This window comes from Anabaena sphaerica FACHB-251 (assembly GCF_014696825.1).
In the GTDB taxonomy this organism is placed as follows: Bacteria; Cyanobacteriota; Cyanobacteriia; order Cyanobacteriales; family Nostocaceae; genus RDYJ01.
On record NZ_JACJQU010000006.1, the window covers coordinates 173,015 to 288,357 of the forward strand.

At 38.5% G+C, this 115,343-nt stretch carries 107 protein-coding genes, 1 tRNA gene and 8 pseudogenes (2 of these 116 running past the window's edge); 62 read left to right on the forward strand and 54 right to left on the reverse strand.

Going from position 1 to position 115,343, the window contains the following annotated elements; genetic code table 11:
- Together H6G06_RS13105 and H6G06_RS13110 are read left to right on the forward strand one after the other, a co-directional pair.
- On the forward strand, positions 1–172 hold the final stretch of the coding sequence (locus H6G06_RS13105) for a four-helix bundle copper-binding protein (RefSeq protein ID WP_190560729.1). 191 nt of this gene lie to the left of the window's left edge; the window shows 172 of its 363 coding nt (coding positions 192–363); its start codon lies off the left edge, out of view; it ends in the stop codon at positions 170–172.
- Positions 173–316: 144 nt separating this feature from the next.
- A complete protein-coding gene (locus H6G06_RS13110) occupies positions 317–766 on the forward strand; it encodes a DUF29 domain-containing protein (RefSeq protein WP_190560731.1) in 450 nt (149 codons plus the stop codon).
- A 973-nt stretch (positions 767–1,739) separates the two neighbouring features.
- Here H6G06_RS13110 and H6G06_RS13115 read toward each other — a convergent pair.
- On the reverse strand, positions 1,740–3,329 hold the full coding sequence (locus H6G06_RS13115) for a helix-turn-helix domain-containing protein (RefSeq protein WP_190560733.1): 1,590 nt from the start codon (positions 3,327–3,329) through the stop codon (positions 1,740–1,742).
- A 640-nt stretch (positions 3,330–3,969) separates the two neighbouring features.
- Positions 3,970–4,332, reverse strand: coding sequence for an ArsR/SmtB family transcription factor (locus tag H6G06_RS13120; RefSeq protein WP_190560958.1), 363 nt, complete (start codon positions 4,330–4,332; stop codon positions 3,970–3,972).
- A 188-nt stretch (positions 4,333–4,520) separates the two neighbouring features.
- Here H6G06_RS13120 and H6G06_RS13125 point away from each other — a divergent pair.
- A pseudogene (locus H6G06_RS13125) lies at positions 4,521–4,721 on the forward strand (pentapeptide repeat-containing protein); the annotation flags it as partial.
- 134 nt (positions 4,722–4,855) lie between these two features.
- On the opposite strand, the pseudogene H6G06_RS13130 reads toward H6G06_RS13125, so the two are convergent.
- Positions 4,856–5,044: pseudogene (locus tag H6G06_RS13130) on the reverse strand (ferritin family protein); the annotation flags it as partial.
- Between H6G06_RS13130 and H6G06_RS13135 the strand changes: the two are divergent.
- From H6G06_RS13135 to H6G06_RS13165, 7 genes and pseudogenes are all read left to right on the forward strand, one after another.
- Positions 5,029–5,139, forward strand: a pseudogene (locus H6G06_RS13135) (coproporphyrinogen III oxidase); the annotation flags it as partial. The pseudogenes H6G06_RS13130 and H6G06_RS13135 overlap by 16 nt on opposite strands.
- Before the next feature lie 534 nt (positions 5,140–5,673).
- Positions 5,674–5,967 (forward strand): ferredoxin III, nif-specific, encoded by a 294-nt coding sequence (gene fdxB, locus H6G06_RS13140; protein WP_190560735.1) that lies wholly within the window; start codon positions 5,674–5,676, stop codon positions 5,965–5,967.
- A 519-nt stretch (positions 5,968–6,486) separates the two neighbouring features.
- Positions 6,487–7,458 carry a cytochrome c oxidase subunit II gene (locus tag H6G06_RS13145; protein WP_190560737.1) on the forward strand — a complete coding sequence of 324 codons (972 nt, stop codon included), beginning with the start codon at positions 6,487–6,489 and terminating at the stop codon, positions 7,456–7,458.
- 90 nt (positions 7,459–7,548) lie between these two features.
- Positions 7,549–9,231 carry a cytochrome c oxidase subunit I gene (gene ctaD, locus H6G06_RS13150; RefSeq protein WP_190560739.1) on the forward strand — a complete coding sequence of 561 codons (1,683 nt, stop codon included), beginning with the start codon at positions 7,549–7,551 and terminating at the stop codon, positions 9,229–9,231.
- Between the two features lie 131 nt (positions 9,232–9,362).
- On the forward strand, positions 9,363–9,959 hold the full coding sequence (locus H6G06_RS13155) for a cytochrome c oxidase subunit 3 (RefSeq protein ID WP_190560741.1): 597 nt from the start codon (positions 9,363–9,365) through the stop codon (positions 9,957–9,959).
- Between the two features lie 224 nt (positions 9,960–10,183).
- The gene (locus tag H6G06_RS13160; RefSeq protein WP_190560743.1) at positions 10,184–10,753 is read left to right on the forward strand and encodes a Uma2 family endonuclease; all 570 of its coding nucleotides are present in this window, start codon (positions 10,184–10,186) and stop codon (positions 10,751–10,753) included.
- A gap of 223 nt (positions 10,754–10,976) precedes the next feature.
- Complete coding sequence (locus tag H6G06_RS13165; RefSeq protein ID WP_190560745.1) at positions 10,977–11,432, forward strand: DUF29 domain-containing protein; 456 nt, start codon at positions 10,977–10,979, stop codon at positions 11,430–11,432.
- Positions 11,433–11,494: 62 nt separating this feature from the next.
- On the opposite strand, the gene H6G06_RS13170 is transcribed toward H6G06_RS13165, so the two are convergent.
- Together H6G06_RS13170 and H6G06_RS13175 are read right to left on the reverse strand one after the other, a co-directional pair.
- Positions 11,495–11,731, reverse strand: coding sequence for a ribbon-helix-helix domain-containing protein (locus tag H6G06_RS13170; RefSeq protein WP_190560747.1), 237 nt, complete (start codon positions 11,729–11,731; stop codon positions 11,495–11,497).
- Positions 11,732–11,734: 3 nt separating this feature from the next.
- A complete protein-coding gene (locus tag H6G06_RS13175) occupies positions 11,735–12,073 on the reverse strand; it encodes a formylglycine-generating enzyme family protein (protein ID WP_242039688.1) in 339 nt (112 codons plus the stop codon).
- 563 nt (positions 12,074–12,636) lie between these two features.
- Here H6G06_RS13175 and H6G06_RS13180 point away from each other — a divergent pair.
- The 3 genes from H6G06_RS13180 (at position 12,637) to H6G06_RS13190 (ending at position 14,641) form a co-directional block, all read left to right on the forward strand.
- Positions 12,637–13,125 carry a hypothetical protein gene (locus tag H6G06_RS13180; protein ID WP_190560749.1) on the forward strand — a complete coding sequence of 163 codons (489 nt, stop codon included), beginning with the start codon at positions 12,637–12,639 and terminating at the stop codon, positions 13,123–13,125.
- 254 nt (positions 13,126–13,379) lie between these two features.
- Positions 13,380–13,991, forward strand: a complete 612-nt coding sequence (locus H6G06_RS13185; protein WP_190560751.1) for a cysteine dioxygenase family protein — start codon at positions 13,380–13,382, stop codon at positions 13,989–13,991.
- A gap of 176 nt (positions 13,992–14,167) precedes the next feature.
- Positions 14,168–14,641, forward strand: a complete 474-nt coding sequence (locus H6G06_RS13190) for an ArsC/Spx/MgsR family protein (RefSeq protein ID WP_190560754.1) — start codon at positions 14,168–14,170, stop codon at positions 14,639–14,641.
- 305 nt (positions 14,642–14,946) lie between these two features.
- On the opposite strand, the gene ssuC is transcribed toward H6G06_RS13190, so the two are convergent.
- The 7 genes from ssuC to H6G06_RS13225 form a co-directional block, all read right to left on the reverse strand.
- Complete coding sequence (gene ssuC, locus H6G06_RS13195; RefSeq protein ID WP_242039689.1) at positions 14,947–15,792, reverse strand: aliphatic sulfonate ABC transporter permease SsuC; 846 nt, start codon at positions 15,790–15,792, stop codon at positions 14,947–14,949.
- Between the two features lie 75 nt (positions 15,793–15,867).
- Positions 15,868–16,917 carry a sulfonate ABC transporter substrate-binding protein gene (locus H6G06_RS13200; RefSeq protein WP_190560757.1) on the reverse strand — a complete coding sequence of 350 codons (1,050 nt, stop codon included), beginning with the start codon at positions 16,915–16,917 and terminating at the stop codon, positions 15,868–15,870.
- Positions 16,918–16,977: 60 nt separating this feature from the next.
- A complete protein-coding gene (locus tag H6G06_RS13205; protein WP_190560759.1) occupies positions 16,978–17,841 on the reverse strand; it encodes a TauD/TfdA dioxygenase family protein in 864 nt (287 codons plus the stop codon).
- 34 nt (positions 17,842–17,875) lie between these two features.
- Positions 17,876–18,991 (reverse strand): aliphatic sulfonate ABC transporter substrate-binding protein, encoded by a 1,116-nt coding sequence (locus H6G06_RS13210; RefSeq protein ID WP_190560761.1) that lies wholly within the window; start codon positions 18,989–18,991, stop codon positions 17,876–17,878.
- A gap of 221 nt (positions 18,992–19,212) precedes the next feature.
- Complete coding sequence (locus tag H6G06_RS13215) at positions 19,213–20,013, reverse strand: ATP-binding cassette domain-containing protein (protein WP_190560763.1); 801 nt, start codon at positions 20,011–20,013, stop codon at positions 19,213–19,215.
- 563 nt (positions 20,014–20,576) lie between these two features.
- The gene (locus H6G06_RS13220; protein ID WP_190560765.1) at positions 20,577–21,398 is read right to left on the reverse strand and encodes an NADPH-dependent oxidoreductase; all 822 of its coding nucleotides are present in this window, start codon (positions 21,396–21,398) and stop codon (positions 20,577–20,579) included.
- A gap of 187 nt (positions 21,399–21,585) precedes the next feature.
- Positions 21,586–23,331, reverse strand: coding sequence for an iron uptake porin (locus H6G06_RS13225; protein ID WP_190560767.1), 1,746 nt, complete (start codon positions 23,329–23,331; stop codon positions 21,586–21,588).
- Between the two features lie 455 nt (positions 23,332–23,786).
- On the opposite strand from H6G06_RS13225, the gene H6G06_RS13230 reads away from it, so the two are divergent.
- Both H6G06_RS13230 and H6G06_RS13235 read left to right on the forward strand, forming a co-directional pair.
- Positions 23,787–24,827 carry an NADP(H)-dependent aldo-keto reductase gene (locus H6G06_RS13230; RefSeq protein ID WP_190560769.1) on the forward strand — a complete coding sequence of 347 codons (1,041 nt, stop codon included), beginning with the start codon at positions 23,787–23,789 and terminating at the stop codon, positions 24,825–24,827.
- A 271-nt stretch (positions 24,828–25,098) separates the two neighbouring features.
- A pseudogene (locus H6G06_RS13235) lies at positions 25,099–25,812 on the forward strand (pyridoxal-phosphate dependent enzyme); the annotation flags it as partial.
- A 599-nt stretch (positions 25,813–26,411) separates the two neighbouring features.
- On the opposite strand, the gene H6G06_RS13240 reads toward H6G06_RS13235, so the two are convergent.
- The 4 genes from H6G06_RS13240 to H6G06_RS13255 all read right to left on the reverse strand — a co-directional run bounded on the left by H6G06_RS13240 (position 26,412) and on the right by H6G06_RS13255 (position 29,486).
- Positions 26,412–26,954, reverse strand: coding sequence for a DUF2808 domain-containing protein (locus H6G06_RS13240; protein WP_190560771.1), 543 nt, complete (start codon positions 26,952–26,954; stop codon positions 26,412–26,414).
- Positions 26,955–27,562: 608 nt separating this feature from the next.
- Positions 27,563–28,492 carry a tetratricopeptide repeat protein gene (locus tag H6G06_RS13245; RefSeq protein ID WP_190560773.1) on the reverse strand — a complete coding sequence of 310 codons (930 nt, stop codon included), beginning with the start codon at positions 28,490–28,492 and terminating at the stop codon, positions 27,563–27,565.
- A gap of 124 nt (positions 28,493–28,616) precedes the next feature.
- The gene (locus H6G06_RS13250) at positions 28,617–28,979 is read right to left on the reverse strand and encodes a DUF4365 domain-containing protein (protein ID WP_242039690.1); all 363 of its coding nucleotides are present in this window, start codon (positions 28,977–28,979) and stop codon (positions 28,617–28,619) included.
- Positions 28,980–29,042: 63 nt separating this feature from the next.
- Complete coding sequence (locus H6G06_RS13255; RefSeq protein WP_190560775.1) at positions 29,043–29,486, reverse strand: GNAT family N-acetyltransferase; 444 nt, start codon at positions 29,484–29,486, stop codon at positions 29,043–29,045.
- Positions 29,487–29,638: 152 nt separating this feature from the next.
- On the opposite strand from H6G06_RS13255, the gene H6G06_RS13260 reads away from it, so the two are divergent.
- From H6G06_RS13260 to H6G06_RS13285, 6 genes are all read left to right on the forward strand, one after another.
- Positions 29,639–30,493: an ATP-binding cassette domain-containing protein gene (locus tag H6G06_RS13260; protein ID WP_190560776.1), complete on the forward strand. Its 855-nt coding sequence runs from the start codon at positions 29,639–29,641 to the stop codon at positions 30,491–30,493.
- The gene (locus H6G06_RS13265; RefSeq protein WP_190560778.1) at positions 30,450–31,304 is read left to right on the forward strand and encodes an ABC transporter permease; all 855 of its coding nucleotides are present in this window, start codon (positions 30,450–30,452) and stop codon (positions 31,302–31,304) included. Before H6G06_RS13260 ends, H6G06_RS13265 begins: the two co-directional genes overlap by 44 nt.
- A 19-nt stretch (positions 31,305–31,323) precedes the next feature.
- The gene (locus tag H6G06_RS13270; protein ID WP_027401245.1) at positions 31,324–31,782 is read left to right on the forward strand and encodes a MarR family winged helix-turn-helix transcriptional regulator; all 459 of its coding nucleotides are present in this window, start codon (positions 31,324–31,326) and stop codon (positions 31,780–31,782) included.
- Positions 31,748–33,016: an MFS transporter gene (locus H6G06_RS13275; RefSeq protein ID WP_190560781.1), complete on the forward strand. Its 1,269-nt coding sequence runs from the start codon at positions 31,748–31,750 to the stop codon at positions 33,014–33,016. The genes H6G06_RS13270 and H6G06_RS13275 overlap by 35 nt, the downstream gene beginning before the upstream one ends.
- Before the next feature lie 153 nt (positions 33,017–33,169).
- Positions 33,170–33,436 carry a CopG family ribbon-helix-helix protein gene (locus H6G06_RS13280; protein WP_190560783.1) on the forward strand — a complete coding sequence of 89 codons (267 nt, stop codon included), beginning with the start codon at positions 33,170–33,172 and terminating at the stop codon, positions 33,434–33,436.
- The gene (locus H6G06_RS13285; RefSeq protein WP_190560785.1) at positions 33,433–33,711 is read left to right on the forward strand and encodes a type II toxin-antitoxin system RelE/ParE family toxin; all 279 of its coding nucleotides are present in this window, start codon (positions 33,433–33,435) and stop codon (positions 33,709–33,711) included. Before H6G06_RS13280 ends, H6G06_RS13285 begins: the two co-directional genes overlap by 4 nt.
- A gap of 78 nt (positions 33,712–33,789) precedes the next feature.
- Here the strand turns inward: H6G06_RS13285 and H6G06_RS13290 are convergent, their stop codons facing one another.
- The 4 genes and pseudogenes from H6G06_RS13290 to H6G06_RS13305 form a co-directional block, all read right to left on the reverse strand.
- A complete protein-coding gene (locus H6G06_RS13290) occupies positions 33,790–34,035 on the reverse strand; it encodes a hypothetical protein (protein ID WP_190560786.1) in 246 nt (81 codons plus the stop codon).
- Positions 34,036–34,107: 72 nt separating this feature from the next.
- Positions 34,108–34,347: pseudogene (locus H6G06_RS13295) on the reverse strand (redoxin family protein); the annotation flags it as partial.
- A gap of 140 nt (positions 34,348–34,487) precedes the next feature.
- On the reverse strand, positions 34,488–35,396 hold the full coding sequence (locus H6G06_RS13300) for a TauD/TfdA dioxygenase family protein (RefSeq protein ID WP_190560790.1): 909 nt from the start codon (positions 35,394–35,396) through the stop codon (positions 34,488–34,490).
- Between the two features lie 44 nt (positions 35,397–35,440).
- On the reverse strand, positions 35,441–36,112 hold the full coding sequence (locus H6G06_RS13305; protein WP_190560792.1) for a glutathione S-transferase family protein: 672 nt from the start codon (positions 36,110–36,112) through the stop codon (positions 35,441–35,443).
- A gap of 204 nt (positions 36,113–36,316) precedes the next feature.
- Here H6G06_RS13305 and H6G06_RS13310 point away from each other — a divergent pair, with 204 nt between their 5' ends.
- Positions 36,317–36,970 carry an HAD family hydrolase gene (locus tag H6G06_RS13310; protein WP_190560794.1) on the forward strand — a complete coding sequence of 218 codons (654 nt, stop codon included), beginning with the start codon at positions 36,317–36,319 and terminating at the stop codon, positions 36,968–36,970.
- Positions 36,971–37,011: 41 nt separating this feature from the next.
- Here the strand turns inward: H6G06_RS13310 and H6G06_RS13315 are convergent, their stop codons facing one another.
- On the reverse strand, positions 37,012–37,395 hold the full coding sequence (locus tag H6G06_RS13315; RefSeq protein WP_190560796.1) for a hypothetical protein: 384 nt from the start codon (positions 37,393–37,395) through the stop codon (positions 37,012–37,014).
- Entirely contained in the window at positions 37,392–37,934 is a 543-nt protein-coding gene (locus H6G06_RS13320) for a hypothetical protein (protein ID WP_190560798.1), read from the reverse strand. The genes H6G06_RS13315 and H6G06_RS13320 overlap by 4 nt, the downstream gene beginning before the upstream one ends.
- 82 nt (positions 37,935–38,016) lie before the next feature.
- Here H6G06_RS13320 and H6G06_RS13325 point away from each other — a divergent pair, with 82 nt between their 5' ends.
- Positions 38,017–38,253: a hypothetical protein gene (locus tag H6G06_RS13325; RefSeq protein ID WP_190560800.1), complete on the forward strand. Its 237-nt coding sequence runs from the start codon at positions 38,017–38,019 to the stop codon at positions 38,251–38,253.
- Between the two features lie 213 nt (positions 38,254–38,466).
- Here the strand turns inward: H6G06_RS13325 and H6G06_RS13330 are convergent, their stop codons facing one another.
- Positions 38,467–38,754 carry a tetratricopeptide repeat protein gene (locus H6G06_RS13330; RefSeq protein ID WP_190560962.1) on the reverse strand — a complete coding sequence of 96 codons (288 nt, stop codon included), beginning with the start codon at positions 38,752–38,754 and terminating at the stop codon, positions 38,467–38,469.
- A 661-nt stretch (positions 38,755–39,415) separates the two neighbouring features.
- On the opposite strand from H6G06_RS13330, the gene H6G06_RS13335 reads away from it, so the two are divergent.
- Positions 39,416–40,759, forward strand: coding sequence for an LLM class flavin-dependent oxidoreductase (locus H6G06_RS13335; protein WP_190560802.1), 1,344 nt, complete (start codon positions 39,416–39,418; stop codon positions 40,757–40,759).
- A 333-nt stretch (positions 40,760–41,092) separates the two neighbouring features.
- Positions 41,093–42,631 carry an amidohydrolase family protein gene (locus H6G06_RS13340; RefSeq protein ID WP_190560804.1) on the forward strand — a complete coding sequence of 513 codons (1,539 nt, stop codon included), beginning with the start codon at positions 41,093–41,095 and terminating at the stop codon, positions 42,629–42,631.
- A 55-nt stretch (positions 42,632–42,686) separates the two neighbouring features.
- Here H6G06_RS13340 and H6G06_RS13345 read toward each other — a convergent pair whose 3' ends face one another.
- Positions 42,687–43,469, reverse strand: a complete 783-nt coding sequence (locus H6G06_RS13345) for a sulfite exporter TauE/SafE family protein (protein ID WP_190560806.1) — start codon at positions 43,467–43,469, stop codon at positions 42,687–42,689.
- A gap of 35 nt (positions 43,470–43,504) precedes the next feature.
- On the opposite strand from H6G06_RS13345, the gene H6G06_RS13350 reads away from it, so the two are divergent.
- On the forward strand, positions 43,505–43,933 hold the full coding sequence (locus H6G06_RS13350; RefSeq protein ID WP_199306686.1) for an NERD domain-containing protein: 429 nt from the start codon (positions 43,505–43,507) through the stop codon (positions 43,931–43,933).
- A 2-nt stretch (positions 43,934–43,935) separates the two neighbouring features.
- On the opposite strand, the pseudogene H6G06_RS13355 reads toward H6G06_RS13350, so the two are convergent.
- Positions 43,936–44,387: pseudogene (locus H6G06_RS13355) on the reverse strand (Uma2 family endonuclease).
- Positions 44,388–44,713: 326 nt separating this feature from the next.
- Between H6G06_RS13355 and H6G06_RS13360 the strand changes: the two are divergent.
- The 3 genes from H6G06_RS13360 (at position 44,714) to H6G06_RS13370 (ending at position 46,789) form a co-directional block, all read left to right on the forward strand.
- Positions 44,714–44,935: a hypothetical protein gene (locus tag H6G06_RS13360; RefSeq protein ID WP_168499462.1), complete on the forward strand. Its 222-nt coding sequence runs from the start codon at positions 44,714–44,716 to the stop codon at positions 44,933–44,935.
- Positions 44,923–45,366, forward strand: coding sequence for a type II toxin-antitoxin system VapC family toxin (locus tag H6G06_RS13365; RefSeq protein ID WP_190560808.1), 444 nt, complete (start codon positions 44,923–44,925; stop codon positions 45,364–45,366). Before H6G06_RS13360 ends, H6G06_RS13365 begins: the two co-directional genes overlap by 13 nt.
- A 238-nt stretch (positions 45,367–45,604) precedes the next feature.
- A complete protein-coding gene (locus H6G06_RS13370; RefSeq protein WP_190560810.1) occupies positions 45,605–46,789 on the forward strand; it encodes a PIN domain-containing protein in 1,185 nt (394 codons plus the stop codon).
- A gap of 98 nt (positions 46,790–46,887) precedes the next feature.
- Here the strand turns inward: H6G06_RS13370 and H6G06_RS13375 are convergent, their stop codons facing one another.
- Positions 46,888–47,514 carry a transposase gene (locus H6G06_RS13375; protein WP_190560812.1) on the reverse strand — a complete coding sequence of 209 codons (627 nt, stop codon included), beginning with the start codon at positions 47,512–47,514 and terminating at the stop codon, positions 46,888–46,890.
- Between the two features lie 161 nt (positions 47,515–47,675).
- Positions 47,676–51,662, reverse strand: a complete 3,987-nt coding sequence (locus H6G06_RS13380) for a magnesium chelatase subunit H (protein WP_190560814.1) — start codon at positions 51,660–51,662, stop codon at positions 47,676–47,678.
- A gap of 551 nt (positions 51,663–52,213) precedes the next feature.
- Between H6G06_RS13380 and H6G06_RS13385 the strand changes: the two genes are divergently transcribed.
- The 8 genes and pseudogenes from H6G06_RS13385 to H6G06_RS13420 all read left to right on the forward strand — a co-directional run bounded on the left by H6G06_RS13385 (position 52,214) and on the right by H6G06_RS13420 (position 56,436).
- Entirely contained in the window at positions 52,214–52,789 is a 576-nt protein-coding gene (locus H6G06_RS13385; RefSeq protein WP_190560816.1) for a Uma2 family endonuclease, read from the forward strand.
- Between the two features lie 174 nt (positions 52,790–52,963).
- Positions 52,964–53,908, forward strand: coding sequence for a HEPN domain-containing protein (locus tag H6G06_RS13390; protein ID WP_190560818.1), 945 nt, complete (start codon positions 52,964–52,966; stop codon positions 53,906–53,908).
- Between the two features lie 434 nt (positions 53,909–54,342).
- Positions 54,343–54,540: a BrnT family toxin gene (locus tag H6G06_RS13395; RefSeq protein ID WP_338422941.1), complete on the forward strand. Its 198-nt coding sequence runs from the start codon at positions 54,343–54,345 to the stop codon at positions 54,538–54,540.
- On the forward strand, positions 54,537–54,752 hold the full coding sequence (locus tag H6G06_RS13400; protein ID WP_190560820.1) for an antitoxin: 216 nt from the start codon (positions 54,537–54,539) through the stop codon (positions 54,750–54,752). Before H6G06_RS13395 ends, H6G06_RS13400 begins: the two co-directional genes overlap by 4 nt.
- A 115-nt stretch (positions 54,753–54,867) precedes the next feature.
- The gene (locus H6G06_RS13405) at positions 54,868–55,068 is read left to right on the forward strand and encodes a type II toxin-antitoxin system VapB family antitoxin (RefSeq protein ID WP_190560822.1); all 201 of its coding nucleotides are present in this window, start codon (positions 54,868–54,870) and stop codon (positions 55,066–55,068) included.
- A 114-nt stretch (positions 55,069–55,182) separates the two neighbouring features.
- Complete coding sequence (locus H6G06_RS13410; RefSeq protein WP_242039691.1) at positions 55,183–55,476, forward strand: PIN domain-containing protein; 294 nt, start codon at positions 55,183–55,185, stop codon at positions 55,474–55,476.
- Between the two features lie 261 nt (positions 55,477–55,737).
- Positions 55,738–56,034, forward strand: a complete 297-nt coding sequence (locus H6G06_RS13415; protein WP_190560824.1) for a hypothetical protein — start codon at positions 55,738–55,740, stop codon at positions 56,032–56,034.
- A gap of 4 nt (positions 56,035–56,038) precedes the next feature.
- A pseudogene (locus H6G06_RS13420) lies at positions 56,039–56,436 on the forward strand (PIN domain-containing protein).
- Positions 56,437–57,255: 819 nt separating this feature from the next.
- Here the strand turns inward: H6G06_RS13420 and H6G06_RS13425 are convergent.
- The 3 genes from H6G06_RS13425 to tyrS all read right to left on the reverse strand — a co-directional run bounded on the left by H6G06_RS13425 (position 57,256) and on the right by tyrS (position 60,052).
- Positions 57,256–57,873, reverse strand: coding sequence for a hypothetical protein (locus H6G06_RS13425; protein ID WP_242039692.1), 618 nt, complete (start codon positions 57,871–57,873; stop codon positions 57,256–57,258).
- Positions 57,874–58,103: 230 nt separating this feature from the next.
- A complete protein-coding gene (gene pyrF / locus H6G06_RS13430; RefSeq protein WP_190560826.1) occupies positions 58,104–58,811 on the reverse strand; it encodes an orotidine-5'-phosphate decarboxylase in 708 nt (235 codons plus the stop codon).
- A 44-nt stretch (positions 58,812–58,855) separates the two neighbouring features.
- On the reverse strand, positions 58,856–60,052 hold the full coding sequence (gene tyrS, locus H6G06_RS13435) for a tyrosine--tRNA ligase (protein WP_190560967.1): 1,197 nt from the start codon (positions 60,050–60,052) through the stop codon (positions 58,856–58,858).
- A 173-nt stretch (positions 60,053–60,225) separates the two neighbouring features.
- Here tyrS and H6G06_RS13440 point away from each other — a divergent pair, with 173 nt between their 5' ends.
- Entirely contained in the window at positions 60,226–62,148 is a 1,923-nt protein-coding gene (locus H6G06_RS13440) for a PBP1A family penicillin-binding protein (protein WP_190560828.1), read from the forward strand.
- A gap of 89 nt (positions 62,149–62,237) precedes the next feature.
- Here H6G06_RS13440 and H6G06_RS13445 read toward each other — a convergent pair whose 3' ends face one another.
- Complete coding sequence (locus H6G06_RS13445) at positions 62,238–62,561, reverse strand: DUF1825 family protein (protein WP_190560830.1); 324 nt, start codon at positions 62,559–62,561, stop codon at positions 62,238–62,240.
- Between the two features lie 227 nt (positions 62,562–62,788).
- The gene (locus H6G06_RS13450) at positions 62,789–63,196 is read right to left on the reverse strand and encodes a universal stress protein (protein WP_190560832.1); all 408 of its coding nucleotides are present in this window, start codon (positions 63,194–63,196) and stop codon (positions 62,789–62,791) included.
- Positions 63,197–63,284: 88 nt separating this feature from the next.
- Here H6G06_RS13450 and H6G06_RS13455 point away from each other — a divergent pair, with 88 nt between their 5' ends.
- Complete coding sequence (locus H6G06_RS13455) at positions 63,285–64,487, forward strand: phosphoglycerate kinase (RefSeq protein WP_190560834.1); 1,203 nt, start codon at positions 63,285–63,287, stop codon at positions 64,485–64,487.
- Between the two features lie 65 nt (positions 64,488–64,552).
- Here H6G06_RS13455 and H6G06_RS27045 read toward each other — a convergent pair whose 3' ends face one another.
- From H6G06_RS27045 to H6G06_RS13495, 9 genes are all read right to left on the reverse strand, one after another.
- A complete protein-coding gene (locus tag H6G06_RS27045; protein WP_199306689.1) occupies positions 64,553–64,750 on the reverse strand; it encodes a type II toxin-antitoxin system VapC family toxin in 198 nt (65 codons plus the stop codon).
- Positions 64,751–64,786: 36 nt separating this feature from the next.
- Positions 64,787–64,981 carry a PIN domain-containing protein gene (locus H6G06_RS27050; protein ID WP_199306690.1) on the reverse strand — a complete coding sequence of 65 codons (195 nt, stop codon included), beginning with the start codon at positions 64,979–64,981 and terminating at the stop codon, positions 64,787–64,789.
- 5 nt (positions 64,982–64,986) lie between these two features.
- On the reverse strand, positions 64,987–65,304 hold the full coding sequence (locus H6G06_RS13465) for a hypothetical protein (protein WP_190560836.1): 318 nt from the start codon (positions 65,302–65,304) through the stop codon (positions 64,987–64,989).
- A 164-nt stretch (positions 65,305–65,468) separates the two neighbouring features.
- Positions 65,469–66,566: a hypothetical protein gene (locus H6G06_RS13470; RefSeq protein ID WP_190560838.1), complete on the reverse strand. Its 1,098-nt coding sequence runs from the start codon at positions 66,564–66,566 to the stop codon at positions 65,469–65,471.
- Positions 66,567–66,647: 81 nt separating this feature from the next.
- A complete protein-coding gene (coaBC, locus tag H6G06_RS13475) occupies positions 66,648–67,859 on the reverse strand; it encodes a bifunctional phosphopantothenoylcysteine decarboxylase/phosphopantothenate--cysteine ligase CoaBC (RefSeq protein ID WP_190560840.1) in 1,212 nt (403 codons plus the stop codon).
- A gap of 483 nt (positions 67,860–68,342) precedes the next feature.
- Positions 68,343–68,555, reverse strand: a complete 213-nt coding sequence (gene isiD, locus H6G06_RS13480; protein ID WP_190560842.1) for a protein IsiD — start codon at positions 68,553–68,555, stop codon at positions 68,343–68,345.
- A gap of 144 nt (positions 68,556–68,699) precedes the next feature.
- A complete protein-coding gene (locus H6G06_RS13485; protein WP_190560844.1) occupies positions 68,700–69,341 on the reverse strand; it encodes an alpha/beta hydrolase in 642 nt (213 codons plus the stop codon).
- A gap of 140 nt (positions 69,342–69,481) precedes the next feature.
- Positions 69,482–70,357, reverse strand: a complete 876-nt coding sequence (locus H6G06_RS13490) for a M48 family metallopeptidase (protein WP_190560846.1) — start codon at positions 70,355–70,357, stop codon at positions 69,482–69,484.
- Positions 70,358–70,528: 171 nt separating this feature from the next.
- Positions 70,529–71,710 (reverse strand): leucine-rich repeat domain-containing protein, encoded by a 1,182-nt coding sequence (locus tag H6G06_RS13495; RefSeq protein ID WP_190560848.1) that lies wholly within the window; start codon positions 71,708–71,710, stop codon positions 70,529–70,531.
- 436 nt (positions 71,711–72,146) lie between these two features.
- On the opposite strand from H6G06_RS13495, the gene H6G06_RS13500 reads away from it, so the two are divergent.
- Both H6G06_RS13500 and H6G06_RS13505 read left to right on the forward strand, forming a co-directional pair.
- Entirely contained in the window at positions 72,147–75,014 is a 2,868-nt protein-coding gene (locus H6G06_RS13500) for a CHAT domain-containing protein (RefSeq protein ID WP_190560850.1), read from the forward strand.
- Positions 75,015–75,152: 138 nt separating this feature from the next.
- Positions 75,153–76,466: a HEPN domain-containing protein gene (locus H6G06_RS13505; protein WP_190560852.1), complete on the forward strand. Its 1,314-nt coding sequence runs from the start codon at positions 75,153–75,155 to the stop codon at positions 76,464–76,466.
- Between the two features lie 144 nt (positions 76,467–76,610).
- Here H6G06_RS13505 and murA read toward each other — a convergent pair whose 3' ends face one another.
- Complete coding sequence (murA, locus tag H6G06_RS13510; RefSeq protein ID WP_190560854.1) at positions 76,611–77,960, reverse strand: UDP-N-acetylglucosamine 1-carboxyvinyltransferase; 1,350 nt, start codon at positions 77,958–77,960, stop codon at positions 76,611–76,613.
- A 354-nt stretch (positions 77,961–78,314) separates the two neighbouring features.
- On the opposite strand from murA, the gene H6G06_RS13515 reads away from it, so the two are divergent.
- A tRNA-Leu gene (locus H6G06_RS13515) sits at positions 78,315–78,396 on the forward strand.
- Between the two features lie 69 nt (positions 78,397–78,465).
- Positions 78,466–79,248, forward strand: coding sequence for an RNA methyltransferase (locus tag H6G06_RS13520; RefSeq protein WP_190560856.1), 783 nt, complete (start codon positions 78,466–78,468; stop codon positions 79,246–79,248).
- Positions 79,249–79,256: 8 nt separating this feature from the next.
- Here the strand turns inward: H6G06_RS13520 and H6G06_RS13525 are convergent, their stop codons facing one another.
- Positions 79,257–79,505: a hypothetical protein gene (locus H6G06_RS13525; protein ID WP_190560858.1), complete on the reverse strand. Its 249-nt coding sequence runs from the start codon at positions 79,503–79,505 to the stop codon at positions 79,257–79,259.
- A 278-nt stretch (positions 79,506–79,783) separates the two neighbouring features.
- Between H6G06_RS13525 and H6G06_RS13530 the strand changes: the two genes are divergently transcribed.
- Together H6G06_RS13530 and H6G06_RS13535 are read left to right on the forward strand one after the other, a co-directional pair.
- On the forward strand, positions 79,784–80,353 hold the full coding sequence (locus H6G06_RS13530; protein WP_190560860.1) for a thermonuclease family protein: 570 nt from the start codon (positions 79,784–79,786) through the stop codon (positions 80,351–80,353).
- Positions 80,354–80,422: 69 nt separating this feature from the next.
- Complete coding sequence (locus H6G06_RS13535; protein ID WP_190560861.1) at positions 80,423–81,085, forward strand: polysaccharide deacetylase family protein; 663 nt, start codon at positions 80,423–80,425, stop codon at positions 81,083–81,085.
- A gap of 64 nt (positions 81,086–81,149) precedes the next feature.
- On the opposite strand, the gene H6G06_RS13540 is transcribed toward H6G06_RS13535, so the two are convergent.
- On the reverse strand, positions 81,150–81,926 hold the full coding sequence (locus H6G06_RS13540; RefSeq protein WP_190560864.1) for an ABC transporter ATP-binding protein: 777 nt from the start codon (positions 81,924–81,926) through the stop codon (positions 81,150–81,152).
- A 197-nt stretch (positions 81,927–82,123) separates the two neighbouring features.
- On the reverse strand, positions 82,124–83,128 hold the full coding sequence (locus H6G06_RS13545) for a FecCD family ABC transporter permease (protein WP_190560866.1): 1,005 nt from the start codon (positions 83,126–83,128) through the stop codon (positions 82,124–82,126).
- Positions 83,129–83,380: 252 nt separating this feature from the next.
- On the opposite strand from H6G06_RS13545, the gene H6G06_RS13550 reads away from it, so the two are divergent.
- Positions 83,381–84,550, forward strand: coding sequence for a tetratricopeptide repeat protein (locus H6G06_RS13550; protein ID WP_190560868.1), 1,170 nt, complete (start codon positions 83,381–83,383; stop codon positions 84,548–84,550).
- A 523-nt stretch (positions 84,551–85,073) separates the two neighbouring features.
- Here the strand turns inward: H6G06_RS13550 and H6G06_RS13555 are convergent.
- On the reverse strand, positions 85,074–86,573 hold the full coding sequence (locus H6G06_RS13555) for a phytoene desaturase family protein (RefSeq protein WP_190560870.1): 1,500 nt from the start codon (positions 86,571–86,573) through the stop codon (positions 85,074–85,076).
- Between the two features lie 43 nt (positions 86,574–86,616).
- Here H6G06_RS13555 and H6G06_RS13560 point away from each other — a divergent pair, with 43 nt between their 5' ends.
- Both H6G06_RS13560 and H6G06_RS13565 read left to right on the forward strand, forming a co-directional pair.
- A complete protein-coding gene (locus H6G06_RS13560) occupies positions 86,617–87,432 on the forward strand; it encodes an ABC transporter ATP-binding protein (RefSeq protein WP_190560872.1) in 816 nt (271 codons plus the stop codon).
- A gap of 155 nt (positions 87,433–87,587) precedes the next feature.
- Positions 87,588–89,162, forward strand: coding sequence for an MlaD family protein (locus H6G06_RS13565; RefSeq protein WP_190560969.1), 1,575 nt, complete (start codon positions 87,588–87,590; stop codon positions 89,160–89,162).
- Between the two features lie 47 nt (positions 89,163–89,209).
- Here the strand turns inward: H6G06_RS13565 and H6G06_RS13570 are convergent, their stop codons facing one another.
- Complete coding sequence (locus H6G06_RS13570; RefSeq protein ID WP_190560874.1) at positions 89,210–89,506, reverse strand: DUF3288 family protein; 297 nt, start codon at positions 89,504–89,506, stop codon at positions 89,210–89,212.
- A 233-nt stretch (positions 89,507–89,739) separates the two neighbouring features.
- Here H6G06_RS13570 and H6G06_RS13575 point away from each other — a divergent pair, with 233 nt between their 5' ends.
- Complete coding sequence (locus tag H6G06_RS13575) at positions 89,740–92,184, forward strand: ATP-dependent Clp protease ATP-binding subunit (protein WP_190560971.1); 2,445 nt, start codon at positions 89,740–89,742, stop codon at positions 92,182–92,184.
- 84 nt (positions 92,185–92,268) lie between these two features.
- Here H6G06_RS13575 and H6G06_RS13580 read toward each other — a convergent pair whose 3' ends face one another.
- From H6G06_RS13580 to H6G06_RS13590, 3 genes are all read right to left on the reverse strand, one after another.
- Positions 92,269–93,054 carry a hypothetical protein gene (locus tag H6G06_RS13580; protein WP_190560876.1) on the reverse strand — a complete coding sequence of 262 codons (786 nt, stop codon included), beginning with the start codon at positions 93,052–93,054 and terminating at the stop codon, positions 92,269–92,271.
- A gap of 58 nt (positions 93,055–93,112) precedes the next feature.
- Positions 93,113–93,277, reverse strand: coding sequence for a hypothetical protein (locus H6G06_RS13585; RefSeq protein ID WP_190560877.1), 165 nt, complete (start codon positions 93,275–93,277; stop codon positions 93,113–93,115).
- An 81-nt stretch (positions 93,278–93,358) separates the two neighbouring features.
- The gene (locus H6G06_RS13590; RefSeq protein ID WP_190560879.1) at positions 93,359–93,826 is read right to left on the reverse strand and encodes a GNAT family N-acetyltransferase; all 468 of its coding nucleotides are present in this window, start codon (positions 93,824–93,826) and stop codon (positions 93,359–93,361) included.
- Between the two features lie 406 nt (positions 93,827–94,232).
- Here H6G06_RS13590 and H6G06_RS13595 point away from each other — a divergent pair.
- Positions 94,233–94,459, forward strand: a pseudogene (locus H6G06_RS13595) (addiction module protein).
- 38 nt (positions 94,460–94,497) lie between these two features.
- On the opposite strand, the gene H6G06_RS13600 reads toward H6G06_RS13595, so the two are convergent.
- On the reverse strand, positions 94,498–95,097 hold the full coding sequence (locus H6G06_RS13600) for a DUF1802 family protein (protein ID WP_190560881.1): 600 nt from the start codon (positions 95,095–95,097) through the stop codon (positions 94,498–94,500).
- 104 nt (positions 95,098–95,201) lie between these two features.
- Here H6G06_RS13600 and H6G06_RS13605 point away from each other — a divergent pair, with 104 nt between their 5' ends.
- Positions 95,202–96,161 (forward strand): aldo/keto reductase, encoded by a 960-nt coding sequence (locus H6G06_RS13605; RefSeq protein ID WP_190560883.1) that lies wholly within the window; start codon positions 95,202–95,204, stop codon positions 96,159–96,161.
- Positions 96,162–96,658: 497 nt separating this feature from the next.
- Here the strand turns inward: H6G06_RS13605 and H6G06_RS13610 are convergent, their stop codons facing one another.
- Complete coding sequence (locus H6G06_RS13610; RefSeq protein WP_190560885.1) at positions 96,659–97,573, reverse strand: alpha/beta fold hydrolase; 915 nt, start codon at positions 97,571–97,573, stop codon at positions 96,659–96,661.
- Positions 97,574–97,712: 139 nt separating this feature from the next.
- Between H6G06_RS13610 and H6G06_RS13615 the strand changes: the two genes are divergently transcribed.
- The gene (locus H6G06_RS13615) at positions 97,713–100,175 is read left to right on the forward strand and encodes a CHAT domain-containing protein (protein WP_190560887.1); all 2,463 of its coding nucleotides are present in this window, start codon (positions 97,713–97,715) and stop codon (positions 100,173–100,175) included.
- A gap of 317 nt (positions 100,176–100,492) precedes the next feature.
- Complete coding sequence (locus tag H6G06_RS13620; protein WP_190560889.1) at positions 100,493–101,389, forward strand: shikimate dehydrogenase; 897 nt, start codon at positions 100,493–100,495, stop codon at positions 101,387–101,389.
- Positions 101,390–101,447: 58 nt separating this feature from the next.
- Here the strand turns inward: H6G06_RS13620 and H6G06_RS13625 are convergent, their stop codons facing one another.
- Positions 101,448–103,469, reverse strand: coding sequence for a hypothetical protein (locus H6G06_RS13625; RefSeq protein ID WP_190560891.1), 2,022 nt, complete (start codon positions 103,467–103,469; stop codon positions 101,448–101,450).
- A 513-nt stretch (positions 103,470–103,982) separates the two neighbouring features.
- On the opposite strand from H6G06_RS13625, the gene H6G06_RS13630 reads away from it, so the two are divergent.
- The 9 genes from H6G06_RS13630 to H6G06_RS13670 all read left to right on the forward strand — a co-directional run bounded on the left by H6G06_RS13630 (position 103,983) and on the right by H6G06_RS13670 (position 113,224).
- Positions 103,983–105,200 (forward strand): succinate--CoA ligase subunit beta, encoded by a 1,218-nt coding sequence (locus H6G06_RS13630; RefSeq protein ID WP_190560893.1) that lies wholly within the window; start codon positions 103,983–103,985, stop codon positions 105,198–105,200.
- Between the two features lie 97 nt (positions 105,201–105,297).
- Complete coding sequence (locus tag H6G06_RS13635; RefSeq protein WP_190560895.1) at positions 105,298–106,185, forward strand: succinate--CoA ligase subunit alpha; 888 nt, start codon at positions 105,298–105,300, stop codon at positions 106,183–106,185.
- A gap of 823 nt (positions 106,186–107,008) precedes the next feature.
- Entirely contained in the window at positions 107,009–107,503 is a 495-nt protein-coding gene (locus tag H6G06_RS13640) for a DUF2231 domain-containing protein (RefSeq protein WP_190560973.1), read from the forward strand.
- A complete protein-coding gene (locus tag H6G06_RS13645; RefSeq protein ID WP_190560897.1) occupies positions 107,500–108,105 on the forward strand; it encodes a DUF2231 domain-containing protein in 606 nt (201 codons plus the stop codon). The genes H6G06_RS13640 and H6G06_RS13645 overlap by 4 nt, the downstream gene beginning before the upstream one ends.
- 24 nt (positions 108,106–108,129) lie before the next feature.
- A complete protein-coding gene (locus tag H6G06_RS13650) occupies positions 108,130–109,038 on the forward strand; it encodes a cytochrome c oxidase subunit II (RefSeq protein ID WP_190560899.1) in 909 nt (302 codons plus the stop codon).
- Between the two features lie 59 nt (positions 109,039–109,097).
- Positions 109,098–110,768, forward strand: coding sequence for a cytochrome c oxidase subunit I (locus tag H6G06_RS13655; RefSeq protein WP_190560901.1), 1,671 nt, complete (start codon positions 109,098–109,100; stop codon positions 110,766–110,768).
- 31 nt (positions 110,769–110,799) lie between these two features.
- Complete coding sequence (locus H6G06_RS13660; RefSeq protein WP_190560903.1) at positions 110,800–111,462, forward strand: cytochrome c oxidase subunit 3; 663 nt, start codon at positions 110,800–110,802, stop codon at positions 111,460–111,462.
- A gap of 45 nt (positions 111,463–111,507) precedes the next feature.
- Positions 111,508–111,747 carry a hypothetical protein gene (locus H6G06_RS13665; protein WP_190560905.1) on the forward strand — a complete coding sequence of 80 codons (240 nt, stop codon included), beginning with the start codon at positions 111,508–111,510 and terminating at the stop codon, positions 111,745–111,747.
- Positions 111,748–111,859: 112 nt separating this feature from the next.
- The gene (locus H6G06_RS13670) at positions 111,860–113,224 is read left to right on the forward strand and encodes an NAD(P)/FAD-dependent oxidoreductase (RefSeq protein WP_190560906.1); all 1,365 of its coding nucleotides are present in this window, start codon (positions 111,860–111,862) and stop codon (positions 113,222–113,224) included.
- Between the two features lie 334 nt (positions 113,225–113,558).
- Here the strand turns inward: H6G06_RS13670 and H6G06_RS13675 are convergent, their stop codons facing one another.
- A protein-coding gene (locus H6G06_RS13675) for a tetratricopeptide repeat protein (RefSeq protein ID WP_190560909.1) crosses the window boundary here: on the reverse strand, positions 113,559–115,343 show its 3' portion. It continues 57 nt past the right edge of the window; only the last 1,785 of its 1,842 coding nucleotides appear in the window; the start codon falls outside the window, past its right edge; its stop codon occupies positions 113,559–113,561.

The following is a 115,343-nucleotide window of genomic DNA, read 5'->3' on the forward strand; positions in this document are numbered from 1 at the left end:
GATGAATGGTTCCGAGTTCATGGGTCGTACTTGTATGCTGTGTGCAGAAATGTGCGATCGCACTGCCGCAGCTTGTGAAACAATGAGTGATGATAACAAGATGAGGGAATGTGCCGCAGCTTGCCGGAGATGTGCGGAAACTTGCAGATCGATGCAAATGGCGCGTGCTTAATTTGATTAACTAGCAGAATTTTCTCTGCAACCTATTCAGGCGCTCAGGCTTTTTTGGTTTGGGCGCTTACGGTTTTTGAACGGATTTTTATGTATCGGAAAACAGAGGATGAATTAAAATGAAAATAAACAGCGAGTAGGAAGTATGAGTAAAACATCAGTCAAAAATCTATACGAACAAGATTTTTCTCTTTGGGTTGAGGATACAGTAAGTAAATTAAAAGCACGAGATAATGATAATTTAGATTGGGATAATTTAATTGAAGAGGTAGAGTCTTTGGGGAAAAGTCAGCGTAAAACTGTCAGGAGTTTTTTGGTGCGTTTATTGGAACATTTGTTAAAGCGGTGTTATGTACCAATGTCAGACTGTTATCGGGGTTGGGAAATCGAAATTAGAAATTTTCGTCAACGGTTACAAATTGAGTTAGAAGACTCACCAAGTTTGAAAGGTTTCGTTTTAGAAATTCTTACTAAAAGCTATGAAATGGCTTTGGAAAATGTCAGAGATGGTTATCCTGATGTTTATTTTTCTGAAGTTTGTCCATTTCCTAGTGATGTAGATGCTTTGTTAACTAAGAAGTTTTGGGAAGAATAATGATTATTTGTGGTAGGGGTTTAGCAATGCTAAACTCTTACAAACACGATACATATACATAATTTTTATTTGCTTTTAGTTAAATACAGTACACTAGATATAAGTGCCATACAGAGATTAATGGTAAAACTCTGTGTTGCTGAAGAAAGCAGATTTGCAATTTTTAACTTATCTCATATATAATTATGTGTGCTTTAATTTAAAACCATATTTTTCAAAAAAATAAGGTTAATTTATTGTGTCTATTAAACATAAAAAGCTAACGCATTTTTTAATTCACTGAAAATAGAACATAGGTAATATTGTTACTTCCCATCTATTCATGCTACTAACGCAGCTTAATTACCATTAAATCTCTTATTTGTCAATACCTCAATTTCTGACCATCAAATAACAGCATCGAATTTTGGCAAAATTTGTTTCAGAAGTCCTTGATTAATTTATTAAGTTTTGTATTATTTCTTGTTTGCAATTTCTGAAGTGTTTATAGATAAAGGCTTTCAAAGTTATACCTTCAACTCAATCTTACAAATAGACACAATAATCGAAATTACAAATTCTCATAAATGATAGCAGATAGCTGAAAGTATTGCAACCTCGTTGATCAATAGAAATAATTCTCAATTAATTGTTAAGAAAATATAAAGGGAAAATTCTGGGAATTATAAATTTTTAAACTATTGGAAGAGTTGCATAAGTGTTACTTATTAAATGCACAATAGAGAGCGATCGCTTTTTACTGCCTTAATAAAATGGAATGTGTTAAAGTAGCTTACTGTCACTACTGTTTATTTATTGAAACACAGTAAATTATCCTGTAAATCCTCAAATTCTGTAAATCCTGATTCAGATAAATTCTCGTTTCCATACTCTGTATGGGAATGAATTCTAGAAGGCAGAGCCTTCGCTGAGATTTCTGTTAGAGGCAGAGCCTCTTAATAGCATTCCCAGCCGGAGACTGGGAACGAGAGGATTAAAGAATATTCAGCACCCTCCTTAATAAGGCTTGATCTTCGGGCTTGGGTTTAAGACGACCATTTTCTACATCACGAATCCAACTTTGACTTTTACCTGTCAGTTTTGCTAATTCCCTTTGGGAAATATTAATACTTTTGCGGGCTTGCAAAACCTGTTCAGCTAATAAATCATCTGGGCTTTTGAGAACTCTTTTATTCCTAACAGTACGCCGCTTTTTTTTCTCTGCTTCTGAACTTAACTGTTCCCATTCTGGTGGCAGTTCAAAAGATAAAATCCGCGCATTCATCAGCATATTCCATTTACCACGGGGTCCGCTATCTGTGAGCCGATGATCACCACCACCGTCATTAATCCAAAATTCTAAAGCTTCATCTGGATCTTCGGGAATATCAACTAATTTAGCCCACAAAGGTTGGATTTCTGTTGGGTAGGTAACTGGGTCAAAAATTGCCTTGACCCCATAATGATTGAGAACTTCCAAATCATTTTCAAATGTTCGCAATAAACGTTTACGTTCATCTCGTAATCTGGAAGCTAGGTTAATTTTTTCCTCACCATAAGCAACACGCAGTAAGGTAGGAACAGTGATGCGTTGTTCTCTACCCATTTTGGTTTTAAAAAGTAACCATAACATCAGTCTTACTGCGCCTTCATGTTGTTGCCAAAGGCTCATAACTGTAGTTAACAGCGTTTTCGGTAGACTACCATATTGATAGAAGCCAGTACGCTCTTTACAGCCTTGTTTATTTAAGAAATGCTGCGCCCAAATACCTGCTTTGACTTTAAATGTCAGTCCGATCAGATATTTACACCCTTCCTTATCTTCTTGAAAGTGGTGCTGAATATCTGTTAAATGCCACAAACGACTTTCTTTCACAGAAAATCCGGGAACTTTACCCCGTTGCGGCCAGTCAATGGAAACAACAAGTGAGCAAGCTTGCTGAACGATGTTCTTGATTAAACACAGCTTGGCGATTTTGTTGAGGTCTTTGCGTTTTTCTAACCCCAAGTATTTTTCAATTTGGCGTTCATCAATCGCAAATTCTTGATCCCACGGTTGATCTAAGACTGTAGCATGGGCAGCAAAAATCAGATGAATACAAGCAGCACGAATATCCAGATTTTCAATTGCTTGTAAATTTTGTGCCAGGTTGCTAACTTGAAATGGGTCTTCGATGTGAAAAGAAATTGCACCCCGACCTTGATTAACTTGTCGGCTATAGTGTAAATTACCTTCTGCATCTGTTTCCCAGTTTAATGATTTACGTTGTGCTAGTAGGTTGCAAGCTTCCCAGATAACTATTGCCGAAGCAAATGGGTGATTCTTGCCATTAGAAAACAAATCAGGGCTGGTAGGTTCTCGCGCGTCAACTTTGCATCTGCCTTTTTTTGCTTGCCAAGGTATAGGAGAATTTGTTGGACAAGCAATTACACATTGCGGTTCTGGATAGTAACCCTCGCAATTGTTACAAAGACAAGGATCAATCCAATATTCGTTATTTTCGATTTTAATTGCACCCGTAGGACATTGGGGTCGGCAGTTGTCACATCCATCGCAATTTTTGTTAGGAATTGTATAAGGCATAAGGCTTCTTCCTACTCCAATTGCTGAGATGTTTGGCTCAAGTCTCCCCTCCATGTCTCCTCTTGATTCATAACTTGCTACCAAATTATCTCCATGACAAGAAAGGTTCTTCTCGCCTCATTAATTACCCACATCCAAGGATGTATGTTGTATCAAATAGGAAGCTATTTAAGTCCTTGAAACTCAGGCTTCATTGCTTCTTCATTAACTATACATTTCATAAAGATTTCAATAAGATTGTTCATACTGAGCTTGGAAAGATTTCTTAATATTTGCCTCAAAATTTATCCTCATTAGCGTTTATTTTTGACATACAAATATTAGCCAATTGTTTTTGGTTAACATCTCACATTATTCTAAGTAGTTGAAATTTAACTTCTTAATGTTATTAACTGTTAACTCAATATTATTTTTGCAATTAAAGGTACAGTATTTTCAGAAATGCTGTTGTTTAATGGTAATCAAATAATCTTAAAATATAACTTTTGTCTAACTATAGTAGTTCTAAATCATAAATCCTGCGGACACGCTACGCGAAGACATAAGCCGTGCGTTACCACTACGTGAACAACAATCAAATATGAGTCCTATATATTCATACTGTTCAGTTAGAGAAATGGGAAATGCTTGCCCACTCAGGTTAAAAAACTGCCGTTTTATTCCGCAAAGCTTTCATGCTTTCAGCTTGCTTTAGTACACGTTCGGTAATGCGATCGCACACTAAGTCACAAAGATCAAAAATCATCGGGTCAACAATCTCGTAAAAGGCACTTGTACCTTTGGTTTGACGAGATAAAATTCCTGCCTGAGTTAACACTTTCAGATGTTTAGACAGATTTGCCTGCCCCAAACCAGTCACTTCCGCAATTTCCATCACATTCATCGAACCTGACTTCAGACAAGTCAAAATCTGCAACCGACTCGCCTCTGATAGCACTTTGAAATAGTCAGCAACCGCCAAGAGAATGGCTGGATCAGTATCGGATGGCTTCGTTTTTGGCATAGCAATCTTTAGCGCCATAATTGTTTCATAACTAATTAGCATTATAACGAACTGTTAATTAACTGCGGTGAACAAAGGTCAAACTGATCTGCTAAAATTACTGTAAAGTTATTTAGTTAATAAGTGGATAACTGTCTTAATACCCCTGATCTTGTTTTTAATACTCAATTACGAAATTGTCATAAATTATGGATGTAAATAAAATTTTAAACCGCTATCAGGCGGGAGAACGCAGCTTTCAGCGCATCAATCTACAAGAAGCAGAGCTAACAAATGCTAACCTCACAGGTGCAGATTTTAGTTACGCCGATTTACGTCAAACACGACTTGGTAAAAGTAACTTCAGCCAAGCCTGTCTAAGGGAAGCAGACCTAAGCGAAGCCATCCTTTAGACATCTCCGGTAATTAAATGTGCGTGGTTTGAAACCCTTGTAGAGACGTTCCGCCGGAACGTCTCTACCATATTTCCGGAGAGGTCTTTTGGGGAACAGACTTGACGGGAGCTAGTTTACAAGGTGCCTCCCAAGTCCAGGGAAAGTTTAAAATCACCCATGGCTTTATTGAGAAATCCCGCATGACGAGCTTCATCACGCGCCATCAGTTGAAAGATTTCCGCTAATAAAGGATTACGTTGTTTTAGCTGCCGTGATAATTCTTTAAATAGCAAAAACCCCGAAAACTCGGAAATACAAGAGCGAGCGTCAATTTCAATTATACCGTCGTGGTCGTTACGTTGAATTTAACCTAGTGTACGACCGAGGAACGGTGTTTGGGCTGCAAACCAATGGCCGGACAGAATCTATTTTAAAGCTAAATGTGGTTGGCGTTGGTGGGAAATTGATATTACTTGGTGGATGATTGGATTATTGAAAACATTAGGTTTGGCGAAAAATGTTAACCTCCCACCTAATAATTATCGTTTCACCTTGAGGATGTTTGCAAAGTATCAAACTTAATTCTGATCCCCCCTAACTTCCTTGAAAAGGAGGGAATTTAGGGGGATATATAAGTATTTTATAGCAGGAGTCAGGAGTAAAACCCTGTTGTAGTAGGAGTTTCATTATCAATTGATGTCCTAACTACCCTGTACATGGCTATATATCACAGAAAGAAGTTTTTAGACATCCTTTTAAAGAAGAAAAAGGAAAATCATTCTTGTTAAGAACTAATATCATGTAATATGAATAAAAAATAGTAATTATTATCAATAATGAAGAAATCATCAAGTCATCAAAATTTGATAAAAAAGTTAATTTTTATTATCAAAACTAAAAAATAGTAGGCTACTATTAAGAGTAAATCACCAACTAATTTGTAAGCAAAATTGCTGAGGATAGATTCATGGCAACATTAACAGGAGTAAGATTTGGCGGTGGGACTTGGACACCTAAATTTGCTACAGAAATTGACAAAGATAAATGTATCGGTTGTGGCAGATGTATTAAAGTATGTGGTCACAAGGTTTTAGGTTTGATGGCATTGAATGAAGAAGGTGAATTTGTCGAAGACGAAGATGATGAAGAAATTGAACGCAAAGTCATGACAGTTGCTCATCCAGAAAACTGTATTGGTTGTGAAGCTTGTTCTCGGATTTGTCCCAAGAATTGTTATTCTCATGCAACATTAGACAAATAAGACTTTTGGGAATTAACTAAAGTCAGTAAATGAGAAGGAGACATTGTTTAAATCCGTAGTTCAGCCTAGCCAGGTAATTAGAGGGGAATACTCAATCCTTACTTAAATTAGTTAAAAAGTTCATCATAAACAAAAACATAAATTAGAAATTGTTATTACTTAACAAAATTGAAAAACAAGATTCCCGATTTCTCATAGAGGTTGGGAATTTGAGGCTTTCAATTTTCCCCGAACAAAATTATAATTTGTAATATTTTGGGGGAGAGATATGAAAAAATATGGAAGTTTCGACATTTTTGATTAGGTACAAGTTAGAACGGTAATAAGTGAAAATCAAAAACCTAAGAATTCAGGAGTCAGGAGGAAGAGGTGACAGGTAACAGGTGACAGGTAACAGTAAGAAGAGAATAGGAATTCAGGAGCAAGAATTAATTTTTTTTCCTCTATTCCCCACACCCGACACCCGACACCCGACACCCGACACCCTGTTCCAGTAAGAACTAAAAAAGAGCAGGTAGTATGCAAAAAGTTCCTGTGTCGTTATGGACGCTGTTAGCTGGGATGATAATTTCCCCTATCAGCATTTGGATTGGTCAAAATCACCATTTACTGCCTGTACAAGCATCACAACAAGCGCCTTTGGTAGACGGATTTTTTAATATCATGTTTACCATTGCGATCGCTCTTTTTCTGGTAGTTGAAGGGACGATTCTAATTTTCTTGTTTATCTATCGTCGCCGTCCAGGAGACAATAGTGATGGTACACCCGTAGAAGGTAATTTAGCCTTAGAAATCTTTTGGACAGCAGTACCAACTGTCATTGTTATTGTTCTAGGTATCTACAGTGTAGATGTTTATAACCAAATGGGAGGTTTAGAACCGGGTAGTCATCCTCATGGCCATGTGGCGATGGCTGCTAGTATGAATGATGGTTCTCAATCTTTAGCTGCTCCTAATATTGGTATTGGTGGAAGTCCTCAAACTCAAGGTAAACCAGCAGATTTGGTAGTTGATGTTAAAGGGATTCAGTTTGCTTGGTTGTTTAACTATCCCGAAACTGGTATTGCTGCTGGTGAATTACACGTTCCCGTTGGTGCTGATGTGCAGTTAAACTTATCAGCAGATGATGTAATTCATTCCTTCTGGGTTCCTCAATTTCGACTCAAACAAGATGCTATTCCTGGTGTACCCACAGAACTCAGATTTGTCGCTACAAAACCTGGTACATATCCTGTAGTTTGTGCAGAATTGTGTGGGGGTTATCACGGTTCAATGCGGACACAGGTAATTGTTCACAGCCAAGAAGATTTTGATAGCTGGTTAACAGAAAATCAGTTAGCTCAAAAGCAAGGACAGCCTCAAATTGTAGCAGTAAATCCTGCTAATTTATCAACTTCTGATTTTCTTGCGCCCTACATCAATGATATGAGAGTGAGTACAGAAACTGTTGAGTCATTAGTCGTAAGGGCGAAGCATTCGGGCGATCAATGATCAGTTTTTTCCAAAGGCTATTTTCCGAATGCTTCGCCCGTACATTAGTCATTAGTTTTTGACTACTGATAACTCATAACTGATAAAAACATGACACAAATAGAATTTCCACCAAATATGCCACCAGAAGATAATGAACAAGAAACTATGGTGGTTTCTCACAATAAACATCCCCAAGCATGGAAATTGAAGGATTACTTCACCTTTAATATTGATCACAAAGTAATTGGGATTCAATATTTGGTGACGGCCTTTGTATTTTATTTGATTGGTGGGTTGATGGCGATCGCACTTCGCACCGAATTAGCCACACCAGATTCCGATTTTCTTGATCCAAATCTGTATAACGCCTTCATGACAAATCACGGAACAATCATGATTTTCCTCTGGATTGTTCCCAGTGCAATTGGCGGATTTGGTAACTATCTAGTTCCCTTAATGATGGGTGCTAGAGATATGGCGTTTCCTAAATTAAATGCGATCGCCTTTTGGTTAAATCCACCCGCAGGTTTACTATTATTAGGTAGTTTCATTTTTGGTGGTTCTCAATCAGGTTGGACAGCTTACCCACCTTTAAGTTTAATTACCGCCAACAACGCTCAAACAATGTGGATTTTAGCCATTGTTTTAGTGGGAACTTCCTCAATTTTAGGTTCACTCAACTTTGTCATCACTATTTTGATGATGAAAGTTCCTAGCATGAAATGGGATCAAGTTCCCTTATTTTGCTGGGCAATTTTAGCAACTTCCATCCTCGCACTTTTATCTACACCAGTATTAGCAGCAGGTTTAATTCTGCTGTTATTTGACATCAACTTTGGCACTTCTTTCTTCAAACCAGATGCAGGTGGTAACGTCGTTATTTACCAACATTTATTCTGGTTTTATTCCCATCCGGCAGTTTATTTAATGATTCTGCCGATTTTCGGGATTATGTCAGAAGTAATTCCCACCCATGCACGAAAACCGATTTTTGGATATAAAGCGATCGCTTATTCCAGTGTCGCTATTTGCGTCGTCGGTTTATTCGTTTGGGTACACCATATGTTTACCAGTGGAACACCCGGATGGATGCGGATGTTCTTCACTATTTCCACACTTATAGTTGCAGTTCCCACAGGTGTCAAAATCTTCGGTTGGGTAGCAACACTTTGGGGTGGAAAAATCCGGTTTACCACCGCCATGTTATTCGCCATTGGTTTATTATCAATGTTCGTCATGGGTGGTTTAAGCGGCGTAACCATGGGAACAGCACCCTTTGATGTTCACGTCCACGATACATATTATGTAGTCGCACATTTCCACTACGTTTTATTTGGTGGTTCTGTATTTGGTATTTACGCAGGTATCTATCATTGGTTCCCCAAAATGACAGGTAGAATGATGAATGAAACCTGGGGAAGAGTTCATTTTGTTCTGACCTTAATTGGTACTAACTTAACATTTTTACCCATGCACGAACTCGGTTTACAAGGAATGCCTCGCCGAGTTGCCATGTATGACCCCCAATTTGTGAGCTTAAACCAGCTTTGCACCATTGGCGCATTCATTTTGGGTATTTCTGTAATTCCCTTCGCTTACAACGCCATTAACAGTTGGAGAAACGGTGAATTTGCAGGTGATAATCCTTGGGAAAGTTTAACTTTAGAATGGACAACCAGTTCACCTCCAATTATTGAAAACTGGGAAGTTTTACCTGTCGTCACTCATGGACCCTATGACTATGGCCATAACCATGATGAATCTTCATCGGTGACAGAAGTTGTAAGTTAAATGTAGGTTGGGTTGACGTAAGGAAACCCAACATTTGGGAATGTAAGGAAACCCCATATTTTGGGGGTTTGTTGGGTTGCGCTGTCGCTTAACCCAACCTACATCTATTCATCATTCAGTAGGTAAATGAAATGACTGCAATTACAACAAGTGAACATCACGAAGGTGGACACGAAGCACATCCAGATTTAAGAGTTTGGGGACTGTTGACTTTTCTGGTTTCTGAATCTTTGATGTTTGGCGGATTTTTTGCTACCTATTTATTTTTTAAAGGTACTACCGCAGTTTGGCCACCAGAAGGAACAGAAGTAGAATTATTTATTCCCACAATTAACACTATCATCCTCGTTTCTAGTAGTTTTGTCATTCACTTTGGTGATATGGCAATTAAAAGAAATAGTGTTGGTTGGATGCGGTTTTGGTATTTTATCACCGCAGTTATGGGTGCTGTATTCCTAGCCGGTCAGGTTTATGAATACCAGAATTTAGGCTATGGTTTAACTACCAACCTCTTCGCTAATTGCTTTTATATCATGACAGGTTTCCACGGGTTACACGTCTTTATTGGACTGTTGTTAATCTTGGGAGTATTATGGCGTTCTTTGCGTCGTGGCCATTATTCTGCTGTTAAACATACAGGCATAGAAATGGCAGAAATTTACTGGCACTTTGTTGATATTATTTGGATTGTTCTCTTCACTTTGGTTTACATCCTCAACGCATTTTAATTTGGTAATTGGTAATGTTCAGATCCCCGACTTCTCAGATTAATCATGTCAATAAATGATAAATTCTTAAAAGCAGTCGGGGATCTTTGCTGGACAACTAAAATCCTGTAAATTCTTAAATCCTGGATATCCTGTATCCCTTACGGGAGGCGTAAGCCATTTCTAACAATTAGCCGCAATTCTGCTATAATTATGATCACTTCAATGTAATCGGTGACAGCATAATGATTACCACTGTTGAGCGTCGTTATAGTTTAGATGAATATCGCGCCATTGAAGAAAAAGCTGAAGGGCGCAATGAATATCATGATGGAGAAATTGTACCAATGCCAGGAGGATCACTCAACCACAGCCGTATCGGTGGTAACATTTTTTCATTTCTAAAATTTCTTCTCCGTGATAGTCAGTTTGAGCCAATTAATAGCGATTTACGTTTATGGATACCTGAATATAGAAGGGGTTTATATCCAGATGTGATGGTTTTTGCAAGTGAACCACAATTAAATGAAAATCGCAATGATGAAGTTTTAAATCCTACCTTAATTATAGAAGTATTATCTTCTTCTACCGCAGATTATGACCATAAAGACAAGTTTAGAATGTATCGTTCAATTAGCAGTTTTTGTGAATATTTATTAGTTGAACAAGATGAAATTTTTATAGAAAAATATAGTAAACAATGTCAAGGTTGGTTATTAAGTGATTTTAATAATTTAGAAAAATCTATTACTTTAGAGTCAATTGGGGTTGAATTACCAATAGCAGAAATTTATCGTGGTGTTGTTTTTGGATAAGCAATATTCAGATCCCCGACTTCTTAGAACAATCATCTTATTTAATGATAAATTTCTCAAAGAAGTCCGGGATCTTGGAGTTAAGCATATTAGAGAAAGGACTTGACAAAAATCGTAGTTTCAACTATGTTTATGTTATATTTGGGAAAGAGTGCGCCCATATATAACAAGTTTTTATATTGTAGATATCTGGTAGAGAAGTTTCAGCTAAAACTTTCAGCTTATGAAAACCAAATTACCAACCTTATCAGAATCTCTCTACAACCAAGATTTTCATCTTTGGGTAGAATCAACCATCAAAATATTAGAACAAAAAAGATTTGATCAATTAGATATCGAAAATTTAATTTCTGAAATAGAAAGCATGGGGAATAATGATAAAAAATCAGTTAAAAGTAACTTGAGAATTTTATTAATGCACTTACTAAAATGGCAGTATCAACCAGAAAAAAGAACAAATAGCTGGCGTACAACAATTAAAGAACATCGTAACCGATTAGAGGATGATTTTGCAGATAGTCCTAGTTTAAAGAACTACTATTTAGAAATATTCAATGAATGTTATCAAAAAGCGAGAGATTTAGCTTCTTCAGAAACAGGTTTATCTATATCTGTGTTTCCTGTGGAATGTCCTTTTAATACTGATTTGGTTCTCAAATCTGATTTTTTCCCAGAATAAGATAGCAGTTTTTTACCAATGTGCAACAATTTAGCACCTTTGTTTTATCCACCCACCTAACTCTACTCTAAACTAATAAAGTTAACCGTTGCTAAAGGAACTCCTTCTCCTCGTTCTAATTCTTCACCTGCTTCATTGACTTTAACCCTAACATCCTCTACCCATTCTTCATATTCTCGCTGTTTTTCCTGCAAAAGCTGTAGAGCTTGATTAATCAAAGCTTCAGCATTAGGAAATCTGCCTTGAGCTAACTGATTTTGAATAAACTGTTCTTGTTCTGGTTTTAAGGTAATATTCATCGCCTATTTCCTGTATTTTAAATAGACTGTAACTGATATTTTAATTATAAACTGGTAAAGGATAGAAACATAGCGAGACGCAAAACGGCATTCTTCAGGATCGTCACTCCAATAAGCGCCACGCAACTGCTTTAAATCATCTCGGCTAATCCAAACACTACCGCCTGTAGGCGCGTTTATATAATTTTCCTGCCAGTCATCTTCACACCACTTCCATACATTCCCGTGCATATCATACAAACCAAAAGAGTTAGGGAAAAAAGTTCCTACATCAGTTGTTTGCTGTCGATATTGACCTTTCGCACCGGATTTATAAGCATAATTACCGTTGTAGTTTACCAAGTCAGTGGGGATTTTCGTAAATACAGTCAGGATTGAGACATTGACTCATGGTAGTTGCTGGGGATATCTAGTGATGATTGTAGCATGGAGATGTCTGAATCAGGATGGTATTATTTGTCACAATCTGAATATTTCCTAGTTATGTGTAAGTTATGATTTTGGTTATTTATTATTTTTCAAGATAGATATTGAGATAATCTAAAATTTACAGAATGATGTGTAGTCCATGCCATAAGATGAAGTAGAGGATTTATCCTTCAGATGAAGTACGGCAAACAAATACTTTTTTATCTTACCGTCATTCACGAGAATGATATTATTATAAGTACCTCTCTAGTCTAAAAAATGCTATCATCTCATTGATTAATTATCAAACAAAAATCCTGTAAATCCTTAAATCCTGGACATAGTGATTCAGACAATTAAAATCCTGTAAATCCTTAAATCCTGGATATCCTGATTCAGACAAAATCAATATCCTGAAAATTAATGAGTTTTTGACTTTTGACTTTTGACTTCCCGAAGGGTGTCCTGATTCAGACAATTTACCATGTCTCAATATTATGCTAGAAAGTTCCCAAAACAAATTCTCATGGTTTGAGGTATCTGATGATGTCAAAGAACTATTGATATTAGCAGCACAAACTTGGGAAAATACAGAAGTCTCAGAAAAATATATGCAACAAGCTTTAGCTAAAACAGAAGAAAACACAGATGTTTTAGTTGCAGCTTATAGATATTTTTATTACAAAAATAATTATTGTTTAGCACTGACAACAGCAGAGAAAATAATTGCTAAAATTAAAGAAGTCGAGAAATTACCCGATAACTGGGAAGAACTAAAACCCATCTTAGTACAGCGACAACAAGAAACCAAAATCAGATTGTTCTTAAATGCTTATGCTGCTTCTGGTTTAGTATTAGCTAGACTAGGAGAATTAGAAAAAGCTAAAGAAATCAGTACCAAAATTAAAGGTATTGATGATAAGAATGATTTTGGTGCTGGTATTCTCCTGGATATTTTAACCCGTCCTCCCGAAGAAGATGATTAAAATAATTCGTAATTCGTAATTTAAACTAGGTAACAAATATTCTCTCCTACTCAATCACCAATCACCGAATTAATCATCATGAATAATTGGTTCTTTACGCGAATTTCCGATTACACTTTCTCAATATCCACTAATAACAATCTTATCTTACCTCCTCTGCCTCCATCTCCCGTAACGCCTACAAATAGGATGCCTCAAGCCAATCCTCCCATGATTTTCTTACCTAAGTATTAGCAGCTTAAAGTATATAAATTATGCAAGGTAAGGATTGGTTTGTCTCTGGAGATGGACAGCATCAAATCTGTAAATCCGCGAAAGAATGGGATTTATTGCGTGAAAATTATCGCCTATATCGGTTTCTAACTGAGATAGAAGATGTTCTCAATGATGTTGGGGATGAATCAACTCGTCTCCCAGAAATTAGAATGTTAGTTAGGCAATTGATTATTAATTCTTATTGGGTACAAAGTCAATTTTTAGAACCCGATCCAAAAACAGGAAATTCGGTTTTATTGTTATACGATGAATTAGGTTTTCCCTTAACTGTGCAAACAGTCGCATTTGCACCAGGAACAACTTCTAATATTCATAATCATGGAACATGGGGAGTAGTAGCAATATTAAAAGGTCAGGAAAAAAATACATTTTGGCGACGAACTTCAACACCAGAATTTCCTGATAAAATTGAGAAAGTAGGAGAAGTTGATTTATATCCAGGAGACTTAATTAGTTTTACACCTGAGACAATACATCATGTTCAAGCAGTTGGTGAAGAACCAACAGTTACATTTAATATTTATGGAGAAACTGACCCAAAAAACAGATTTGAATTTGAGATCATTAACCATATTGCTAAAAAATTTTAAATGTAGTGGCAAAAACATAAAAAACAGATTATTGTGATAAATAGGTAGGATTTAATAGGTAAAAAGATGCAAAATAGTTACCTATAAATCAAACCCATCATTTCTTATCTGCGTTTATCTGTGGTTAATTATTTCCCATCCAGAAATCGAATCAAAACCTTATAGGAGATATAGAAATGGCCAGAGTAATTTTCTATGAAAAACCAGGCTGTAAAAACAATACCAGACAGAAAGTTTTACTCACAGCCGCAGGCCATCAAGTAGTAGCATATAGCCTATTAACAGAACCTTGGACAGTGGAAAGATTGCGGTCATTTTTTGGCGATCGCCCCGTCATCGAATGGTTTAATAAAGCCGCACCTCGGATAAAATCAGGAGAGGTGATTCCTGAAAACATCGACGCTGACACCGCTTTAGTGATGATGATCAGAGATCCCTTATTAATTCGTCGTCCTTTATTGGAAGTAGGAGATAAACGGGAAATAGGCTTTGATACCGATAAAATCAATGCCTGGATCGGCTTAAAACCCGTGGATGACTCTTTTAAAGAAATGAGTGAAAACCTCATGCAGCAGGACCTGCAAGGCTGCGCTCATGGACATAATCACGAACACCACCATCATGGGGAAGGTGGTTGTAAACATCATTAAAAAACAATATCCCTGACTTTTTAGAGAAGTCGGGGATCTGAGCGATCACAACAGCGATAAACTGTCTTTACCAGGTTTAACAGTTCTGATTTTAAATCAATTGAAGTTTTAAATCAAAATTACCAAATCATCCCCAAATTCAAGACAAAACCATTTAAAACACCCTGCTAATATGCCAGTTGCGTAAGTCCTGATTATATTGCTTATTCTATAATTACAGTAGCAGGAAGCGATTCCTACGGAGCGATTCGCTATTGCACTTCCCCACACTTCCAACTTTGATTCTTCTCAACTCAAGTCCAGGTTTAACCCTTCAAATAATTAGGATTCCACTGCAACCAATAATTCTCCAAAGCTCTAGCTACGACATCAGCCAGCTTACCAAACAAAGCATATATTACAATGCTCAAAACCACAACATCAGTTTGCATAAATTCTCTAGCATTTGTTGCCATGTATCCAATGCCAGAATCAGCAGCAATTGTTTCAGCAACAATGAGAGTTAACCACATAATTCCTAAAGAAAATCGCACACCTACTAAGATAGAAGACATAGCCCCTGGAAGAATAATTCGCCAAAACAACCCCCAAGTATTTAAACCGTAGATTTTCCCCATTTCAATTAATCCTGCATCAACGCTGCGAATTCCATGAAAAGTATTTAAATAAATAGGGAACATTACACCCAAAGATACCAGAAATAATCGTGCCTCATCACCAATACCAAACCATAAAATTACCAATGGAATTAATGCTAAGTTAGGAATATTTCGTAGCATTTGAAGAGATGTATCTAACAATTTTTCGGCAATGGGAGAAATACCATTCAGTAAACCTAAACTAAATCCAATACCTCCTCCAAGTAAAAATCCAGAGATTGCCCGTAGAGAACTAATACCAATATTTCTGAAAAGTTCACCTGTTTGAGCCAATTTAATAGTAGCACCAACAACTGCTAAAGGTGCTGGTAATATTCTCGTAGGAATAAAGCCAATAGAAGACAAGAATTGCCACGCTATAATTATTGTTACGGGTACAACCCAAGGGATAAAGGACTGAAAATAGCGATTTTTGAAAAACTTAAAATAGAACTTATTTTTTTTCTTTGAATACTTGGATGAAAAATCAGTAGAAGTAGAAGAAAGTTTCATAACCATTTATTAAGTAATGAAGAGTAAGGTCGGGATTTAGCCGCCGTAAGAATGGGAGAATTAGAATAAAATAGATTACCTTTTACTAATTCTTTGAGGTGTAATAGCTGCATATTGTTGAGAAGATAGAACCGAATCTTTGATAGCAACTTTTTTAGGAATGACTCTTTCCTTATAGAACAAATCAGCAATGCGTTGTTGTTCAGCAATCAGAGATGAGTTAATTGGACGTAAACGGAATGTGCGTCTACGAACTACGACAGCTAAAAGTGACGGATCAAGTTTTAATTCAGGAGCAAGAATTTTCACAACTTCATTAGGATTAGATTCTGCCCATTCCCCTAACTTATCCACTTCTTCTAAAACTATACGTACAACTTCTGGATTTTCAACAGCAAAGCTACGTCTAGCCATATAAAAACCACCTTGAGTAGCAATGCCTGACGCATTTCTCAAAACACGAGCATTAGCAGTTTTTTGGACAAAAGCAACAAAAGGGTCCCAAGCTACCCAAGCATCAATTTTCTTTTGAATAAAAGCATCACGAGCTTCTGCTGGAGTTAAACTAACTGCTTGAATATCGCTATATTTTAAACCGACTTCAGCTAATGCTCTAAGTAGTAAATAATGTGATGCTGATCCCTTTTGAAAAACAACTTTTTTACCTTTAAGATCCTTAACTGTCTTAATAGGAGAATCTCTTTGAACAATAATAGCACTACCTTCACCCTTACTAGGTTTACGTCCAGCAATATAGACAAGTTGAGCGCCAGCAGCTTGAGCAAAAATTGGTGGTGTTTCTCCGACAGAACCAATATCAACTCTGTTGGCATTCATCGCTTCCATAAGTTGGGGTCCAGCAGGAAATGGAGACCATTCAACCTTGACACCTAAAGGCTCAAGACGTTTATCTATAACTCCTTTAATCTTCACAATATCGCCAGAAGTTTGATAAGCAAGTCGGACTACTTTAGTTTTAATACCTGTTTTATTAGTTGTATTTTGGGCTTCGACTATATTACTAGAAATTGGCACAGAAAGAGAAACTAAAACTAAAGCTAATGCTGATACTGAGTATTGAAAGAATTTTTGTAAAACTGCGCGTCGTGGTAAGTTAAACTTCATGCTTCTATCTCCTCACTAAATTTCAATTCAAATTGTTTTCTTACTGTTTTATTACAAGACCTAAAATGGGCGACTTCCCGCTAAACTAATCCGTTTTAAAACTCGACGTTGATTAGGATCAAAAGCTTGACGGTAATGCAATGTAGATTGATTATCCCAATAAACAATATCGCCCACAGACCATTTATGTTGATAATAAAATTGACGTTGATGCAGATGATATCGCAACTGTGCTATTAATTCTTGACCCTCTTGGGGATCTAAACCTACAACTTCAACTTCTGTGGCGTAGTCTAAATATAAAATCTTCTTGCCACTTTCTGGATGTGTTCTCACCAATGGATGGGGAAATACGGGACTAATGAGAGGAATACTCTTATTTTCACGATATTTTTTTCGGGGTTCTCCTGGTTTATTTAAAAACGGATTATAAGTAATCAACTGTAAATTAGCAATCCGTTTTTTTGTTGATTCATCCAGGGTTTCATAAGCTAAATTTAGATTTAACCAGGAAGTATCTCCCCCTTCAGATGGAACTTCTAAAGCATAAAGTAAAGAACCACTGGAAGGAAAAGGAGTCCATTTGTGGTCAGAATGAAAAGCTAATTCACCTGTTCCTGTATAACCACCATCAACATTAGAAACAGGAATTATAACTGGTGTTACTCCGGGCTGAGAAGCCAGAACTGGAATATTATCTGGAGGGACAAAAAGAGAACCAAAGTAAAAACTAAAGTTTAAAAATTGCTCATCAGTCAAACTTTGATTTTTGAAGATGAGAATATGATAATCCCGCAGTGCTTGTTTTAATTGTAAAATAACTTCAGGTGCAATGGTTTGACTAGCATCTAGTCCAGTAACTACTGCTCCCAAGGGTGCATCAAGAGGAGTAATTTGAAATTTGGTTAAAGTTAGAGTCGTCATAGTTGAAATTTCCAGATCAATAAATTACAAATTTTTATTTACTTGCTAACACTTCTTTGGGGGTAATTTCTGCATATTGTTCCGGTGTTAAAAACCCGTCTTTAACATTAACTTTCTTGGGTATTAGTCCCAGGCTGTACCATTTATCTGCAACTTCTTGTTGCTTGTTGATCACTGCATCGGTAATAGGCACTAATGAAAAATCATATTTGCTGTGCATTTTTTCTAATGTTGGTACATCAAGCTGAGTTGTTGCACTGAGCAATTCAGCAATTTCTTTACGATTATTCTTTGCCCAAACTTGTTCTTTTTGTAATTCTTCCAAAAATATTTTAATCACTTGAGGATTTTCTTGATAGAATTTACGGTTTGTAGAAATAAAATTATTAGTATCTCTTAAACCATTACTACCATCTATCAACACACGACCAACTTTGTTCTGTACATTTCTGGTAACGAATGGCTCCCAAATGAACCAAGCATTAACTTTACCTTGACTAAAGGCTGCATTAGCATCTGGAGGTGCTAGAAAAACAGACTCAACATCAGTTAGTTTTAAACCTTCTTTTTCTACGGCTCTAACTGTCAAATAATGCCCAATAGATGCTTTTTGAAAAGCAATTTTTTTACCTTTTAAATCCTTGACACTTTTAACGGGTGAATTAGCTGGAACTAAAAGAGAAACTGCTTGACCATCAGAAGAATTAGCAGCTAAATAAACGAGGGGTGCGCCAGCCGCTTGGGAAAAAATAGGAGGTGATTCAGCAGTGGAAGCAATATCAAGTCCACCTGCATTTAAAGCTTCTAATTGTTGTGGACCTGCGGCAAATTCAGGCCATTCCACTTTATAACCTAGAGGTTCTAATCGTTTTTCTAGAGTACCTTGTTTTTCTAAAACTGCTAAGGCTGTCAGTTGTTTAGAACGGACTATCCTCACTACTTTTTGGTTAGTGGTAGAACTGTTCCCAGAGGTAGATGTATTAGTTGTATTAGATGCTGTATTGTTTATCTCTGAATTACTTTGTTGTGGACTATTGCAACTAAATAGTGTAGTTGATAAAACTACACTATAACCAAAAGCAAATAAGGCATGACGACGAGTAATACGTAGGCGTTTCCATGATTCAATTTTATCTTTCCAATTTGGCATTATTAAATTACCTTTTATTATTGATTAAGTAAAAAATTTGCCAGCTATTTAAGTTAAGAAAGTGAGGTGGGAAAGGTACACCCACCCCATTAAGGTGCAAGGAAAACTAACTGCCACTGACTGAGAAGAAAACTGAGTAATACTAGATGAAAATTGCTAATTATTGATTAATTAATCAATTTATGGGTATACAGAGTCGTGTAGAGTAAAATTGTGGAAATTTAGGCGATCGCAGAACTAACAGAACTAAAAACATATTCCACTTCTGGCTTTTGATGTTCTGGTTGACCCATAACTCGGTTTAAAATCTTCTCCACAGTCTTAGCAAACTTTGCGTCTCCTCTAGCACGTGGACGGGGAAGATCAATTTTCACATTCATACTAATTTGACCATCTTCAATCAAAACTACCCGGTCTGCTAATACCACAGCTTCTTCCACATCATGGGTAATTAACAGTGCTGTAAACCCTTGTTCTCGCCACAAACGTTCTAATAATTGCTGCATTTCAATTCTAGTTAAAGCATCTAACGCCCCCAAAGGCTCATCTAGCAACAGTAAAGAAGGTTTACTTGCCAATGCCCTGGCTAAAGCTACCCGTTGTCTTTGTCCACCGGAAAGGACGGAAGGCCATTCGTGGGCGCGGTCTTCTAACCCCACTTCACGCAGCACTTGTAAAGCTGTTTGCTTGGCATAAACTTTGGAATTAGCACCTATTAAACCTAATTCTACATTCGCCAAAACTCGCTGCCAAGGTAACAGACGGGAATCCTGAAACATCATACGAACGGCTGGATTAATAGGTTTATCACTATATTTGCCGTTTAACAAAACATGGCCATCACTGGGCGCATCTAACCCAGCCACTAGACGCAACATTGTACTTTTACCACAGCCACTCCGACCAACAATAGCCACGAATTCTCCTGGCTGAATCTCCAAATCAATTCCTTGTAAAACAGTTTTGTTGCCAAAAGACTTTGTCAGTCCTTCAAGATTTAATTGCATTCCTTTATTAGTCATGTTCAAAACCTCTTACTTTTGGATTGTTTACTTGTTATGGGAGTAAAGCTGTCAAATAAAAATAGGCAATGCTTATGTAACAGTTTTCTGAGCCGAAATCCTTAGAAAATCAACATATTTATGCTCAGGCTTTAGGAGATATGTAAGATTGACAGCAATTCATCTCTTTTATTAGGTCGAGTATCGTATCTCTGGACAAAAAGCTTTAGTAAACAAGCATCTGGCATTAATACCAATATGCTTGTTTCTGTGTTGTTTAGTACAATCTACTGTAAATCGGTAGGAATACCGTAGCTTCATTTTAGTGTTGCACAATTAGATAAAAATTGCAAGCATCTTTGAGAAAAAATATTAAAAATAGACATAAAAAAATTCCCACTTAGTTATGAGGATTTATTCCATACAAAAATTTTGCAATTAATAGATTAATTGCCTACATTAAACAATAATAAAAAATTTATTATTGAATATAAATTAACAAATTCTGACTATAGTGAATGAGGTCTAAACTAAAAATAAAAACTTTAACATCAAGCGGCTTTCACTCATGAATTCTGCTGTAATTATCGTAATTCAAACCCCAAATTATTCAGAATTTCCTTTAACCTATGCCGACCAGATAAAGATTCAGCCGATGCTACCCTTTTACTAGAATGTTCCGACCAATCACCAGGAATATTCATCTTTTGCGAATCATAAAAATCTTTCATAACTTTGTCGTAGAGAGAAATTCCCTCATCCTGTTCTGCAAGTTGATAAGTTTCCCGATGCAGCACCACCGACTGAGGTAAACGGGGTTTCACAGCAACACTCACAACAGGATCAGCATAACCAACACACAACCCAAATACAGCAACTACATGAGGAGGTAAATTCAAGATTTTGGCTACTTCTTCTGGTTGATTTCGCAATGCACCAATATACACAGTTCCCAATCCCAAAGATTCAGCTGCTACTACCGCATTTTGCGCTGCTAAGGCTGCATCTATAGCCCCAACCAGAAACATTTCTAAATAATCTAAACCTTGATATGGTAGTCCACGACTTTCAGCAATGTGAGTTAGTCTGGCTAAATCTGCTAACCACACTAAAAAGAGAGGACATTGACGAATATGCGCTTGATTATTAGCTAGTTTTGATAATTCTTCTTTACGATTTCCATCTTCAACTGCTACCACACTCCAAGTTTGGAGATTGGAAGAAGTAGAAGCAGATTGGGCAGCAGCAATTAAAACTTCTAAAGTTCCTGGGGGTAAAGCATCAGGTAAATAGGCGCGAATTGAACGATGGGATAACAGAGTTGCTAATGTGTCACTCCAAGGAATATCTGGATTGAAGTTGCCATTACCATAACGATAATTGAGAAACTCATTTGGGTTAGTCATTCGATTTTGGATTTTAGATTGACCACACTAATAAATTTGGGGGATTGTTACGATCAAGGAATTGTTGGTATTGATGGTTTTCTTTTTTCTTGCTGACGGCTGACTGGTTATTTAACAGGATTAAAGAATTTTGATAAACAAGAAATCCTGTAAATCCTTAAATCCTGTAAAGTCTAATTCAGAAGCATTAAAATCTGAAAGTGGTACGCAGCCAACCGACTACACTAGCAGGATTGCTGGCATCTGAATCTGGTGCTGTCACCCAAATAAATCCAGGTGTAATTTCAATATTATCAGTGAGTTTATATTTATACCATCCCTCAATGTGCAGTGAAGTATCTTTGTCTGCTTGACCCTTACCTGCTCCTAAATCTACATTTGAACTCAAACGAGTTAGTGTTGGTGCTTGACCTACAAAAAGAGCGCCTAAGCTACCTTTTTTACCCAAATCAGGAAATGTTATTCCTGCGCCCCAGTTCCATACCTGACCATCTCCATGCCCTAAATAACGATGGGCTGAATAGCCTACAAAACCATTGACTGCTAACTTTGGATTAAGTTTATATAATGCCCCAATACCATAAAGGTTTCCCACAGTTCCCGCACCAGGTACGGTACTGTTTGCTAAGTTACTACCAGCAGCAGGTCCAAAGTTTGTTCCCCCTTGACCAATTGCACCTGGCGGACTGTAGGTGTTAGCATAACTTAAACCAAGGCGAAAATTTTTCTTGGGGCTAAAGTATGTTACTTGTCCAAAGGCGACATATCTGCCTGTAAATAAACCATTATTAGGTAAGGGGTTATTACCATTTGGCGCACTGTATGATGCCCCTAATTGCCACTGATCACTCAGATTATGGAGAATAGCAATTCCTGGACCTGTATCTCCATAGTTATAGACCATGTTCCGCCGAGAAAATCGTGTTATCCCATTAGAGAAAGAGCCTTCAAAGGGGTTGGTTGGTCCACTTAAACCTATTTCATTAGCTCCATCTGACTGAGCAAAGATGTTAAATTGTGTCTTTGGACCAATAGGAAAACGATAACGAATACCACTAACAAAAATCTGATTGGGTTGAGCAGGATTAGGTCTACGATTATCGGCGGTTCTGCCATCAAATGTTCCAAAAAGCCCAGTCCTAGTTTGTCCCAAAGATTCAATATTTCCACCTGAAAGGACTAATCGCAGTTGATCTTTACCAGTAAAACTGGTGTTTAATGCTAATTGAATTGCATTTTGAAATGTGATGGTACGGGGTGCGGGTTGCTTGGTGATCACGTTATTGCCCGCTAGAACACCTCCAAGTACGAACTGAACCTGACCGCTCAGTATGGTTGTTGTCGAGAACTGATTGGCTTCTATTTCTGCTGTTCTTGCTTCTAAGCTATCTAATCTCCCGCGTAATTGAGCCAGTTCGGTACTAAATTCTTCAGTTAGGCGCTGTATGGCTTCCAAATCTGTTTTTACCGCCAGATCAGATGTAGATGATGCAATAAGTTTATTGACTTGATCTAAACAAGCGTTTAACCCTGCTGCAAATTCATAGCGACTTAAGGCACGATTACCTTTAAATGTGCTATCTGGATAACCAGCAATACAACCATAGCGTTCTACTAAAGATTGCAAAGCTTGAAAAGCCCAATCAGTTGGTTGGACATCTGAAAGCTGCGATACGGATGTAAGTTGTGACTCACTATCTTGGAACTCATCAGATGAAGAGGAAAGTTCTGGGTTAGGTTCTTTTTGGGCAATTATTTGAGTAACGTTGTTAGAATCAGGGATATTTATGCTGACGGTTGATAAAGTCTCTTTACCTGTCGTCTCCTTTTCTTCTCCTCTTTCACTAGCAAAAGATTTTGTACTAGCTGCTAAGACTAACAGGAATATAGACATTGGCAAGGTAAGCAATAAATTCCAAGTAGTTTTTTTCATTTTGATTGATAACCCCACACACACAGAATTAAAGCCGACACGAAATTACATAGAATTTCGCACTTACCACAGAAAAAAAATGCAACTTCTTAGATAGAACTTTCTTGTAGGTCTATCTGGGTTATTTGTGTATTTTTAATGACATTAAAGCCTATAGTAGTGACACAATTACCTTATGTACTAAAACAATATACGGTAATTTGGTCGAAATACTGTAGTTAATAATTGATAAGTAGCACTATTTCATAAAACAACTAAAATTTGAGTATTGATGGATACATTTTTTATAATTTTAAATTAATTGCTACAAAGGGTTGTCTATCTAGTTTGGGTATGATAGTATACGTTTTAAACTATTAACTCCTGTAAATCACTAGATTTAGTGTAGTTTTAGAAGATAGTCATATTCTTAGTTTTTGTAGCAAAATAGATTTAAGGAGCATTATTCAAACATTATGAAATACAACCAACTTGGTGCAAGCGACCTCAATGTTTCAGAAATTTGCTTGGGAACGATGACCTATGGGCATCAAAATACTATTGAGGAGGCGCATCAACAACTTGATTATGCTGTTTCCCAAGGGATAAATTTCCTAGATGCTGCGGAAATGTATCCTGTACCTCCTCGTGGTGAAACCCAAGGAAAAACTGAGGCTTATATTGGTGAATGGTTGAAGAAACAACAACGAGATAAATTGGTAGTTGCTACAAAAATTGCAGGTCCTGGTCGTCCTTTTTCCTGGTTGAGAGGTGGAAATAATAAAGTTGACCGTGATAATATTACACAGGCGGTAAATGATAGTTTGCAGAGATTACAAACTGATTATATAGATTTGTATCAAATTCATTGGCCTGATCGTTATGTTCCTACATTTGGACAGACAAGTTATAATCCAGAATTAGAAAGGGAAACTGTACCTATTGCGGAACAGTTACAGACGTTTGCTGATGTGATTAAAGCTGGAAAGATTCGCTATTTGGGTTTAAGCAATGAAACTCCTTGGGGAGTAAGTGAGTTTGTTCGCATTGCTAATGATTTGGGATTACCTAAAGTTTTGACAACTCAAAATGCTTACAATTTACTCAATCGTAATTTTGAATCAGGTTTAGCTGAAGTTTCTCGTTATACAGATGTGGGTTTATTGGCTTATAGTCCTCTTGGATTTGGGTTTTTAACTGGTAAGTATATCGAGAATCAACAGTTAGAAAATACAAGAATATCCTTGTTTCCTGGTTTTGGACAACGTTATTTGAAACCTAATGTACAAGAAGCGGTTAAGGCTTATGCAGAACTTGCTAAAAAGTATAACCTCTCACCTGCTCAATTAGCGATCGCATTTGTCAAAAGTCGCTGGTTTGTGAAAAGTACAATTATTGGCGCAACAACTTTGGCACAATTGCAAGAAAATATAGATAGTGTCAATGTGGTTTTGGATAAAGAGATTTTTGCAGAAATAGATGCAATTCATACTCGTTATCCTAATCCAGCACCTTAACCGAGTTTTGTAAAAAAATACAAAGCGAGATTCTCACCTCACTTAAGAAGTAGCTTGGCACAATTAAATATAAAGCCTCTCTCCAAACCTCTCCCCTGCTAGGGGAGAGGCTTTAACTCCCCCTTCCAGCAACAAAAGTCTTTCTGCTTCCCTCTCCTTGTAGGAGAGGGTTAGGGAGAGGTAGAGAAGGGGGTTGGGGGGTTAGGTTTATATTATATTTTTTAACGCCCACTTAATATTAGTGGTGGTGAAAGTTTCTCTAGAAAAAACAATGTTACTATCTGATTCTGTTACTATTACTGATGTAGAAGCAGCGCAAAAACGGCTTTTGGGTATTGCTCATCAAACACCAGTAATTACCTCTGATACCGTCAATGAACTGACTCAAAGCCAAGTATTTTTTAAATGCGAAAACTTTCAACGCACAGGAGCATTTAAGTTTCGTGGTGCTTATAATGCCTTAGTGCAATTATCAGTAGAACAGAAAATAAAAGGGGTGATCACCTATTCTTCAGGAAATCATGCCCAAGCCATAGCTTTAGCCGGAAAATTACTCAATATTCCCACCACTGTAGTTATGCCCGATGATGCACCCGCAGTCAAACAAACTGCTACTCGCGGCTATGGTGCAGAAGTCATTTTGTACAACCGTGACACAACTAACCGGGAAGAATTAACTAAAAATCTCGCAACAGAACGCCAATTAACTTTAATTCCACCTTATGATCATCCTCATGTCATTGCTGGACAAGGTACAACTGCATTAGAACTAATTCAAGAAGTTGGTTCACTGGACTTGTTATTAGTATGTTGCGGTGGTGGTGGATTAATTTCTGGTTGTGCGATCGCTACAAAAGCACTGTTACCTAATTGTAAAATAATTGGTGTAGAACCAGAATTAGCTGATGATGCTACTCGCTCTTTTTACACCAAAACCCTGCAAACTGTACATAATCCCCAGACCATTGCTGATGGTGTCAGGAGTCGAACTCATTGATTAACTGGTAAAGTCCAGTATCTTGATAAAGATAGCGTAGATTTAAAATTAAGGATCTCACAGATCACCAGAAAAAGCCACAAAAATAACCTCCATGTGATATTTTAAGTACAAAATACGGTAAATTGATTGATATACTGTAGTTTTGTAATCAATTAACTTCAGTCCAAATATTCTATTGACCTTAACCACCTGAGTAATGTTGACTAAATTTTCTCTATTTCGACCATTGGAAGCTGGAATCACCTTTCTGAAAAATATCAAAAGCAGAACATCCGCACTTTTTTTTACTATTTGTAGTTGGACTAAGTTTGACTTTTGTTATTTCGGCTTGCTCTCCTAACACCAGCGAAAATAATGGGACAACTCAGACAGCAAAAACAACTAAAACCGCTATTTCAAGTCCAACTTCTAACAATATGGTAGTTCGCATTGGCTATCAAAAAGCTGCAACTGTCCTCTACGCATTAAAAGCAAAAGGGTAATTAGAAAAAGCTTTAAAAGCTTCTGGTGCTTCTGTGACTTGGACTGAATTTCCCGCAGTGACACCCATGTTAGAAGCTTTAAATCAGCAATTACTACACTTTTTACCAGTGGTAAAATATGTGATCATCAAAATTATTGTAAAATTGCAACCGAGCAGTTCCCACAACTAAATTATTTGCCTTTTCACCAGAGGAAATAACATGAACTCGATATAGATAAATACCTTCGCTGGTAGGATTATAAAAAGGTTTCAAACCGATGGTAATTGTTTTACTTGAAGAAACTGGTTGATCAAAAGTAACAATCACAGTTTGCGGTTGATTTGGACTTTTAGCTAGGGTAATACCTAGCTTTTCTTTTTGTCCACTTGTTTCTACAAAAGCAAAACTGTTTTTTTGATTGAATTCAATATTTTCTACACCTTCTATTTGTGTCAAAACAAATTGTTGTAATTGCCAATTAGCCAGAGATTCTGGTAATTTGATTGTAAAATAATAAGTTGCGTCCCAAGAACCTGTTTGATTGTAAGTTGTTTTGGCAGTTAACAACGGTTTTGGTGGTATCCCGTAGGTACTAGGCATAGATAGCAAAAAGATTCCTGTACTAATAGCTAGGGTTTTACACAGAGTTTTGAAGCTGTTCATATTTTTAGGATTTGATATTTTAAATAGGTTTTTCTATTGAATTACACCCTTTCAGTTTAGCAAGTGTAAGTCACTAATAATTACACATATTAGTTAAATTTAATTGTCCTAATTCCTATCTGATTAAGTAGACTAAATGAGAGGTTATATTGCAATACCACTCGTTTAACTAAATTAAGTCAGATTCTCTCATTGTTGTTTGGGTAATTTTATTAATAAATGTTAAGTAATTTTATGTTTTTTATCTCACGCAGAGGCGCAAAGGAAAAAAGAAGGAGAGAAGAAAATGAAACCGACGGATTTAGATCCCCGACTTCTTTGAATGATCTTCATTATTTACAAAAAATTGAATTAAGAAGTCGGGGATCTTTCGTACCTGGCTTAACTTATATTCATTATTTGTTAATTTTTCTGATTTGTTGCATAGCCTCTTGATAGTCTATTTCTTTACCTTTTTTTTGATATACAGCACTTTTCTTTTTAAAGTACCACACCTCAATACCTACAAGGTTTATGGGACAACGGGTCTAGGATTTCATTTTGTACCAAATTGTTACACAAAATGCTGTATATTTGCGGCTGTTTGGAAATCTTTAATTGCACCCTGCTTATCTCCTAATATAGAACGCTTTGTTAGGATCAATCTTGATAGCCTGAGTGTAATCCTCAATAGCACCCTGCTTATCTGCTAAATCATCACGGGCATTTCCTCGGATGAAGTAAGCTAAGGCCAAGTTAGGATCAATCTTGATAGCCTGAGTCCAATCCTCAATAGCACCCTGCTTATCTCCTAGATAATAACGGGCAAGACCTCTGTAAAAATAAGCATCTTTATTATTTGGTTTCAGTTGCAATACTTGAGTATAATAAGTAATAGCATTGTGATAATCTTCTTTCTCAAGACACTCATTACCCAGTCGCATATATTCGTCAGCTTCAGAAGATGTCAAACTCTCTAAATAGCTGCGTAAACCCCCAGAATAAGGCAATTCATCTATTCCCACCAAGGCTTTACCAGCAGACAAAGTAATCATATTTGTTGGTAAAAATCCCGCCAAAATCAGATTGTATTCAGCCTGAGCCTCGCTGACTTCTTCTTGAATTAAAATACAAACTAGAACAGAATTTTTTTCAATTTCTTCTTGACTAATTGACCATTGAATTTTATCAAAGTTGCCATTACGGGCTTTAACCTGAATACCAATTGATGAGTCAGAAGTTAAGGTAAAATCAACTTTTCCATCACCACCAATGTGCTTTTCATAGTCAACTTCCGTGACAAAATCAGCTAAACGGGATTTAACAACTTCCTCACCCAACTTCCCCTTCATGTTGTTGATAAAGTAATTTTGGGGATCATTTGGTTTATACTTTCTGATCATCTCCCAGCAAAAATTTCGTAATGGCTTTGATCTCTCATCAGAAATGACAGTTAATTCACTATGCTGACCTTTTTCGTCCCAATGGAGTAATTTAGCAGATTTAAGTCTTTGAATAAAATCAGTCTGTTGTGCCTTGAGTGGTGTTGTCCAGTCCATATTGGTTTAAATTTACTCTAGCGATATTTTTAGATAGAATGTGAATAAGAAAATTTAAGCCTACAGATGCAACACCTCAAGAGATTGGATAGGTAATTGCTCAAGTAGGGTAAATTTGTAAGGGTTAAAATTTATCCACAACAGTTGTTTGAACAGTGGATCTAATTGCATAATTAACTCCTGAGCAATCAATTAGAATACACGGCATAGGCTCAAATAACCACAATTCTAAATCCGAACGCGCTATGCTAAAAGCAATAGTTTCTTTATCTGCAAGTGTTCTGAGAGAATCTGTAGCTTTTAATTGTAAGTAAATTTGACCGTTTTCAATTTCACTATTTATATTATATGTGAAAAGAATTAAATCAAACCCATAATCATACTCAACTCTTTCTACGGAATAACCACATAAAAACACATATCGTTCAACATGATTTACGCTCAAATCTGCTATTATATGTTCTCTAGGTCGTTTCTTTTTTGCCATTAATTAACTTTACCTAAACCTTGGTGAATTATACTGAAAAAATACAGATATTGTTTCAGGTTTCTACTGCAACGGCAAAGCATAATTGTAAAACTCTTCATTCTTAATGTAATCTCTTGCTTCATAGAGTTTTTGCGCGGTTATGTTAGAAATTTGAGTAGATAAAATTACTCTAACTGCTCCACTCTGTTTTGCGTATTCTTCTGCAACACTCATTAATAACTTTGCAATTCCCCTCCGACGATATGACTCTTCCACATACAAATCGTTCAATATCCATACTCGTTTCATCGACACTGAAGAAAAGCTGGGATAAAGCTGAGTAAATCCAACTAATTCCCCATTGTCAGTAGCTGCAAATACTACTGAGTCATTATTCTCAAAACGTTCTTTGAGAAACTTCTTGGCCGCTTCAAGGTTTGATGCCTGATTGTAAAAAATACGATACCGATCAAATAGGACTGAAACACTTTCAAGATGATTAATATTAGCTAAGAAAATTTCCATTGAGTCTCCTCATCACTTCTATACAGTTTATACCTATGATGTAGCAAGCTGTAAACATCGAGAAACAAAACAGGGTCTTGACTTTTAGCAGAAATATGTAAAACTAATATTTAGATAAACTAAATATTTGAAAAAGGAAGTAAATCCTACTCGTGACGAAACTTACGGGAAGAATAGAATCTGCGGAAATACCTGCACAAGTTCCAAAGTCAGTAATATTGCAAACCTTGGAACTGACGCGCCGCTTTGAAAAATCAACAGCCGTTGATACTTTAAATATATCCGTTGCATCTGGAGAAGTTTTTGGTTTACTCGGTCCCAACGGTGCGGGAAAAAGTACAGTAATTAAGATGTTAACAACCTTGCTACCAGTCAGTAGCGGGAAAGCATACTTAGCCGGTTATGATGTGACTCGTCAACCTGATGCAGTCAGAAGAGTCATAGGTTATGTACCCCAGGCTTTATCGGCAGATGGGACTTTAACAGGTTATGAAAATCTGTTAATATTCTCTAAATTGTATGATATTCCCCCTCGACGCAGAAAACAGCAAATCGCGGAAGTGCTGGAATTTATGGGTTTAGAGGATGTAGCACATCGTTTAGTGAGAACCTTCTCTGGGGGAATGATTCGGAAACTGGAAATTGCCCAAGCCATTTTACATCAACCCCAAATCTTATTTCTAGATGAGCCAACAGTCGGATTAGATCCAGTTGCAAGAACACAAGTATGGCAACTTGTACAGCAACTTCGTAGAGAATACGGTACAACCATCTTTTTAACTACCCACTTTTTAGAAGAAGCGGATAATCTTTGCAATCAAGTGGTGATTATGAACCAAGGTAAAGAAATTATCACTGGTTCACCCGCAGACTTAAAAGCCGCTATCGGCAACCCAGAAGCAACTTTAGATGATGTCTTCATCCACTACGCAGGAAATCAATTAGTATCAGGAGTGAGTTACAGTGAAACTGCAAGAACCAGACGTACCACTCAACGGTTGGGCTGAACCCAGATATAATCGCCCCAAAGGGATTTTTTCTGGCATCAAAGAACTATTTACTAAAACCCTGGTAATTACTGAATTGGAAGTGCGGAAACTCCGCCATGATCCTAGTGATTTAGTGATCAGGGCTGTGCAACCGGCTTTATGGCTGCTGATATTTGGGCAAGTATTTACCCGGACTCGCGCTATCCCTACAGGTAATTTACCTTACCTGGATTTTATGACTCCTGGTATTTTGGCTCAAAGTGCGCTGTTCGTCGCTATTTTTGCCGGGGGAATGACGTTAATTTGGGAACGTGATCTAGGTATTGTTCATAAATTTCTCGCTGCACCTATACCCCGCGCAGCCATTGTTTTGGGTAAAGGTATTGCTTCTGGTGTGCGTTGTTTTTCCCAAGTGGTGTTTATTTACCTGTTAGCTTTGTTGTTAGGTGTAAACTTAAATCACAATCCTTTGGCTTTCTTGCAAGTAGTTTTGATTGTGTTTTTAGGTGCTGGTTGTTTCTGCACTTTTTCACTCATTATCGGTTGTTTGGTAAAATCACGGGAAAGGTTTACGGGAATTGGACAATTAATCACCATGCCGTTATTTTTTGCCAGTAATGCGATCTATCCTATTTCATTGATGCCCGGTTGGTTAAAGGTCATTTCTCACATTAATCCTTTGACTTATGAAGTGGATGCTTTACGGGGTGCAATGCTGGCCAATGGCTCAAGTATCTATGGGTTCGGGTTAGATTGTACAATTCTCTTGCTAACATTAATAGGTTTAACCTACATCTGTGGCCGACTTTATCCACGGGTGGCAATGTAATCTGGAGAAAAACGATCTTATGAGTTTGGATAAACCCTCTGAAGAATGTGCCGCAAGGGTGATGGAAACAGTCCCCTTATTGATGCGGTTTATCCGAGCCGAAATGCGATCGCACAGTTCTGACTCTTTATCTATACCACAATTGCGATCACTCGCTTTTCTGAATCGCAATCCTGGTGCTTCCTTGTCTGAGGTAGCAGATCATTTAGGTGTCACCTGTGCTACAGCATCAACAACTATAGAAAAATTAGTCCAACGAAATCTGGTGCAACGGACAGATAATCCTCAAGAACGACGACGAGTAGTCCTGAATTTGACGAGAGAAGGAAAACTGCTTTTAGAGCAATCCCAGGAAAAAACTCGCGGAGAAATTGCGGAGATTCTGGAGGGTTTGACACCAGAGCAAGTATCACATATTGAATCAGGCTTGACTCTACTAAAAAATGTCTTCGAGCAAACAGAAACCAACTCACCATAACAATAAGGCTGCACAACACGATCCTTTGGCAGCCATGATATTTCGAGATTATCGGCTATTTACCATTGGGCGTGTAGTCCTCTTCACAGGTGGACAAATGCAGACCGTCGCGCTCGGCTGGGAGCTATATGAGCGGACAAATTCACCGATGGCGTTAGGTGGAATCGGTCTGGCGCAGGTTTTACCCATGATTGCCCTAACTTTGATTACGGGACACGTTGCTGATAAAAGCGATCGCAAAAAGATTACTTTATTGGCAATGCTGCTATTAATGTTTTGTTCTCTAACTTTAGCGGCTATTTCCTATTATCAAGGTGCAGTTTTTCTAATTTATGCTTGCTTATTATTAACAGGTGTAGCTAGGGCATTTCTCAAGCCTGCGGGTGATGCGCTGATGTGGCAGTTAATACCGATGAGTGCTTTTACCAATGCAGCGACTTGGAATAGTAGTAGTTTTCAATTAGCGTCGGTAATTGGTCCAGCTTTGGGAGGATTGAGTATTGCTGTTTTTAAGAGTGCGACGGGAGTATATATATTATCGGCGATCGCTGCACTATCATGTTTTTTCCTCACCGCAGCCATTAAACCCCAAAAAACCAACTTTAAGAAAGAACCAATATCCCTGAAAACCCTAGCTGCTGGGGCTGAATTTGTTTGGAATAATCAACTCATTCTCGCAGCTATCACCCTAGATTTATTTGCTGTTTTGTTGGGTGGTGCAGTGGCATTATTACCCGTTTTTGCTAAAGATATTTTGCACGTTGGGCCTGTGGAATTGGGCTATTTACAAGCAGCCCCATCAATAGGTGCATTGATTATGGCAGCATTGTTGGTATATTTGCCACCTATCCGCAAAGCTGGGCCAGCCTTACTTTGGTCTGTGGTTGGGTTTGGGATTGTGACAATTATTTTTGGGTTATCTCGTTGGGTGTGGTTGTCGTTGTTGATGTTGGCATTAAGTGGGGCGTTAGACAGCATTAGCGTGGTGATTCGTCATACTTTGGTGCAAATTCGCACTCCTGACCATTTGCGGGGTCGTGTTGCGGCTATCAATAGTGTATTTATCAGTGCTTCTAATGAGTTGGGGGGTTTTGAGTCTGGTTTGACTGCGGCTTTATTTGGACCGGTGTTTTCTGTGGTTGGTGGGGGTATTGGAACGATTTTGGTGGTGGTTGCTACGGCGGCGATTTGGCCGGAGATTAGGAAGTTGGGGGCGTTGCATGAGGATTTATAGGGGAAATAGTCTCACGCAGAGGCGCAGAGTCACAGAGAGGAAGAAGGAGTCTAAGGAATGAACTATTCATTACTTCTCTGGTTGAAAGTTGATGAATAATGAATTATATTAAAAATAATGCAATATAATATTGTGCATTATTGAGGTAATTTCATGAGTACCACGAGTTTTCGGCTTGATGATGACTTACAAGAGAAACTTGAGACCACTGCTAACCGTACTAAGCGTTCTAAAGGTTGGATAATTAATGATGCTCTTCGTCGGTATATTGAGCAAGAAGAACTTAAAGAAAGGATATTGGCAGAAACTCAAGAAGCTTTAGCTGATATTGAAGCCGGTCGTGTAGTATCAGGAGAAGAGGTGATGAAATGGTTGGAAACTTGGGGAACTGCTGCGGAAACTAAGGCTCCTTTGCTATGAAATTAGAGTTTTCGGAAAGTGCAGTTCAAGATTTGATTCGGCTACGGGAGTTTATCGCAGTTCATAATCCCAAAGCGGCAGAACGCATATCTCTGCGGCTGCGACAAGCGATCGCAAAAATTGTACTGCATCCCGATATAGGGCGTTCTATACCGGAGTTTGAAAATGTCCGTGAACTTGTAGCTGGTGATTATGTTGTGCGATATTTACGTCTTGAGGATGCGATTTTTGTATTAAGAATATGGCACGGTAAGGAGTTTCGTGATTTTGGGTAAAAACTGAAACTAGATAGAGACTATACGGGCTTTTTATGCGAAAGTTAATCCAAGTATTTTGGAAGTCTCTGCTCTACCTTAGTAAGTATGGCGTTGTTGGTCAATTTCTGCAAATATTTCTGTTAAATCTGGTTGATTTTTCCACGTGCCAAATAAGTTATTTAATTTAGCTAATCTTTCCTCTTCTGTTAAATGTAGTTTTGGTTTTGGTATTTGCTTTTCAATAAATTCTAAGTCAATTATTATTTCTGTTCCATCTGGAATGTTATTAATTTGTTCTAATAACTCAATATTTTGACCGCGTTTTATTCCTCTAACCTTCATGTTGATTTATCCTCATAATCTGATTATTTATTCTTGCAGCAATGCTTGAAAACGTTCATCATTGCGGATATTGTCATTAGAACTAATTGCTAAAATACCCACATTTCTATTTTTGTAATCTTGTCCTAATTTTGCTAATTCAAATTTGATATGTTGCACAAAAGGACAATGACGACTAACAAATATAACTACTAATACTTTTTTATCAGCAAAATTTGCCAATGAAATCGTTTTACCTGAAACCACATCTGGGAGAGAAAAATTTGGTGCTAAAGTTCCCAAAGGTAACATTGTCGAAGGTGTTAAAGCCATAAAATAAACGTCCTTTAATTTTCCAATTACAATTATTTAATGCTTTTAAACCTAAAACCTCTCTCCAAACCTCTCTCCTACAAGGAGAGAGGCTTTGATTTCCCCCCTTCCCTAAAAGGGAAGGGGGTTAGGGGGTTAGGTTAAGCTGCTACAAGATTGGGAATATATGCCGCAGAATCTCCTTTAATGGCTTGACTATATTTACCGTCAATACCTAAAGGAAGATCACCAGCAATGGTTACACGCTGCACACGACGGGGTTGATCTCCATAATCAGCAACGGCATAATGTTGAGTAGCGCGGTTATCCCAAAACGCTACATCCCCAACTTGCCAACGCCAACGCACTGTATTCTCAGGTCGTGTAATATAAGATTGCAACAAGCGAATAATATCGGCTGATTCAGTGGGAGATAAACCGCAAATTTGACGCACAAAACCACCAATAAACAAACCTTTTTCCCCAGATTCAGGGTGAATTCTCACCACTGGATGCAAGGTTTCATACACTGTTGAAGTAAAAACATCTCGGTAAGATTTCACTTCTTCAGGTATATCAAAAGCTGTGGCATAATCATAAGCATTGCTATGTACAGCCCAAAGTTTGTCAGCTAAATTACGCAAATGCTCCGGTAAATCTTGGTATGCAGTCACCGAATTTGCCCAAATAGTATCCCCTCCTGCTGGGGGAATTACCAATGCCCGCAAGACCGAGCCAAGGGGCGGACGATCTACAAATGTAACATCGGTGTGCCAGTTATTCGCACGGGCAACAGTGCGGCTATAATCTAAATCCAATACTTCTGGATGTCCAGGAAGTGATGGAACTGTGGGATGTGCAGTAGTGATTTCACCAAAACGACGCGCAAAATTTATTTGTCCATTAGCATCAAGTTCTTGTCCACGGAAGAAAATAACTTTATATTGAACCAAAGCTTTTCTAATTTCGTTGATGATTTCATCACTGAGATTTTCAGCTAGATTAACACCTTTAATTTTTGCACCGATGCGTCCAGCAATGGGTTTAACTTCTATGTTTTGATAACTCATAAATCTGTGTTCTCAAGTTAGGAATAGTTAAATGCAGCGTTTGACTAAGCAGCGACAGGCACAGGAGCAGCAAATTTAGCATATCGCTCAATATAGAACTCTTTGGAGTGAGCGATCGCCTTTACAGATTCACGTTCTTTAAGCGCGTGTTTCCACTGTTTCAAACGAGTGAATTCAGCAGGGATACCAAAGCCACGATAATGTTTAAGAGCAGCCCATCTTTCAAACCAGGGGAAAAAGGTAAAATCAACCAAACTGATAGATTCACCAAACCAGTAGGGACCATCTCCCGAAAGTTTTCCTAAACCTTCATTTTCAATAAATTCTAGATGTTTGTAGAGTTCTTGTTTAGCTTCTTCTTGTTTTTGGAAATCTGGACTGCGTAACAGAGTAGAAAAAGCAGGAACTAATCTAGTATTAGCAAAATCTATCCAAATTCGAGCCTGAGCTTTTGCAATGGGGTTACTAGGTAAAAGCGGTGGGTTAGGAAACACTTCATCCAGATATTCATTAATAACTGCTGATTCCCAAATTCGATTTTCCCCATGAGTAATTGCAGGTACTTTTCCATAGGGAGAAACTTTTGTAAAACCTTCTGGTTTATTCTGCAAATCAATTTCAATCAAATCAAAATCAATACCTTTTTCTTGAAGTACCAAGCGGGTACGGTGAGCATAAGGACAAACAACCGCACTATAAATCTTAATGTCAGCCATGTTTAAATTCCTTAGTAAATGAGGATTTGTGTTTGGGAAATTTGTTGACATCAAAAACCCAAATCTTAAATAGACATCTGGTGGTAATTTAATGTGCGTGGTTTGAAACCCTTGTAGAGACGTTCCGGCGGAACGTCTCTACCATATTTCCGGAGAGGTCTATTGAGTTTCTGCAAAGGTTGAAAACTATATAAACTTACACAAATGCTTTCTCACACAGTCCTTTTCGACCTAGATGGAACTCTAACTGATCCTAAACTGGGGATTACTCGCTGTATTCAGTATGCCTTATCGGAGCTTGGTTATAAACCACCAGATGCTAATGAATTGCATTGGTGTATTGGACCACCACTGAAAAGTAGTTTTTCCCAGTTATTGCAAACCTCTGATGACACATTGCTGGAGGAGGCAATTTTACTCTATCGTAGTCGCTTTTCTACAATTGGGTTATTTGAAAATTCACTTTATTCGCAAATTCCCGAAACCCTAAAAATTATTCGTGCTGCTGGTTATCAGACTTTTGTAGCCACTTCTAAACCTCAGATTTATGCTACGCGCATTATTGAATATTTTGATTTAGCACCTTTGTTTGATGGTGTTTATGGTAGTGAGTTAGATGGTAATAGAAGTGTGAAAGGTGATTTAATTTCCTACATTATAGACATCGAAAGCCTTTTAACTTCTACTGTCGTTATGGTAGGCGATCGCTCTCATGATATCATCGGAGCTAAGAAAAATAATATTGCTTCAATTGGTGTGACTTATGGCTATGGAAGTAGGGAGGAATTGGAAACTCATAAAGCTGATTTAATTGCTGATTTTCCAAAGGAAATTCCTACATTACTGCCTTTGATTTGATTAAGATAGCAAATTTAAACCTATTTATTAACAGCTAATTCCTAGCTTAAAATCTGAAGTTTAGTTTCATCAAATACCAAACCTCGACGGGCAAAATATTTATGAATGTTGATTTGTACAAATAAATCTTTGAGTTCTTCGGCAATTTCAGATGGAGGATTTCCTGATAAAGCAGTTGTAATTAAACGTTCTGCAATGTGAATTTCTCCACAGTCAATTGCTAGGGTTGCGGCACTACGATACAATATTGAACGAGTTGGTTCTGCTGCAAAATTATTTGTTATTAATTCTGCGGCTAATCGTTCTTTTTCAAATGCTTGTCGGGATAATTGGGAAGCTAAATCTAAGTTATTTCTAAGTTTAGCAACTTGTGCCATTTCGGCTAAATCCATAGCTTGTTGATGTAACTCTTGAATCTGACTCATTTTTTTACTATGAACGCTAAAGGATTACTAAATTCAACTACCACGATGTAAGCTGGGAGTGTGCCATCTGTGGGGCTGACTTGCTCAAGTTTCTGTTTAATTCTAGCTTTTATTCGGCTGTCGTCGCCTTTACGGATACCGGAAACTTCCAACCGCACTGCATTTTGAAATGGCAACTCATTGTTATCGCCTTTTTGACCTAACCAATAATCAAATCCTGTTCCTCTGCGAGAGCGTTCAATAACTGTATAGTCCGTAAGTTCTTGTATAATTAAAAAAGCAATTCCATAAGCTGCCTGTTCTGTAGTATATTCGCTATCGTTCCAACAGCGTAGCATTTGGTCTGTTACCTCTTGCCAATATAGTTTAAAAACAGAGGTAAACTCTCCTTTGACTGTGAGTTCTATACCCTGAATATAACCTTGATTGTTTAAACAAACAGCACAGGCTTCTGCTAATGTTGCACCAAAGGCTGGAGTAATAGCGGGTAATCCTTGTTCAAGTTTGGTAATTACCAATTCTTTCGAGTTTGAATTCATCAGTTAATGAAGATTTTAGTCTTGTTGACAGCATATCACACTTATGTTAGTATAATTAAGTTTATATGTTTAGGTATAAAATATGTCAGAAAATAAAGAAGAACGTTTGGATATTGCAAAAAAATTCAAAGAGATAATACAAGAGATTGACCCAGAAGATTTGATACAGTTTATTGATGATAATTGGACTTTGAATTTAATAGATATAATAGATAGTCTTTGTGAAAAAGGAAGAAAAAAGAATTTACAGTTGGAAGATGAAGTAACTAGACTGAGTTTAGAAGTAACATATAGAAATTCAACAGATTCTAAAGAATAGAAATTAAAAAGTCCTCTAATACTCTCTTGTTTAATGAATTATTAAAAAACTGTAAAACGCTTGCGGTAAAGCAATTTTATTTTTGATACCACAAGCGGTTTTTTATTTTTTTTCTCATCGCTAATATTTACCCTTACTATAAAATCAATGGACAATTTTTCTGTTTTGATACAAACAAATATTTTATCTTCTACATTACGTAGTATAGCAAGTCTAAAAAATCTTCTTATTCCACCACTGATTGTTATTTATTATTTGTTGAAGTTCATTTATCTCTTCTTGCAATTTTCTGACCTTATCATCTCTAACTGATTTTTTAGATAATATTTGTATAGCTAATTGAAATTCAGAAATAGCATTCTTATATTTTTTCAGACTTTTGTAGATGTTACCCTTCAAGATATAGGCATCAGAATAGCCACGATTTATTTTTACTAACTCATCAAGACTTTCTATAGCTAGGTTCATATCGCCCTTGCTAGTATATGCCCATGCTCTCATATAATAGCTATCACAGTACCCAGGGAATTTTTGAATTACAGTGGTATAATCATCTATCGCTTGATTATAACCTCATATTTGGTTGATCCTGTCAATGCGTAAGTCCTAATTTCTTTGTTTTCTACCTAGTTCTAGTTTAGCAAAAATCTAAGCCTTCGTAAGTTGGGAAAATTATTTTCATTTATTCAATACCTGTACTGTGGAGTTTTCATACTTATATTTTAAGCTACTTTGCTTTTACTCAATAGTTAAATACAAGTACGTTTGTCCTATATATTTTATTCAAATTGAGCGATCGCGTTCTGCCCACCAGAGGCGAGATCGCCCACTCTGCATACCCTTAGACTCATCAAATACTTAGAATCTCTAACAATTAGCTGCCAACAAATTTAGTTCACCATATTTTTTCTTAAAAGGTACTTGCTTTTTCATGAGAGTTATGAGATTCTACTATTAATCTACGATAAACCAATCGAGATATAGTAGTTTAATCGGCAACCCACCACTAACACTAATGCCTACAACTATGGCTAAGGAGTTGAAAAAGCTTTCCCAACAAATAAATATGCAGTAGTCACATTGATATATATGACAACTGCCATACCAGAAAATTTTTATCATCCTATATCCATGTAGTAAAAAATATTACTTAGATTCTGATATGGGCAAACAACAAAAACAACTAAGACTTGGTGCATTTTTACCCGGAGCAGGTCAGCACGTAGCAGCTTGGCGACACCCCCAAGCACAGAGTCATGGCGCTCTCAACTTTGAGCATTATAAACAGATAGCTCAGACAGCCGAGCGTGGTAAATTCGACGCATTTTTTCTCGCCGACGGTTTAGCCTTACAACATCGTCCTGGTGCAGAAGGTCGTACAGCCTTCGGTGGAGACTTTGAACCCGTCACCCTATTTTCAGCTTTGTCTGCGGTGACAGAAAAGATTGGTTTTATCGCCACTGCCTCTACCACCTATGAAGATCCGTATATTCTCGCACGCAAATTTGCTTCCTTAGATCATATTTCTGGGGGACGAGCCGGCTGGAATGTGGTGACAACAGGTAGTAGTGAAGCCGCCGGGAATTTCGGTCTAGAAGCCCATCCTATTCATGCAGAACGGTACATCCGCGCCCACGAATTTATTGATGTAGTCAAAGGTCTTTGGGATAGTTGGGAAGATGACGCTTTTGTCCGTGATAAAGAAACAGCTTTTTACTACGACCCCAATAAAATACATCAACTTAACCATAAAGGCAGATTTTTTTCTGTACGCGGACCATTAAACATCGCCCGTCCGCCCCAAGGTTATCCTGTAATTGTACAAGCAGGTTCTTCTGAAGATGGTAAAGAACTGGCTGGTAAAACTGCCGAAGTTATATTTACTGCTCAACAAACCCTAGAAGATGCTCAAGCCTTCTATGCAGATGTTAAAGGTAGATTAGCAAAATATGGACGTACTCCGGATCAACTCAAAGTTATGCCCGGTGTTTTTCCAGTGGTGGGACTAACAGAAGCAGACGCAAAAGCCAAATATCAGGAATTACAAGATTTAATTCATCCCCAGGTTGGTTTAGCTTTATTACAAGGACTGATAGGGACGGATCTTTCTGCCTATCCTCTGGATGAACCACTACCAGATTTACCAGAAACCAATGATAACAAAAGCCGCCAGGCCTTATTAATTGATATTGCTCGCAAACACAATTTTACCATTCGAGAGCTTTATCAATGGATTGCGGGAGCGCGTGGTCATTGGACAATTATCGGGACACCAGTACAAATTGCAGATCAACTAGAAAGCTGGTTTGTCAATGATGCTGCTGATGGCTTTAATATTATGCCTCCTTATCTTCCTGGTGGATTAGATGATTTTGTTGATTTAGTAATTCCTGAATTACAACGTCGGGGATTGTTCCGTACTGAGTATGAAGGTACAACTTTGCGTGAAAATTTGGGGTTATCTCGTCCAGTTAATCAATTTCAACAGGTATTAGCAGCAGTCTAAGTAATTGGCACTACGGAAGAAGATTTATCAATTGATAATTGACAATTGACAATTGTTTCATTCAAGGTTTAAAACCTCCCCTTTCAAGGGTAAAAAATCAAAAAATATCGTCAGCACAGACGTTAAAAGCCTACCGGAGTCCATGCAAACTATCGGAAAGTTAAGCTTGTTTAAAAGACAAGAATCTTCAATCTCACGTATTAAACCCAAGTCAAAATCAACAGCACGTTCTCCCACAGATCCCTGATTTTTTGAAAATTCATAATTTTTAGATTCTGCAATTGTTTGAGAAGTCAGGGATCTAAATTGTCTTGTAACTTTTCTAAGGAAAATATGAGTAAATATAGCAAGTTGAAAAGCTCTCCCTCCGCCGCAGTTAGAGCCAATCTCGATTATCCTGTCATTGATACTGATGTTCACACTAATGATTTTACTCCTGCCCTTGAGGATTATATTGCTCACTACGGCGGTGTGAAACTAGTAGATGAATTACGCAAAGCTGAATCTTCTCGTCTTAATCCCAAGAGTGAAGGTAAAGACTGGTATCAACAAACCCCAGAAGAACGTCAGAACAACCGCACAATTCGCTCCCCTTGGTGGGCTAGAGTTACCCGCAATACTTTAGATTTAGCTACCTATACTCTCCCTGCATTACTTTATGAACGTCAAGCGGAGCAAGGATCAGACTATTCGGTATTATTTCCCAATAATGCCTTAGCTGCGGCTGGTGCAAGTAAGGAGAATCGTCAATTATTGCAACGGGCGATTAATCACTATCATGCCGATATTTACCGCAAATATAGCGATCGCCTAACTGTAGTAGCTGGTATCCCCATGACTACTCCCCAAGAAGCGATTGAAGAGTTAGAATTTGCAGTAAAAACACTGGGGTTGAAAGTTGCAAATATTCCTGGTGGTGTGAGACGGCCAATTAAGGCGATAGCTGATAAATACCCAGCCGATCAATTCCCAGAAATTGGCAAATATGCCTCTTACATTGACTTCTTTGGACTAGATAGTGAATATGACTACGATCCCTTCTGGGCTAAAGCCGTTGAGTTAGGTGTACCCATCACCACCCATTACGGTAGTCAAGGATGGACTGGACGATCCTCCATTAGTAACTACATGAACAACCATATCGGTCATTTTGCCGATGGTTCTCAAGCGTTTGCGAAAGCATTGTTCTTTGGTGGTGTAACTAGACGCTTCCCACAATTGCGTGTTGGTATGCTCGAAGGTGGTGCAGACTGGGGCGCTCACGTCTACATTCATTTGGTAGATCGTTTCTCCAAACGGAGTTTAGAAGGACTGCAAAACTATAATCCAGATTTAGCTAATCCTGATGAGTTGTTCGAGTTGTTTGCAGAGTATGGTGGAGAAATTACTCAAGGACATTCCCTCAGCAAAGAAGAATTGACTAAGAGTGTATTGGGAGCTTCTTTTAACCGTCACAGTCGTTCACCAGTGGGTAGTGAATTGGAAGATTTTGGTGCAGCAGGGATTCAATCAATTGAAGATATCCGCGATCGCTGGGTGAACAGTTTCTTCTTTGGTTCTGAATCTGATGATCGCACCATTGCAGCCGCATTCAACGATAAAGCCAACCCCTTGGGAGTCAAGCTTAACGCCATTTACTCCTCCGATGTTGGTCACTGGGATGTACCCGATCTCACCGCACCTTTAGCTGAAAGCTGGGATTTGGTCAGAGAAGGGGTAATTTCTGAAGCTGACTTCAAAGCCTATGTATTTGGCAATCCTTATAAATTCTACACCGAAGCCAACCCTGATTTCTTCAAAGGTACAGCAGTAGAATCCAAACTACCTAAGACCGAATCTCAAGTAGAGAACAAAACATTGGTAGGTGTGTAAATGACTTTGTGAGTAGCTATAGAGACGTTATATATAACGTCTCTACATTCATTTCCTAATGCTTATGTTTTGCTAACTTCAACGCCGACAAGAAGAGAATGATACCCAAAATTACATATAAGGAAGAACTTGCTACATACCTCAAAATACTGCTGCCAATAAATGCTCCCAGTATTGAACCAAAAACCATAAAAATAATGAATCTTTGCTCTGATTTCACTTCTTTTAATCTTTGCTGACTTCTATATTTATATAGACCCATGATGATTGTGGGAATGCTGATCGCCAGACTCAAACTTCCTGCTAATTTAATGTCAATTGCAAACACCATAATAATTGTAGGTATAATCAATTCACCACCTGCGACACCAAGCATACTGCTGAATATCCCAATCACAATTCCTGCCACAAAACCGATAATAATTTTGAGTAAATTTGGAAATTGCCAACTTTGAAAACTGAAAATAAAATTATGTCCAATTAATACAAAACTAATAAAAAATAGAAAACATACAACAACTCGATTTAAAGTTTTTTCGTTGATTTTCGTGGTATAGTTAACCCCAACATAAGAACCAATCAGAGAACCTGCCAAAATATTAATGATTACGGTCAGGTTTGAAAAAACATTCTCAACTCCAATAGTGCCACTCCGAAAAATGAAGGAAAAAGTGACACTAACGAGGCTGACCATGAGATTAATAATAATTGCTTGTAGGGTTCGATAGTTAAAAATGCTAACTAAAACTGGTAGGCGAAATTCTGCACCACCTAAACCAATTAGTCCACCAAGAATCCCGACTAAAGCACCCCAAGCAAACGCCCAAATATTCCGCATTTAAATCTTCACACCCATAACAAAAACTGGATTATGTGCAATTCTATAACTTTACCATTAATCCTCAAGGAAAAACTCCAGGCAAAGAGTTATATGATGTGTTAATAGTATGCGATCCTCACGTAATTGTAATAAGTGTCAAAGATATTCAACTTAAGAATACAGATGATCCAAGTGTTGATTGGAAACGCTGGCAACGAAAAGCTATTGAAGATTCAATAAAGCAGATTAGAGGTGCTATTCGATGGCTTGAACAAGCTGAGTACGTTGTTCAGAAAGACGGATCTCAGGGTTTAAAGCTTCCATTAATGAGTACAAGAATTTATCACCGTGTGGCAGTTGCTTTTGGAAAAAGTGAGCTTCTCGCTAGATGTTTCGCTTCGCTTTGTCAGTTCAATGAATGTTTTACAGTGATTGGTATGTTAATTGTATATATACGAAAACACAACTTCATAAATCTATAATATTACCAAATCATCCCCCAATTCAATATAAAACCCTTTAAAACATCTTCCCCCGAAACAGTAGCAGGAGATTCCAAAACCTCAACCTCCTTACCTGGTCTATAAATCTCCACTTGACGAGATTTACGATTAATTAATCTTCCTCAGTTAAAGCATCCCATTTTTCTAACTTAATCCAAGAAGCACTAGGAGAACGAATAGCACCATTTGGTAAAACAAAACCGACATCAGAACCAAAAACTAGACCTTGTGATTTATCATCGTTCCAATTTGCTAATTGGGAAGTTAAACCAGCATTAATATTGCTATTTATTCCACCCAATAAAGGTTTTAATATCAGACTACCATCAACATTACGTTCAAATTTGATTAATTCATTGATTTGACATAAATCAAAAAATTGATTATCTGTTATTTGAATTGATGGAGGTAGATAGAGAGTTATAAAATCCATATTTCTTCTAAACCAATGTCAACTCCATGAAAAATATCTTTAGCAGACATACATATCTATCATTATATTGCTGATTCTATAATTAGATTACCAGGAAGCGATCGCACCCCAACATCCCTAAAACAGCGATCGCATTCCCAAACCCCCAAACAGCGATTCCTACGGAGCGCTTCGCTATCGCATTTCCCAAACCTCAAAACACTGATCGCACTCCCCAAACCCCCAAACAGCGATTCCTACGGAGCGCTTCGCTATCGCACTTCCCCACATCCCCAAAATAGCGTATAGTAAAATTAGGCTTAAATCTATAAATAAGCAAAAAATGTATGTCTAATTATCAAGAATTGTTAGAGCAAGCTAAAAATTTGACTCCTGAAGAACAGCTTAAATTGGTTGAAAATTTATCTATCTTAATTCGTCAACAATTGAAAATGACATCAAAACCAAAGCGTAGTATTTTAGAGTTGCGTGGTTTAGGTAAGGAAATTTGGGGGAATATTGACGCTCAGGAATATGTTAATCAGGAGCGTGATTCATGGAATGGTTAAATAAATTACAGGGTAAAATATTAGGTTTAGATACTGCACCGCTAATTTATTTTATAGAAGAAAATCCTAGTTATTTAAAAGCTACAGATGCTTTTTTTACAGCAATGTATAGAGGTGAGTTTAGTGTTGTCACCTCGGTTTTAACTATATCAGAAGTTTTAGTTTATCCTTTACGTGCGGGAAATACAATATTAGCTCAACAATATCGTGATATTCTTTTCAATTCTCAAGGTTTAACAACTATTGAAGTTTTACCAGATATTGCTGAAAATGCAGCTAAACTAAGAGCAGATTACAATTTAAGAACACCGGATGCTATTCACATGGCTACTGCTATTTATGGAGGTGCGTCTTTTTTCTTAACCAATGATATGCGTTTACCTTCTTTACCAGGGTTAACAGTGTTGGTTTTAAATCAGTTGATGAGTTAGGTATTTTTAAATATAGCGATCGCACTCCCCACACCCCTAAACAGCGATTCCTACGGAGCGCTTCGCTATCGCACTCCCAACATCCCCAAACAGCGATTCCTACGGAGTGCTTCGCTATCACATCCCCACATAGCAAACATCTTCAAAATTAAACTTGTGATACGTGAATCAATGTTTTATAATTGTTATAAATTTTGCTACTTAAATACTAATAATCTTAGCTTTAACGCCAAAGCTTATGCTGGAAAAAACTATAAAACAACCTATTCGCTTGGTTGCATTGGATACAGAAGTCTTTGATAAAGCAAACTTTAATTTTCAGTCTAAAATCTTCCAAAAGTTAATAGAGCTAGTTAGGGCTGAAAAGATTTCTATATATTTAACTACGATTACACATCAAGAAATTAGTGAGCATATTCATAGAAAGGCAAAACAAGCAGCATCAGGTTTCAAAAAGCTCCATAAAGATTTTCGCGAACAAGCCAAAATTATCTATTATTCATCTAAATATCAAAAATTACTAAATTTAACATTGGAAGAAGAGGAACTTATGAATGAATTACGAGAACAGTTTAGTGATTTTATTGAAAAATCACAAATAGAAATACTAAGTATTAAAACTGTTTCACCAGAAGATATTTTTGCTAAATACTTTAAAAGTATTGCTCCATTTCATAATGGTCAAAAGAAGCACGAATTTCCAGATGCATTTGCTCTAGCTGCCATAGAAGAAAAGGCTAAAAAGGAAAATAGAAAAATATACGTTATTAGTGGAGACAAAGATTGGCTGGAAGCTTCTAATCAAAGTGAACACTTAATATATAAAGAAAGTATTGATAAATTGTTGGAAGATATTATAGCACAAGAAAGTGATGAAATTGATTTGTGCTACGAAATCTTTGAAGATAATCTGGAAGAGATAAAAGAAGAAATATCAAGCATTTTTATTGAGGGAGAATTTTCTCTCAGCGATGATTTTGCTTATGGCTACCTTGAGCCAGGTAGTGAGTATATAGAAGTCGTGGTAGATGTAATAAACATTATTGATAAATCCATTGTAGATATAAATAATCAAGAAGTTGAATATCCTATAATTACATTCGAGCTAAAAATTGATATTAGTTATACTGCTCATATTAGCTATGATAGTACCGAATATGCTTTTTGGGATAGTGAAGATCATGCTTATTATAATATTCAAAATGTCACAGAAAAATTAAAGCAAAAGATTGTAATATCTGTTGAATTAGAAATTCTATTATTTAGAGATGAATTACATCATTTATGTTTTAATGCTATTGAGAATGTTGATTTAGACACAAATGGATCTATTGGAACTATTGTGTTAGTAGATGAAGGATTTGAAGAGAATCAAGAGGAATTGGATTCTTGTTTTTCTCCTGATGAGTATGATGATAATTAATTCTCTAATTTATAGTGGGTTGAAATATTAAATCTCAGTTTACTTAATATAGATTAAAAAATTGACATTATGGATACCATGTGTCTATATTATATATATCACATCCATAAACCTGATGAATTATTCTTGTCATAATCCCATTTAAGAGGATTATTAATAATATATTCTCTAATGTTATCCACAGATCCATCAGCACGAATAATTTTATCAAAAAATCGCTGCTGCCAAGCAAAATTAGGATAACCATTCATCTTACACCAACGGGTGACAGCAGCTTTATATGACCTAATAATTACACTCAAAGAACCTGCTTTTGGGGACATTTTCGACAAATTTTGATAAACATCTGTATCGTCAAAATCATCACCCGATTTTGTGGAATTATCATCCACATCCGATTTTGTAGAGACGTTCCATGGAACTTCTCTACATTGGAAAATTTCTTTAGATTCAGGATTATCAATTACAATAATTCCGTGTACATGATTAGGCATAATCACATAAGCATCTATATATGTATTTTTAGAATGTTGAGGAATTTCAGCCCAAAATTTTTGTGCTATTTGACCAATTTTTGATAAATGAACTTGACCATTTACAACATCACCAAATAACCATTCACGCTCATAAGTGCATATCGTAACAAAATACCAACCGTTTTGTGAATAATCCCGATTTGGTAATCTCGTTGATTCAACTCTATATTTATTTTTGAATAATGTCATTGTTTTATATGACGTGAAAAATTGTGATTTATAAAAATGTGGGTTATGTAATTTGTAACAAATCACCTACAACATAATAAAGAAATCACCCAAAATGTAGAGACGTTCCATGGAACGTCTCTACACAATTAATGCAACGTCTCTACAAAATCGGATGATAGTTATTCTATACCCTCAATCCGATTCTCAACCTCCTGATACAACTCTCTCAACCTGTCTAAATTCTCCTCACTTGTTTCCCAATAACCGCGACCATTCACTTCCAACAAAGTAGAAACAATCTTGCGGAAAGAATGAGGATTGAGATTCATGAGACGCTTCTGCATTTCCTCATCTTTGATGAAAGTTTCGTTCGTGTCCTCATAAACCCAGTTATCCACAGCACCAGCAGTTGCACTCCAACCAGTGGTATTTACCAACCGCTTGGAAAGTTCGCGCACACCTTCATAACCGTGAGACAACATCCCCTCATACCATTTGGGGTTTAACAACTTAGTCCGCGCATCCAAACGCACAGTTTCCGATAAACTTCTCACCTGTGCATTCGCGGTAGTTGTATCTGCAATGTAAGATGCAGGTTTCTTACCATCTGCACGCAGACTTGCAACTAATTTAGTGGGGTCAGAGTCAAAATAATGGGAAACATCAGTTAAACTGATTTCCGAAGAATCAAGATTTTGGAAAGTTGCATCGGCAGTTTTCAAAGTGGTTTCAAAAATCTGCCGAGACTCATCCATCACACCGGGGTTATCAGAATTGAAGGAGAAAGATTTCCGCTTCAAATACATTTCCTGTAACTCAGCTTCACTATCCCAAGTGCTATTCTCCACCGCCAGGTTAATATTAGAAGAATAAGAACCAGAAGCATTAGAAAATACACGGGTTGCAGCTTGACGCAGATTTATGCCCATTTCCTCCGCTTGTTTCAAAGCGTGCTTGCGGACAAAATTCATTTCCAAAGGTTCATCAGCTTCAGCAGCCATTTTCACACCTTGGTCAAGCAGGTTCATTTGGTTAATGAACAGGTCGCGGAATACACCAGAACAGTTAATTACAACATCAATTCTAGGTCTTCCCAACTCTTCTAAAGGTATCAATTCCAACTTGTTCACCCGTCCCAAAGCATCGGGAACAGGACGCACTCCCACCATCCACATAATTTGGGCGAGGGATTCACCGTAGGTTTTGATGTTATCTGTACCCCAGAGGACACAGGCGATAGTTTCTGGCCAGTTGCCATCATTTTCCGACTTATTCCGTTCTAACAACCTATCAACGACGATTTTCGCAGATTGAACGGCGGCGGAAGTGGGGATAGATTGGGGATCTAAGGCGTGTATATTTTTACCTGTGGGTAATACGTCTGGGTTACGGATGGGGTCGCCACCGGGGCCCGGTAGGATGTATTCACCGGCTAAACCTTGGAGAAGTCCACCGAGTTCGTTATCTGCACAAACTTGTTTTAAGCAGAATTCCAAATATTCAAACAGGGGTTTTAACGCAGAGGTGTCAACGTTGTTAAAACCTGATTGATACAGAGATTCTACCCAAGGTTCTTTTTTACCCATGTTGAAGAAATTCAACTTGGAAACCAGGGAAACTCTACCTTCTGCGTCAATTTGTTCTTGGACTAATGCTGTAACTGCTGCACGGGTAGCGAGGGTGATATCTTGTAATAGTTGCACATCTGCCAAAATGCCGGCATCGTTACTTCTGTAGATATCTTCAATGTTGCGTCCCAGACTTCTAGCGATAATGCTGGGTAGACCGATGATATTATCTTCTTCACGATCTAAACTAGCAATATTTACCAAAGTTGCGATCGCTTCTTCGGCAGTAGGAGGTTTACCAATTATGTGCAGTCCACAAGGTAACAAGCGCGATTCAATCTCCATCAACCGCCGATAAACGCTACCGACAATATTATCCCGTTCTTCCGAGGACATATCCTTAGAATCGGTTTCTGGTAACTCAATATCCTTGTCTAAGTTGACAATACGGCATTTATCCATGATGGAATTGACAATAGAAACGCCGCGTCCCGTGTCTTTCAAAGTTTGGTAAGAAGCAATTAACTCGCTGAGTTCCTTCAAACCTTTGTATAAACCAGCATTTTCCGCAGGTGGTGTCAGGTAAGAAATTGTTTCGGCATAACTGCGACGTTTGGCAATTGTGGCTTCACTGGGGTTATTCGCTGCGTAATAATACAGATTCGGAATTGAGCCAATTAGTTGATCTGGGTAACAATCACCAGACATTCCCATTTGCTTACCGGGCATAAATTCCAATGAGCCATGTGTCCCAAAGTGTAACACAGCATCAGCGCCCCAAATCCGTTCTAGGTAGGTGTAATAAGCTGCAAAACCGTGGTGAGGACTTGCGGAACGGGAGAATAACAACCGCATGGGGTCGCCTTCATAACCAAATGTTGGTTGGACACCAATAAATACATTACCAAATTGTTTCCCGTAAATCAACAGATTTTGTCCATCGCTGTTTAAGTTTCCGGGAGGTGGTCCCCAGTTTTCTTCTAAGCGTTGGGAGTATGGTGTCAGTGCTTCATATTCTGGCACGGACATTTTGTATGCGATGTTGAGTTCAGGACTGTTGTATTGTGCTTGTGCGTCGTGGATGACTTGTTCTAGCAACTCTTGGGGAGTTTCGGGAATGTCCTGCACGTCGTAACCGTTATTTCTCAGTCCTTTCATGACTTCATGGATAGAACCGAATACGTCTAAATATGCGGCTGTTCCTACGTTTCCTTTATCGGGTGGGAAGCTGAAAACGGTAATAGCGACTTTTTTGGTTAATTTGGGTTTACGGCGCAGATTTGCCCATTTTAACGCTCTTTGGGCGACTATTTCGACTCGATCTTGTAAAGCGATCGCTTTCCCAGTTGCCCCATCTTTACCTGATAATATAATCGGCTCAATTGCCCCGTCAAGTTCAGGTATAGCAATCTGTAAGGCTACTTGAATAGGATGTAACCCCAAATCGCTATCTAGCCATTCTTCGGTAGTTTGGAAGACCAAAGGCAACGCCACCATGTAGGGACGGTTGAGGCGTTTTAATGCTTCAATAGCTTTAGGATGATCTTGTCTAGCGGGTCCACCCACTAAAGCGAAACCAGTTAAAGATACTACCGCATCTACTAACTGTAATTTAGTTGTTGGTTCATAGAAGTAACTTTCTATTGGTTTAGAGAAATCCAAACCACCAGCAAACACAGGCAGAACTTTTGCCCCTAATGATTCCAATTCCTGGACAATTGCCACATAATGGGCATCATCGCCGGTCACTAGGTGAGTCCGTTGTAAAACCAAGCCTACACATGGTGCAAGGGGGTCTTTGAGATTTCGGGAAATATCCCTGCGGACAGCATACCAGTTTAGATATTCTCGCACATCCTCGAACATACTCGGTGCTAAGGGATGCCAAATACCCATATCGGGATAAACAACTGGTGCTTGATAGTCAGCAGCAGCTAATTTTTGTCTGTCTTCGCCTTTTAATACATATTTATCAGCCAGCATCAGCAAGAAGTTTTCCAGGTTTTCCGCTGAACCACCTAGCCAATACTGAAAACTGAGCATGAAGTTTCTCGCATCTTGTGCTTTTTCCATGGGTAGGAATTTCAGCACTTGGGGAAGTGTCCGCAATAACTTCAACATTCCGTCTTGGAAACCAGCGCCAGATTTCTCTTTACGCTTCTTCATGAAGTTGGCAATAACGCTCTTGGATTGTCCTAACTGCGCCAAGGAGAAGCTACCCATTTTATTCAGGCGCATCACTTCGGGCATGGAGGGGAAGACAACCGCTACATCTAGGTTATCACGATGGGGTTCAACGGCGGCAACTACTTTCTGTGCTAAGTCTTCTATAAAAATCAGAGAAGCAATGAATATATTAGCACTGGCTATATCACGTTTCAACTCCTCATAGTTTTCAGAGTTGCGTAGTTCTTCAATCAAGTATCCACTGATTTCAATCGCTAGGCTGGGATGATGGGCGTTAATTTCCCGTACCGCTTGAGATAAAGAACTCTGGTATTGAGACTCAAGTACAACATAAACGACTTTAATCAGATTGCGTCCGCGTAAATCGTCAGGTGCTATATGTCTAATTGTGGACTTGACCTGGGTGAACATTCAGATAAGCTCCTTTGAGGCGTGTTCTCGGAAGTTCATCACGGCTAATGCCGGTTTTCTCTTCCATTTTCTTCGGCAATTAAGAGTTTTTTACCAGAAAACTCTGACTCAGTGGGGGTTTTCTCCCCGAACTGAAACAAAATGATATAAAAAACGTAATCATTTTTGACAAATCTTAACAAATAACTAACATTCTCTCAGGTTTTTGTAAATTCTGTTTACATTGATATTCTGTTATTTAACTATATGGTTGTTTAATGGGTGTGGGGAAGGGTAGGGGTTTGTATGAAAATGAACCACGTTCCCGTAGCGTCCCGTAGGGATAGGCACGAAGAACACGAAGGAAGAAGAGAGGAAGGAAGAGGAACTAACCGCAGAGGCGCAGAGGCGCAGAGGACGCAGAGGTAAGAGAGTTCAAGAGAGTTTTTATGTAGGGTTTAATTTTCTCTGTTAAATACTCCATATAAAGATATAAAAAATCGGATTAATCATATAAAATAAGATATAAGATAGTTAAATTTTCTACCTAAATATTCAATGAGGATATGACTATGAATGCTTTAACTGTCAATTTAGAATCAGTAATAGAAATGACTGATGAGCAGTTTTTTAAGCTATGTCAAAAAAACCGGGAATTGAGATTTGAAAGAACAGCTAATGGGGATTTAATAATTATGCCACCAACGGGAGGAGAAACAGGAAATCGTAATGCGGGTATAACTGCTCAACTTTGGATTTGGAATGAACAAAATAAACAGGGTATAGTTTTTGATTCTTCTACTTGTTTTAAGTTACCAAATGGTGCAGACCGTTCTCCTGATGCTTCTTGGCTCAAGTTAGAAAGATGGGATGTTTTGACTGATGACGAAAAACAAAAGTTTCCTCCTATTTGTCCTGATTTTGTAATTGAGTTACTTTCTCCTAGTGATAGTTTGAAAACTACACAGGAAAAGATGAAGGAATATATAGATAATGGTGTGGGTTTGGGTATATTAATTAATCGGAAATCTCGTCAAGTGGAGATTTATAGACCAGGGAAGGAGATTGAGGTTTTGGAATCTCCTGCTACGGTTTCGGGGGAAGATGTTTTAAAGGGTTTTGTTTTGAATTTGGGGATGATTTGGTAAAATCATATAGGTATTTATTTAACCAGGTAAATGATTGTTGGTAATTTCAAAAACTTCATCTTTTGTAAAAAAAAAGTTGGTAAATGCAGGGTCTTTAGGTGATTTTCATAATCTCTAACTTAACAATTTTTACTTAGATATACAAAGCCTATTGTTTCGAGTTGATTCTACTATATGGAAGTTACTTTCCTCATTTCTATTCATCATTTGGAAATTCAAGGTAATCTAGGTCGTGGCGACAAGATTGATGATTTCACATTTTTATCTAATGATATTAATACCCTTAAAAAAATAATTCCTTCTGAATCCATTCCCATAATAGGAAAGTTAGAGTATGAGTCTCTTATGGACTCAAAACCATATGTTTACTCGGTTGAGAAATTACCTGAAGGTGTAAGTCCTCAAGAATTTCTTGTTCATAAGCTCTACTGTGTTCAATCACTCCTATCAGCGATATGGTTCTACGAAGATAATAATGTTGATTTTGAAATAGGTTTTTTGTTTTATGTAGTTGATGGAAGGCTAGGGGTAAGTAGTAATTTTCTAGCTACAAAGTACACAACATCTTCGGGGAAACAGAAAACATTAATTTTAAATCGGGATAAACTGAGGAGTATTAGACAGTTTTATCGAGAACACTTGGGTTCTGAGGGAGAATTATTTGGACATCCCTATTCAACTCAGTTAGTAAAAGGTAGAGCTAGAACGGCTCTAGCTTTGTATCACATTACAGGTGCTAGATTTGATCCTGATGTTGGATTAAAGGTGTCAAATTATTGCTCGGCTCTTGAGGCACTATTTTCAACCAGCCAAGCTGAGTTAGCTCATCAGCTTTCTGAAAGATTAGCTTTTTTTATTAGCACTTCAAGTGAGGAGAGGCTTAACATTTACAAACAAACTAAACAAGCATACACGGTGAGATCCAAAATAGTACATGGATCGACTATAAGGGAAAATGATATTGATAAAGTCAAGGAGTTATCTGAATTTTGCGATACCTCACTCAGAAAAGCTATGAATAAGATACTGTCTAGTCCTGATTTAAGAGCGATAATTGATGGCAGTCCTGAGAAACTTGATGCATATATAGTTGATCTTATTTTTGGTATTATTCAGTAAAAAGTTCAAACTGATTGGATCTATGGTTCGTTATTTCTTAAACTAGGAATTTTACAGATTAATCAATAATCAAGAATTGGTTTGTGGGAAATTGGAGATTATTTTTGTCAGAATCAGGATGTCCAGGATTAAAGGATTTTCAGGATATTATTTAATGATAGTTTGTAGGAAGTTGGGGACTATTTTTGTTGATTATGATTTGTGACAATTACAATATTTACTACCAACAAATAACCGATAAATTACATCCTGTACATCCTCAAATCCTGGATATCCTGATTCTGACAAAAATTATCTGCGTTCATCTGCGTTCACCTCTTAATCAATGATCAAAAATAAGCGATAGTAAAAAGTAGGCGATCGTTTAAAATTAGTGTAGTTGTGTGCGATCGCCATTTAGGCATAAGTTGGAATAGCGATCACCGAAAATTACGATTGATGATAATGCTCGTTTAATTTATGATCCTGATCATTATCAAGATGAAGATAGATTTATTTTATTAGGAATCAGTGTTTATTATCGCCTTTTAGTTGTTTGTCATTGTTATCGAGAAAATGATTCAATAATTAGGATTATTTCAGCCAGAAAAGCAAATAAACTAGAACAAAAACAATATCAGGAGTTCCTATGAGAGAAAATTATGATTTTTCTAAATCCGTTAAAAATCCCTATTCTAAACAGTTAAAAGAACAAGTTACAATTGATTTAGAAAAGGATGTTATTCAATACTTTGAAGAAATAGCTCAAGAAACAGGTATTTCTTATTTGAGTTTAATTAATCTTTATCTGCGTGAATGTATGGAAAACAAACGCAAATTATCGTTAATAGAAAGTAACCATTAAATCTGTATTTCCATCTGCGATCGCGAAGCGCGACCTAGTAATCGCAGTTTAAATGAAATCAATCACCTAGAGTGCGCTACCATTTATTTAGTCATTTTTAGGATCAGAATTAATTGTGACTACATCGCTCAACATCAACGAAGCCTTACTCAAAGAGGCGTTGGCACTTGACAATCAGGTGAACATTGATTCTTTAGTAGAAACAGCATTGCGCGAATATATTCAACGTCGTAAGCGGCTCAAAATATTAGACCTCTTTGGGACTATCGAGTATGACGAAAGCTATAACTATAAGCAGCAACGTCATCAAGCATGAGCATTATTGTTGATACTTCTGTTTGGTAACAGGCTTTACGTCGGAGAACACTACCTGATTCTTCCCCAGCAGTCACAATAAAAGCAGAATTTAATCACTGATGACCAAGTTGCCTTGCTAGGCGCGATTCGTCAAGAAATTCTTTCTGGAATCCGCAATTTTGAACAGTTTACCCGTCTGCGAGATTACCTCCGAGCTTTCCCTGATTTAGAACTCATGCCTGAAGACTACGAACTTGCCGCCGAGTTTTTCAATACCTGCCGCAGTAAGGGCATTCAGGGTTCAAATACTGATTTTTTGATTTGTGCAGTTGCTCATCGTCGAAGCTACAGCATCCTCTCCACTGACAATGATTTTCAGAATTTTCTAGTACATATGCCTATTATTTTATTGCCTGTTGAAGTATGAAACCCAACAAGTTTTCGTTTTTTCACTGACCTTATCTGGTGCGATTGAGGCATCTCTCAGGGAGAAATTTCTGTCAAACAAGAATAATTTTCGTGTAGTCTTTTATAAAGAAGCGATAGCTTGTTAGGGCTGTGGAGCATGATCGCATTTAGATCAATCATAATGATATTTACAGGATCAGAACTAAGGTTTCTTATCTGTTCCCTTTTTTGTAAGAATTGGATTTTCTCAACTCAACCAAAAAAAAACGGAGTAAACACCATGCAAGAACAATTAACCGACTATCAACAGGAACTAACAGAACGCATTTCAACTATTGTAGATAAACTAATTCGTGGTAGTAGTTTCTATATAGTGAAATTAGACCAACACGAAATGACCGAAATGTTGATAGAATTATTTGGGAGATTTTCACCAGAAGAAATGAGAGCAATTAAAGAACATGATTTAACCAGAAGAATTGGTAAAATCTTAACATTAGAAGCTGTTGCTGGAACATTAAATGATTTAACACCAGAAGAAATAGCGATTTTTGATGCAGCAGTGGAAGGAAAATAAAACAGTGAATTATTTACTAGATTCAAATATTGTTAGTTATGCGTTAAAGAAAAATACAACTATTAATAATAAATTGAGAAAGTTAAGCTTTCTCGGTTCAGAAATATTTATTAGTTGTATAACTTACTATGAAATTAAACGAGGACTAATATCCATCAATGCTATTAGACAATTAGTAGATTTTCATGAATTTTGCAATGATTATCAGTATTATTTTTAGATGATTTAGAAATTATTGAAAAATCTTGTGAAATTCATGCAAAATTAAAATTTAAAGGTACACCCATTCAAGATGCTGATGTTTTAATAGCAGCGACAGCAATTGTCCGCGATTTAATTCTAGTGTCTAATGATTCTGATTTGTTAAGAATTGAAGGGGTTAATTTAGAAAATTGGTTATGATGATGAAATCATAAATATACAATAACAAGAGATAGCTAAAAGTTTAATATTTACTTTAAAAATGGGCTTTGCTGATTAAGAGTATGATTTTGTTTCACGCAGAGGCGCTCCAGTCACAGAGAGTAAGAGTTTGAAATCATTGATTTTTCAATTTCATACCCTAATTCAGCAACGCCTAAAAATCAAATGGAATCATCCATCTATCTACACGGACAATTCCATTAATCTGTTAAAAGTTAATCACCTCAAACCTTTGTTATACCCTACAAAAGAGTATTATTTACTTCAACCATCATATCTGTTTGGGTCTTTTTTCGGCTTTTTGTCCTTGGGATCTTTTTTAGGCTTTTTAGCTTCTTTATTACCTTTTTTTTCCTTAGACATCAGTGTTACCCAATTAGGTTTACTTGTCAAAGCTCCCACATTCTGCTATTAGTAAATCAGGGCGTAGCTTACCTGATATCCTTTAAAAACAGAAAAGGAAACATTGCATATTTACGCTACTAATAACTATAATACCTTGTTATTTAATTTTCTTATGATTTTGATTAACTATGATACAAAACTTTGTAGATGTCGTGAATTTCCCCACAAGACCTTAAATAGACTATACTTGTGGTTGACAAAAATTTGTTATAAAAACGCCTTTGGATCATAACTAAAAATAGCAAAAAAAAATTACTATGTCAATAGCAATGGCTGAAAAGACCAAAAACCGTTAAATAAATCATAAAAATTCTCAATAATATTGAGAATCACTCTAGATTATTGACAAAAATCTTTTTTTCCAAAATCCTGACTTCAATTACAACAATCTATTTATTTTCTCCGCACACTTCCCGCCTCACAATCGCGCAACCACAGCTTAACACCTTGAGCGATCGCACCATTACTACTATCCCTGGGTGGTGCTAACAGTGGTTTTACTGGATATTCACCAGTTTGAGTAAACATCATCACCACCTGCCAACCGAGTTGAGTTTTCGTCAAAAACAACCAGTGGAACTGTTGTAATTCCATCGCTTTTTTATTGATATATTGTCGTTCTCTCGTAGTAAAGAAAACCTGCTCAACGCCTTCAGATTCATACTTTTGGAAACTATCAATACCAGGATTTAAAGGTAAAGATTGAAACTCAGGCTTACCCGCAGCCAAAATATAAGGATAAATATCAACACTGCGACGGAGAAGACGGGATCTTTGAGTAACGCGGTTAGCATAGCTAGGTAAATCTAACATTAACTCAGTAGTTAAACTTTCCAAACTTTGCTCAGAACAAGAATTACTCAAGTCTGAATTTACAGGTTTGGGAATGAGATTTTTAGAGAAAGCAGGAGATAAAGAGACAAAAGAAATCAAAAAACAGCAAGGACAGAGAATTACCAACTCCCTACAAACTAACCAGCCGTTTTTTATCTTTTGAACCTTGTTATTCATGAGAGCAAATAAATCTACACCATGTAAAAAATATTATGGCATTATTTGGGCGGGCAAGATGCCCACCCCACAAAAATCAAAAAACACCAGCGAAAAATTTCTCTGAAACCCTCTTCTCTTCGTGTCCTTCGCTCCTACCCTATGCCTTCGGCACGCTTCGCGAACGGGAACACCTTCGGTGAACGTGGTTCGTTTCTCTCTTCCTTTGCGCGAAACAAAAACATAGTAACCTAACTTACCTCCTCACAAATCCTTTCCCAAGCCAAAACCGGATCAGGAGCAGCAGTAATAGGTCTTCCAATCACCAAAAAATCAGCCCCGGCTTGAACAGCTTGAGCAGGAGTGAGCGATCGCTTTTGATCACCTTTTTCAGCCCAACTTGGACGCACCCCCGGACAAACCAGTAAAAAGTCCTTTCCGCAACTTTCCCGCAGTTGTGATACCTCTTGGGGAGAACAAACCGCCCCATCTAAACCTGAATTTTGAGCTAAAAGCGCCATCTGTAAAGCAAATTCCGGCAATTCCAGAGGAATTTTTAAATCAAACGCCAAATCTCTCGCCGAAATGCTAGTTAACAAAGTAATAGCGATTAACTTGGGTGGTTGAGTACCTGCTTTTTCTGCTCCTACCTGCACCGCTTCAGCCGCCGCTTTCAGGCAATCAATACCACAAGTTGAGTGGATTGTCAATAAATCTACTCCATAACCAGCAGAAGCACGACAAGCACCAGCGACAGTATTGGGAATATCGTGAAATTTCAAATCTAGAAAAATTCGCTTTTGTCGAGATTTAAGAATTTCCAGAATTTGTGGACCCGTGCTGGTAAACAACTCCAAGCCAACCTTCCAAAAAGTGACTTGGGGAAGTTTATCCACCAGAGCGATCGCACTTGCCAAATCTGGAACATCTAAAGGAACGATAATTTTGTCATTAGTCATTGGTCATTAGTCATTAGTCATTGGTTATTCTTCCCAGTCCCCGATCACTCTACTAAACGGACAAAATTCTTCTTACCCACCTGCAAAACCTTACCGGATAAATCCCCAGGTGCAGCAAAAGTCAGATCCGCATCAGCTACCTTCTCACCATCTAAACGCACACCCCCCTCTTGAATTTTTCGTTTTCCTTCCCCGGTACTTTTACATAAACCAGTAGCGCCGAGAATAAAAGCTAATTTAGCCGGAAATTGAGCAACAGCAGCCAGAGAAAATTCAGGTAATGCCCCTTCCTTGCCACCACTTTTTGCAGCTTCCTTAGCCTCATTAGCAGCTTGTTCCCCATGATACTGCCTGACAATTTCCCAAGCTAAAAACTCCTGGCGATCGCGCGGGTTTTCTGGCAAGCTATCTAAAGGTAAATCTGTCAACAATTCAAAATACTGTGACAGTAAATTATCTGGCACACCTTGCAGTTTTTGATACTTTTGGGAAGGATGTTCCGACAACCCCACATAATTACCTAAAGACTTAGACATCTTTTGTACACCATCTGTACCAATTAAAATTGGTACTAACAGCCCAAACTGAGGATTGAGACCAAAATGACGTTGCAAATCTCGACCCACAGCAATGTTAAATTTTTGATCAGTTCCCCCTAACTCCACATCAGCCTCAACAGCCACAGAATCAAAGCCCTGCATTAAAGGATACAGGAACTCATGGAGGAAAATGGGATTCTCTTTCCTATAACGTTCAGCAAAACCTTCCTTGGCTAACATCTGTCCCACCGTCATCGTAGAAAGCAACTCCAGAATTTTTCCCAAATCGAGACGGGAAAGCCATTCCGAGTTATAACGCACCTCCAACCTGCCGGGTGTGTCAAAATCTAAAATAGGACGCACTTGATCAAGATAAGTTTGGGCATTTTGTGCCACATCAGCCTCAGTCAGTTGACGACGCACATCAGACTTACCCGTTGGATCACCAATCCGAGCCGTAAAATCACCGATAATTAAAACCGCCTTATGACCAGCATCTTGAAAAGCACGCAGTTTTCTTACTGGTATACTATGACCCAAATGAATATCCGCGCCAGTCGGATCAATACCCAACTTGATCCTTAAAGGACGGTCAGCATTGAGTAACCGCTTTTCCAAACTTTCAGTTTCACTATCAGCATCATGGGGTTGAGGAAAAATTTCTGCCACACCACGATGTAGCCAAGAGAAATTTTGCGCCATACTATAAGATTCACTATTAACTACACTTTGCACTTTAGAAATTAGGTTGGTAATGTCCACTGGCAAATTATCCGTTTTCTGTTCTGCCAAACTACTATAATTGCAAAAAATTAACCGCCTTTTTCCATTCCATCAATTACATTTATATTTACTAGTGAGGAAGTGAAACCACCGTGTCTTCTAGGACTTTTGAAAACAAGCACCCCCAAGACCAGGCTTCATCTGGGTTTGAATTTTTTAAAGGAGTAGGTCAGGTAACTGGTGCTACTCTCCTATCTCTGACACTGCTGACAAGCTCCATTGTAGCGGGGGGACTGGTCGGACTGGCCATCAGTTTCCGCAACTTGCCAGATGTGAGACAGTTACGCAGCTTTTCCCCCACAGAAACTACCCACATATATGACATTAAAGGTAAACTATTAGCAAGTGTCCACGGTGAAGCTAACCGCGAAGTTGTACCCCTAGATAGAATTTCCCCCAATCTCAAACGGGCTGTACTAGCCAGTGAAGATGGTCACTTCTACAGTCACCACGGCATTAACCCTGCTGGTGTGGGTCGGGCTGTAGTAGTAAACTTGGTAGCAGGTGGTGTGAAAGAAGGCGGTTCTACCATCACCATGCAGTTGGTAAAAAACCTATTTTTGACTCACAAACGAGCCTTTACTCGCAAGTTAGCAGAAGCAGTGTTAGCCATTCGACTAGAACAAATTCTTGCCAAAGACGAAATTTTAGAAATGTACCTCAATCAAGTATATTGGGGTCATAATAACTACGGTGTACAAACAGCGGCTCGCAGTTACTTTAATAAATCATCAGAATTTTTAACTCTGGGTGAGTCAGCCATGATGGCGGGTTTGATCCAAGCCCCAGAAGAATTTAGCCCTTTTGCGAGTATGAAAAAGGCAAAACAAAAACAAAAAGAAGTGCTGGGGCGGATGCTGGACTTGCAGTGGATCACTCAAAAAGAATATGATGATGCTCTCAAGCAAGAAATTAAACTAGGTAGAATTAGGTCATTTCAAGGTAGCGCCCTACCTTATATCAGCAATACCGTAGCCCAAGAATTAGCGAAAAAATTTGGACGTGATGCACTGCTCAAAGGCGGGATGCGTGTGCAAACCACTGTGGATGCCAAATTCCAAATCATGGCAGAAGACACTGTGAATAAGTGGCATAAAAATTTACTTGGTCAAGGGTTGCGTAAAAACCAAATTGCCTTAGTCGCAATTGACCCCCGCACACATTTTGTTAAGGCATTAGTCGGTGGTGTAGATTCTAAAGCCAGTGAGTTTAACCGCGCTACCCAAGCTCAAAGACAACCAGGGTCTTCTTTTAAACCTTTTGTTTATTATGCTGCCTTTGCTACTGGTAAATATGGACCAGACAGCACAGTGATAGATTCCCCAGTGAGCTACCGAGACGGTAACGGGTGGTATTTTCCCAGAAACTATGATGGTGGTTTTAGCGGCGCAATGTCCATTCGTACTGCTTTATCCCAATCTCGAAATATACCTGTAATTAAGCTTGGTAAAGCTATAGGGATGAATAAAGTAATTGAAACCTGCCGGACTTTAGGCATTATGAGTCCGATGGAACCAGTAACATCCTTACCTTTGGGTGCTATTGGTGTCACTCCCCTAGAAATGGCTAGTGCCTACGCTACTTTTGCTAATTATGGCTGGCAATCGCCGGTAACAGTAATTGCACGAATTACAGATAGCACTGGTAATGTGTTACTCGACAACACACCTAAACCCCAGCGAGTTCTTGATTCTTGGGCATCAGCAGCAATTATCAATGTAATGGAATCTGTAGTTACCAGTGGTACGGGTAAAGGCGCAGCCCTAAACCGACCATCAGCAGGAAAAACGGGAACAACTTCCTCAGAAAAAGATATTTGGTATGTGGGTACAGTACCACAACTCACAACTGCTGTCTGGGTGGGAAGAGATGACAACCAACAATTATCCAGCGGTGCGACAGGTGGGGGTATGGTTGCTCCCATCTGGCGTGATTTTATGGTCAAAGCCCTCAAGGATGTGCCAGTAGAGAAGTTTAAGTCACCTTCTCAGTTTCCTCGTCCTAAGTCAAATTAAAGGAGTCAGGTGACAGGTGACAGGTGACAGAAGGCACGAATAATAGAAATATTCTTCCCAGTCCCCAGTCCCCAGTCCCCAGTCCCTAGTCATACCTGTTTTTCCAACTCAGCTTTCATTCTTTGCAGAGTCATATTCATCTGCTCAAACATTTGTTGTGGTGTGACACCAAACTGATTTAGCTGAGTTTTTAGTTGCTGTACAGTCATTTGCGCCATGAAGTCTTCTGATAGCTCGAAACGCTTCATAAAGATGCGATATCGATCCATCATCGCTTCCATTTGCTCAATAAACAGCTTTTTGCCCTCGCGGTCAAATTTGCCGTAGTTATTGCCAAGCGCAATCAGTGCTTGATAATCTTCAAACAGCTGTTTGGCTTCGTGCTGAACTATCTCAGAATCAAAGAATCCCATTTTGCTTATATTTAACTGAGTGCTTGTACTCAGTAACTTAAAGTTTTGCCTCTAATTCTATTTTAGTCTAGTGAACTAATCTAGAGAACAAGCTTCGCTTGAAGTACGGTTTTTTACCGAAATTTCACTACTTGACTGGGGACTGGGGACTGGAGACTGGGTATTGGGTATTGGGTATTAATCTCCCCTGTTCCCTGTTCCCTGTTCCCTATTCCCTGTTCCCTGACTTAAGGCACAATCAATACAGGACAAGGTGAGAGATTAATCACCCGGTTTGTAACACTATCAGTTGATCCCTCCTCAGTCAGTCCTAACCCGCGACAACCCATAATAATTAAATCTGCCCCGATTTCATCAGCAACATCACAGATAGTAAAAGCAGGTTTACCTTGTCTTTCTATGACTTCAGCGGTGATACCTTGCTGAGAAAATAAGGCTTGGGCATTTTCCAGCAGTTTAGCAACCGCTTCTGGAGACACCATAGGATCGCCAGCAGGTGCTTCTGGGGCTGGTTCTTCCACTACTGACAGCAATACTAGACGACTAGTAAACTGTTGCACAACCTTGGTAACTAGGTCAGCAGCTTCCCGTGCTTCACGACTTTGATCAATTGGAAACAGAACTGTTTTAAACATAAATCACCTCAGCACCCCGCACTCCGGTAAAATCTTGATGGTTATACTTTCAAAACAATAACAAAAAGGTAATCAGGAGGGTTTGGCTGTGTCGAAAAAAAGTTTAGCAAATTTATCTGCGGCGGATGTATCTGGTAAACGTGCTTTGGTGCGGGTTGATTTTAACGTGCCTGTGGATGATCAAGGCAACATTACTGACGATACTCGCATTCGGGCTGCGCTGCCAACAATCAAAGATTTGACGCAGAAGGGAGCTAAGGTCATTCTAGCAAGTCATTTCGGCCGTCCCAAGGGTGTAGATGACAAATTACGTTTAACTCCAGTTGCTAAACGCCTTTCTGAGTTGTTAGGGCAAGAAGTTGTCAAGACTGATGACTGCATTGGTGATGATGTGGCTGCTAAGGTTGCAGCTTTGCAAAATGGCCAAGTGCTGTTACTAGAAAACGTCCGTTTCTACAAAGAAGAAGAAAAGAACGATCCTGAATTTGCTCAAAAATTGGCAGCAAATGCTGATTTTTATGTAAATGATGCTTTCGGTACTGCTCACCGCGCCCATGCTTCTACTGAGGGTGTAACTAAGTTCCTCAAACCTTCTGTGGCTGGTTATTTGGTTGAGAAGGAATTGCAATATTTACAAAGTGCAATTGAAGAACCTAAGCGTCCTTTGGCGGCTATTATCGGCGGTTCTAAGGTTTCTAGCAAAATCGGTGTAATTGAAACTCTGTTAGAAAAGTGCGATAAGCTCATCATTGGCGGTGGGATGATTTTCACCTTCTACAAAGCCCGTGGTTTGAGTGTTGGTAAGTCTTTGGTAGAAGAAGATAAGCTGGAATTAGCGAAGGCTTTAGAAGCTAAGGCGAAAGAACGTGGTGTGGCTTTGTTGCTTCCTACAGATATTGTCTCCGCAGATAAGTTTGCTCCTGATGCAAATGCAACCACTGTCAGCATTGAAAATATCCCTGCTGATGGGATGGGTTTAGATATTGGCCCTGATTCTGTGAAGGTTTTCCAAGAGGCTTTGGCTGATTGTAAAACTGTGATTTGGAATGGGCCTATGGGTGTGTTTGAGTTTGATAAGTTTGCTGCGGGTACTGAAGCGATCGCTCATACTCTAGCAGAAATTGGCAAAACCGGCACAACTACCATTATCGGTGGTGGTGACTCTGTAGCGGCTGTGGAAAAGGTAGGTTTGGCTGATCAAATGAGCCACATTTCTACCGGTGGTGGTGCTAGTTTGGAGTTGTTGGAAGGTAAGGTTTTACCTGGTATTGCAGCTTTAGATGAAGCGTAATTATTAATAGGGGTGAAGGATGAAGAATAAAATCTTTCTTTGTCCTTCATTCCATCAAAGTTTAACTATAGATTTACAGTCCAATCTTCCATTTTTAAATCAGGAACTTTAATAAAATCTTGGTAATTTTGAGTTACTAAAATTGCATCATTAACTAAAGCTATGGCAGCTATTCTTAAATCTTGTGTACCTGTATTGATTTTTTGCTGACGCAGTTTTTTAAAGCACTCACAAGCTGCTTCATTAAAATCTAATAAATTCATCTGACAAAAATAACGTTGGGTTGTTAGTAAATTCTGTTAAGCTCTTGGTAACAATTCTGGTTTAGTAGCAGATTTACTAATAATTGCTAATCTACCTTTCAATTGTTCTTCAAGTGTGACAGTTGTAATAAATATATTGGAAATTCCCGCAGATTTAGCGCGTTGAGCAATATTAGAATTGCCGTGTTGAGAAAGAGTCACAATATTAGTATCAAGAATATATCTGCTCACGCTGCTTAGTTCTCCTCTAAAGAAGATTCATAAGCAGCCATTTCTGCATCTAATTCACGGCGATTTTTAGCCATTTCTTCTACAAAATCATCAAAAAGCGGATCGTCTTTGAAAATACCATTAGATTGAACTAATGGATGAAAATCTTTTAAAATTTCTTCATGGAGACTTATAGCAGCATCAGTTGTCAATGATGCGAAAATATTTTTCTCCATGTTGTTTTTAGCAACATTAATCTGATTAATTTTTTGATCAACAATTCTATCAATCAATGATTCTAAATCTTGTAAAGTCATTTCGGTAATAGATTGATTGTTTAGCATTTTCACTAACCTCCATAAATAGTTTTTTTGGAAAAATCAACTAAACTCTACTTTATTTTAGCATACATCATTACAAAAGCCTAAACCCTCTAGTAGTAATCAAGAATTTATTGAGATTATATACATCATGTTATTGTTAGGTAATATTTTTACTATAATTTCGATCAATAAGTAATTGTCCCTAAGCAATCTTTGATAAAATCAATAATTATTTTAAAATCCTGAAAATCTTCAGCCTGTCTCCTTTCTTCACAAATATATTTAGAAAACTTCCTTTTTTGAAATTCTTGAATTTGGTTTTCTTCTCCATAATCTCCATATTTGGTTTTTGGCAAATAAAATTCTTCTGTGAATAAATGATCAGGAAATAGATTTTCAATACCTTTTTTGACTTTTCGATTTTTTTGTTGGGGGATTTTTCTGATTTTTAATTGTTCATGATTTTCATCAGATTTATCAGTATCACAGTCATAAATTAATAATACTTTTCTAGTTAAGAATTTAGGGTTAGAAAGAAGAACATCTCTAGTATTTTTCAAACCACCATCACCAGTATTTATACTTTTTCCTTTACCTATAGAAATTCCTACCCATTCAATATCAACTTGTGCTAAAATTTCCTTTTCTCCTAATAATTCTAAGGCTGTTTTAATATAAATTGGATCAGTTTCTCCTTCTGTTAAAACTAGAGGTTTAGTACCTTTCTCTACCGTAGCTTTGACTTCATCTTTAACTGCGTTGATTTTTTTACAATAGTCATAAAACATCCCTTGACCATGTTCTGACATTAGAAAACTACAGTAATCTTCCCAAACTTGAACAGACCAATGATCTATTGTTTCTCTAAGATATTGATAGCTAGGATGTTTTTCACCGTAACGTAAACTTAAAAACTCATCAGGATACATAACTTCTGTATGAGCAGGTATATTATAGCGTGCCATTATTCTTAATAAATTGATTCCCTCAGATTCCCGCATTATGAGGCGTGCTATTACATAAGATAAGTGAGCAGGATTAGAGGAGTCAGCAACAATAATAATACAATATCCTCCGGCTAGAGGGTTTGTAAGTCCCTGAAAATAACCTTTTTCAAAGGCATTAATAATACCTTGTGCTTGATTGTCTTCATCAAGATTATCAATCCACCAATCAGGTATTTCACTACCATCATAATCTAATAGATAACCCAACCCACACATAATCCAAAAACTACCAACAATGCTTTGAGGATACTCTTGAAGTAATGATATTGCTCTCATACAGCTACTGATGCCAAGGTTAGGTAGATGCACTGTCATTTTCAAAAGTCCTAGCAAAAATAAAAATGTGATTTTATTCCATTAAACAACAAAATCAAACAAATAATGCGCCATTTCCAACTTAGAACAAGCCGGGATTTCTACCTCTCTTCCTTCTTTATCTAAAAACACCGCTTGATTATTATCACTCCCAAAACCACTCCCTACTTTATCAATAGGATTCGCTACAATTGCATCTAATTTCTTTCTTTGCAATTTCTCTTTTGCAGGAGTAATAATATCCCCGGTTTGTGCTGCAAAACCAATTAAATATTGATGGGGTTGTTTACGATTTCCGATTTCAGCAACTATATCCGGTACTGGTGCAAGGGGTAAGCTTTCGGGAAGCGATCGCTTGGGCAATTTTTCGGTACTATAATCTTTAGGCTTTACGTCTGCAACTGCGGCTGACATGATAATGATATCTGCATTGGGTAAACGCTCTAACATTACCTGCTGCATTTGGTCTGCACTAATTACAGAAATTGCTTCCACTCCCAAAGGTACATCCCAACTCGCTGGACAATGCACTAATGTTACCTGTGCGCCTCTATGCAAAGCTGCCTGTGCTAATGCTAATCCCATTTTACCCGTCGAAGGATTGCCAATAAACCGCACCGGGTCTAAATATTCTCGCGTTCCCCCAGCACTGATTAAAACCCGCTTCCCGCTTAAATCTCGGTTTCCTTGGGTGTGTAATAAAGATTGAATATAAACAAATATTTCTGCGGGTTCTGCCATTCTACCAGCACCAATGCGATCGCACGCCAGCAACCCAGACCCCGTACTCATACCACAAAATCTATTATCTGTCAATACCTGTCGCCAATTTCTTTGCACCGCTACCTGTTCCCACATATCCGTATTCATTGCCGGTGCTAACAATACGGGACAAGTAGAAGCTAAGACACTATTTGTCAGCAAATTATCTGCCATCCCATAAGCTAACTTCGCCAAAGTATTAGCAGTTAAAGGCGCAATGACAATTAAATCAGCCCATTCCCCCAACTCAATATGTAAAGGACGCTCATAATTTGGTTGCCAAAAATGATCATCAGTATAAGCTTGATGACGAGATAAAGTAGCAAAAGTCAAAGGTTTGATAAACTCTTGAGCAGAATTGGTGAGAATAACTCGTACTTCTACCCCAGATTTAAACAAAGTAGAAACCAACTCACAGACTTTATAGGCTGCAATACCACCGCCTATAGCAACGAGAACTTTTTTTGATTGGGGATTTACAGATGATGGCATTTTGTCTGATAGCGTAGCGTGGCGTAAGCCATATCAGGATGTCCAGGATTTAAGGATTTACAGGATTTTTATTTGAGAATTAATCGATTTGCTTAATATCTATCATTTTGATGATGTCCAATAATCTAGCCAAATATGACCGATTATAGCCAAAAGCAACCAATTAATTACTTGATTAATTTCTTATACAGCAGATTGCAGATCAATGATGTACAGAATCTAAATTGAAACCTATACACAAAGCCAGTTTCACTCCTGACTCCTGACTCCTGCTGTATCATCTGTTGCTCATCTGCCTTTATCTGCGTTTATCTGCGTTTAATTAAGATTAGCAGTTGATCATTTACAACTTTATTTGCAATTTGTATTAACTCACCTGAGTGTAGAAAATCGGAAAAATGAATAAAGTGCGTCATATTTATACATTGTGACGCACGCTAAAATACCGTGAGATGTTTATTTCCAAGTGAAAATCTAAAATCTCTATGCTTCGTCGTAGGGTTCTAAATCTAAAAGGTGGATATAAGGCTCAACTAATTCTGGACGCTGAAACGCGATTGCTCGCAGTAGATGCCAATCATTCAAACCCTCAAAAGCATTGCTGTAATTATCTAATTCCAGACGCGTAGCCAAATCTTCTACATCTGTTGCTGTCATGGCAGCAATTTCTTTCTTAGAAATGCTTAGAGTTGTCATAATACTTGCCCCTCCCTTTTGCAGCATTCGCATTCAGCTTAAGGTGGAGTTGCGCTAAAAATCTTCCACCCAATCTATATTACTCATTAGTGGCCATCAAATTTGTAAACATTTTGCTGATTTTCATTCTAAATTGTAAAAAATTTATAACTTGGTCTCATCAGCAATTGTCTTGATAACAAAATTTCGCAGTACCTCCAACATTTGCAAATTAATTTCATGTCCCATGTCAAATTCATGATAATCTACTGCCACTCCTAATGCTTGTGCCACCTCTCTGGCTTTGATAGCAGCCGACAAGGGTACAACTTCATCTTGTCTTCCGTGCATGATTAATGTGGGCGGAAAACTGCTTTTATTTAGGGTGGCTACACCAGGATGTAAATACCCACTCATCACCACCAAACCAGCGAGGGGTAAGGTTAATCCCACATCCAAAGTCATCGCACCACCTTGAGAAAACCCACTCAAAATAGTCCGCGATAACGGCACTCCAGTATTAATCTCTAAAGAGTGCAACCAATCAATTAATAATTGGCGACTTTCTATCAATCCTTGATACATATTCTCATTTCGCAGGTCATACCATGCCCTCCCTGTGTCAGTGTATGGATATGGATAAGGTGCATTGGGAAGCAAAAATTCATAATCAGGTAAGTTGAGATAAGGCAATAAAGATGCCACATCCTGAGCATTTGCACCCCAACCGTGTAGCGTGACGATTAAAGCGGATGGTGTTTGCTCTGTGTTTGGCGAAACTCTGATGAAATCTAATGTTTTGTTCATAATCACCCAAATTGCTAGTTATCTAGTTTAGGCTGGTAATGGGTAATGGGTAATGGGTAATGGGTAATGGGTAATTGGTAATTAATTATTTACTGTCACCTGTCACCTGTCACCTGTCACCTGTCACCTATTCCCTGTATTTACCAATTTCGCCAACCTCCCTTGGGTGCAGTTTCACTCTTGTCCTTAAAACCGTGATTTTGCAGTAATTTCTGGTAGTCTAAACTACTACTCCAACGGTCAATTTCTCTCGCTCTTAATACTGGTACAGGGTGACTTAATTGGGCGGTGCGGGCTTCTTTCACCATGACACCCAGTTCGGTTTTGCTGATATCATCATAAGCACGAGCTTGGGCAACAAAGGCATCGAGATTTAGCTTGGGTGCTAAGGTAGGAGAACCGCCGGCTAACTTCATTAACACTGACATCACAACTTTGGGGTTTTGGGTAGCTAACAAAGCGGCGCGATCGCAAGTAAACTCAGCACAACGCACCCATTCTAATAATTGTGCCTGTAATGCTTGAGCTAAAACAGCACCAACATTAGGTAAAATTCCTGCTGCTAAAACTAATAAATTCACAGGTGTTAAATAAACACTGTGGTCACATTTAAGATGTCCCAACTCGTGGGCAATAACTGCTTGTATTTCTTCTGGTGTGAGAATATCAATCAAAGAAGTGTGCAGCACTACAAACGGCTGCTTACCCCTCATCGCAAAAGTATAAGCATTAGGCGCAGGATGTTGACGGACATACAACTGGGGTGGCTCAATATCTAAAATATTGCAAGCATCTAACAATAACTTGTGTAAATCTGGTAGTTGTTTTTCACCAACCAAAATACTAGACGCAATATTTTCTACATAAAAAACCTGTTCAGCCATTGGCCCAAGCCAATTTCGCACCATCATATCTATCCCAGGAATTTGCTTGAGAGTTTTCGTTGCTTCCAGGTCTAGAGGATGGCGGAATGAGTCAGCTTTTAAACCAATTAGAGAAGTTTTAACTAAAGACATAATGATGGCAATGAATAAAAAATATAATTCCCATAGATAGTATAGCGATAAGCAAAAGATAAGTAGGGCTTGCTGAAAAACGGAATCCCCAGATCCCCGACTTCTTCAAGAAGTCGGGGATATATCCACTTTGTTTCATAATCTTTAAGTGTAAATGCTTCGCCTCTACCATTATTTCACAATTGGATTACCTTTAAAACTCACATCTTTTAAATTACTGAGTTTTGATATGGGAGTGACATCTGTGATTTTGTTATGATCGAGATTGAGAAGCGTTAAGCTAGTAAGTTGTGATAAAGCACTAATATCTGTGATTTCATTATCTTCTAAAACAAGTTCCTTTAAGTTAGTCATTTTTCCTAAAGAACTGACATCTTTAATTTTATTCAAACGCAATACCAACATCTGCAAATTATTCAGATTTGCTAAAGGACTAACATCTGTAATTTGATTGTAAGTCAAAATCAACCGATTTAAACTTTTCAGGTTTCCCAAAGGACTCACATCTTTAATTTTATTATCTCCTAAAAATAGCATATTTAAGTTAGTGAGATTTTTTAACGGACTAACATTGACCATTTGATTACCTTCTAAACCCAGCCTTTTTAATTTTTGCAAATTTGCTAAAGGAGTAAGATCCTGAATTTGATTATACGTCAATTCCAGTTGAGTTAAATTAGTCAACTTAGCTAAAGCAGAAATATCTTTAACTTGGTTATCTTCTAAAGAAATACCCGTTAATTTCACCAAATCCCTGAGAGAACTAATCTCAGTAATATAATTTTTATCGAGAATTAGCGAAGTTAAATTTCTCAATGTAGATAAAGCACTAATATCAACAACTTCATTATTAAACAGTAACAAAGACTCTAAATTTGTCAATCCTTTAATGACACTGATATCCTTGATGCGATTTCTTGCCAGATACAGATCATTAAGATTTTTTAATGTTGCCAAAGGACGAATATCAGTAATTTGATTATTGCTAATATCCAATTTTTTGAGATTTTTTAACCCTGCCAAGGGACTAATATCAACAATTTCATTACCGGAAAGATTTAATGATTCTAAATTTGTGAAACCTGACAAGGGACTTAAATCAACAAGTTGCTGATTTATCAAATCAAGTTGTGTGACATTTAACAAATTTTTGGCAGCTAAATCACAATCATTTGTTTTGGCTTTCGCTAATAATAATTCTACCGTAATTCTCGCATCTGCCGATAAATCAGCCTGTTCTTTACACAACCTTATAAAATCACTTTCCCTGGGAGGTTGAGCAGCTTTAACAACTCCCCATCCACCACCTACCCACATACTCATTACGAGAACTAACACCCTAGTTAATTTCATAATTGATATACCCATTTTCCTGAAATATTGATCTTGCCGTATTCTAAATCACCTGCTATGCTAATGGGTATAATTTAAACCAATAATTTTTCTTAGCTTTTTCTTAACATTTATTAACCATGAACTATGAACCATGAAATATTATGAATATACCAACTTTAAACCCAATAGTTTTCAGTTAAGCCAAAAATATCATTGTGTAGGTTGGGTTGAGGAACGTTCGCGAAGTGTGCCGAAGGCAAGGCATAACCCAACATTTATCAGCATCTGTTGGGTTGCGCTATCGCTTAACTCAACCTACAATAACTCTCTTCTTTTTTCTTCTTGTCCTTTGCGCCCTAATGCCTCCGGCACGCTCCGCGAACGTGGTTCAATTATATCAAAATATTGGTACATTTTATTAATTAGAAAAAATCAAATTACACAGTTTAAACCTATGCGTCTAAATCTAGCAAATCTCAGTTTAATTACTTTCCTAATATCTGGATATTTCTTAACACCCTCCAATAATTTTGATCCTGTATTCGCTCAAGAAGTGAGTAACCAAACACAGAAAGAACAAGCTGATCGGTTATTGAGAGAAACAATTTATTTATGGAGGAAGAGTCACATACATACAAGAGGTTATGATAGAATTATTAATGGTTTTAAAAAGACTTTACAAGCATATCAAAAAATAGGAGATAAACCTGGAATTACTAAAACATTGGATTATCTAGCATTTATATATAACAGCGAAAAAAAATACCAGCAAGCAGTTAATTATTATCAACAAGTATTAAAACTTCAACAAGAGTTAGGTGATAGTAAGGGTGAAACAGAAACCCTTATTAAAATCATGAATATTGAAAGTGAACAAAGTCGCCAACTTTACGAACAAGGACAATATCAAAAAGCATTAGAAAAATTACAAAAAGTTTTAAAATTCAGGGGACAACTAGATTTACAAGATTTAAAGGGACAACTGGATTTACAAGATGTAAAAATTCAAACAGGTTTCATCATTAACAAAATCGGTATGATTCATCATACTTTAGGAGAATATGAAACAGCTTTAAAATTTTATCAACAATCTTTATCAGTTTTTCGAGAAGTTACCACAAACCCAGTAGAAACAGTTCCTTGGGTATGGACTGTGTTTTTTAACATGGGAGAAATTTATCAATCTTTAGGAGAAAATGAACGAGCGTTAAATAGCTATCAGCAAGCGTTACAGTTAGCTCAAAAAAATAATATTGGCTCAGAAGTAAGAAATATCAACGCCATTGGTAATAGTTATTATCGCTTGAAAAAATATGATTTAGCCTTAAATTTTTATCAACAATCTTTAGCAAAACTTCCAGGAGTTAAGAACAAAAAAGAAAAGAAATTATTAGAAGCATTGACTTTTAATAATATTGGACTTGTTCACCTTGATCAAGGAAAATATGACCTATCTTTAAAGTTTTTACAGCAAGGTTTAACGATTGTTAAATCACTGCGAGATAAACTTTCTCAAGGAGTGATTTTAGATAGTATTGGTAAGGTTTACTTCCAACAAGGTAAATATCAATTAGCAGGTAATTTTTATCAACAATCTTTAACACTTTTTCAGGAAGTTGGCTACAAAGCAGGCGAGAGTAAAGTTTTGAGTAGTCTTGGTTATTTGTTAGAAAAACAAAACCAACCACAAGTAGCAATTGTGTTTTTTAAAAAATCAGTGAATGTGAGAGAAGGAATTAGAAATAATATTAAAGGTTTATCCCAAGAGCAACGACAATCTTATACTGAAACCATTGCAGAAGATTATAGAAATTTAGCTGATTTATTATTAAGAGAAAATCGCATTTTAGAAGCGCAGCGAGTATTAGATTTACTCAAAGTTCAGGAATTATCGGATTATTTAAATAATATACGGGGAAGTAAAAATACTACTCAAGGAATTACAGAACGCCCTCAAGAAAAGCAGATTATAACAGGAATTTCAGCACAAATAAATAAAGCAATTTCTCAAGGTCAAGAACTAGCTTTACTGGAAAATGTTTCTATTAATAAAAGGACAGAAAAACAAAAACAGCGTATCATCGAATTAAGAAAAAATGAACAAGAAATTACTAAACAGTTTACAGCATTTCTAGAAAGTCCCCAGGTGAAAACATGGATAGCGGAACTTCAAAGCACTACCCAAGGTCAAGCAATTGATTTAAATGCTTATGCTACCACGTTGCAAGATAACCTGAAAAAACTTCAACAAGATGCCGTAATTATCTATCCTTTTGTATTAGAAGATCGTTTAGAATTAGTATTAATTTCTCCTTATGCTCCTCCTTTACGTCGTACTGTTTCTGTCAAACGGGAAGAACTAAATAAAGCTATTACTGAATTTCGTTCTCAGTTAGGTACACCTATCCGTAGTCCTAAAGATGAGGCGCAAAAACTATACAATTGGTTGATTAAACCATTAGAAAATGATTTAGCTCAAGCAAAGACCAAAACCATAATTTACGCCCCTGATGGACAATTGCGTTATATTCCTTTAGCTGCTCTGTATGATGGTAAGCAATGGTTAGTTGAGCGTTTTCGTATTAATAATATCACTGCTGTTAGTCTGACTGATTTGAACACCAAACCGCAAAGTCAGTTAAATATTTTAGCTGCTGCTTTTAGTGAAGGTGAGTACACTTTTAAAGTGGGAGATAAGGATTTATATTACAGTGGTTTAGCCTTCGCTGGTAAGGAAGTGGAAACCCTTGCTCAAACTATTCCTAATACTAGAAAAGTTTTAAATAAACAATTTAATCAAGATATTGTTTTCGAGATGAATGATTATTCTGTGGTACATTTAGCGACTCATGCTTTATTTACCCCTGGACAACCGGAAGAATCATTTATTGTTTTGGGTAATGGCGATCGCATAACATTAAGAGATATAAAAAATTGGCGTTTACCAAATGTAGATTTATTTGTACTTTCAGCTTGTGAAACAGGACTAGGTGATCAGTTGGGAGATGGGAGGGAAATCTTAGGTTTTGGTTATCAAATACAACAAACTGGTGCAAGGGCAGCTATAGCTTCTTTATGGTCAGTAGATGATGGTGGTACACAAGCTTTAATGAATGCTTTTTATGCAGTTCTGAAACAAGGAAATATTACAAAAGCTGAAGCACTGCGTCAAGCTCAAATTGCTATGATTACAGGAAACTATGGAAATATAGGTGAAACTAGACGTATTTCTGTACCAAAACCTATAAATGGTGATTTAACTGCACAGTTAAGTCATCCTTTTTATTGGTCAAGTTTTATTTTAGTTGGTAATGGGTTGTAGAAATTTTTGATGTTTTCTTAGTAAGTAATTATCAATATTACTTATACAGGTATTAGGAATATCACGCTATGCCTCTACCCATAATGTATCATAATTGGTTACAATTAATATTTAAGTTTAGTGTAGATTGCTCAAATTATGCAAGAAGAAGTTGTAGTTGCTCTAAAGAATGCTATTACTAAATCTTTAGGTGCTTTTAATTCATCAGCGAATGAATATACTGAACCATACCTTGAATGGCGCAGAGTTTCCAATGGTTGGCAAGGTTCTTATGTAAATCGTCTTAGTAATTATTATCTGTTTTCTAAGCATCGCCAATTATTAGACGAACTTGGAATAGAGTTCACACAGATTTTTCGCAAAAACTATCCTGAATATGAAAACCTTGTTGGTTTCAAAAGCTTTGGTTTTACCAATATATTACATGATTCATCAATGATTATAAGAGATATTTTAGGTGAATTCTGGGATAGATATAATACTTTCAATGTTAATGATGAACAGATCAGTATCATTATTCAAGAATTTGCTGATTTTGTAGATAAACCTAATATTCGGTTTCGCTATACAGCAATACTACTTAACTTTAAGATGGATTTGCAAAAGATTACTCTAACTGATGATATCGTTATTCGACAACTAAGTGAAAAGGAAGTTAGTAATATTTATAAAGATTCACCCTCACGATATGTACCCGGATTAAATCGTGTATCTGATATTAATGATTTTGTCATAGAAGGTGAATTTGAAGAGGTTAAAAGATTTAATAATGATTCTGACCTAGAGACCACAAAAAATGTAGCGAGAGAAAATCTAGATAAGGCTGTTCTGGCATTAAACACATTTCAAGGAGGATCTGTTGGTTACGAATGTATTACATTCAAAACCGTTAAATTTTCTCCCATAATGTCTATAACTAGAATGTATGGTGGTCTACACATACCTATTGGAAACTACTATTTATTAGAACGCGATGTTGAAAGATTTCAAAACCACGCAAAATTAATTTTTTCCAAATTAGATGAACCATTAGAAAGAGCATTTACAAAACTGGCTGATGCAGAGTTACGTATACATTCTAAAGATCAACTTCTTGATGCAGTCGCAGGATTAGAAGCCATTCTTCTTGCATCAATGCAAAAAGAAACAGAAATAAAGTTTCGCTTCTCACTAAATTATTCAACCTTATTTGATAATCCAGAAACACGTTTAAAGAAATATCAAGTTGCAAAACATTTGTATGATATACGCAGTACAATAGCTCATGGTGGTATACCTAAAGAGCCTTGTAAAGTTGGTGAAGAAAAACTTTCATTAAATGAAGCTGCTAAAAAAGCTTGTGAAATTCTACGTTATGTGATTAATTACTTCTTAAATCAGTCAAAAAGCAGTTTATACAAAGATCCAAAGTTTTGGGAAAACGGATATTTTGGCATTGAGCCTAGATTTTAAATAAGTTCTTATAAAACAAATACATTCAGGGAATGCAATTGCATTCATCAAAAAAAAGTAAATTAATGGCGAAAGTTACCAACTTGATATTTCATCAACAGGTAAAATCCGCCATTAAGTAACCAAATACCAAATCCCCTAACTCTAGATAGATACTGAAGCTGTGGGATTACTATTATTCGTATGTAACTCTGCATCAACTGATGCTTCATTATTTACACGGATAATCTTTGCTCCTAGTTGCTGCAACTTCATATCCAGGCGATCATAACCACGATCTAGGTGATTTAATCCTTGAATAGTGGTTTGTCCTTCTGCGGCTAGTCCAGCAATAACCAAGGCTGCGGATGCCCGCAAGTCTGTGCCTATTACTGGTGCGCCGGATAAAGTTGGCACACCACGAACAAAAGCAGTATTACCTTTAACGCGAATATCTGCCCCCAAGCGATTTAACTCAGAAGCATGACGCAGACGATTTTCAAACACAGATTCATTAATGATGCTGTCACCTTCCGCCAAAGTCAGCAATGCCATAAATGGCGCTTGCATATCTGTGGGAAAACCCGGATGAGGTAAAGTATCAATATCTGTAGCTCTGAGTTTTTTTGCTGGCAAAACGCGCAAACAGTCTGAGCTTTCCTCAATGATAGGTACGCCAATATCTCGCAACTTGGCAATGACGGGAATTAAATGATCCGGTGCTACTGGAGACAGTAACAGTTCCGAGCGAGTGATTGCTCCAGCGAGTAAAAAAGTTCCTGTTTCAATGCGATCAGGAATAATGCTGTAGTCAGTAGAATGTAATTTGTCAACACCAACGATGGTAATGGTACTTGTGCCTGCACCTTGAATTTTTGCTCCCATTGAATTACAGAAGTTAGCTAAATCTACTACTTCTGGTTCTCTGGCCGCATTTTCAAGGATAGTCTCCCCATCGGCTAGGGTAGCTGCCATCATCAAGGTTTCGGTTGCACCGACGCTAGGAGTATCTAAGTAAATTTTCGCTCCTTTCAACCTGCCATTACTACCAGGAACGTAGGCATTACAAATACCATGCTCAATTTGCACTTCCGCGCCCATTGCTTGCAGCCCTCTGACGTGCAAATCTACTGGTCTAGCACCAATGGCACAACCCCCCGGTAGTGGCATCTGTGCTATTCCCAGTCGCGCCAAAATTGGACCGATGGCAAAAAAACTGGCTCGCAGTTGGGTGACAAGTTCATAGGGCGCTTTGGATGTGCTAATTTCCCTGGCATTGACATCTAAAATGTCACCTTTTCTGGTTAAGCACAAACCTAAAGCTGATAAAACTTGTCCCATGCGCTCTACATCCGCTAATAAGGGGACGTTGCGAATACGACAATCTCCTGAACAAAGCAAAGCTCCAGCCATGATCACCAATGCTGAATTTTTTGCCCCGCTAATTCTTACATGACCTTGCAAAGAATGTCCACCCCAAATTTGCAAGACTGAGGAGTCTGCTTCGGGTGGCAACTTGCCATCTGGTAAGCCGCTAGAAGAATTAATAAGCCTACCTCCAACAAATAAGTAATAATAAAGGTTTGAAGTTGGTTTCGATTCTACAGTAAAGAGTTGGTTTGTCTACATTTTCTTTGGTCATTAGTCATTGGTCATTAGTCATTAGTTAGTTGTAACCTATTCCCTATTCCCTATTCCCTATTCCCTATTCCCTGTTCCCTATTCCCTATTCCCTATTCCCTATTCCCCGTTCCCTGTTCCCTGTTCCCTGTTCCCCGTTCCCTATTCCCCGTTCCCTATGAAGAATTATATTGACAATCTGAAATATTTAAGCAATAATGGGAAATTGGTGATAAGATATTAATGCCAGCGGAACTGGCGGAATTGGCAGACGCGCTAGATTCAGGTTCTAGTGCCGCAAGGCTTCCGGGTTCAAGTCCCGGGTTCCGCATATTTTGTTTTGATGTTCTTTATTTTGGTTTTAGATCAATCTAAAATCCAAAATCTAAAATCTAAAATTGTGTTGACCAGTTTACAAAATTCCCTAGTTAAGCAAATCCGCAAGCTGCACTCTACCAAAGAGAGGCATAAGCAGCAGTTATTTTTACTGGAAGGTACGCACTTGTTGGAAGAAGCTTGTGCGGTGAATTACCCTTTAGAGGTGGTATGTTGTACTCCTCAATGGCAAATCGCACATCCTCAATTATGGCAAGTGGCTTGTAATCAGTGCGATCGCGCAGAAATAGTCAGTGAAGAAGTTTTAGCAGCGATCGCCACCACAGTACAACCAGATGGTGTGGTAGCGACTGCAAAACGGGGTGAAGAGGAAGCCCAAGTTCCTTTGACGGGGTTGGTTCTAGCTGTGGAAACTCTACAAGATCCAGGTAATTTGGGAACTATAATTCGGACTGCGGCCGCTGCGGGTGCGTCTGGTTTATGGTTGAGTGATGATAGTGTCGATTTAGATAACCCCAAGGTTTTACGTGCCTCTGCTGGGCAGTGGTTTCGTTTAAATAAGGCAGTGAGTGAAGATTTAAAAGCGACAGTCCAACAATGTCAGCAGGCGGGAATGCAGGTAATTGCTACCTTACCCACTGCCAGTTTAACTTATTGGCAAGTAGATTGGCGCAAACCTAGTTTGATTTTACTGGGAAATGAAGGTGCTGGTTTACCAGATGATTTAGCAGCAATGGCGGATACCCAAGTTAAAATTCCCCTCAGTCCTGGAGTAGAATCCTTGAATGTGGCGATCGCAGCAGCTTTAATGTTATATGAAGCCCAAAGACAAAAAATTTATGGGTGATTCAGTTCTTAACTTTTCTGTTTTTTGTCTTTCTGTGCCAAATATTGTTCAATGTCAGCAACTGCATCTTCTAAAGCAGCTAGATCAATATTTTCCGTGTTTTTACTGTTTGGTTTGTGAGAGGCGTTACTGGTTTCAATTTCTGATATCACTTGATTCTCAGTGGAATTTACCTGCAAGATATCTTCTAACTGAGTGAGGGATTGCTGAAACTCTTGAGCAGCAGCGCAACGCTGATGGTGGTTAATAGGTTTCATAATCTTGATGGGAGAATTATTATTTATGAGTTGAATTGTGGATTACAGTTGCTAATCTCGTCAATTTGAGCAATATAAAATTAATAAAATTATTATGATAGCTATCTGCTGACCATATTTAATTTAGTATCAATTTTACACATTAACAGGCTTGACTGCCAAATCAGTAGGATTGCTAGGAAGCCAAAACTGCTGCGACGGATTTTTAACCAATCAGTTAACAGATTGACAAATGACAACTGATAACTGAGAACTAAATAGTTTGGAGGGTGGTAGACATGAATCAATTAATTAAAAAAGTTGTTATTGGGTTGGGTACAGTTGTTATTGTTGTCAGTTTGATGGGGTGTGATAGCTTATTTCCTCCTGCTGGTGATCTTGTGGAAAGGGTGAGTGATGGTGATACAGTGGCGTTAATAGGTACTGATAATCAGAAATTTACAGTCCGGTTTGCTTGTGTGGATGCACCAGAAGTACCTCACTCCAAAAAGGAAAAGAGTAGTAGACAGGTTCGGGATATGAATCAATTTAATTGGGGTGTAAAAGCACAAACACGAGTAGAGGAACTGATAAAACAGTCAGGAAATCGCGTCAAGTTGAATATTATAGAGAGCGATCGCTATGGTAGAAAAGTTGCAGAAGTGCGTTTAAAAGATGGAACTTTGGTTCAACAAATTTTGTTACAGGAAGGTTTAGCTAAAGTTTATCGTCCTTATTTAAGCAAGTGTCCTAGTAAAGATATAGTCCAACAAGCCGAAACACAAGCACAACAGCAAAAGATTGGTGTTTGGAGTGATAAAAAATTTGTTGATCCTTGGGAATATCGGAAGCTGAGTAAGGTTAATTAACAGGACTGCTAAGATGTAGGTTCAAACAAGCAGCTATAGCAGCTACACGAGGACTCACGAGGACTTAAGATGCAGTTTGCACCTCTATTTCCGATAGTTTATCGCATACTTCAACTCAGTTTTCCCCACTGTCTCTGGAATGGGGATAGTAACAGTAAAGCGATCGCACTCACGTTTGATGATGGTCCTCATCCTCAATACACACCCCAAGTATTGACAGTTTTAGAACGTTACAACATAACAGCTAGTTTTTTCTGGTTGGGTGCTTGTGTCAACCGTTCACCTCATATTGCCAAAGCTGTGAAAGATAGAGGACATTGGATAGGGTTACATGGTTATGAACATCATTCTTTTCCCACCCTGTCCTCAACTCAACTTAAACAGAGTTTAGAAAAAACCCAAGTTGCTATTTACAATGCTTGTGAATTAGAACCTGAACAAGTCCGCGATGTGCGTCCTCCCAATGGTTTTTTTACACCCAAAACTTTAAAATTATTTCAACAATGGAATTATAGACCAGTAATGTGGAGTGTTGTACCAGAAGACTGGGTGCGTCCTGGTGTATCTGTTGTTGTTAAACGAGTGCTGGAACAGGTAACAGGAGGATCACTGATAGTATTACATGATGGGGTTTGTGGTGGACAAGATGTGGCAGAAACTATCAAAATCTTAATTCCCCAACTATTAAAACAAGGCTATCAATTTGTCACAGTTGATCAGTTATGGCGTTGATCCCCCCAACCCCCCTTGAGAAGGGGGGATAAAATTCTCCAATTCTCCTTTTTAAAAGCGATTTTCATAAAGGAGAAACTGCACAAACCTGTAAACCGACAGGAGTGTTAATAATTAAAGATTCTACACCAAAAACTTCAGCAATATTATGTGGTGTTAGCACAGTTTCCGGTGTACCAACTTCCCAAAGATGACCTTGTTTTAATAAAGCAATGCGAGAACTATAACGGGCAGCTAAATTTAATTCATGTAAAACTGTGACGATGGTTAATTGTTGTAATTGATTGAGATTTTTGAGTAATTCTAATAACTGAAGTTGATAATTTATATCTAAATAAGTAGTCGGTTCATCTAATAATAATACCTTGGGTTCTTGTGCCAAAGCCAAAGCTAAAAAAGCCCGTTGTCTTTCACCTCCAGAAAGTTCTTCAACCAAGCGATCGCTAAAATTTTCAAGTTGTGTTTTTTGAATTGCTATCTCAACTATTTGTTGATCATTACCAGTTAATTCCCATTGCCACCAAGGTTGATGGGGAGTCCTTCCTAAACTTACCAATTGACGCACAGTTAAACCAGCAGGAATAGGTTGTTGTTGTGGTAAAAGTGCCAATTTTTGAGCTACTAAATTAGGGGGTTGTGAATGAATAGCTTTACCATCAAGTAAAATTACTCCCTGTTGAGGAGAAAGAATACGACTAATTAATTTTAATAAAGTAGACTTACCCGAACCATTAGCACCAACTAAACTTAACCATTCTCCCGTTTGCAAAGATAAATTGACATCTTTAACAATTGGTAAAACAGTATAACCACCAGTGAGATTTTGTAATTCTAAAGGCATAATTAACAAGTCAAAAGTCAAAGGTCAAAAGTAAGAAATCTTTGCATTTAAGTTAGGACTTACGCACAAGTCACGGAAGAATGAACCACGTTCACCGAAGGTGTTCCCGTTCGCGAAGCGTGCCGAAGGCATAGGGTAGGAACGAAGGACACGAAGGTAAGAAGGTTTAAGAGATATTTTGTGTAAGTCCTGTAAGTTTATAATTTACCCAAACCACCTGAGCGACGATACAGCAACCAAATAAACAAAGGAGAACCTAACAAAGCAGTCACCGAACCTACAGGAAGTTCTACCGCACCGAGTCGCGCTAATAAATCTGCAAACATCAATAACCAAGCACCGGCTAAAGCTGAAAATGGCAAAACAAAACGGTTATCTGTACCTACAATTAACCTGACCGCATGGGGAACAAGTAAACCGACAAAACCAATTAAACCAGCGATACTCACAGCACCTGCGGCTAATAAAGTGGCAATACCGCCAATTAATAAACGCGAACGTAATAAAGAAACACCCAACCCTACAGTTAAATCATCACCCAAAGCCAAAACATTGAGCGATCGCGCCAACAAACATCCACACAACAAAGCTACAATAATATAAGGACTAGCAGTAGAAATTTCCGTCCAACCGCGACCATTTAAACTACCAACTAACCAACTTAACGCAATTTGTACCTGTCCATCTTCCGCCATTAATAACAACGTACTCTGCACAGAACCGAACAAAGCACTAACAGCAACCCCTCCTAAAATCAACCTTTCCACAGAAATTCCCCCACCAGCACGACCGAGGAAAATAACAAGAGCAGAAGTCAAAATTGCCCCCAACCAAGCAGCCAAAGGAATTGCCATTGGGAAGACTTGCAAAACAATCATAATAATCACAATTAACCCAGCACCAGCAGAAATTCCCAAGATAAAAGGGTCAGCCAAACTATTACGTAACATCCCCTGTAAAAGAGCGCCAGACATACCCAAAGCCGCACCCACAACCAACGCTGCAACAATACGAGGTAGACGTAAATCCCAAAGAATAGTTTGTTTAATAGGGTCGCCTTCTCGTATCAAAGCTTGGTAAAAATCGGACATATTTAAAGGAACAGCACCTTGAGAAAGGGAAACGAAAAAAGTGATAACCAAGGCGCTACAAATAAGTAAAATAGCCCAGAGTAGACGATATTTTGTGAAAATTTTCTGCATTTTTTATTTGCAGTAGAGAGTGTAACAGTCAATAAATTGAGAAGTTGCTTCTGTTTCAGGATGCAAAAAAATGTAAATCATGATTTGACAATCTTTCATTTGCGAAAATCACATTTATATTTTAATACAGTTTAGGTGTTGCCAGAAAAATAATGAATGTAGCCTAATTTAACAAATATTAGAGATTTTTGCTTATGGATGGGGAATACTAGAATTAGATTCCTTCTCACATCCGAGCAAACTTATACCAATATGGACTGGACAACACCACTCAAAGCCCAACAGACTGATTTTATTCAAAGACTGAAATCTAGTGACTTCCTGCATTGTGACAAACAAGGCCAGCATAGTGAACTAACTGTCATATCTGGAGAGAGGTTAAAGCAATTACGGGATTTTTGCTGGGAGATGGTGAAAAAGTATAAACCACACGACCCCAAAAATTACTTTATCAACAAAATGAAGGGAAAACTGGGTGAAGAAGTTGTCAAAACTCGGTTAGGTAATTTTGTCACAGAAGTGGACTATGAAAAGCGCGTTGGTGGTGATGGAAAAGTTGATTTTACCCTAACGTCTGACCCAGAAGTGGGTATTCAGGTAAAAGCCCGTAATGGTAAATTTGATGAAATTAAATGGATAATTAGCCAAGAAGAGATTGAAAAAAATGCGGTTCTAGTTTGTATTTTAATTCAAGAAGAAGTGAGCGAGGCTGAGACTAAATACAATCTGATTTTGGCAGGATTTTTACCAACCGATATAATTACATCTGCTGATGGTAAAGCCTTGGTAGGGATAGATGAGTTACTTTATTCTGGGGGTTTACGCTGCTATTTAGAAAGTTTGGCATCTTCTGAAGTTGATGAATATATGCGTCTAGGAGATGAGTGTGTAAAGAAAGAAGATTATCGAGGTGCTGTTAGTTATTATTCTCAAGTATTGCAACTGCAACCAAATAATGTAGATGCTTACAATCAAAGGGGACGTACCATGTATTATTTAGGAGATAAGGATGGTGCAATTAAGGATTTTAACCAAGCTATTAGGATTGATCCTAACTTTGCTAATGCTTACAACGGTCGAGGAGTTAGCCGTTCTGATTTAGGAGATAAGGATGGTGCAATTGAGGATTACACTCAGGCTATCAAAATTGATCCTCAATATGCAGATGCTTACAACAACCGAGGTTTTGATCGTTATGAATTAGGAGATAAACAGGGTGCGATTGAGGATTACACTCAGGCAATCAAAATTGATCCTCAATATGCAGATGCTTACTGGAAAAGAGGTGTTGCTTGTTCTGATTTAAGAGCGAAGCGGCGTGCAATTCGTGATTTCCAAAAAGCAGCAGATATATACAAAAGAGAAGGTCAGGAAAAAGACTATCAAGATGCTATGGAGGAAATCAGAAAGTTGAGCCAATAATTTATTTATGTCAACGGTTTAGTAATAAAAAATATAGGTTAGTTTAGGCAGTCGCAACCCAACGAAAAATAATCAATTTTGGGTTTCATTGCTTCACCTCAACCTACATTACAGCAGTTTTCACATCATTACACCACACTCTTAATTACTCTCTGCGCCTCTGCGTCTCTGCGTGAAATAAAAAATCAATATTTGTTGGGTTTCATGTCTTCAACCCAACCTACATATAAATTAAGCCACCTTCAAAGACTTACCTAAAACTTGCGATTCGGGAAGACTAACAACAAAACATTCATCTTCTTGTGACCATTGAATAATAATCGTGTATTTCATTCCTTTCCTTTATTTCCTTGAAACAAACTTGTTAATTTTGCGTTTCTCTCTCTTTGCGCCTTTGCGTGAGAAAAATAACCCATCATCACCCACCCAAAATCTCTTTTAAACCTCTTCCCTTAGCTTCCTTCGCTTCTTCGTGGTTCATTCCTCCGTGTCCTCTGCGTCTGGAGCGGTTCGTTAAAAAAACCTACAAAACCTCCAAAACCCGCCCCACATCAACCAAAGTATTCGCACACAAAATACCCGAAGCAGCAACAGCAGGAACACCAATACCTGGTAAAGTGCTATCACCCACCCGATACAAACCCTTTATCGGCGTATACATACCTGGAACCATCCCCTTACCCGCAGCAATAGCAGGCCCATAAGTACCTCGATAGCGTCGCAAATAATGAGCATGAGTTAAAGGAGTACCAACCAACTCCAACACCACACGCTCCCGAATATCCGGGATAACTCGCTCTAAAGCCCGGTATAAACTTTGCGCCTTTTCCTGTTTTTGATTTTCATAACCATCATTACGTTCCCATCCCGCAAAAGGTTCTAAAGTGTAAGCATGAACCACATGATGTCCTTCCGGTGCTAAAGACGCATCCCACACACTAGGAATAGAAATCATGCAAGTATTTCCAGGAACAGTAATATCTTGATTTGCATCATGAACCACCACATGATGTCCTGTTAAATTCTCCAACCCTTCCGCCTTGATACCTAAGTGTAAGTGCATAAAACTTGCAACCGCTGGTGTATCTAAAGCAGCTTGGCGATAACTTGCAGGTAAATCTTCAGGACGTAGTAAATAATTATAAGTATCCCAAAGAGTCGCATTAGAAATAACTATTGGTGCTTTCAAAGTTTCACCGCTTCGTAACTTCACGCCAACCGCTTTTCCCCCTTCCACCAAAATTTGCTCAACATGACAACCCAAACGCAACTCACCGCCCCAACGTTGCAAACCCCGTACTAAAGCATCAACAATTGCTTTACTACCCCCCATCGGATACTCAACCCCAGCGCGGGAGCGTTCACCGAGCATAAAAGCTACTTCTGGGGCAATTGTGCCTTCAGCCTTTAAACCAGATAAAAGAAAGCATTCTAGGTCAATTAGTCGCCTTACCCAAGGGTCTTTGATAGTAGCATCCATCACACTACCAACAGAAGTTTGCACAATTGGCAAATTTAACAACATTTTTCCCAAAGATGGCAAATAACGCTGTAACAATAGGGGTATAACTTGCCAATCAGCCCTCAGTGCTAAGGTAGGAATACCTTTCATTGCGTCATAAAGTCCGAGCAGACGCTGTTCAAACTGTTGAAATTCCCTAGCACCAGCAGGGGTAATTTTCTCCAACTCCTCACGGTAGCGTTCAGCATTGCTATAAACTGCAAAAGTGCCTTCAGGAAAGTGATAATGTCCTAAAGGATCGTAAGGTATAACTTGGAGAGATTCACCAAGAACATCGAGAATTTGTTTGAGGGGATTTAAACTCTGAGATGCTGTAAGACCACAATAAAAGGAGGGACCCGAATCAAACTCAAATCCGCGTCTTTTAAAACTGTGGGCTGCACCTCCGGGAATAGTGTGACTTTCACAGACAATTACCCGTTTTCCATAACGCGCAAGTAACGCCGCCGCAGATAAGCCACCAATACCGCTACCAATCACTAAAACATCAATATCTTGCATATTTGTCAGTTGTCAGTTGTCAGTTGTTTATTTTATTTCACCCATGACTCATGACCAATTACCGATAATAGAACCAAAAATAGAACCTTTAATTCAACTGAGAGGTATTTCTAAATCTTTTGGTAAAAATAAGGTTTTAGATGATGTTGATTTGCAAATTTTCAAAGGGGAAGCCATAGGGATTATTGGACCATCGGGAACTGGTAAATCAACGATTTTAAGAATTATAGCTGGGTTATTACAGCCTGATGAAGGAGAAATTTATATCCAAGGGAAAAAGCGAGATGGGTTAATTGAGGATGGTGCTGATTCTGTGGGTATTGGGATGGTATTTCAGCAAGCGGCCTTATTTGACTCCTTGAATGTGGATGAAAACGTTGGTTTTTCATTGTATCAGAATTCAAAATTAGAGCGATCGCGTATTAGCAAACTTGTTAACGAAAAATTAGAAATGGTAGGTTTACCAGGGATAGGTCATCTTTACCCCTCAGAACTGTCGGGAGGGATGCGAAAACGGGTAAGTTTTGCCCGTGCGATTATGTCTAATCCTGAAAATCCCCAAGACAGTCCAGAAGTTTTATTGTACGATGAACCCACAGCCGGACTTGATCCTATCGCCTCAACGGTAATTGAGGATTTAATTCGCAGTTTGCAATGTACACAAGGAGTCTGTAGTACATACTGCATTGTTACCCACCAAGAGAGTACCATTCGCCGTACAGCTGACAGATTGATATTTCTTTATCAAGGTAAAGTGCAATGGCAAGGTAAAGTTAGTGAAATAGATCATACTGACAACCGTTTGATCAGACAATTTATGAGTGGGAGTATACATGGTCCGATTCAAGTAGTTGGTTGATACTAGTTGGGATTTTTTTAGGTTTTATATTTTAGATTTTGGATTGTGAAATAATTACTGCATCAGCTTTTCATGCTTACATTTGTCGCATTCATTTTGCAAATTGGGATCACAAATCAGGACTATTTAGGACTATTGTTATGGAGCGCGAAAAAATGCGAGGTCTAATCAGCGGCTTCACGTCTACACGAACTTTTAGAGAAGGCTCGGTGGGATTGTTAATCTTACTGGGTTTAGGAGCATTTGGGGTAATTCTTCTGTGGTTAAATAGAATCACTCCCGGACGCAGTTCTTATAAAGCTTTAGTGGAATTTGCTAACGCTGGGGGAATGCAAAAGGGCGCACCTGTTCGTTATCGTGGTGTGAAAGTGGGTAGTATTTCCAATATTAAACCGGGAGTAAATGCCGTTGATGTGGAAATTGAAATCAATGATCCTAATTTGCTCATTCCTGCTGATTCTAAGATAGAAGCCAATCAAAGTGGATTGATCAGCGAAAGTATTATTGATATCACCCCAAAAAACCCCCTACCGACTGGGGCTGATATTGCTAAACCTTTAGACAAAGATTGTAATCCCAGTCTGATTATTTGTAACGAATCTCGTAAGTTACAAGGTCAGATTGGTATCAGCGTTGATGAATTAATTCGCCAATCATCTAATTTTGCTGCTCAATATAGTAATGAGGAATTTTATCAAAACGTGAATCGACTTTTAGTAACCTCTGCCGATGCGGCTACAAGTGTCGCTAAACTGAGTCGAGAAATGCAAACTGTCAGCAAAAGTTTTCAAGGACAATTAGGGACTTTTTCTAATACTGCTGTCACAATACAACGAGCAACAAATGAACTTACCACTACAACGACGAAAACCGCAAATCAATTAGGTGAAACAGCCAGCGATTTTAGTACAACTGCAAAACAAGCAAGTCGGTTGTTAAATAATCTAGATGAGTTATTAACCACAAATCGTTCTGCTTTAGTCGGTACTTTAAATAATATTACTCAGACAAGTAACCAACTGCGTCAAACAGTCAGCAGTTTATCACCTGCGGTTAATCGCTTAACTGAAGGAGAATTATTGAAAAATTTAGAACTTCTCTCTGCTAACGCTGCTGAAGCTTCAACTAATTTAAAGGATGCTTCTAAAACTTTAAATGATCCTAAAAATATCGTTCTACTTCAACAAACCTTAGATGCAGCTAGGGTGACATTTGAAAATACACAAAAAATTACATCTGATTTAGATGAATTGACAGGCGATCCCAAATTCCGCCAAAATCTTCTGCAATTGGTAAATGGTCTGAGTAAATTGGTGTCTTCTACACAAGATATGCAGCAGCAAACAAAAGTGGCTGTCACCTTAGACTCACTCAAAGCATCTGTCAATCAGCCAAAAGTTATAACACCCACTCCACCCCGGAAAGCTCAAGCTTTTGTAACTCCATCAACAGTCGTCACTCCTACCCCACAAGTAAAAGCAATTGTAGAAAAATCTCAAAAAGTTGTAACACCCGTTCCCGAAGTAAAAGCCATTGTTGATGAACCCAAAGTTATAACACCTACCCCAACCCTGAAAGCTGATGTAGAACAAACCAAAGTTACAACACCTACCCCAAACCCAAAAGAATTTGTAATCATTGAACCAGATTTAGTGCCAGCTTTAGTACCTCCTACACCATCCCCCCAGGAAGATGCAGGGGAGCAGGGGAGCAGGGGAGCAGGGGAGTAGGGGAGCAGGGAGAGAACAACAACTGACTCCTGACTTGTGTCTTTTGCCTAATTCCAATCCTGTTCTTCTTTTTTGCCCCGACTTTTATAAATGCCTCCAACGTCATGGAGTTGGCGGGTTTTGATCAAAAGTTCTTCTTCGGTTAAACCCCAACGTTGCAAAACTTTATCTAAGTCGTTTTGAATGTCCCGTGCGCCTGGAAAGCCTTGATAGCGAATTTTCAGCCTAGCTAATTCGGCCAAATTGTAATCTGTTGGCTCCTGAGCGAGTAAACTATTAATAAGGGGACGATCACGATTGTAAAGGGGATGCTGTTGGTCTTTACTTGCTGAATATTCTGTCATAATTATTACCAATGATAGGATTTCGGATTGATCAAGATTAAAGGTCCTAATAGTTTGCTAATTTAGGCATAATTGGCTAATGACGGCAACTACACCTGAGCTAATACGGCTCTCACCACTGTCATCCAATTTTAAATAAAGATACATTGTCTTTAAGAAAATACAAGAAACTTTAGATGAGGGTGAACTTTATATCACCCAAAGTCCAAGCAGCAAGGGAGCAAGAACCCGCTATGTTTGAACACTTCACGTCCGAAGCCATTAGGGTAATTATGTTAGCTCAGGAGGAAGCACGCCGACTGGGACACAACTTTGTAGGAACAGAACAAATTCTCCTGGGTTTGATGGGAGAAGGAACAGGGGTTGCTGCTAAAGTGCTAGCCGAGTTGGGCGTTACCCTTAAAGATGCGCGTCGGGAAGTAGAAAAAATTATTGGTCGGGGTTCTGGTTTTGTCCCACCGGAAATTCCTTTTACACCCAAAGTAAAAAATCTGTTTGAGCAGTCTTTTAGAGAGGCTCATAGTCTTGGACACAACTACATAAACACTGAACATTTATTGTTAGGGTTAACTGAGGCTGGCGAAGGAGTAGCTGCCAAAGTCTTGCAAAATCTGGGAGTTGACTTGCAGACTGTCCGCGCTGCTGTCATGAGTCGCCTGGGTGAAGATGTAACAGTTTTTGCGGGTGGTACTAATACCAGACGTAACCAAAACCTCACTATAGAAGAGTTTGGCAGAAATCTTACTAAACTAGCCCAAGAAGGCAAGCTTGACCCTGTAGTTGGTCGTCAGAAAGAAATTGAGCGCACGGTGCAAATTCTCGGTCGCCGCACCAAGAATAACCCTGTTTTGATCGGGGAACCAGGAGTTGGTAAAACAGCGATCGCTGAAGGTTTAGCGCAACGCATTATCAATCAAGATGTACCGGAAGTTCTGCTCAACAAGCAAGTAATCAGTCTCGATATGGGTTCACTTGTTGCTGGAACTCGGTTCCGTGGCGACTTTGAGGAACGCCTGAAAAAAGTCATGGATGAAGTTCGCTCAGAAGGCAATATCATCCTCGTGATTGACGAAATTCACACCTTAGTCGGTGCAGGTGGTACAGAAGGCGGCTTAGATGCAGCTAACATCCTCAAACCAGCTTTAGCCAGAGGTGAACTCCAATGTATTGGCGCAACCACCTTGGATGAATACCGTCAACATATTGAACGCGATGCAGCTTTAGAGCGTCGTTTCCAACCAATTTTGGTAGGAGAACCATCTGTAGAAGAAACCATTGATATTCTCTACGGTTTGCGCGGTGCTTATGAACAGCACCATAAAGTCACCATTTCTGATGCCGCAGTGATAGCAGCAGCACAGTTATCGGATAGATATATTAGCGATCGCTTCCTCCCAGATAAAGCCATAGACTTAATTGATGAAGCTGGTTCTCGTGTGCGTTTACGTCACTCCCGCATCGTCAATAACAAAGAAATCAAACTGCAACTCAAAAACATCAGCAAAGACAAAGCTGAAGCCATTAGACTTCAAGATTTTGGTAAAGCCAGTAAACTTTATCAAGAAGAACTGGAACTGCAAGCCAAACTCGACTTAGAAGATAACCTGAAAACGGTTAAAGCCATTGTTGACGAAGAAGACATCGCCGAGATTGTCGGTTCTTGGACAGGTGTACCTGTTAACAAACTAACCGAATCCGAGTCAGAGTTACTACTACACCTAGAAGACACCCTCCACAAACGCCTCATCGGACAGGAACAAGCCGTTGCAGCCGTTTCTCGTTCCATCCGTCGCGCCCGTGTCGGGTTAAAAAGTCCTAACCGCCCCATCGCCAGCTTTATCTTCTCTGGGCCAACAGGGGTAGGGAAAACCGAACTAGCCAAAGCATTAGCGGCTTACTTCTTTGGATCTGAAGATTCCATGATTCGCTTGGATATGTCCGAATACATGGAAAGCCATAACGTTTCCAAGCTCATCGGTTCACCTCCAGGTTATGTAGGCTACAACGAAGGGGGACAACTCACGGAAGCAGTGCGGCGCAAACCCTACACAGTGTTACTTTTCGACGAAATCGAAAAGGCGCATCCCGATGTATTCAATATGCTGCTGCAAATCTTGGATGATGGACACCTCACCGACGCAAAAGGCCGGAAAGTGGACTTCAAGAACACCTTGATTATCTTGACATCTAACATTGGTTCTAAGGTAATTGAAAAAGGTGGCATGAGTTTAGGCTTTGAATTTGATAATCAAGCCGATGCCAGTTATCAGCGTATCCGCAGCTTGGTAAATGAAGAACTGAAAAATTACTTCCGTCCTGAGTTCCTCAACCGTGTTGATGAAATTATCGTCTTCACTCAGTTGAACAAAGAGGAAGTCAAGCAAATCGCCGAAATCATGTTGCGTGATGTAGCCAACCGCTTAAAAGACAGAGGAATTAAACTCCAAGTCACAGAAAGCTTTAAAGACCTCGTTGTCCGTGAAGGTTACGACCCCAGTTATGGTGCTAGACCCTTACGCAGAGCCATTATGCGCTTGTTAGAAGATTCTCTAGCTGAGGCTATCTTATCTAGTCATATTCTGGAAGGTGATACAGCCATTGTTGATGTCGATGATGATGGGCAGGTAATAGTCAGAAAAACCGAAACCCGCGAATTCATGTTAGCTAACGCTGGTTAATGTTGAATAGCATCTCAAAACTACTCGGTTAATAGGGTAAGGGGTAAACCTTTACCCTTTTGCTTTTTTTCAAACAAACAGAACTTAAGAACTTTCATCTGACTGATCCAAGGCAATGTTAGACTGCATTGGTAAAGTGATACCTATTGATGCTGCACATTGCAAAATTGCCGCTTCGTATTTTTTAGAATTGACAAGACTTCGAGCAGTCTGCAAATTCAACTCAAAAATATCAATTGCTCTTTCAATCTGTCCTAATCTTGCTGATTCCAAAGCAAGATAATTGAGAGCAGCTACTCTATAACTACTGATTTTAAATGCAGCTACAACATCCATCGCTATATCAAATCTTCCTATACTGATGAGTTGTTCTATGATCGTATTTAAAAAACGTTTATCCTTATTTAGAGATTTGGCGATTTCACTAAATCTATCAAATTGTTCAAACTCCAAAAGATCCAGTGCAAATTGTTGTTTCTGATAATTTAAATATGATTCGTCATAACATTTCCGAACAAAAGTTGGAAAAAATGATGGTTCAGAAGTCAGGCTCACTTTCCACCAAGCTATGAATTCAGAAATAAGTCTTTTCTGCTGCTCTATTTCTGTACAAGTCTCTTGTGAAGGTCTTCCTAAAACTAATTTTGGATCTTCTGGTCTATGAGCAAGCTCATTAGGAATTGCGACACATTTTCCAGATTTGGCGTTTTTCGTAAACTCTTGAGGAGTTGAACACATATAGACGTTTTGGCTGCAAACTTTGCAATAGCGAACGTCCCTATCCTCAGTTTGATTTAGAGAATCCCATTCCTGTGGACATCGGAATTCCAAAATATCTGGGCAGTTCCAAATTTGTGAAAAGTTTTTCATGGATTTTAAGTCACTATTTAGGTTTACAAAAAGCGCCTGAGCAAATGTAATTCATACCTTAATAGTCATTATCAGCCACACAAATACCTTTACATTTAATACCGTTTGTAGCAGTGCGCTGACAATGAGAACAGAGAACTTTTTCGGTTTCGGTTTCTTGATTTATTTTTATACTATCAATTGCCTGTAGCTTGTCTTTTTCGGTTTGGAGTTTTTCATTCATAAGAATGGCGGAATTTTTTGCTGTTTAAATTTTACAAGCTCTGTATTAGTCTCACCGCCGCCCATTGCCCCAGACCGTTGTCTAGTCTGCATTTAACAGTTTGCGGAACACAATTTTATCATCACCCGCCGCGTAGAAATCACGAATACGTGCTTCTTCCTGGAAGCCATACTTCCCGTAAAATGCCCTTGTGCGCTCAAATTCCGGTAGTCCTGAAGTTTCCACCACTAGCATCCGTCCACCACGTGCTATCAATGTTTGTTCAACATAGTGCAGTAATTTCCCGCCCCGTCCTTGTCCCTGGAGGTCTTCTCGGATGGCAATTAATAGCAAATTCCACGTTTGATGAGTCATCCGTTCCGGTTCGCAGTAAGCTACTCCAACAGGCTCATTTTCTTCGTAGGTAAGCCAAAAGCTTTCGGTTTCGCCGTCTTTAAAGTAATCGGACAGCATTTTTTTCAGATAATCAAGTTCTTGAGCCTGAAAGCCAATAGTTTCAGCTACGGCGATTAGCGCGTTTGTGTCGTCGGGTGTGGTCCGTCGAATCATCGTCAATAGTAACAATAGAATGTAAGCCACACCAATGGTACTACAATATGCTACAAAAGCTGGTTAGCTGTAGGTTGAATAAAATGAAACTCAACAAATAAATCTCAACAACAGGGATAATGTTGGGTTGCGTTCCTTAACCCAACCTACAATATAGGCGATCGCACCGCCATAACTCTGGTGAAAGATGAAGAGTTAGTGTCATCAGTCTTTTCCCGCAGTTAATCTCGCTAGAACTGCTCGTGAGTCACTACCGACTCGCTCATAAGCTGCACAAGAATCTCGAAGAGGACAAGCCCATTCTGGTTCTTCTTCAAAAGCATGACGAAAAAGGCATAACCCTGAATCTTGGGTTACAGGTTCAGTGATCTCAATTGATCTAATTATCGCTCGACACTCTCTACTTATGAGTCTCCATCCCCTCTTGAAATTTTATATTTCCGAACTCAGCATTGCTGAACGCATCCAACTGGTTGAAGATTTATGGGATAGCATCTTAGAACACCAAGAGGAAATTCCCTTGAGTCAAGCACAACAACAAGAATTAGATCGACGTTTAGATAATTAAAAAAAAATCCTACAAGTGGTTCTAGTTGGGAAGAGGTTAAACAACGCTTAGAATTTGCCCAATAAACTATAACCTCCCATCCCCAAATACCCCCAACACCTACTTACAAAGATACCGCATACAACCGATCGCCAATAATTCCGCGAATATTCTCAACCATCTGACTATAGACAGCATCAGATAAAACAGGTTCAGAACCTTCTAACTGCACCTGTTGATCTAAATCAATCCAAGATTTACAACCACCGTATTCAGGTAAATAAGGAATATACTGCACCTGGGGGAGTTTATAAGTCCGTAACAAAAGAATGTATAAAGGTTGACGCGCTTTCCATTTTAGGCGATCGCTAATAAAATACTCGTTCCAAATATGAAAAGGAAGTAATTCACTGACAATAGACTCATCTGCAACGGGTAAAATATCCGTAATTTCTGCCCAACTACCGATGCGAATTGTTTCTGGATGCCATCCTGATGTGACTGGATAGACAAGATCAGCATACTCAGCCTTGAGCAAAAAAGATTGTTGATGTTCGTAAGTAGGGTAGAGCAGAACCTGTTCATGAGCAACGCTGAAACGTCCCCCCTGTTCATGGATACCGCCTTTACGAAGTAACATAATCGTTTGGCCGTTTTCCAGCGCATTTACGGCTACAGCCCATTCTTTGAGAGCATGAAAAGTGGTAGTCAGTTCCATGAGCATCTTTTATTAGGTGACAGGTGATAGATGACAGGTTACAGGTAATAGGTTAAAAGTCTAATTGTGTTCTCATCACTTTAGCTGTTGTCAGAAATTAGAGGAAAACTATGGAAAAACGCAAACTGGGTACATCAACCGTACAAATCTCACCCATTCTCATGGGAACTTGGCAAGCAGGGAAAAAAATGTGGGTGGGAATTGAGGATGATGACTCAATTAAAACCATTCGCGCTGGTTACGAAGCCGGAATTACAACCATAGATACTGCTGAAGTTTATGGTGATGGACATTCTGAACAGATTGTAGCCCAAGCTTTGTCTGATGTGCGCGATCGCGTGGAATATGCCACAAAAGTTTTTTCTAATCATCTCAAATATCAACAAGTGATTGAAGCTTGTGAGCGTTCCCTGCAAAATCTCAAAACTGACTACATCGACCTATACCAAATTCATTGGCCATCTGGTGCTTTCAACAGTGAAATCGTCCCTATAGAAGAAACCATGAACGCCTTAAATCATCTCAAAGAACAAGGTAAAATTCGTGCCATTGGAGTTTCTAATTTTTCCCGTGAACAAATAGCAGAAGCCTCCCAATATGGACGTATTGATAGTTTACAACCACCTTATTCTTTATTTTGGCGGAATGTAGAGACAGATGCCATGCCATACTGTGTGGAAAATAACATTTCGATTTTGGCTTATTCACCTTTAGCACAAGGATTGTTAACTGGTAAATTCGCTCCTGGTCATAAATTTGACCCAGCCGATAACAGAGCTAAAAATAGGTTATTTCAAGGTGAAAACTTTGAACGCGCTCAACAAGCATTAGACAAACTTAGACCCATAGCTGAAAATCATCATTGTAGTTTAGCGCAGTTAGCATTGGCGTGGTTAATTGCCCAACCTCAAACAAATGCGATCGCCGGTGCAAGATATCCCCAACAAGCACAAGATAACGCCAAAGCCGCAGCAATCAATCTTTCTACTGAAGAAATCGCCCAAATAGACAATATTGGCCGCATTGTTACCAACCATTTCGACAATACAGGAATTATGTGGGAATGGTAATTGGGAAATAAGGGAACAGGGAACAGGGAACAGGGAACAGGGAACAGGGAACAGGGAACAGGTAGAAAGCTATTCTCCCCACCTTCTCATCACCCCATCTCTACTGTCACCTGTCAAGAGTCACCTTTCCCCAATGTTGCTAATTGAAACAAAACATCAAGTTTAGTAAACAAGCGATCGCATTTGAATTAGGGTTTGCTAGATTATATTCATAAGTTCATCAGGACACAAAAGAAGAACTAACCAACCAAAAGGGCAATGACATAAGTGTCCCCCGTCAGAAGCCCAAGCAAGATTTAGCATATACCATTTAAAGTGGCATTCCGACTGTTGTTTATAGTCGCGCCAAATCCCGAAGCGGAAAAACAGAAAAGTGCTAAACTTGTAGTTTTACTGTCAACCCTAGTTATTGACTTTCAAACACTTACTTAACCTTAACAATTTGAACCCTCTGAATTCGCTAGAACCTGGTCAACCCTGACCAGGTTTTTAGATGTTTATTGAATAATAGATAAAACCCAATCACGGAAAATAGGGTTTACTTGCTCAGGTACTTCATCATGGGGACAATGACCAGCAGTGAGAAAATATTCTGTTAGTTGGGGATAATATTGATGGAATTTCTGGGAACGTTCCCGCGCTTTCATCCAAGGATCTGCTTCACCCCATAATAACAATAAAGGACAAGTTAATTGTTTGAGTAAAACATCAACTTTCTCCCCTTGGGGAGTGCTAAAAACAGAGACAAATACATCTAAAGCACCTTGATCATAAGCCGGACGTTGAATTTCTTCAACTAATTGATCAGTAATTGCCGTTTTGTCCAAATAAACCTTTTCTAAAGTACGACGAATTACCCAACGTTGGCGCACATATTGAAATAATAAAGCCTGAGATAAACGCCGTTTAAAAGTCCATTTGACAGTTTTACCTATTAGTTGCTGTAAAGGATTTTTCGGAGGTTGAATTTGAGTTTGTATCGCTTCCGGTTCAGAAAAGGGACCAGCACTATTAAGTAATACTACTCCAGCGACACTATCAGGACATTGAGACGCAACACATAAGCAAGCATAACCACCAAGGGAGTTACCTGCTAATACTGTTTTTTCACCAATGACTTCACTAATAAAATCTCGCAGTTGGTCGCGCCATAATTCCCCACTGTACTGCAATTTCGGTTTTGCTGAACGTCCAAATCCCAAAAGGTCAATGGCGAATACTTGAAAATCTGCACAAAGTCCGGTAATATTTTTTCTCCAGTGGTCTGTGGAAGCACCAAAACCATGTACTAACAGCAAAGGGGGACGCTGGGGTTGTTTCTCTCCTGCTTGGACATAGTAAACGTTGTGTCCACGCCATTGCCAGTATTGTCCGGGAATTGGAGTTGTAGAGGGTGCTATAGTTGTCTGCATAATAGGAAGAAATGTTAAGTATTGTTAATAATCTTAGATTAGCAGTGAAATTACCAATTGAGTAGCTGGTTTTATTTCTTATCTAACTATCTCATCCTTGAAAAGGAATTTGTGTATGCAGTTTAGTTATAGAATATCAATGATTTTCAATACCACTTTGCTGGTATTTTTTAACTTATTACCCTTGCCAATTATGGCTCAAGGAAGCAACTATAACCTGATCAAAAATAACAAATTAGACGAACAAGAAGAAGAAAATTCCTTTAAAATTACACCAGAAATTTGTGAAATGAATGCTCAAGCTTTGGAAATGTTACCTCCAGAAGTTTCTAGATATTTTAAAGATTTTTGTGATGCAGGTAAAAAAGGTGGAGTTACTGAAAACCAAGATATATTAAATATATTCACTGGTGTGAAAAATGAGCGCACTTTGGAAAATTATTTTCAAGGTTTAGAAGCAGCTAGAAAATCAGGTAATTCTGTTCAAGAAAGACAATTGCTGTCTATAATTGCATTAGGTTATGCAAATAAACTCCATTTTAATAAAGCACTAGAATTTTATGAACAAGCTTTAATTGTCAATAGGAAGAATAATGATCCACAAGTTGAAGCAGAAACATTAAACCAAATCGCTAGATTATATGCACGCAATAGACAAGAATTGCAAGCTTTAAAATATTTAGAGCAAAGTTTAGCTATCACTCAAGGTAAAAAAGATAAAAAAAATCGAATATTAAGACTGCGATTAGATACTTTAAAATTGATGGGTCTTATCTATCAATATCAAAATCAAAAAAATCAGGCTTTAAAGATTTACGAAGAAGCTATATCTATTGTAAAAGGTGGATTGATAGATAGACAAACCCAAGGTTTAACATTACGGGAAATTGGCAGATTCTATCAAATTAGTGGAGATTATGCTCCAGCTTTATCATTGTATAAAGAAGTTTTAGAGATAGGTAAAAATGATAGTTATGTAAGATTATTGGGTTTCAAAAGTCTTGGTGATTTATATGAATTGCAGAATAATTATGCTCAGGCTTTAGAATTTTATGAGCAAGCTGTAAAATTAACTAAAAACGATAATTTAGACCTATATTTAGGTTCTAGTTTGGCCGATGTAGGGAGAATTTATAATCGTTTAGGAAGGCATCAAGAAGCCGAAAAACTCCTAATTCAATCGGTTCAGCAAGCAGAATCACAATATAAATTAACTCCAGATGATATTCCCGAAAATGGTTCTAGTATTTTAGGTAATGTCTCTAGTTTTGTAGATCAGTTTACACCAATGTTACAGGAAACCGAAAAAAATAGCTATCAAGAATTACAAAGATCACTAATTGCCCAAAATAAAAATAATGCGGCTTTAGAAATATCTGAAAGAGGTAGAGCAAGAGCTTTTAGTCAATTGTTAGCTATTAATCTAGCTTTATCAGGTAAACGAGATATTGCTGTCAAAAATGATATTATCAATATTGAGCAAATGAAACAGATTGCTCAAAAACAAAAAGCAACTTTGGTACAATATTCAATTCTGAAAAAACCTATTCAAAATGGAGTGCTTGAGTATGGAATTGATATTCCCAATCCTAAAGCACAAGATGATTTACAATTATTGATTTGGGTAATTAAACCCACTGGTGAAATCGCTTTTCGTCAAGTTGACTTAAAATCAATTAATAATTCTCTAGAAACTCTGGTAAAAAATAGCCGCAATGCAATTATTAGAGTGGGTACAAGTAAGAAAGCAACAGAAACAAGTTTAAAAGAATTACATCAACTGCTAATTAGCCCTATTGCTGAACATTTACCAACTAACCCGAATGACAGAGTTATTTTTATTCCTGATGGTTCTTTGTTTCTTGTGCCGTTTGTGGCGTTACAAGATGCACAAGGTAAGTACCTGATTGAAAAACATACTATTTTGACATCACCTGCTATTAGAGTCTTAGATTTAGTACATCAGCAAAGACAAAAAGTATCAGGTAAGGGTGCTTTAGTAGTTGGTAATCCCAAAATGCCTGATTATTCTGGTAAGTTAGGTGAAAAACCCCAACCACTTTCAGATTTACCAAATGCAGAGTTAGAAGCACAAGCTATCGCTAAGTTGTTAAATACTCAAGCGATTATTGGCAATAATGCCACAAAACAAGCAATTGTTCAACAAATGCCAAATGCGCGAATCATTCATTTTGCTACACATGGATTATTAGATCATTATGAAGGATTAGGAAGTGCGATCGCTTTTGCACCTTCAGCAAAAGATGATGGTTTCTTGACAGCACAAGAACTGGTAGAAATGAAACTCAATGCAGAATTAGTAGTTTTAAGTGCCTGTGATACCGGGAGAGGAGTTATTACAGGTGATGGAGTAATAGGTTTATCACGTTCTTTCTTTGCTGCTGGAGTTCCTAGCATAGTTGTCTCTTTATGGGCAGTACCGGATGCACCTACATCTATATTAATGACAGAATTTTATCAAATTCTACAAACCCAACCCGATAAAGCTCAAGCACTGCGTCAAGCAATGTTAAACACAATGAAAAAACATCCAGCACCCCAAAATTGGGCAGCGTTTACCCTAGTTGGTGAGGCTTTGTAAATGGAAAAATTCACGAGTCAGAATGTTTGATAATCAATCTAGGACAAAATAAAGATTGACTGGCTATATTAGCATTGGTGATGGCTAGGAGAATTGAGTAATTGTTTGGGTTGATTTAGTAGGTTGAAGAAGAATTCAGAAGTCAGAACACCCTGCGGGAAGCAAGCTACAAAATTCATTCTGAATTCTGACTCCTGAATTCTGTTCGATAAAGTTTTAAATTTAGCCTAGTTGTTAGATACATCTGGGCTATTTTATTAGCGAGTCGCCAAAAGTAAGTATAATTTCAGTACCTTTTATTTGAAATCACTTTCATTATGAATAACCAAGATCATAATTATTGTCAGCAAATCACTGGAAAATCTAAACTTCTAGGAGTTATTGGCTATCCTGTAGAACATTCTCTATCACCAGTGATGCACAATGCAGCATTGAGTAAATTGGGCTTAGATTATGTTTATTTGCCTTTTCCTATTGCACCGGAAAATTTAGAGACAGCGATCGCAGGTTTTGCAGCTATTGGTATTGTTGGTTTTAGTGTGACAATTCCCCATAAACAGGCCATATTACCTTTATTAACAGAAATTTCCCCTATTGCTCAAGCTATAGGTGCAGTCAATACCGTGACTCGTCAAGGTGACGGGTGGGTGGGAACAAACACAGATGTAGAAGGCTTTATTGCCCCTCTGCAAACCACTTATCAGCAAGATTGGAGTCAAAAAAAGGCGGTAATTTTAGGTAATGGTGGTGCGGCCAGGGCGGTTGTTGCTGGTTGTATTCAGCTAGGTTTAGCAGAAATTCATGTCGTAGGACGCAATATATATAAATTAAAGGATTTTCGTCAAAGTTGGGAAAATTCACCCTTTGCAGATAAATTTCAAGTCCATGCTTGGGAAGAATTACCAAACCTAATTCCCCAAGCTAATTTGTTAGTAAATACCACTCCTATCGGGATGTATCCCCACGTAGATCAATCACCTTTAAGTGGAGAGGAGATGGTTAAATTACCTTCAGGTGCTATCGCTTATGATTTAATCTACATCCCCAAACCTACGAAATTTTTACACCAGGCAGAAGAACAAGGTGCAATTCCCATTGATGGTTTAGAAATGCTAGTTCAGCAAGGTGCAGCAGCATTGAAAATCTGGTTGCAAGAGGAAAAAGTACCTGTAGCCCAAATGCGCCAAGCATTGCAAAATCACCTGGGTATATAGGGATTGGGGAAAAATCAGGTCAAAAGTCAAAATTAAATAACTTCTGCCCCCTGCCTCCCTATTGTGGTATTTTCATATACCTTTCTTGTCCTTGGGAATTATAGAGAAATACGGGTAGGTTAGCATTATCACTAATTACTCCTAAAGCTTGTTGCAAAGTTTGTAAATGACTTTGGATATCAGGGTTAGCACTTTGTAATGCTTGGTCATACTCCGGGGTTAAACGGACAACAATTCCCTTAGTTTCGATGCTAAAAGTGCAAAAACGCATCTTATTGACACAGGTACTTCCCAGATCAGCGCGAGTTTGTGTCAAATTACCATAGAGTTGCTGTTTTTGTTGTGCCTGTGCAAAAGCAGTCGAATAGGGTTGGATGAGTGACTGTGCTTGATTGTAGTTGGAACTATCTTGAGAAATCTGTTTAGCTGTCTTTACAGCTTGATCCCAAGATGCTACTGCTGCCTGCCATTGATTTTTTTGCTCATAGACTTTAGCTTGATTAGCAAAATTGACAGCTTGCTGATAGTAATTAGCCGCTGCAATTTCTCTTGTAGCTATGTTGCGTGCCAATGTGAGTTTCGGTTCATATTCCACTAACAGGTTTTTAGCTTCCTCGTGTGCTGTGCTGGTTGAGGGGATGCTTTTCAAATCATTGACAACCTCTTGCCACGTAAACCGTACCCTTTGCCAGTCATTAGCAGATTTAGCAGTGGCTTGGCGTTTGCTGGCAGAATCAGCTACAGTTTTGGCTGTGGCTAGTTTTTTCTGCCATGATTCTTCACTAAGCAACTGCTTATTTATCGCTTGTAAATTGCTTTGATACTTAGGTAAATTTGCCCGCACCAGCCCATAGAGTTCATGACCAGGTTTGATAGACTCTAGTGGTGTAATTGCTTGTCGCCATAAAGCTTGTCTACTGCGTAGTTCATCCAAGCTGGTTGCGGGAGTTTGTGTTTTTTGCTCTGCTGCCGATGCTGCTTGTAAAGCTTTTACTACCTGGTTAATTTTTGTTGATTGGTCAGAAAAACTTAAAGTCAGTTCCTGGGCTGGTTGGTAACGAGGAGACCATTGAGGAATAACGTTGAGATCAGCAATAATTTTATCTAGTTGTTGTTGAACTGCTATTAGTTCTTGTGGTGATTTAGCTTTACGGATTAATTGCGGAGTCTCGCTTTTGAATTGCTCGGCTACTTGTAATTCTTTACACTCGCCAATTACACAAGCACGGTTAAGAAAGAATGCACCGCCTCCAAAAATCACTGTCACCCCCAAGACTCCAGCTAAGAGGATGGGTAAAGATGGCAGTGATAGCTTTTTGCTCTTTGATAAATTTTGTCCACCCGCAAAGGGGTCAAACTTTTCTTCTTCGGCTAACTCATTCTCACCCTCATTAAGAAATGACTTATCTGAGCTATATGTAGTAGTATCCGAGTTAAATGATGTATCTGATCCTAGTAGGGTATCCGAGCTAAATGAGTTATTTGAGGCAAATGATGAACTATCTGAACTAAATGAAGTATCCGAGATATGATCATCTGTTAGTAAACTAAATGGATTATCCGAGATATGATCATCTTTTAGAGAACTAAATGAAGTATCCGAGATATGATCATCTGTTAGTAAACTAAATGGATTATCCGAAATATTATCGTCCTCCTCCGGAGACGAGAGTCCGGGGATTTGCAGTGGTGGAAAAATTAGCTGATTTTTACCAGCACCTTGATCTAAGTCATTACTTGCTTCTGGCGATGGAATTTCATGATCTGCTTGTATCCCCTTAGCCTTGATAATTATCGAGTGTTTAGCGTAGGGTAGTTTTTCTCCGGAAACCCTGACGTAAAATTGCACCTTTTCATCATGGTATTGAGATTGCCACTGTAGCGATTCCTCAAGGATAGCAAATATTTTTTCTGTATCAACTGCTACACCTGGAGGATGTTGAGTTAAAATCATCAGTTCGCTATTTTGAACGGCGCATTTAACCTGGAGAACCGGGACAGATGGAAGTTCCAGCAGTATTTGTTCCTGTAAAATACTGGTTAGAATCTGGATATCTTCTTTTTGGAATGTTACTTTCATAATGGCTACTGCTAATGTTCTATATAGTTTTATAGTTTTTATTATCTTGGAGCAGATGAAATAGAGTAATGGCCTTTGTTACATAAGGATACATAGTTTTACTAACTGCTGTTTCCTGTCCCAGAGAACAACTTTTTAACACAAAGTTCTATCTGTCACAATAAAGTAAGGGAGCAGCGATGGTTTCGTCTTTTGCTTTTTTATACTATTAGACAATAAATTAGACAATCCAAATGCGAGTATAAATTATTTAAGGAAAAATATACAAGAAGATGCCAGTAATTTTTGAGACTGGGAAGTTTACCAAGGAGGAGCAAAAGGTCTAATCAACGAGATAGCAGCGGTTGAGGTTCTAGAAATGAATTTGCCACTGTTGCCGAATTCGATAAAATTGATTCGTGCTAAATCAATTTTCTGTCCAACCAAAGCGTGATTATGTAAACAAAGTGCTGTATCAACGATTATATAGCACTAAAAATCAGCTTTGGAATTGTTAATACAAGGTGTGTGTCAATGGATTTATTGGAGTACCAAGTTAAGGAATGGTTTAACAAGATGGGAATTCCTGTCTTACCATCTCAACGAATTGACCATCCTACAGATTTAAAACGCTTAAAAATTCGCTATCCGATTGTACTAAAATCGCAAGTACACGCAGATGAACGGGCTAAAGCTGGTGGAGTCAGGATTGTAGAAACCACCATCGATGCGATCGCAGCTGCTCAAAATATCTTTAATTTACCAATTTGGGGGGAATTGCCAGAGGTTTTACTGGCAGAAACTAAGTATGATGCCAAAGATGAATTTTATCTGGCTGTAGTTTTAGATACGGCCCTGTGTCGTCCAGTGCTTTTAGGTTGTAAAGAACCAGATATTGATTGGGAATCTCCAGGGGAGAAAATGCAATATGTGGTTGTAGAACAAGAATTTTCGCCATTTTATGCCAGAAGACTGGGATTGAAAATGGGCTTACAGGGTGCGCTAATACAGTCGATCAGCGATATTGTAGAAAAAATGTATCAGTTATTTGTGCAGAAAGACCTAGATTTAGTAGAGATAAATCCTCTAGCTGTCAGTGTTTCTGGGCAAGTTATGGCACTCAATGGTAAAGTCAGAGTCAACGAACGGGCAATTAACCGTCATCCAGAAATAGCCCAAATGGCGGCAAAAATGCTTGGCCGTCATAGAAGCAGTAAGATTAACAGCACCTTGGGTGATTGGGATGGGTTAGAAATGCACGGCAAAATCGGTATATTAGGCAATGGTACTGGTTCGGTGTTGACAACCTTGGATGCAGTCGTTAATGCAGGTGGTAAACCTGGTGTGTCTTTAAATTTACGACATTCTTTTTTGACTGATACCGGACCTACTACATTTTGCGATCGCCTGGAAACAGGTCTAAAAATCTTAGCTGCTGACAAAAGCATTCAAGTGATTCTGATTAACTTTTTGGGTTCTATTCCTCAAGTTTCCGAAGTGCCAGAAGTCATTGCTAATTTTATCCAACTAGACCCAAAAGAACTCAAATCCCATCTGTCTAATGGCAGTAAAAATCAGCCCAAACATTTACCCAGGTTGGTTCTCCGTCTTGCTGGTTCTGATTTTCAGGATGCCAGGAAATATTTAGCTACACTCAAACCCGAAGGTGAGACGCTGATCATAGTAGAAAATTTAGATGAGGCCGTCACGCAAGCAGTCCGTCTATCTAAGTTACCTGCTTATAAAAGGTAGTGTAAAAAGTCAGGAAGCAGGAGGCTCCAAGGCAGAGGGATCATAAAAATTGACTAATTACTAATGACTAATTACTAATGACTAATTGCTAAATTGTATGAACTTAACGCCAGACAGTAAAGTTTTAATTCAAGGGTTCTGTGAATTTATATCAGCAACTCATATTGCTCAAATGAAAGCTTATGGAACTAATTTAGTAGCTGGTGTTGATCCTGGATGTGGTGGACAGCAAATCTACGATCTGCCAGTGTTTGACTTAGTAGAGGAAGCAATATCAAAATTTGGGCAAATTGATACGACGATTATTTGTGTACACCCTTACAAGGTGCTAGATGCGGCTTTAGAAGCGATCGCCTCTCATATTCGACAGATAATTATTATTTCTGCTGGTGTGCCACCTTTGGATATGGTGGAATTACTCCGCAAAACAGAGACTCATGAAATCTTGCTGGTAGGACCCAACAGTCCGGGAATTATTGTTCCTGGTAAAATTCTCTTAGGCACTCAACCTAGTGAATTTTATACTCCTGGTTCAGTGGGAATTGTTAGCCGCAGTAGCACTCTTACTTATGAGGTAGCCTGGGAATTAACCAGAGCGGGTTTGGGTCAATCGATTAGTGTCAGCATTGGTAGTGATGCTATTGTCGGTTCATCTTTCTCTCAGTGGTTACAAATTCTCGATGAGGATGAAACTACAGAAGCGATCGTTTTAGTCGGCCAACCAGGGGGAGAGAGTGAAGAAGCTGCTGCACGATACATAGCTGAAGCTATTGATAAACCTGTCATTGCTTATATTGCAGGTAGACACGCACCAACAACCAAATCTTGGCATCAGTCAGGAAATTTAGCAACCGTTGTTAGACGTGATCATAATTTTGGGACAACACAAAATAAATCAGCGGCTTTCCAAGCAGCACAAGTTCCTGTGGCTGAATATCCTGCTCAAATTCCCCAATTGTTGAAGAAGGTGATGGGGAATAGGTGAAAGGCAAGAGGCAAGAGGAATGTAGAGACGTTTCATCAACCGTCTCTACAAGGATTTTTGATAACGCACTATTTAAACTGGTTTGATTTTTAATAGATAGTTCTTCCTTATCAAAATCAACTATATCAGGTTTTGGGGTTGAAGTAAACACTCTTACTTCATTATTTTGGGGACTGGGCAGAAAATCAATAATTACGAATTACCAATTACCAATTACGAATTACCAAGGGAATAAAATCAAATACCTGACTATCATGATTTGACTTTAGCAGCTTGCTATACTCTGCGTACGCCCACATTAGAGGCATTGCAGAACCTGTTGGTTTTCCTTAGTGTCAAAATTACTTAACTATATAATATCTATTGTTTAATTTTTTTTTGAGAAGTGCTACTCGTATTCTGGCATTACTTTACAAGTTTGAGGTGGAGATTGCCTCTAACTATTGGATGAACAAACACTTCTATCGCCAGATATAAGTTTCATCCAATCAAATTTTTATAATTAATTAAATTATATGAAATCATTAAAATAAGAAAGTGAGAACAGTTGTTGCCAAATAAAAAGTAGGCTTGACCAAAAATTTGGATTTTTTTGATAAAAAAACATATTTAAAGAATGCACCGAATCAAAATAAATAAATTATTTTAAATTACTTATGTTCTAAATCAGTCCTACGATAGTATTCTTGGTTTTCTATTTTAGCTAAGAGTAATTAAGAAGACTTTTGGGGAAAGCAAATTTAAAAGTTAAACGTCATAAGGAATTTTGTTTTGCTCAAAATTAACTTATATTGCAGCGTCTGGCGATCGCCAGAAAAAAGCGATGTTCGCTCTGCCTCTTAATAGCCAAAATCTCCCTTACCCTGACCCCATACACCCGATTGTTGTCCATTTTGTAATTGCGATGGTGTGTTTTTCATTCATTTGTGATTTGGTGGGTTATTTCAGCCGCAATCCACGTTTGTTTGAGGTCGGTTTCTGGAATATATTTGTCGCGGCGATCGCTATTTTTGTCGCCATAATCTTTGGACAGTTTGAAGCAGGTCTGGCACAAGTGTATCCAGCAGTCCAGCCTACACTTAATTTTCACACCGTTATGGGTTGGTCACTTGGGGCGATTATTGCCGCTGTGACAGCTTGGCGGTTTGTAATTCGCAATCGCAACCCCCTCAAAGTTCCTCCTACATATCTTGGTATTGCTACGTTTTTGATTTGTCTGGTGTTCTTGCAGGTATATCTTGGCAGCAAATTATTTTGGGTATACGGGTTGCACGTCAAGCCTGTCGTTGAAGCGATGAAGCAGGGAGCTTCTCCATGAACTCGCAGCTAATTGACTCTTTAGGATTGAGGTTAGGTGCTAACGCACTACCCTACGAAATTCCCATGCACCCGCAATTCGTTCATTTGACATTGGGTTTGTTTATTATCGGTATTTTATTTGACATAGCAGGAGCTATTTTCTCCAGAGAACGACCAATCTTCAAATTTTTGGGTCTTCCCGCCATCCGTTCTGGTTTCTTCGATGTTGGCTGGTACAACCTTTTGGGGGCGGCTGTTGTGACATTTTTCACTGTCGCATTTGGTTTTTTCGAGCTACTGCTGGCAAATCCACAAGTTAATTACAAGAGTGATTGGGGGTTGAGTGCCTCTTGGACAATGCTTTTGCATGGTTTGGGTGGCGTTTTGTTGCTGGGGGTCATCGTTGCCATGACTGTGTGGAGATGTTTACAACGCTACCACTGGCGCAAGGATGCTTCCAGACAAGTGCAGTGGAGTTATTTGTTAGTAGGCATTCTGACGCTCGGTATTTTGTATGTCCACGGAACTTTAGGAGCGCAATTGGGAGAGGAGTTTGGTATTCACGTTACAGCGGCTAAGTTACTTCAAGAAGGTACAAACCCAAATTTGCTGCTCAAATAATTAAACGAGAAGCATTCTGAGTTTATGGTTAGATTTTGGGAATATTTACTAATAGCTGGTTTGATTGCAGTGCTGCTCGTTGTCAGCCATTGGATTGGGCAGCAAGCTTATGCTTGGATGCCTCTTGAAGCTACAGCAGAAGCACAAAAAGTAGATGATTTGTTTAGCTTCTTAGTTTCAATCGGAGCATTTATTATCCTTGGGCTTGTAGCCATGATGGTGTACTCGATACTTTTCTTTCGCGCACCCAAATATGACTACAGCGAAGGACACCCATCTAGAGGCGATCTCAAGCTAGAAATTTTATGGACGGCGATTCCAACTTTGCTAGTTTTGTGGATTGCATTCCAAGGCTTCAATATTTATCAGCAATTAGATGTTCTAGGTCTGAGGCAAATCGTACATTTACATACACCCCTAGAATCACAACCAGCCTACGCCATAGCGACTGGTGAGAAACCTAAACCAGCTGCTGAGACTATTGAGGTCTTCGTAAAGCAGTGGGACTGGTCTTTCCGTTATCCAAATAATGTTACCAGCAATGAATTACACCTGCCTGTAAATCTTCGTACTCGCCTCAATATGCACGCTAAGGATGTACTCCACAGTTTTTATGTCCCTGAATTCCGTTTACAGCAGTATATTGTCCCTGGACGGGATATTGACCTCGTAGTTACACCCACTCGCACAGGGAAATACAAGCTAAAAGATGCTCTATTTAGTGGTACTTACTTTGCTTTGATGGATGCCAATGTACAGGTTGAATCCCTTGAGCAATATAACCAGTGGCTGACCACAGCGGAACAAGAACCAACAACCATCAAAAATCAGGCAGTAGCTGAGTATACCCAACCGCCAAAAACATTGTTCAAGAGTGGCTGGTACACTGTCGCACCTAATCAAACGGCAATCGCACAGAACGCAGTGCCGTAGGCAATACTCCAAAGGAGCGATCGCCAAGGAAAGAATAGTAATGAATAAAACATGATTTTATGGAAAGTATCACTAGAGATCAAGATTCCCCAACATCTCAGAACGAGCCTGAGAATAAATGGCGACGATACTTCAGCTTCAGCACTGACCATAAGGTGATCGGTGTTCAGTACATGGTGATGTCTTTCTTGTTCTTTTTGGTTGGCGGACTGTTAGCGATGCTCATCCGTGCCGAACTAATTACACCTGCATCAAATGTGGTAGATCGTCCCCTTTACAACGGCTTGTTCACCTTGCACGGGACAATCATGATTTTTCTATGGATTATCCCTTTCAATGCAGGTATCTCTAACTACTTAGTACCGCTGATGTTGGGAGCGCGGGATATGGCGTTTCCTCTACTCAACGCCATCTCTTTTTGGATGATTCCACCAGGAGGCATTTTATTACTATCTAGCTTCTTACTACCCAATGGTACGGCGCAGTCTGGCTGGTGGTCTTATCCACCAATTAGTCTGCAAATTCCTCCTGGTCAGCCAATAAATGGTGAATTTATTTGGATTGTTAGTTTAGTCATCATCGGCATTTCTTCAATTATAGGGGCTGTTAACTTCGTAACTACCATCTTTTGGATGCGCGCCCCAGGAATGACCTTTTTCCGAATGCCTGTGTTTGTTTGGTCAGTTCTCAGCGCCCAGTTGTTGCAGCTAGTTAATTTACCTTCCCTCACAGGTGCATTGATCCTGCTGTTATTTGATCTCAGTTTGGGAACGCAATTCTTCAAACCTTTAGAGAATGGCGACCCTATCATTTACCAGCACCTATTCTGGTTCTACTCCCACCCCGCAGTTTACATCATGGCGCTACCAGCCTTTGGTATATTTGCGGAGGTTCTGCCTGCCTTTTCCCGTAACCCTCTGTTTGGCTATCGGTCATTAGCTGTTGCTTCTTTAGGCATTGTTGTAGTCAGCATTTTCGTTTGGGTACATCATATGTTCACTAGTGCTACCCCTAGCTGGATGCGGATGTTATTTATGGTGACATCAATGCTCGTTGCCGTGCCTACCGGTGTCAAGGCATTTGGTTGGACTGCTACAATTTGGAAGAGTAAGCTGCACTTAGAGACACCCATGCTGTTCGCGATGGGAGGTGCAGCCATGTTTCTGCTTGGTGGTGTTACTGGCGTGATGTTAGCAGCAGTACCGTTTGATATTCACGTCCACAATACTTACTTTATAGTTGGACACTTCCACTACATTGTCTTTAACACCATCACGATGGCAATTTTTGCCGCCATTTACTTTTGGTTTCCGAAGATTACCGGACGAATGTACGCCGAAGGCTGGGGTAAATTACATTTTTGGTTAACCTTTATTGGTGCTAACCTCACGTTCTTCCCCATGCTGCCACTAGGTTTACAGGGAATGGTACGCCGAATTTCCTCCTACGACCCACGCTATCAGGGCTGGAATGTCGTTGCTAGTCTAGGCGGCTTCTTGCTGGGAGTATCTATATTGCCCTTTATTGCCAATATAGTGGGTTCATTGCTATACGGAACAAGGGCAGTTAACAATCCTTGGCACGCCACAGGACTGGAATGGACAACCACTTCACCACCACCGCAAGATAACTTTGAACAAATTCCAGTTGTGAAAAGACCCCCTTACGATTATGGTGATCCCAAATATTCAGTGATAGAACCTCCCGACTATCATCAGCAAGAAAATTAATAGCCTTCCCAGTCCCCAGTCCCCAGAACCTATGAACCGTGGCGTAATTCATGTAGATGAGAGTCCAATTCCTTTGGAACGGTGGCGGCGATACCTACCAACTTGGCTAAAGCGTTTCCTCCCAATCCGTGGTGGACGTGCTGAAGACCATCATGGTAAAGGTATGTTCGGGTTTACCGTGTTCCTGCTGTCGGAAAGCATAGTTTTTTTGAGTTTTATCTTTACTTATGTTGCCCTGCGATTGACACATTCACAAAATTGGCTATCACCTGGTATTTCGGGTCCAGAATTGTCTACTTTTGTGATTATTAGCACGGTGGTGTTACTGTCCAGTAGCTTTGTCATTCAACGGGCTGAAAATGCTCTCCAGCGTAATCAGATCAATAAATTTCGTTGGCTTTGGTTGATGACAATTTGCATGGGAACTTATTTCTTAATCGGTCAAGGAATTGAATGGAGCAACCTTGATTTTGGGTTAAGCACAGGATTAGTTGGTTCTACATTTTATGTATTAACAGGTTTCCACGGTCTGCACGTTCTTGCGGGTGTGATTTTTCAGATTATTATGCTTGTCCGTTCCTTCATTCCAGACAATTACAACAAAGGTCATTTTGGTGCAAGTGCAACCACTTTATTTTGGCATTTTGTTGATATAGTTTGGGTCTTCTTATTTTCGCTTCTCTATCTTTGGTAAACATAATAATATTCAGAAATTAGCATTATTTTTAGGAGTAATTTTATGAAGTCATTAGCACAAGAATTACCATCTCCAAGCACAATTCAAGAAACTCCAATACCTAATAAAAACCAAGACCCACTCATTGCACACGGTTTACAAAAAGAGCAGTATGTTGGCATTGTCGGACTATTGATAGCTCTGGTTGCAGCTGTAGGATTTTTTAGCCGCAGGTTTGAATATGCTATTTTATTCGCTCTTGTTCTTAGTGCTATTATTATTGCTTTCTTCTTATTTGTATAGCAAATTAGTCATTTGCTATTTTCCTTTATCCATCTATTCCTATGTGCTTCTGCGTTTTTCCCTAATAATAATAAATCCAAATCTGTAAAAATTTCACGCTTGGAGAGTTTTTATGAACAGCCCAGTTTATCAAACTGTGATCGTCGGGGGTGGTTTTACTGGTCTATTTACAGCCTTACACTTAGCTCACGAACACTATCCTCGCTCTGTGATCTTGATTGATAAAAATGAACGCTTTTGTTTTAAGCCATTACTTTATGAATATTTCGATGGCGAAATGGATAGCTTTCAAGTAGTACCGCACTTTTCGGAATTACTTAAAGGTAGTGGTGTCATCTTTGTTCAAGATACAGTTCAGTCAATAGACCTGCATCAACGGCAAGTCGAATTGGCTTCTGGGAATTCCTACAAATACAGTAACTTAGTATTAGCTTTGGGTAGCGTTACTGGCTATCATCACGTTGAGGGTGCGAATGTTAATGCCTTTCCTTTTTGGACACAAGCTGATGCGATCGCTCTTGACCGACATTTACGTGACTGTTTACAAAAAGCCATCCAAACGGAAGATGTAGAACAACGCCGCAAATTATTAACAGTAGTGGTAGTTGGTGGTGGTGCTTCCGGTGTGGAAATGGCAGCAACTTTAGCTGATTTTCTCCCACATTGGTATGGCGCTTTAGGCGGTAATTCGGCGGAAATCCGGGTCATTCTTCTCAATCATGGTCAAAAAATTCTCGATGGCGATATTAACGATCCGTTGCGTCCAATCGCTGAGACAGAATTGCAAAAACGGACTGTAAAAATTGCAATTATTAAGGAAGCAGAAGCAACTGCTGTTCACCCTCATGCCATTGAATATAAGCGCAATAATGAAGTTACAACATTGCCGACGCATACCACAATTTGGACGGCTGGAACTTCTACCCATCCCCTAATTCAAGACTTACCAATTCCGCAAGAACATCGGGATCATCATAATCGTCCTCTAGTCACTCCCACGATGCAATTGCTCGACTTTCCAGAAGTTTTTGCGGGTGGTGATTGTGCAGCAGTTCAGGATAATTCGCTACCACCTACAGCCCAAGTTGCTTATCAAGAGGGAGCAAATATTGCTCGGAATTTGAAAGCCCTTGCTCTAGGAGAAGACTGCAAACCATCTCAGGTTGACATCCGGGGAACTCTGTTGAAGTTGGGGGTAAATGATGCTGCTGCTAACTTGTTCAATGTTTTTGAAGTTGCAGGCGAACCCGCGCATTTAATCCGTCAAGGGACTTATTTAACGCTATTACCAACACCAATTCATGATTTTAAAGCTACTACAGAATGGCTCGATGAAGAGGTATTTCATCATCATCTCGACTCTCACGATGTAGGCCAAAAAGTTGTGCAGGCGGTTGAATTGGTTGGTGCTGGAGTCGTTGGTGTTTTAGTGGCGAGAAAACTATTAAAAATGTTGGGTGATGAGGAGAAGAGGTAATATAGCTGTAGCCAGATTAATTAGGACGCTTGCTTCACGTAAATTGTCCGATGTAGATAAAAGCTTGCGAACCTTACTTTTCAAAGTCGCCCAACACTTTTCAATCCGCCATCTATTAGCTGGTTTCACTGTGATGAATGACAATAAGTAAGTGGGCGTTAAAAATTGTCGTTATGACAAGGGAACAGGGAACAGGGAACGGGGAACGGGGAAGAGGGTTTTGGTGAATTTACTTTTTATTACATACTTCGGTTTTTTCCCGCCGACTTACTTAGATGGCAATATTTGTCTATGGATGGGGCGAAGTTTTACAATACCAATTACCAATTACCAATTACCCATGATGATATTTTTCCAATAATTCAGGAATATAATCATAACCATCTACACCGATAACGGAAATCATTTTAGGGCGATTTTGTTGCAGCAATACTTGGAATTTGTCTGCCCCTAATTGTCCTTTGATTATTGTCAATAAACCTGCGGGTTGTCGCCACTCTTGGGAAGAAATTTGCTCTAATAGATACATTCCCAGGCTACCAGTATAAATAGTTTTTTCAACATTTTGCAGGTGATAATAAGCTTCTGCTAAATAGGCTAAATTTCGACCTTGAGTATATAAATCTCCAGAAACTTGTGCGGTTTTAAAACCAACTTCCAGATATTTAATAGCAGTTTCATATTGTGCAGTAACTAAATAAGCAATACCTAAGCTGCTAAAACATAAAGATTGAGTTTGAAGATCACCTAATTTTTCTGCTAACTTTAAACCTTGTTCTAGATAATTAATTGCAGATTCATAAACTTCTGGTTCGATGTTTTCTAATTGCTGTGCTTGCATAACTTCGCTGTAACCTAAATTTACCAGCGCGTTAGTTTCTCCGGTTTTGTCACCTGCTTGTCTACTTAATATTAATGCTCTTTGACTATTGTTAATTGCTTCGGCATAATTTTTTTCTTGAACATAAGTACGACTGAGGTGGTTAAGATTAGCGATTTCACAAGGTCTATCTTTGGCATTTCTGGCTATTTCTAAAGCTTGTTGATGAAAATTGATTGAGCGCGGATAATTGCCTAAAGCACGTTGAGAATAACCCAATAATGTTAAAATTCTGGCTTTTTCTTGGGTTCCTTCCGCAGAACGCAGCGGTTCATCTAAATAATCAAGTGTATCCCGTAAATAACTACCAGAAAAGGAAGCAAAAATCCCACCATAGAGGGGAAAATAAGGACGTTGAGCAAAAGTTCGCAGAATTTGCAGCATTATTTGTGAAGCTGCATTGCTATATATTACTGCTTGGGTTTGAAAACCGTTTGCTAATTGACTCCAAATAACTGCAAAGGTTAAAAATGTGGAAATGGATAATTTGGGGCCTGCTTGAATATCATAAGCTTGTTGATCAAACCAGGTAACTAAACCTCGTTGTAAGAATTGTAAAACAATTGCTAATTCTACCCAATTGCTGAGGGTAATGTTCGGTTGTTTTTGGGTAAATTCAATTGCAGATTGTTCTATTGCTAAAGTCTGAAAAAATGATTGTGGTATTTCGCTTTTGACTAATTTTGCCCAACTGGCCCAAGGTCCTCTTTCTCCAGGTACTCCACCAAATCCTAGAGAACCTTTTTGTTCATACATCCAACTGAGTAGGTTTTCTTGGATGCGTTGCCAAGAAGCGATCCCCTGAGTCATGCCTGTGGATATCTGCATTAAATCAGAGTTAGCTGCACCAAATTGTTGTAAAGATTTGGCTAGTTGTTGTAGTTGGGATAAATTTAGGGGATATTTTTGATTAGGATCGGTGTAGCGCAGTAATACAGCTAAACGTTCATCATTACTGGCAATGGTAATTTCCCGTACTGCTAAAGCTATGGCTTCTGTGGCTTTGTTTTGTTCTTGCCAGCGTTGCCATTGAGTTTGAATGGTTTTAATGGCTCTTAAACTGCGTGTGGCTTTGGATTTCTTGAGTTCGTCTTTTTCGCTATCTACTTGTGTTTGCAGGGTTGTCAAGCGATCGCTCAATGCTAACTCAAACACTTCTCCCGTACCAGAAGCGATGCTTTTGAGTAATATTTGATATACCTGCTCTACAGAGCTAATTTTGCCCTTGAGGGTGGTTTC

Bases quoted from the DNA above. Each gene is read 5' to 3' on its own strand.
- H6G06_RS13110 (WP_190560731.1), top strand. From the start codon at position 317: ATGAGTAAAACATCAGTCAAAAATCTATACGAACAAGATTTTTCTCTT.
- H6G06_RS13115 (WP_190560733.1), bottom strand. From the start codon at position 3,329: ATGCCTTATACAATTCCTAACAAAAATTGCGATGGATGTGACAACTGC.
- H6G06_RS13120 (WP_190560958.1), bottom strand. From the start codon at position 4,332: ATGCCAAAAACGAAGCCATCCGATACTGATCCAGCCATTCTCTTGGCG.
- fdxB (WP_190560735.1), top strand. From the start codon at position 5,674: ATGGCAACATTAACAGGAGTAAGATTTGGCGGTGGGACTTGGACACCT.
- H6G06_RS13145 (WP_190560737.1), top strand. From the start codon at position 6,487: ATGCAAAAAGTTCCTGTGTCGTTATGGACGCTGTTAGCTGGGATGATA.
- ctaD (WP_190560739.1), top strand. From the start codon at position 7,549: ATGACACAAATAGAATTTCCACCAAATATGCCACCAGAAGATAATGAA.
- H6G06_RS13155 (WP_190560741.1), top strand. From the start codon at position 9,363: ATGACTGCAATTACAACAAGTGAACATCACGAAGGTGGACACGAAGCA.
- H6G06_RS13160 (WP_190560743.1), top strand. From the start codon at position 10,184: ATGATTACCACTGTTGAGCGTCGTTATAGTTTAGATGAATATCGCGCC.
- H6G06_RS13165 (WP_190560745.1), top strand. From the start codon at position 10,977: ATGAAAACCAAATTACCAACCTTATCAGAATCTCTCTACAACCAAGAT.
- H6G06_RS13170 (WP_190560747.1), bottom strand. From the start codon at position 11,731: ATGAATATTACCTTAAAACCAGAACAAGAACAGTTTATTCAAAATCAG.
- H6G06_RS13180 (WP_190560749.1), top strand. From the start codon at position 12,637: ATGCTAGAAAGTTCCCAAAACAAATTCTCATGGTTTGAGGTATCTGAT.
- H6G06_RS13185 (WP_190560751.1), top strand. From the start codon at position 13,380: ATGCAAGGTAAGGATTGGTTTGTCTCTGGAGATGGACAGCATCAAATC.
- H6G06_RS13190 (WP_190560754.1), top strand. From the start codon at position 14,168: ATGGCCAGAGTAATTTTCTATGAAAAACCAGGCTGTAAAAACAATACC.
- ssuC (WP_242039689.1), bottom strand. From the start codon at position 15,792: ATGAAACTTTCTTCTACTTCTACTGATTTTTCATCCAAGTATTCAAAG.
- H6G06_RS13200 (WP_190560757.1), bottom strand. From the start codon at position 16,917: ATGAAGTTTAACTTACCACGACGCGCAGTTTTACAAAAATTCTTTCAA.
- H6G06_RS13205 (WP_190560759.1), bottom strand. From the start codon at position 17,841: ATGACGACTCTAACTTTAACCAAATTTCAAATTACTCCTCTTGATGCA.
- H6G06_RS13210 (WP_190560761.1), bottom strand. From the start codon at position 18,991: ATGCCAAATTGGAAAGATAAAATTGAATCATGGAAACGCCTACGTATT.
- H6G06_RS13215 (WP_190560763.1), bottom strand. From the start codon at position 20,013: ATGACTAATAAAGGAATGCAATTAAATCTTGAAGGACTGACAAAGTCT.
- H6G06_RS13220 (WP_190560765.1), bottom strand. From the start codon at position 21,398: ATGACTAACCCAAATGAGTTTCTCAATTATCGTTATGGTAATGGCAAC.
- H6G06_RS13225 (WP_190560767.1), bottom strand. From the start codon at position 23,331: ATGAAAAAAACTACTTGGAATTTATTGCTTACCTTGCCAATGTCTATA.
- H6G06_RS13230 (WP_190560769.1), top strand. From the start codon at position 23,787: ATGAAATACAACCAACTTGGTGCAAGCGACCTCAATGTTTCAGAAATT.
- H6G06_RS13240 (WP_190560771.1), bottom strand. From the start codon at position 26,954: ATGAACAGCTTCAAAACTCTGTGTAAAACCCTAGCTATTAGTACAGGA.
- H6G06_RS13245 (WP_190560773.1), bottom strand. From the start codon at position 28,492: ATGGACTGGACAACACCACTCAAGGCACAACAGACTGATTTTATTCAA.
- H6G06_RS13250 (WP_242039690.1), bottom strand. From the start codon at position 28,979: ATGGCAAAAAAGAAACGACCTAGAGAACATATAATAGCAGATTTGAGC.
- H6G06_RS13255 (WP_190560775.1), bottom strand. From the start codon at position 29,486: ATGGAAATTTTCTTAGCTAATATTAATCATCTTGAAAGTGTTTCAGTC.
- H6G06_RS13270 (WP_027401245.1), top strand. From the start codon at position 31,324: ATGAGTTTGGATAAACCCTCTGAAGAATGTGCCGCAAGGGTGATGGAA.
- H6G06_RS13275 (WP_190560781.1), top strand. From the start codon at position 31,748: ATGTCTTCGAGCAAACAGAAACCAACTCACCATAACAATAAGGCTGCA.
- H6G06_RS13280 (WP_190560783.1), top strand. From the start codon at position 33,170: ATGAGTACCACGAGTTTTCGGCTTGATGATGACTTACAAGAGAAACTT.
- H6G06_RS13285 (WP_190560785.1), top strand. From the start codon at position 33,433: ATGAAATTAGAGTTTTCGGAAAGTGCAGTTCAAGATTTGATTCGGCTA.
- H6G06_RS13290 (WP_190560786.1), bottom strand. From the start codon at position 34,035: ATGAAGGTTAGAGGAATAAAACGCGGTCAAAATATTGAGTTATTAGAA.
- H6G06_RS13300 (WP_190560790.1), bottom strand. From the start codon at position 35,396: ATGAGTTATCAAAACATAGAAGTTAAACCCATTGCTGGACGCATCGGT.
- H6G06_RS13305 (WP_190560792.1), bottom strand. From the start codon at position 36,112: ATGGCTGACATTAAGATTTATAGTGCGGTTGTTTGTCCTTATGCTCAC.
- H6G06_RS13310 (WP_190560794.1), top strand. From the start codon at position 36,317: ATGCTTTCTCACACAGTCCTTTTCGACCTAGATGGAACTCTAACTGAT.
- H6G06_RS13315 (WP_190560796.1), bottom strand. From the start codon at position 37,395: ATGAGTCAGATTCAAGAGTTACATCAACAAGCTATGGATTTAGCCGAA.
- H6G06_RS13320 (WP_190560798.1), bottom strand. From the start codon at position 37,934: ATGAATTCAAACTCGAAAGAATTGGTAATTACCAAACTTGAACAAGGA.
- H6G06_RS13325 (WP_190560800.1), top strand. From the start codon at position 38,017: ATGTCAGAAAATAAAGAAGAACGTTTGGATATTGCAAAAAAATTCAAA.
- H6G06_RS13330 (WP_190560962.1), bottom strand. From the start codon at position 38,754: ATGAGAGCATGGGCATATACTAGCAAGGGCGATATGAACCTAGCTATA.
- H6G06_RS13335 (WP_190560802.1), top strand. From the start codon at position 39,416: ATGGGCAAACAACAAAAACAACTAAGACTTGGTGCATTTTTACCCGGA.
- H6G06_RS13340 (WP_190560804.1), top strand. From the start codon at position 41,093: ATGAGTAAATATAGCAAGTTGAAAAGCTCTCCCTCCGCCGCAGTTAGA.
- H6G06_RS13345 (WP_190560806.1), bottom strand. From the start codon at position 43,469: ATGCGGAATATTTGGGCGTTTGCTTGGGGTGCTTTAGTCGGGATTCTT.
- H6G06_RS13360 (WP_168499462.1), top strand. From the start codon at position 44,714: ATGTCTAATTATCAAGAATTGTTAGAGCAAGCTAAAAATTTGACTCCT.
- H6G06_RS13365 (WP_190560808.1), top strand. From the start codon at position 44,923: ATGGAATGGTTAAATAAATTACAGGGTAAAATATTAGGTTTAGATACT.
- H6G06_RS13370 (WP_190560810.1), top strand. From the start codon at position 45,605: ATGCTGGAAAAAACTATAAAACAACCTATTCGCTTGGTTGCATTGGAT.
- H6G06_RS13375 (WP_190560812.1), bottom strand. From the start codon at position 47,514: ATGACATTATTCAAAAATAAATATAGAGTTGAATCAACGAGATTACCA.
- H6G06_RS13380 (WP_190560814.1), bottom strand. From the start codon at position 51,662: ATGTTCACCCAGGTCAAGTCCACAATTAGACATATAGCACCTGACGAT.
- H6G06_RS13385 (WP_190560816.1), top strand. From the start codon at position 52,214: ATGAATGCTTTAACTGTCAATTTAGAATCAGTAATAGAAATGACTGAT.
- H6G06_RS13390 (WP_190560818.1), top strand. From the start codon at position 52,964: ATGGAAGTTACTTTCCTCATTTCTATTCATCATTTGGAAATTCAAGGT.
- H6G06_RS13400 (WP_190560820.1), top strand. From the start codon at position 54,537: ATGAGAGAAAATTATGATTTTTCTAAATCCGTTAAAAATCCCTATTCT.
- H6G06_RS13415 (WP_190560824.1), top strand. From the start codon at position 55,738: ATGCAAGAACAATTAACCGACTATCAACAGGAACTAACAGAACGCATT.
- H6G06_RS13425 (WP_242039692.1), bottom strand. From the start codon at position 57,873: ATGAATAACAAGGTTCAAAAGATAAAAAACGGCTGGTTAGTTTGTAGG.
- pyrF (WP_190560826.1), bottom strand. From the start codon at position 58,811: ATGACTAATGACAAAATTATCGTTCCTTTAGATGTTCCAGATTTGGCA.
- tyrS (WP_190560967.1), bottom strand. From the start codon at position 60,052: ATGGCGCAAAATTTCTCTTGGCTACATCGTGGTGTGGCAGAAATTTTT.
- H6G06_RS13445 (WP_190560830.1), bottom strand. From the start codon at position 62,561: ATGGGATTCTTTGATTCTGAGATAGTTCAGCACGAAGCCAAACAGCTG.
- H6G06_RS13450 (WP_190560832.1), bottom strand. From the start codon at position 63,196: ATGTTTAAAACAGTTCTGTTTCCAATTGATCAAAGTCGTGAAGCACGG.
- H6G06_RS27045 (WP_199306689.1), bottom strand. From the start codon at position 64,750: ATGAATTTATTAGATTTTAATGAAGCAGCTTGTGAGTGCTTTAAAAAA.
- H6G06_RS13465 (WP_190560836.1), bottom strand. From the start codon at position 65,304: ATGCTAAACAATCAATCTATTACCGAAATGACTTTACAAGATTTAGAA.
- H6G06_RS13470 (WP_190560838.1), bottom strand. From the start codon at position 66,566: ATGAGAGCAATATCATTACTTCAAGAGTATCCTCAAAGCATTGTTGGT.
- coaBC (WP_190560840.1), bottom strand. From the start codon at position 67,859: ATGCCATCATCTGTAAATCCCCAATCAAAAAAAGTTCTCGTTGCTATA.
- isiD (WP_190560842.1), bottom strand. From the start codon at position 68,555: ATGACAACTCTAAGCATTTCTAAGAAAGAAATTGCTGCCATGACAGCA.
- H6G06_RS13485 (WP_190560844.1), bottom strand. From the start codon at position 69,341: ATGAACAAAACATTAGATTTCATCAGAGTTTCGCCAAACACAGAGCAA.
- H6G06_RS13490 (WP_190560846.1), bottom strand. From the start codon at position 70,357: ATGTCTTTAGTTAAAACTTCTCTAATTGGTTTAAAAGCTGACTCATTC.
- H6G06_RS13495 (WP_190560848.1), bottom strand. From the start codon at position 71,710: ATGAAATTAACTAGGGTGTTAGTTCTCGTAATGAGTATGTGGGTAGGT.
- H6G06_RS13500 (WP_190560850.1), top strand. From the start codon at position 72,147: ATGCGTCTAAATCTAGCAAATCTCAGTTTAATTACTTTCCTAATATCT.
- H6G06_RS13505 (WP_190560852.1), top strand. From the start codon at position 75,153: ATGCAAGAAGAAGTTGTAGTTGCTCTAAAGAATGCTATTACTAAATCT.
- H6G06_RS13525 (WP_190560858.1), bottom strand. From the start codon at position 79,505: ATGAAACCTATTAACCACCATCAGCGTTGCGCTGCTGCTCAAGAGTTT.
- H6G06_RS13530 (WP_190560860.1), top strand. From the start codon at position 79,784: ATGAATCAATTAATTAAAAAAGTTGTTATTGGGTTGGGTACAGTTGTT.
- H6G06_RS13535 (WP_190560861.1), top strand. From the start codon at position 80,423: ATGCAGTTTGCACCTCTATTTCCGATAGTTTATCGCATACTTCAACTC.
- H6G06_RS13540 (WP_190560864.1), bottom strand. From the start codon at position 81,926: ATGCCTTTAGAATTACAAAATCTCACTGGTGGTTATACTGTTTTACCA.
- H6G06_RS13545 (WP_190560866.1), bottom strand. From the start codon at position 83,128: ATGCAGAAAATTTTCACAAAATATCGTCTACTCTGGGCTATTTTACTT.
- H6G06_RS13550 (WP_190560868.1), top strand. From the start codon at position 83,381: ATGGACTGGACAACACCACTCAAAGCCCAACAGACTGATTTTATTCAA.
- H6G06_RS13555 (WP_190560870.1), bottom strand. From the start codon at position 86,573: ATGCAAGATATTGATGTTTTAGTGATTGGTAGCGGTATTGGTGGCTTA.
- H6G06_RS13560 (WP_190560872.1), top strand. From the start codon at position 86,617: ATGACTCATGACCAATTACCGATAATAGAACCAAAAATAGAACCTTTA.
- H6G06_RS13565 (WP_190560969.1), top strand. From the start codon at position 87,588: ATGCGAGGTCTAATCAGCGGCTTCACGTCTACACGAACTTTTAGAGAA.
- H6G06_RS13570 (WP_190560874.1), bottom strand. From the start codon at position 89,506: ATGACAGAATATTCAGCAAGTAAAGACCAACAGCATCCCCTTTACAAT.
- H6G06_RS13575 (WP_190560971.1), top strand. From the start codon at position 89,740: ATGTTTGAACACTTCACGTCCGAAGCCATTAGGGTAATTATGTTAGCT.
- H6G06_RS13580 (WP_190560876.1), bottom strand. From the start codon at position 93,054: ATGAAAAACTTTTCACAAATTTGGAACTGCCCAGATATTTTGGAATTC.
- H6G06_RS13585 (WP_190560877.1), bottom strand. From the start codon at position 93,277: ATGAATGAAAAACTCCAAACCGAAAAAGACAAGCTACAGGCAATTGAT.
- H6G06_RS13590 (WP_190560879.1), bottom strand. From the start codon at position 93,826: ATGATTCGACGGACCACACCCGACGACACAAACGCGCTAATCGCCGTA.
- H6G06_RS13600 (WP_190560881.1), bottom strand. From the start codon at position 95,097: ATGCTCATGGAACTGACTACCACTTTTCATGCTCTCAAAGAATGGGCT.
- H6G06_RS13605 (WP_190560883.1), top strand. From the start codon at position 95,202: ATGGAAAAACGCAAACTGGGTACATCAACCGTACAAATCTCACCCATT.
- H6G06_RS13610 (WP_190560885.1), bottom strand. From the start codon at position 97,573: ATGCAGACAACTATAGCACCCTCTACAACTCCAATTCCCGGACAATAC.
- H6G06_RS13615 (WP_190560887.1), top strand. From the start codon at position 97,713: ATGATTTTCAATACCACTTTGCTGGTATTTTTTAACTTATTACCCTTG.
- H6G06_RS13620 (WP_190560889.1), top strand. From the start codon at position 100,493: ATGAATAACCAAGATCATAATTATTGTCAGCAAATCACTGGAAAATCT.
- H6G06_RS13625 (WP_190560891.1), bottom strand. From the start codon at position 103,469: ATGAAAGTAACATTCCAAAAAGAAGATATCCAGATTCTAACCAGTATT.
- H6G06_RS13630 (WP_190560893.1), top strand. From the start codon at position 103,983: ATGGATTTATTGGAGTACCAAGTTAAGGAATGGTTTAACAAGATGGGA.
- H6G06_RS13635 (WP_190560895.1), top strand. From the start codon at position 105,298: ATGAACTTAACGCCAGACAGTAAAGTTTTAATTCAAGGGTTCTGTGAA.
- H6G06_RS13640 (WP_190560973.1), top strand. From the start codon at position 107,009: ATGTTCGCTCTGCCTCTTAATAGCCAAAATCTCCCTTACCCTGACCCC.
- H6G06_RS13645 (WP_190560897.1), top strand. From the start codon at position 107,500: ATGAACTCGCAGCTAATTGACTCTTTAGGATTGAGGTTAGGTGCTAAC.
- H6G06_RS13650 (WP_190560899.1), top strand. From the start codon at position 108,130: ATGGTTAGATTTTGGGAATATTTACTAATAGCTGGTTTGATTGCAGTG.
- H6G06_RS13655 (WP_190560901.1), top strand. From the start codon at position 109,098: ATGGAAAGTATCACTAGAGATCAAGATTCCCCAACATCTCAGAACGAG.
- H6G06_RS13660 (WP_190560903.1), top strand. From the start codon at position 110,800: ATGAACCGTGGCGTAATTCATGTAGATGAGAGTCCAATTCCTTTGGAA.
- H6G06_RS13665 (WP_190560905.1), top strand. From the start codon at position 111,508: ATGAAGTCATTAGCACAAGAATTACCATCTCCAAGCACAATTCAAGAA.
- H6G06_RS13670 (WP_190560906.1), top strand. From the start codon at position 111,860: ATGAACAGCCCAGTTTATCAAACTGTGATCGTCGGGGGTGGTTTTACT.